At 70.5% G+C, this 108,522-nt stretch carries 114 protein-coding genes and 2 tRNA genes (1 of these 116 only partly in view); 58 read left to right on the top strand and 58 right to left on the bottom strand.

Features of this window, described 5'->3' with window-relative positions; all coding sequences use genetic code 11:
* The 6 genes from ACFW16_RS02025 to ACFW16_RS02000 form a co-directional block, all read left to right on the top strand.
* A protein-coding gene (locus tag ACFW16_RS02025; protein ID WP_380301338.1) for a thioredoxin domain-containing protein crosses the window boundary here: on the top strand, window positions 1-156 show its 3' portion. It extends 1,872 nt beyond the left edge of the window; only the last 156 of its 2,028 coding nucleotides appear in the window; the start codon falls outside the window, past its left edge; it ends in the stop codon at window positions 154-156.
* Window positions 153-647, top strand: coding sequence for a methylated-DNA--[protein]-cysteine S-methyltransferase (locus ACFW16_RS02020; protein WP_380301336.1), 495 nt, complete (start codon window positions 153-155; stop codon window positions 645-647). The genes ACFW16_RS02025 and ACFW16_RS02020 overlap by 4 nt, the downstream gene beginning before the upstream one ends.
* Window positions 648-762: 115 nt before the next feature.
* Window positions 763-1,446: a hypothetical protein gene (locus ACFW16_RS02015; RefSeq protein ID WP_380301334.1), complete on the top strand. Its 684-nt coding sequence runs from the start codon at window positions 763-765 to the stop codon at window positions 1,444-1,446.
* A complete protein-coding gene (locus ACFW16_RS02010) occupies window positions 1,443-1,850 on the top strand; it encodes a hypothetical protein (RefSeq protein ID WP_380301332.1) in 408 nt (135 codons plus the stop codon). Before ACFW16_RS02015 ends, ACFW16_RS02010 begins: the two co-directional genes overlap by 4 nt.
* Before the next feature lie 132 nt (window positions 1,851-1,982).
* On the top strand, window positions 1,983-2,678 hold the full coding sequence (locus ACFW16_RS02005) for a dienelactone hydrolase family protein (protein ID WP_380301330.1): 696 nt from the start codon (window positions 1,983-1,985) through the stop codon (window positions 2,676-2,678).
* A gap of 8 nt (window positions 2,679-2,686) precedes the next feature.
* Entirely contained in the window at window positions 2,687-3,661 is a 975-nt protein-coding gene (locus ACFW16_RS02000) for a quinone oxidoreductase family protein (RefSeq protein WP_380301328.1), read from the top strand.
* A 73-nt stretch (window positions 3,662-3,734) separates the two neighbouring features.
* Here ACFW16_RS02000 and ACFW16_RS01995 read toward each other — a convergent pair whose 3' ends face one another.
* Window positions 3,735-4,379 (bottom strand): TetR/AcrR family transcriptional regulator, encoded by a 645-nt coding sequence (locus ACFW16_RS01995; RefSeq protein ID WP_380301326.1) that lies wholly within the window; start codon window positions 4,377-4,379, stop codon window positions 3,735-3,737.
* Between the two features lie 125 nt (window positions 4,380-4,504).
* On the opposite strand from ACFW16_RS01995, the gene ACFW16_RS01990 reads away from it, so the two are divergent.
* A complete protein-coding gene (locus ACFW16_RS01990; RefSeq protein ID WP_380301324.1) occupies window positions 4,505-5,593 on the top strand; it encodes an HlyD family secretion protein in 1,089 nt (362 codons plus the stop codon).
* Window positions 5,590-7,197: a DHA2 family efflux MFS transporter permease subunit gene (locus ACFW16_RS01985; RefSeq protein ID WP_380301322.1), complete on the top strand. Its 1,608-nt coding sequence runs from the start codon at window positions 5,590-5,592 to the stop codon at window positions 7,195-7,197. The genes ACFW16_RS01990 and ACFW16_RS01985 overlap by 4 nt, the downstream gene beginning before the upstream one ends.
* Before the next feature lie 3 nt (window positions 7,198-7,200).
* On the opposite strand, the gene ACFW16_RS01980 is transcribed toward ACFW16_RS01985, so the two are convergent.
* A complete protein-coding gene (locus tag ACFW16_RS01980; protein WP_380301320.1) occupies window positions 7,201-7,566 on the bottom strand; it encodes a hypothetical protein in 366 nt (121 codons plus the stop codon).
* Window positions 7,567-7,708: 142 nt separating this feature from the next.
* A complete protein-coding gene (rho, locus tag ACFW16_RS01975) occupies window positions 7,709-8,965 on the bottom strand; it encodes a transcription termination factor Rho (RefSeq protein WP_380301318.1) in 1,257 nt (418 codons plus the stop codon).
* A 277-nt stretch (window positions 8,966-9,242) separates the two neighbouring features.
* On the opposite strand from rho, the gene ACFW16_RS01970 reads away from it, so the two are divergent.
* Entirely contained in the window at window positions 9,243-9,671 is a 429-nt protein-coding gene (locus tag ACFW16_RS01970; RefSeq protein WP_380301316.1) for a hypothetical protein, read from the top strand.
* Window positions 9,672-9,683: 12 nt separating this feature from the next.
* Here the strand turns inward: ACFW16_RS01970 and hemJ are convergent, their stop codons facing one another.
* From hemJ to hemE, 3 genes are read right to left on the bottom strand one after another with little or no spacing between them, the layout of a single operon-like run.
* On the bottom strand, window positions 9,684-10,121 hold the full coding sequence (gene hemJ / locus ACFW16_RS01965; protein ID WP_380301314.1) for a protoporphyrinogen oxidase HemJ: 438 nt from the start codon (window positions 10,119-10,121) through the stop codon (window positions 9,684-9,686).
* Between the two features lie 11 nt (window positions 10,122-10,132).
* Window positions 10,133-11,170 carry a ferrochelatase gene (gene hemH / locus ACFW16_RS01960; protein WP_380301312.1) on the bottom strand — a complete coding sequence of 346 codons (1,038 nt, stop codon included), beginning with the start codon at window positions 11,168-11,170 and terminating at the stop codon, window positions 10,133-10,135.
* Complete coding sequence (hemE, locus tag ACFW16_RS01955; RefSeq protein WP_380301310.1) at window positions 11,167-12,240, bottom strand: uroporphyrinogen decarboxylase; 1,074 nt, start codon at window positions 12,238-12,240, stop codon at window positions 11,167-11,169. Before hemE ends, hemH begins: the two co-directional genes overlap by 4 nt.
* 362 nt (window positions 12,241-12,602) lie before the next feature.
* Here hemE and ACFW16_RS01950 point away from each other — a divergent pair, with 362 nt between their 5' ends.
* Genes ACFW16_RS01950 through dnaQ form a run of 5 tightly spaced genes read left to right on the top strand, consistent with a single transcriptional unit; the run spans window position 12,603 to window position 16,195 of the window.
* A complete protein-coding gene (locus tag ACFW16_RS01950; RefSeq protein WP_380301308.1) occupies window positions 12,603-13,442 on the top strand; it encodes a pyruvate, water dikinase regulatory protein in 840 nt (279 codons plus the stop codon).
* Window positions 13,439-14,035: a Maf family protein gene (locus tag ACFW16_RS01945; protein WP_380301306.1), complete on the top strand. Its 597-nt coding sequence runs from the start codon at window positions 13,439-13,441 to the stop codon at window positions 14,033-14,035. The genes ACFW16_RS01950 and ACFW16_RS01945 overlap by 4 nt, the downstream gene beginning before the upstream one ends.
* Window positions 14,032-14,889 (top strand): shikimate dehydrogenase, encoded by an 858-nt coding sequence (locus ACFW16_RS01940; protein WP_380301304.1) that lies wholly within the window; start codon window positions 14,032-14,034, stop codon window positions 14,887-14,889. The genes ACFW16_RS01945 and ACFW16_RS01940 overlap by 4 nt, the downstream gene beginning before the upstream one ends.
* 2 nt (window positions 14,890-14,891) lie before the next feature.
* Complete coding sequence (gene coaE / locus ACFW16_RS01935; RefSeq protein ID WP_380301302.1) at window positions 14,892-15,518, top strand: dephospho-CoA kinase; 627 nt, start codon at window positions 14,892-14,894, stop codon at window positions 15,516-15,518.
* Complete coding sequence (dnaQ, locus tag ACFW16_RS01930) at window positions 15,518-16,195, top strand: DNA polymerase III subunit epsilon (protein ID WP_380301301.1); 678 nt, start codon at window positions 15,518-15,520, stop codon at window positions 16,193-16,195. The genes coaE and dnaQ overlap by 1 nt, the downstream gene beginning before the upstream one ends.
* 100 nt (window positions 16,196-16,295) lie before the next feature.
* On the opposite strand, the gene secB is transcribed toward dnaQ, so the two are convergent.
* Window positions 16,296-16,793: a protein-export chaperone SecB gene (secB, locus tag ACFW16_RS01925; RefSeq protein WP_380301300.1), complete on the bottom strand. Its 498-nt coding sequence runs from the start codon at window positions 16,791-16,793 to the stop codon at window positions 16,296-16,298.
* A gap of 96 nt (window positions 16,794-16,889) precedes the next feature.
* Window positions 16,890-17,426: an FxsA family protein gene (locus tag ACFW16_RS01920; protein WP_380301299.1), complete on the bottom strand. Its 537-nt coding sequence runs from the start codon at window positions 17,424-17,426 to the stop codon at window positions 16,890-16,892.
* Window positions 17,427-17,628: 202 nt separating this feature from the next.
* Between ACFW16_RS01920 and ACFW16_RS01915 the strand changes: the two genes are divergently transcribed.
* Both ACFW16_RS01915 and ACFW16_RS01910 read left to right on the top strand, forming a co-directional pair.
* Complete coding sequence (locus tag ACFW16_RS01915; RefSeq protein ID WP_380301297.1) at window positions 17,629-18,294, top strand: Tim44/TimA family putative adaptor protein; 666 nt, start codon at window positions 17,629-17,631, stop codon at window positions 18,292-18,294.
* An 88-nt stretch (window positions 18,295-18,382) separates the two neighbouring features.
* On the top strand, window positions 18,383-18,949 hold the full coding sequence (locus ACFW16_RS01910) for a Smr/MutS family protein (RefSeq protein ID WP_380301295.1): 567 nt from the start codon (window positions 18,383-18,385) through the stop codon (window positions 18,947-18,949).
* Window positions 18,950-18,953: 4 nt separating this feature from the next.
* Here ACFW16_RS01910 and ACFW16_RS01905 read toward each other — a convergent pair whose 3' ends face one another.
* From ACFW16_RS01905 to ACFW16_RS01895, 3 genes are all read right to left on the bottom strand, one after another.
* Window positions 18,954-19,343, bottom strand: a complete 390-nt coding sequence (locus ACFW16_RS01905; protein ID WP_380301293.1) for a type II toxin-antitoxin system VapC family toxin — start codon at window positions 19,341-19,343, stop codon at window positions 18,954-18,956.
* A complete protein-coding gene (locus ACFW16_RS01900) occupies window positions 19,340-19,591 on the bottom strand; it encodes an AbrB/MazE/SpoVT family DNA-binding domain-containing protein (RefSeq protein ID WP_380301291.1) in 252 nt (83 codons plus the stop codon). The genes ACFW16_RS01905 and ACFW16_RS01900 overlap by 4 nt, the downstream gene beginning before the upstream one ends.
* 69 nt (window positions 19,592-19,660) lie before the next feature.
* Window positions 19,661-20,551, bottom strand: a complete 891-nt coding sequence (locus tag ACFW16_RS01895; RefSeq protein WP_380301290.1) for a LysR substrate-binding domain-containing protein — start codon at window positions 20,549-20,551, stop codon at window positions 19,661-19,663.
* Window positions 20,552-20,660: 109 nt separating this feature from the next.
* Here ACFW16_RS01895 and ACFW16_RS01890 point away from each other — a divergent pair, with 109 nt between their 5' ends.
* Window positions 20,661-21,317 carry an FMN-dependent NADH-azoreductase gene (locus ACFW16_RS01890; protein ID WP_380301288.1) on the top strand — a complete coding sequence of 219 codons (657 nt, stop codon included), beginning with the start codon at window positions 20,661-20,663 and terminating at the stop codon, window positions 21,315-21,317.
* A 387-nt stretch (window positions 21,318-21,704) separates the two neighbouring features.
* Here the strand turns inward: ACFW16_RS01890 and ACFW16_RS01885 are convergent.
* Window positions 21,705-21,811: transfer RNA gene (locus tag ACFW16_RS01885), tRNA-Arg, on the bottom strand.
* Window positions 21,812-22,158: 347 nt separating this feature from the next.
* Here ACFW16_RS01885 and ACFW16_RS01880 point away from each other — a divergent pair.
* The gene (locus tag ACFW16_RS01880; protein WP_380301286.1) at window positions 22,159-23,385 is read left to right on the top strand and encodes an esterase-like activity of phytase family protein; all 1,227 of its coding nucleotides are present in this window, start codon (window positions 22,159-22,161) and stop codon (window positions 23,383-23,385) included.
* Window positions 23,291-23,560, top strand: a complete 270-nt coding sequence (locus ACFW16_RS01875; RefSeq protein WP_380301284.1) for a hypothetical protein — start codon at window positions 23,291-23,293, stop codon at window positions 23,558-23,560. The genes ACFW16_RS01880 and ACFW16_RS01875 overlap by 95 nt, the downstream gene beginning before the upstream one ends.
* A 2-nt stretch (window positions 23,561-23,562) precedes the next feature.
* On the opposite strand, the gene ACFW16_RS01870 is transcribed toward ACFW16_RS01875, so the two are convergent.
* From ACFW16_RS01870 to ACFW16_RS01855, 4 genes are all read right to left on the bottom strand, one after another.
* On the bottom strand, window positions 23,563-24,390 hold the full coding sequence (locus ACFW16_RS01870) for an MBL fold metallo-hydrolase (RefSeq protein ID WP_380301282.1): 828 nt from the start codon (window positions 24,388-24,390) through the stop codon (window positions 23,563-23,565).
* Window positions 24,391-24,501: 111 nt separating this feature from the next.
* On the bottom strand, window positions 24,502-25,818 hold the full coding sequence (gene hslU / locus ACFW16_RS01865) for an ATP-dependent protease ATPase subunit HslU (RefSeq protein WP_380301280.1): 1,317 nt from the start codon (window positions 25,816-25,818) through the stop codon (window positions 24,502-24,504).
* Window positions 25,819-25,864: 46 nt separating this feature from the next.
* Window positions 25,865-26,413: an ATP-dependent protease subunit HslV gene (hslV, locus tag ACFW16_RS01860; RefSeq protein ID WP_380301278.1), complete on the bottom strand. Its 549-nt coding sequence runs from the start codon at window positions 26,411-26,413 to the stop codon at window positions 25,865-25,867.
* Between the two features lie 106 nt (window positions 26,414-26,519).
* Window positions 26,520-26,696 (bottom strand): hypothetical protein, encoded by a 177-nt coding sequence (locus ACFW16_RS01855; RefSeq protein ID WP_380301276.1) that lies wholly within the window; start codon window positions 26,694-26,696, stop codon window positions 26,520-26,522.
* A gap of 168 nt (window positions 26,697-26,864) precedes the next feature.
* Between ACFW16_RS01855 and hisB the strand changes: the two genes are divergently transcribed.
* The 9 genes from hisB to ACFW16_RS01810 all read left to right on the top strand — a co-directional run bounded on the left by hisB (window position 26,865) and on the right by ACFW16_RS01810 (window position 35,012).
* Entirely contained in the window at window positions 26,865-27,497 is a 633-nt protein-coding gene (gene hisB / locus ACFW16_RS01850; RefSeq protein WP_380301274.1) for an imidazoleglycerol-phosphate dehydratase HisB, read from the top strand.
* Between the two features lie 16 nt (window positions 27,498-27,513).
* A complete protein-coding gene (hisH, locus tag ACFW16_RS01845) occupies window positions 27,514-28,152 on the top strand; it encodes an imidazole glycerol phosphate synthase subunit HisH (protein ID WP_380301272.1) in 639 nt (212 codons plus the stop codon).
* Window positions 28,153-28,177: 25 nt separating this feature from the next.
* Window positions 28,178-28,750 carry a GNAT family N-acetyltransferase gene (locus ACFW16_RS01840; protein ID WP_380301270.1) on the top strand — a complete coding sequence of 191 codons (573 nt, stop codon included), beginning with the start codon at window positions 28,178-28,180 and terminating at the stop codon, window positions 28,748-28,750.
* On the top strand, window positions 28,747-29,490 hold the full coding sequence (gene hisA / locus ACFW16_RS01835) for a 1-(5-phosphoribosyl)-5-[(5-phosphoribosylamino)methylideneamino]imidazole-4-carboxamide isomerase (protein ID WP_380301268.1): 744 nt from the start codon (window positions 28,747-28,749) through the stop codon (window positions 29,488-29,490). The genes ACFW16_RS01840 and hisA overlap by 4 nt, the downstream gene beginning before the upstream one ends.
* Window positions 29,491-29,493: 3 nt before the next feature.
* Window positions 29,494-30,258, top strand: a complete 765-nt coding sequence (hisF, locus tag ACFW16_RS01830) for an imidazole glycerol phosphate synthase subunit HisF (protein WP_380301266.1) — start codon at window positions 29,494-29,496, stop codon at window positions 30,256-30,258.
* Window positions 30,255-30,596, top strand: a complete 342-nt coding sequence (locus ACFW16_RS01825) for a phosphoribosyl-ATP diphosphatase (RefSeq protein WP_380301264.1) — start codon at window positions 30,255-30,257, stop codon at window positions 30,594-30,596. The genes hisF and ACFW16_RS01825 overlap by 4 nt, the downstream gene beginning before the upstream one ends.
* Window positions 30,597-30,747: 151 nt before the next feature.
* On the top strand, window positions 30,748-31,119 hold the full coding sequence (locus tag ACFW16_RS01820) for a histidine triad nucleotide-binding protein (RefSeq protein ID WP_380301262.1): 372 nt from the start codon (window positions 30,748-30,750) through the stop codon (window positions 31,117-31,119).
* Complete coding sequence (locus ACFW16_RS01815) at window positions 31,116-32,978, top strand: adenylate/guanylate cyclase domain-containing protein (RefSeq protein ID WP_380301260.1); 1,863 nt, start codon at window positions 31,116-31,118, stop codon at window positions 32,976-32,978. Before ACFW16_RS01820 ends, ACFW16_RS01815 begins: the two co-directional genes overlap by 4 nt.
* 75 nt (window positions 32,979-33,053) lie before the next feature.
* On the top strand, window positions 33,054-35,012 hold the full coding sequence (locus ACFW16_RS01810) for an NAD(P)-binding protein (protein WP_380301258.1): 1,959 nt from the start codon (window positions 33,054-33,056) through the stop codon (window positions 35,010-35,012).
* Between the two features lie 109 nt (window positions 35,013-35,121).
* Here ACFW16_RS01810 and ACFW16_RS01805 read toward each other — a convergent pair whose 3' ends face one another.
* The 3 genes from ACFW16_RS01805 to ACFW16_RS01795 all read right to left on the bottom strand — a co-directional run bounded on the left by ACFW16_RS01805 (window position 35,122) and on the right by ACFW16_RS01795 (window position 38,741).
* On the bottom strand, window positions 35,122-36,381 hold the full coding sequence (locus ACFW16_RS01805; protein WP_380301256.1) for a lytic murein transglycosylase: 1,260 nt from the start codon (window positions 36,379-36,381) through the stop codon (window positions 35,122-35,124).
* Between the two features lie 102 nt (window positions 36,382-36,483).
* Window positions 36,484-37,371, bottom strand: coding sequence for an MBL fold metallo-hydrolase (locus ACFW16_RS01800; RefSeq protein ID WP_380301254.1), 888 nt, complete (start codon window positions 37,369-37,371; stop codon window positions 36,484-36,486).
* A gap of 305 nt (window positions 37,372-37,676) precedes the next feature.
* Window positions 37,677-38,741, bottom strand: coding sequence for an aldo/keto reductase (locus ACFW16_RS01795; RefSeq protein ID WP_380301252.1), 1,065 nt, complete (start codon window positions 38,739-38,741; stop codon window positions 37,677-37,679).
* Window positions 38,742-38,936: 195 nt separating this feature from the next.
* Between ACFW16_RS01795 and ACFW16_RS01790 the strand changes: the two genes are divergently transcribed.
* From ACFW16_RS01790 to ACFW16_RS01780, 3 genes are all read left to right on the top strand, one after another.
* Window positions 38,937-39,866, top strand: coding sequence for a helix-turn-helix transcriptional regulator (locus ACFW16_RS01790; RefSeq protein WP_380301251.1), 930 nt, complete (start codon window positions 38,937-38,939; stop codon window positions 39,864-39,866).
* A 128-nt stretch (window positions 39,867-39,994) separates the two neighbouring features.
* Window positions 39,995-40,474 (top strand): (2Fe-2S)-binding protein, encoded by a 480-nt coding sequence (locus tag ACFW16_RS01785; protein ID WP_380301249.1) that lies wholly within the window; start codon window positions 39,995-39,997, stop codon window positions 40,472-40,474.
* Complete coding sequence (locus ACFW16_RS01780; protein WP_380301247.1) at window positions 40,474-42,681, top strand: molybdopterin cofactor-binding domain-containing protein; 2,208 nt, start codon at window positions 40,474-40,476, stop codon at window positions 42,679-42,681. Before ACFW16_RS01785 ends, ACFW16_RS01780 begins: the two co-directional genes overlap by 1 nt.
* Before the next feature lie 61 nt (window positions 42,682-42,742).
* On the opposite strand, the gene pnp is transcribed toward ACFW16_RS01780, so the two are convergent.
* From pnp to rimP, 8 genes are all read right to left on the bottom strand, one after another.
* Window positions 42,743-44,875, bottom strand: a complete 2,133-nt coding sequence (gene pnp, locus ACFW16_RS01775; RefSeq protein ID WP_380301245.1) for a polyribonucleotide nucleotidyltransferase — start codon at window positions 44,873-44,875, stop codon at window positions 42,743-42,745.
* A 246-nt stretch (window positions 44,876-45,121) separates the two neighbouring features.
* Window positions 45,122-45,391: a 30S ribosomal protein S15 gene (rpsO, locus tag ACFW16_RS01770; protein ID WP_380301244.1), complete on the bottom strand. Its 270-nt coding sequence runs from the start codon at window positions 45,389-45,391 to the stop codon at window positions 45,122-45,124.
* Between the two features lie 14 nt (window positions 45,392-45,405).
* Window positions 45,406-46,362 (bottom strand): tRNA pseudouridine(55) synthase TruB, encoded by a 957-nt coding sequence (gene truB, locus ACFW16_RS01765; RefSeq protein WP_380301242.1) that lies wholly within the window; start codon window positions 46,360-46,362, stop codon window positions 45,406-45,408.
* A gap of 2 nt (window positions 46,363-46,364) precedes the next feature.
* On the bottom strand, window positions 46,365-46,796 hold the full coding sequence (rbfA, locus tag ACFW16_RS01760) for a 30S ribosome-binding factor RbfA (RefSeq protein WP_380301240.1): 432 nt from the start codon (window positions 46,794-46,796) through the stop codon (window positions 46,365-46,367).
* A gap of 120 nt (window positions 46,797-46,916) precedes the next feature.
* Window positions 46,917-49,610 (bottom strand): translation initiation factor IF-2, encoded by a 2,694-nt coding sequence (gene infB / locus ACFW16_RS01755; protein WP_380301238.1) that lies wholly within the window; start codon window positions 49,608-49,610, stop codon window positions 46,917-46,919.
* A gap of 21 nt (window positions 49,611-49,631) precedes the next feature.
* Window positions 49,632-50,360: an RNA-binding protein gene (locus ACFW16_RS01750; RefSeq protein WP_380301236.1), complete on the bottom strand. Its 729-nt coding sequence runs from the start codon at window positions 50,358-50,360 to the stop codon at window positions 49,632-49,634.
* Window positions 50,333-51,823 carry a transcription termination factor NusA gene (gene nusA / locus ACFW16_RS01745; RefSeq protein ID WP_380301234.1) on the bottom strand — a complete coding sequence of 497 codons (1,491 nt, stop codon included), beginning with the start codon at window positions 51,821-51,823 and terminating at the stop codon, window positions 50,333-50,335. The genes ACFW16_RS01750 and nusA overlap by 28 nt, the downstream gene beginning before the upstream one ends.
* 14 nt (window positions 51,824-51,837) lie before the next feature.
* On the bottom strand, window positions 51,838-52,407 hold the full coding sequence (gene rimP, locus ACFW16_RS01740; protein ID WP_380301232.1) for a ribosome maturation factor RimP: 570 nt from the start codon (window positions 52,405-52,407) through the stop codon (window positions 51,838-51,840).
* A gap of 310 nt (window positions 52,408-52,717) precedes the next feature.
* Between rimP and ACFW16_RS01735 the strand changes: the two genes are divergently transcribed.
* The 7 genes from ACFW16_RS01735 to ACFW16_RS01705 are packed head-to-tail and all read left to right on the top strand — an operon-like array spanning window position 52,718 to window position 61,205.
* Complete coding sequence (locus ACFW16_RS01735; protein ID WP_380301230.1) at window positions 52,718-53,938, top strand: ROK family transcriptional regulator; 1,221 nt, start codon at window positions 52,718-52,720, stop codon at window positions 53,936-53,938.
* A complete protein-coding gene (locus tag ACFW16_RS01730) occupies window positions 53,928-55,292 on the top strand; it encodes a glycoside hydrolase family 28 protein (protein ID WP_380301228.1) in 1,365 nt (454 codons plus the stop codon). Before ACFW16_RS01735 ends, ACFW16_RS01730 begins: the two co-directional genes overlap by 11 nt.
* A 4-nt stretch (window positions 55,293-55,296) precedes the next feature.
* A complete protein-coding gene (locus ACFW16_RS01725; RefSeq protein WP_380301226.1) occupies window positions 55,297-56,397 on the top strand; it encodes an ABC transporter ATP-binding protein in 1,101 nt (366 codons plus the stop codon).
* A 2-nt stretch (window positions 56,398-56,399) separates the two neighbouring features.
* Window positions 56,400-58,175: a GH116 family glycosyl hydrolase gene (locus ACFW16_RS01720; RefSeq protein WP_380301619.1), complete on the top strand. Its 1,776-nt coding sequence runs from the start codon at window positions 56,400-56,402 to the stop codon at window positions 58,173-58,175.
* Window positions 58,176-58,201: 26 nt separating this feature from the next.
* Window positions 58,202-59,446, top strand: coding sequence for an ABC transporter substrate-binding protein (locus tag ACFW16_RS01715; protein WP_380301224.1), 1,245 nt, complete (start codon window positions 58,202-58,204; stop codon window positions 59,444-59,446).
* Window positions 59,443-60,390 carry a carbohydrate ABC transporter permease gene (locus ACFW16_RS01710; RefSeq protein ID WP_380301222.1) on the top strand — a complete coding sequence of 316 codons (948 nt, stop codon included), beginning with the start codon at window positions 59,443-59,445 and terminating at the stop codon, window positions 60,388-60,390. Before ACFW16_RS01715 ends, ACFW16_RS01710 begins: the two co-directional genes overlap by 4 nt.
* A 2-nt stretch (window positions 60,391-60,392) precedes the next feature.
* On the top strand, window positions 60,393-61,205 hold the full coding sequence (locus tag ACFW16_RS01705) for a carbohydrate ABC transporter permease (protein WP_380301220.1): 813 nt from the start codon (window positions 60,393-60,395) through the stop codon (window positions 61,203-61,205).
* Window positions 61,206-61,212: 7 nt separating this feature from the next.
* On the opposite strand, the gene ACFW16_RS01700 is transcribed toward ACFW16_RS01705, so the two are convergent.
* The 12 genes from ACFW16_RS01700 to ACFW16_RS01645 all read right to left on the bottom strand — a co-directional run bounded on the left by ACFW16_RS01700 (window position 61,213) and on the right by ACFW16_RS01645 (window position 72,241).
* Complete coding sequence (locus tag ACFW16_RS01700) at window positions 61,213-61,494, bottom strand: helix-turn-helix domain-containing protein (RefSeq protein WP_380301218.1); 282 nt, start codon at window positions 61,492-61,494, stop codon at window positions 61,213-61,215.
* Between the two features lie 225 nt (window positions 61,495-61,719).
* Window positions 61,720-62,427, bottom strand: a complete 708-nt coding sequence (locus tag ACFW16_RS01695; protein WP_380301216.1) for a tRNA (guanine(46)-N(7))-methyltransferase TrmB — start codon at window positions 62,425-62,427, stop codon at window positions 61,720-61,722.
* A 4-nt stretch (window positions 62,428-62,431) separates the two neighbouring features.
* The gene (metK, locus tag ACFW16_RS01690) at window positions 62,432-63,598 is read right to left on the bottom strand and encodes a methionine adenosyltransferase (RefSeq protein ID WP_380301214.1); all 1,167 of its coding nucleotides are present in this window, start codon (window positions 63,596-63,598) and stop codon (window positions 62,432-62,434) included.
* 105 nt (window positions 63,599-63,703) lie between these two features.
* Window positions 63,704-64,108, bottom strand: coding sequence for a helix-turn-helix domain-containing protein (locus ACFW16_RS01685; protein ID WP_380301212.1), 405 nt, complete (start codon window positions 64,106-64,108; stop codon window positions 63,704-63,706).
* 202 nt (window positions 64,109-64,310) lie between these two features.
* Window positions 64,311-65,945 carry an apolipoprotein N-acyltransferase gene (lnt, locus tag ACFW16_RS01680; RefSeq protein ID WP_380301210.1) on the bottom strand — a complete coding sequence of 545 codons (1,635 nt, stop codon included), beginning with the start codon at window positions 65,943-65,945 and terminating at the stop codon, window positions 64,311-64,313.
* A complete protein-coding gene (locus ACFW16_RS01675; protein WP_380301208.1) occupies window positions 65,881-66,786 on the bottom strand; it encodes a hemolysin family protein in 906 nt (301 codons plus the stop codon). Before ACFW16_RS01675 ends, lnt begins: the two co-directional genes overlap by 65 nt.
* A gap of 4 nt (window positions 66,787-66,790) precedes the next feature.
* Entirely contained in the window at window positions 66,791-67,330 is a 540-nt protein-coding gene (gene ybeY / locus ACFW16_RS01670) for an rRNA maturation RNase YbeY (RefSeq protein ID WP_380301206.1), read from the bottom strand.
* Window positions 67,327-68,328, bottom strand: coding sequence for a PhoH family protein (locus ACFW16_RS01665; RefSeq protein ID WP_380301617.1), 1,002 nt, complete (start codon window positions 68,326-68,328; stop codon window positions 67,327-67,329). Before ACFW16_RS01665 ends, ybeY begins: the two co-directional genes overlap by 4 nt.
* A gap of 29 nt (window positions 68,329-68,357) precedes the next feature.
* A complete protein-coding gene (gene miaB / locus ACFW16_RS01660) occupies window positions 68,358-69,674 on the bottom strand; it encodes a tRNA (N6-isopentenyl adenosine(37)-C2)-methylthiotransferase MiaB (protein WP_380301615.1) in 1,317 nt (438 codons plus the stop codon).
* Between the two features lie 279 nt (window positions 69,675-69,953).
* The gene (locus ACFW16_RS01655) at window positions 69,954-70,796 is read right to left on the bottom strand and encodes a lysophospholipid acyltransferase family protein (protein WP_380301204.1); all 843 of its coding nucleotides are present in this window, start codon (window positions 70,794-70,796) and stop codon (window positions 69,954-69,956) included.
* A gap of 8 nt (window positions 70,797-70,804) precedes the next feature.
* Window positions 70,805-71,641, bottom strand: coding sequence for a GNAT family N-acetyltransferase (locus ACFW16_RS01650; RefSeq protein ID WP_380301202.1), 837 nt, complete (start codon window positions 71,639-71,641; stop codon window positions 70,805-70,807).
* A 189-nt stretch (window positions 71,642-71,830) separates the two neighbouring features.
* Complete coding sequence (locus tag ACFW16_RS01645) at window positions 71,831-72,241, bottom strand: MucR family transcriptional regulator (protein WP_026873312.1); 411 nt, start codon at window positions 72,239-72,241, stop codon at window positions 71,831-71,833.
* A gap of 89 nt (window positions 72,242-72,330) precedes the next feature.
* On the opposite strand from ACFW16_RS01645, the gene ACFW16_RS01640 reads away from it, so the two are divergent.
* Together ACFW16_RS01640 and ACFW16_RS01635 are read left to right on the top strand one after the other, a co-directional pair.
* Window positions 72,331-72,585 carry a sulfurtransferase TusA family protein gene (locus ACFW16_RS01640; protein ID WP_380301200.1) on the top strand — a complete coding sequence of 85 codons (255 nt, stop codon included), beginning with the start codon at window positions 72,331-72,333 and terminating at the stop codon, window positions 72,583-72,585.
* 74 nt (window positions 72,586-72,659) lie between these two features.
* The gene (locus tag ACFW16_RS01635) at window positions 72,660-73,037 is read left to right on the top strand and encodes a YciI family protein (protein ID WP_380301198.1); all 378 of its coding nucleotides are present in this window, start codon (window positions 72,660-72,662) and stop codon (window positions 73,035-73,037) included.
* Window positions 73,038-73,039: 2 nt separating this feature from the next.
* Here ACFW16_RS01635 and ACFW16_RS01630 read toward each other — a convergent pair whose 3' ends face one another.
* Both ACFW16_RS01630 and ACFW16_RS01625 read right to left on the bottom strand, forming a co-directional pair.
* Window positions 73,040-73,801, bottom strand: a complete 762-nt coding sequence (locus ACFW16_RS01630) for a LysR substrate-binding domain-containing protein (protein ID WP_380301196.1) — start codon at window positions 73,799-73,801, stop codon at window positions 73,040-73,042.
* The gene (locus ACFW16_RS01625; RefSeq protein ID WP_380301194.1) at window positions 73,762-73,941 is read right to left on the bottom strand and encodes a LysR family transcriptional regulator; all 180 of its coding nucleotides are present in this window, start codon (window positions 73,939-73,941) and stop codon (window positions 73,762-73,764) included. Before ACFW16_RS01625 ends, ACFW16_RS01630 begins: the two co-directional genes overlap by 40 nt.
* A 104-nt stretch (window positions 73,942-74,045) precedes the next feature.
* On the opposite strand from ACFW16_RS01625, the gene phnX reads away from it, so the two are divergent.
* From phnX to ACFW16_RS01600, 5 genes are all read left to right on the top strand, one after another.
* Window positions 74,046-74,876 carry a phosphonoacetaldehyde hydrolase gene (gene phnX / locus ACFW16_RS01620; RefSeq protein ID WP_380301192.1) on the top strand — a complete coding sequence of 277 codons (831 nt, stop codon included), beginning with the start codon at window positions 74,046-74,048 and terminating at the stop codon, window positions 74,874-74,876.
* Between the two features lie 110 nt (window positions 74,877-74,986).
* The gene (locus tag ACFW16_RS01615; RefSeq protein ID WP_380301190.1) at window positions 74,987-76,006 is read left to right on the top strand and encodes a putative 2-aminoethylphosphonate ABC transporter substrate-binding protein; all 1,020 of its coding nucleotides are present in this window, start codon (window positions 74,987-74,989) and stop codon (window positions 76,004-76,006) included.
* Window positions 76,007-76,057: 51 nt separating this feature from the next.
* Window positions 76,058-77,131, top strand: a complete 1,074-nt coding sequence (locus ACFW16_RS01610; RefSeq protein ID WP_380301188.1) for a putative 2-aminoethylphosphonate ABC transporter ATP-binding protein — start codon at window positions 76,058-76,060, stop codon at window positions 77,129-77,131.
* 16 nt (window positions 77,132-77,147) lie between these two features.
* Complete coding sequence (locus ACFW16_RS01605; RefSeq protein WP_380301186.1) at window positions 77,148-78,869, top strand: putative 2-aminoethylphosphonate ABC transporter permease subunit; 1,722 nt, start codon at window positions 77,148-77,150, stop codon at window positions 78,867-78,869.
* An 11-nt stretch (window positions 78,870-78,880) separates the two neighbouring features.
* Entirely contained in the window at window positions 78,881-80,026 is a 1,146-nt protein-coding gene (locus ACFW16_RS01600; RefSeq protein WP_380301184.1) for a TIGR03364 family FAD-dependent oxidoreductase, read from the top strand.
* A gap of 30 nt (window positions 80,027-80,056) precedes the next feature.
* Here the strand turns inward: ACFW16_RS01600 and ACFW16_RS01595 are convergent, their stop codons facing one another.
* Entirely contained in the window at window positions 80,057-81,445 is a 1,389-nt protein-coding gene (locus tag ACFW16_RS01595) for a calcium-binding protein (protein WP_380301182.1), read from the bottom strand.
* A 348-nt stretch (window positions 81,446-81,793) separates the two neighbouring features.
* Between ACFW16_RS01595 and ACFW16_RS01590 the strand changes: the two genes are divergently transcribed.
* Together ACFW16_RS01590 and ACFW16_RS01585 are read left to right on the top strand one after the other, a co-directional pair.
* A complete protein-coding gene (locus ACFW16_RS01590; protein WP_380301180.1) occupies window positions 81,794-82,249 on the top strand; it encodes a hypothetical protein in 456 nt (151 codons plus the stop codon).
* A gap of 118 nt (window positions 82,250-82,367) precedes the next feature.
* The gene (locus ACFW16_RS01585; protein ID WP_380301178.1) at window positions 82,368-82,661 is read left to right on the top strand and encodes a hypothetical protein; all 294 of its coding nucleotides are present in this window, start codon (window positions 82,368-82,370) and stop codon (window positions 82,659-82,661) included.
* Window positions 82,662-82,672: 11 nt separating this feature from the next.
* Here the strand turns inward: ACFW16_RS01585 and ACFW16_RS01580 are convergent.
* A tRNA-Arg gene (locus tag ACFW16_RS01580) sits at window positions 82,673-82,749 on the bottom strand.
* Between the two features lie 137 nt (window positions 82,750-82,886).
* On the opposite strand from ACFW16_RS01580, the gene ACFW16_RS01575 reads away from it, so the two are divergent.
* Both ACFW16_RS01575 and ACFW16_RS01570 read left to right on the top strand, forming a co-directional pair.
* Window positions 82,887-83,639, top strand: coding sequence for a DUF1194 domain-containing protein (locus ACFW16_RS01575; protein WP_380301176.1), 753 nt, complete (start codon window positions 82,887-82,889; stop codon window positions 83,637-83,639).
* Window positions 83,640-83,696: 57 nt separating this feature from the next.
* The gene (locus ACFW16_RS01570; RefSeq protein ID WP_380301174.1) at window positions 83,697-84,116 is read left to right on the top strand and encodes an OsmC family protein; all 420 of its coding nucleotides are present in this window, start codon (window positions 83,697-83,699) and stop codon (window positions 84,114-84,116) included.
* 6 nt (window positions 84,117-84,122) lie between these two features.
* On the opposite strand, the gene ACFW16_RS01565 is transcribed toward ACFW16_RS01570, so the two are convergent.
* From ACFW16_RS01565 to ACFW16_RS01555, 3 genes are all read right to left on the bottom strand, one after another.
* Window positions 84,123-84,437, bottom strand: coding sequence for an Hpt domain-containing protein (locus ACFW16_RS01565; RefSeq protein WP_380301172.1), 315 nt, complete (start codon window positions 84,435-84,437; stop codon window positions 84,123-84,125).
* A gap of 160 nt (window positions 84,438-84,597) precedes the next feature.
* Entirely contained in the window at window positions 84,598-84,999 is a 402-nt protein-coding gene (locus ACFW16_RS01560) for a response regulator (RefSeq protein ID WP_380301170.1), read from the bottom strand.
* A complete protein-coding gene (locus ACFW16_RS01555; protein WP_380301168.1) occupies window positions 84,989-87,499 on the bottom strand; it encodes a response regulator in 2,511 nt (836 codons plus the stop codon). Before ACFW16_RS01555 ends, ACFW16_RS01560 begins: the two co-directional genes overlap by 11 nt.
* 186 nt (window positions 87,500-87,685) lie before the next feature.
* Here ACFW16_RS01555 and ade point away from each other — a divergent pair, with 186 nt between their 5' ends.
* The gene (ade, locus tag ACFW16_RS01550) at window positions 87,686-89,392 is read left to right on the top strand and encodes an adenine deaminase (RefSeq protein ID WP_380301166.1); all 1,707 of its coding nucleotides are present in this window, start codon (window positions 87,686-87,688) and stop codon (window positions 89,390-89,392) included.
* Window positions 89,393-89,418: 26 nt separating this feature from the next.
* Here ade and ACFW16_RS01545 read toward each other — a convergent pair whose 3' ends face one another.
* The 3 genes from ACFW16_RS01545 to ACFW16_RS01535 form a co-directional block, all read right to left on the bottom strand.
* Window positions 89,419-89,736 (bottom strand): hypothetical protein, encoded by a 318-nt coding sequence (locus ACFW16_RS01545; protein WP_380301164.1) that lies wholly within the window; start codon window positions 89,734-89,736, stop codon window positions 89,419-89,421.
* Between the two features lie 63 nt (window positions 89,737-89,799).
* Window positions 89,800-90,150 (bottom strand): cupin domain-containing protein, encoded by a 351-nt coding sequence (locus tag ACFW16_RS01540; RefSeq protein ID WP_380301162.1) that lies wholly within the window; start codon window positions 90,148-90,150, stop codon window positions 89,800-89,802.
* The gene (locus tag ACFW16_RS01535; RefSeq protein WP_380301160.1) at window positions 90,147-91,289 is read right to left on the bottom strand and encodes a DUF3095 domain-containing protein; all 1,143 of its coding nucleotides are present in this window, start codon (window positions 91,287-91,289) and stop codon (window positions 90,147-90,149) included. Before ACFW16_RS01535 ends, ACFW16_RS01540 begins: the two co-directional genes overlap by 4 nt.
* Before the next feature lie 105 nt (window positions 91,290-91,394).
* Between ACFW16_RS01535 and ACFW16_RS01530 the strand changes: the two genes are divergently transcribed.
* Both ACFW16_RS01530 and ACFW16_RS01525 read left to right on the top strand, forming a co-directional pair.
* The gene (locus ACFW16_RS01530; RefSeq protein ID WP_380301158.1) at window positions 91,395-91,619 is read left to right on the top strand and encodes a type II toxin-antitoxin system Phd/YefM family antitoxin; all 225 of its coding nucleotides are present in this window, start codon (window positions 91,395-91,397) and stop codon (window positions 91,617-91,619) included.
* On the top strand, window positions 91,619-92,035 hold the full coding sequence (locus ACFW16_RS01525; RefSeq protein ID WP_380301156.1) for a secondary thiamine-phosphate synthase enzyme YjbQ: 417 nt from the start codon (window positions 91,619-91,621) through the stop codon (window positions 92,033-92,035). Before ACFW16_RS01530 ends, ACFW16_RS01525 begins: the two co-directional genes overlap by 1 nt.
* A 12-nt stretch (window positions 92,036-92,047) precedes the next feature.
* On the opposite strand, the gene ACFW16_RS01520 is transcribed toward ACFW16_RS01525, so the two are convergent.
* The 5 genes from ACFW16_RS01520 to ACFW16_RS01500 form a co-directional block, all read right to left on the bottom strand.
* Window positions 92,048-93,232, bottom strand: a complete 1,185-nt coding sequence (locus tag ACFW16_RS01520) for an aminotransferase class V-fold PLP-dependent enzyme (RefSeq protein WP_380301154.1) — start codon at window positions 93,230-93,232, stop codon at window positions 92,048-92,050.
* Window positions 93,229-94,188: a glucokinase gene (glk, locus tag ACFW16_RS01515; protein WP_380301152.1), complete on the bottom strand. Its 960-nt coding sequence runs from the start codon at window positions 94,186-94,188 to the stop codon at window positions 93,229-93,231. The genes ACFW16_RS01520 and glk overlap by 4 nt, the downstream gene beginning before the upstream one ends.
* Window positions 94,189-94,670: 482 nt before the next feature.
* A complete protein-coding gene (locus ACFW16_RS01510; protein ID WP_380301150.1) occupies window positions 94,671-95,213 on the bottom strand; it encodes a polymer-forming cytoskeletal protein in 543 nt (180 codons plus the stop codon).
* A 281-nt stretch (window positions 95,214-95,494) separates the two neighbouring features.
* Window positions 95,495-96,193, bottom strand: a complete 699-nt coding sequence (locus ACFW16_RS01505) for an EI24 domain-containing protein (RefSeq protein ID WP_380301148.1) — start codon at window positions 96,191-96,193, stop codon at window positions 95,495-95,497.
* Between the two features lie 127 nt (window positions 96,194-96,320).
* On the bottom strand, window positions 96,321-97,022 hold the full coding sequence (locus ACFW16_RS01500; RefSeq protein ID WP_380301146.1) for an ArsR/SmtB family transcription factor: 702 nt from the start codon (window positions 97,020-97,022) through the stop codon (window positions 96,321-96,323).
* Between the two features lie 83 nt (window positions 97,023-97,105).
* Here ACFW16_RS01500 and ACFW16_RS01495 point away from each other — a divergent pair, with 83 nt between their 5' ends.
* Together ACFW16_RS01495 and ACFW16_RS01490 are read left to right on the top strand one after the other, a co-directional pair.
* Window positions 97,106-97,858, top strand: a complete 753-nt coding sequence (locus ACFW16_RS01495; RefSeq protein WP_380301144.1) for a DUF6058 family natural product biosynthesis protein — start codon at window positions 97,106-97,108, stop codon at window positions 97,856-97,858.
* 52 nt (window positions 97,859-97,910) lie between these two features.
* Window positions 97,911-98,900, top strand: a complete 990-nt coding sequence (locus tag ACFW16_RS01490; protein ID WP_380301142.1) for an adenosine kinase — start codon at window positions 97,911-97,913, stop codon at window positions 98,898-98,900.
* 42 nt (window positions 98,901-98,942) lie between these two features.
* Here ACFW16_RS01490 and ACFW16_RS01485 read toward each other — a convergent pair whose 3' ends face one another.
* Window positions 98,943-100,235 (bottom strand): class I SAM-dependent RNA methyltransferase, encoded by a 1,293-nt coding sequence (locus tag ACFW16_RS01485; RefSeq protein ID WP_380301140.1) that lies wholly within the window; start codon window positions 100,233-100,235, stop codon window positions 98,943-98,945.
* Between the two features lie 140 nt (window positions 100,236-100,375).
* On the opposite strand from ACFW16_RS01485, the gene ACFW16_RS01480 reads away from it, so the two are divergent.
* Both ACFW16_RS01480 and ACFW16_RS01475 read left to right on the top strand, forming a co-directional pair.
* Window positions 100,376-100,975 carry a YIP1 family protein gene (locus ACFW16_RS01480; protein ID WP_380301138.1) on the top strand — a complete coding sequence of 200 codons (600 nt, stop codon included), beginning with the start codon at window positions 100,376-100,378 and terminating at the stop codon, window positions 100,973-100,975.
* 3 nt (window positions 100,976-100,978) lie between these two features.
* Window positions 100,979-101,722: an SOS response-associated peptidase gene (locus ACFW16_RS01475; RefSeq protein WP_380301136.1), complete on the top strand. Its 744-nt coding sequence runs from the start codon at window positions 100,979-100,981 to the stop codon at window positions 101,720-101,722.
* On the opposite strand, the gene ACFW16_RS01470 is transcribed toward ACFW16_RS01475, so the two are convergent.
* The 3 genes from ACFW16_RS01470 to ACFW16_RS01460 form a co-directional block, all read right to left on the bottom strand.
* On the bottom strand, window positions 101,647-103,176 hold the full coding sequence (locus ACFW16_RS01470; RefSeq protein ID WP_380301134.1) for a GH3 auxin-responsive promoter family protein: 1,530 nt from the start codon (window positions 103,174-103,176) through the stop codon (window positions 101,647-101,649). The two genes, ACFW16_RS01475 and ACFW16_RS01470, sit on opposite strands and share 76 nt — an antisense overlap.
* A gap of 258 nt (window positions 103,177-103,434) precedes the next feature.
* Window positions 103,435-105,687 carry a penicillin acylase family protein gene (locus tag ACFW16_RS01465; RefSeq protein ID WP_380301132.1) on the bottom strand — a complete coding sequence of 751 codons (2,253 nt, stop codon included), beginning with the start codon at window positions 105,685-105,687 and terminating at the stop codon, window positions 103,435-103,437.
* Window positions 105,688-105,690: 3 nt separating this feature from the next.
* Window positions 105,691-106,755, bottom strand: coding sequence for a dienelactone hydrolase family protein (locus ACFW16_RS01460; RefSeq protein ID WP_380301130.1), 1,065 nt, complete (start codon window positions 106,753-106,755; stop codon window positions 105,691-105,693).
* Window positions 106,756-106,984: 229 nt separating this feature from the next.
* On the opposite strand from ACFW16_RS01460, the gene ACFW16_RS01455 reads away from it, so the two are divergent.
* Window positions 106,985-107,479 carry a MucR family transcriptional regulator gene (locus ACFW16_RS01455; RefSeq protein WP_380301128.1) on the top strand — a complete coding sequence of 165 codons (495 nt, stop codon included), beginning with the start codon at window positions 106,985-106,987 and terminating at the stop codon, window positions 107,477-107,479.
* A gap of 76 nt (window positions 107,480-107,555) precedes the next feature.
* Window positions 107,556-108,353 carry a Ku protein gene (locus ACFW16_RS01450; RefSeq protein ID WP_380301126.1) on the top strand — a complete coding sequence of 266 codons (798 nt, stop codon included), beginning with the start codon at window positions 107,556-107,558 and terminating at the stop codon, window positions 108,351-108,353.
* Window positions 108,354-108,522: the final 169 nt, after the last annotated feature.

Raw genomic sequence — 108,522 nt, 5'->3', positions numbered from 1 at the left:
CTGCGGCTCAATCCCGGCACAGCCTTGCCGGCCGACCATCCGGCCGCCGGCAAGGCGATGCACGACGGCGAGCCGACCGCCTATCTCTGCCGCGGGCCGGTGTGCCAGGCCCCGGTCACCACGCCGCAGGCGCTGCTGGAGCTGATCGGACCGTGACTGCCCGAAGCCGTACCCCCGTCGACCGGGCCACTGCGACCATCGACACGCCGGTCGGGCCGGTGCGGATCACCGTCGCCGGCGGCGTGGTGGCCGCGGTCGACCATGTCCAGGATCCGGCCGACGACGCGCCGCCGGGGGACAGGCTGCTGCGGAAGGCGATCCGGCAGATCGAGGAGTACTTCGCCGGCAGGCGGCGCCGCTTCGACCTGCCGATGGCGCCGCCGGCCAGCCCGTTCCAGGCGCGGGTGCGGCAGGCGATCATCGACATCCCCTATGGCGAGGCGGCGTCCTATGGCGGGGTGGCGCATATCCTGAACAGCGGTCCGCGCGCCGTCGGCCAGGCCTGCGGCCGCAACGACCTGGTGCTGCTGGTGCCCTGCCACCGCGTCATCGGCGCCGGCGGCACGCTCGGCGGCTACGGCAGCGCCTCCGGCCTGGAACGCAAGCGCCGGCTGCTCGAGTTCGAGGGATACAAGGGTCGATTTTGACAGGAACAATCAGGAAACATTGTGTTAGAATCGCAGATGAAAGCGGCGGCTGGCGACGGTCGCCGCGCTTGATTCGCGGAATCGCGCCTTGCAGTAAGCATGGGCGGAGGTGGCTTTGACCTCATCGACCCTTCTCGGAATCGGCCTCTACACACCATCGGATGCCGAACGCTTGATCCGCGTGCCCGCCGGCAAGATCAGCCGGTGGCTCAAGGGCCACTCGATCAGGGGCAAGCACTATGAACCGCTCTGGCGGCCCCAGATCGATCTGGACGATGATCGCGTCTATCTCGGATTCCGGGATCTGATGGAGATGCGGACGGCGCATGCCTTCATGGAAAGGGGCGTGAGCGCCATCGCCATTCGCCGTGCCATCAGTGAGGCGTCCAGGCTGGTGGATGACGAGAGGCCGTTGTCCACGAAGAAGTTCAAAACCGACGGGCGGGCTATCTTCCTCGAGATCGTGCGCGAGGATGGCGGCACCCAACTCGTCGACATCTTCCGCAAACAATATGCCTTCCAGAAGATCATCGAGCAGAGTCTGGCCGACGTCGATTTCGACGGCATTGCACCCGGGCGGTGGTGGCCGGCAACGCGCGCCAAGGGCATCGTCGTCGATCCCGCCCGGTCCTTCGGCCAGCCGATCGACGAGGAGTCTGGTGTACCGACCACCACACTGGCCGCGGCACTTCAGGCCGAAGGTGGTATCGAGGCCGCAGCGCGCGCCTGGCAGGTCAAGCCGTCCGCCGTAAGGAGAGCCGCCGATTTCGAAACGGCCCTGCTTCAGCGAGCTGCATGAAGGTCCTGTTCGACAACTGCACCTCGCCCGTGATGGCCAGCACGCTTCACGGCTTCATCAGCAACTGGGGTCATACCGCCATCCACATTCGCGACCTGCCGCTCAGTCATCCGACCGATATCCAATGGATGGAGTATCTGGCTGCGGATCGGGGTGACTGGATCACCGTCACCGGCGACCATCGCATCCACCGAAACAAGCCCGAGCGGTTTGCATTCAGCCAAGCAAGGTTGAAAGGCGTCGTCCTTGCGGCGGCTTATCAGAAGACGCCGATGCACCGGTGCTGCGCGGTCATCGTCCATCAATGGCCCAATCTGCTTGAAACCATGTCCCGGTTCGACCCGCCGGTTTTGTTCGAAATGAGCATCAACTTTTCGGGGAAGTTCAAACAACTCTCTCTGTAGTCCCTGCGGGCGCAAGCTGCCCGCAGCGGGGTCGCTCGGCCCGCCGTGACAAGCCCGCCGGGCTCCGGTTATCGTCCACCCCGTTTGCTTCGATTGCTTCGTCCACCGCAACGCTCGAGGGAGAGCGACTCCATGGCGACAGTCACCATCACCGCTGCCGATGGCGGCCGCTTCAACGCGTATCTCGCGCGGCCGGCCTCGGGCTCGGGGCCGGGCATACTCGTCATCCAGGAGATCTTCGGCGTCAACGCGGTGATGCGCCAGATCTGCGACGATCTCGCCGCCCAGGGCTACGTCGCCCTGTGCCCCGACCTGTTCTGGCGGCAGGAGCCCGGCGTCGACATCACCGACAAGTCGCAGGCCGAGTGGGACAAGGCCTTCGCCCTGTTCAACGGCTTCAACGAGACCGCCGGCGTCGAGGACCTGATCGCCTCGCTGGCGGCGCTGCGCGACCTGCCGGAATGCACCGGCCGCGCCGGCGCGCTCGGCTACTGCCTGGGCGGCCGCCTGGCCTTCCTGATGGCCACCCGCTCCGACGCCGACTGCGCCGTCAGCTATTACGGCGTCGGCCTCGACAAGCTTCTGGGCGAGGCCAGCGCCATCACCCGGCCGCTGATGCTGCACATCGCCGAGAAGGACCGCTTCGTTCCGCCCGAGGCGCAGGACCAGATCCGCGCCCGCATGGCGTCGCTGCCGACGGTCACGGTGCACGCCTATCCCGGCCTCGACCACGCCTTCGCCCGCGTCGGCGGCGAGCATTACGACGCCGCCGGCGCCACGCTGGCGAACGACCGCACCGCCGCCTTCCTGAAAACCCATCTCGGCTGAGGGAACCCATGGTCCACGCCATCCGCATCCACGAGAACGGCGGCCCCGACACGATGCGCTGGGAGCCGGTCGACGTGCCGGCGCCCGGCCCCGGCGAGATCCGGATCCGACACACCGCCGTGGGGCTGAACTACATCGACACCTATATCCGCGGCGGCCTCTACAAGGCGCAGCTGCCGCTGGTCCTGGGCCAGGAGGCGGCCGGGGAGATCGTCGCGGTCGGCTCCGATGCCGCCGGCTTCAAGCCCGGCGACCGGGTCGCCTACGGCAACGGCCCGACCGGCAGCTATGCCGAGGAGCGGGTGATCCCGGCCGAGAAGGTGGTGAAGATCCCGGACGGGGTCACCGACCGCACGGCGGCGGCGATCATGCTGAAGGGGCTGACCGCCTGGTACCTGCTGCGCCGCACCTTCCAGGTCGTGCCGGGCCAGACCATCCTGTTCCACGCCGCCGCCGGCGGCGTCGGCCAGATCGCCTGCCAATGGGCCAAGCATCTCGGCGCCACCGTGATCGGCACCGCCGGCGGGACGGAGAAGGTGGCCTTGGCCAGGGCCGCCGGCTGCGACCATGTGATCGACTATTCGACCGAGGATTTCGTCTCCCGCGTCCGCGCCATCACCGGCGGCAAGGGGGTGCCGGTGGTCTATGACGGCGTCGGCAAGACCACCTTCGAGGGCTCGCTCGACTGCCTGTCGCCGCGCGGCATGATGGTGACCTTCGGCAACGCCTCCGGCCCCGTGGCGCCGATCAGCCCGCTGGTGCTGTCGCAGAAGGGGTCGCTGTATCTGACCCGGCCGACGCTGGGCAGCTACATCGCCACCCGGCCGGAATACGAGGCCGCGGCGGCGGAGCTGTTCGACGTGGTGGCCAAGGGCGCAGTGAAGATCTCGATCGCCCAGACCTATCCGCTGCGCGAGGCCGCCCAGGCCCATCGCGACCTGGAGGCGCGGAAGACGACGGGCTCGACGGTGCTGCTGCCTTAGAGCCCGCTCCGGACTATTGCGTTGCCTCTCCCGTAAACGGGAGAGGCACGCGAAAAGCAGGCAGTCGATCCTCTTACGGCACCGCCGCGGCCGGGACGGCGTAGGCGCGGAGGAAGGCGTCGACGCCGCTCCTGAGGCCGCGCTCGATCCGCTCCTCGCTCGGGGTCTCGATGCCGAGCTCGAGCCGCATCTTCATGTGGCCGAGGATCATGGCGCCGAACTGCTCGGCCGCCAGCTCCGGGTCCGGCACCGCCAGGACGCCGCGGGCGTTGGCGGCGGCGAAGAACGTCGTCAGATGCGCCTTGCCCTGGCCCGGGCCGGCCTCGTACATCGCCCGGCCGAGGTCCGGGAACCGGGCCGCTTCCGCCAGCACGCTGCGGTACACCTTGATGACGTCGGGGTGGAGGATGAAGCGCAGCAGCGTGCCGCCGGCCTCCATCAGCGCGGCGCGCAGGTCGTCCGGCGGCGGCGACATCGCCGCCAGCCGCTCGAATGCCAGGCAGGCACTGCCGACGATGGCCGCGAACAGCTCCTCCTTGCCGGCGAAATGGGCGTAGAGCGTGGCCTTGGACACACCGGCCTCGCGCGCGATCGCATCCATGCTGGCGGCGCCGTAGCCCTGCTCCAGGAAGACGCCGTACGCCGCCTTCAGGATCTGGGCCGGCTTCCGGCTGGCGGCGGCTGGCGGCGGAAGCGCCTCGGTGAAAGGACAGGTCATCGGCACATGGATACGGAAAGATCGCGCTAAACTGAACCGTTCAGTTTCGTCTTGACAAGAGATAGGGCAAAACGCACCTTCCGGCAACAAGACTGAACGGTTTAGTTCACACCTCGGTTGCCCCCATGCGCAAGCCCATCATCATCATCGCGGCCGTGGCCGCCATCGCCGCCGCCGGCTTTTTCGGCTACCGGTGGTGGACCGTCGACCGGTTCTTCGAGACCACCGACAACGCCTATGTGCAGAGCGACACCACCACGCTCAGCCCGCAGGTCGAGGGCGCGGTGGTCGCGGTGCTGGTCACCGACAACCAGATGGTGAAGGCGGGCGACCCGCTGATCCGGATCGACGACCGCGACTACCGCGCCCAGCTGGCGCAGGCGAAGGCCGAGCTGTCGGCCCAAGCTGCGACGCTGGCCTCGATCGAGCAGCAGCTGGCGCTGCAGGATTCGATGATCGCCCAGGCCAAGGCCAGCGTCGACCAGGCGACCGCGACCCTGGCCCAGGCCGGCAACGACCTGGAGCGGGCACGGCGGCTGTGGGAGACGCGCAACGGCAGCCAGCAGGCCTTCGAGACCGCCGACACCGAGCACAAGCGCGACGCCGCGGCCCTCGCCAGCGCCCAGGCGGCGCTGACCAACCAGCAGGGCCAGACCGCGATCCTGCAGGCGCAGCACCGCCAGGCCCAGGCCCAGATCGAAAGGCTGACCGCGTCGGTCGACCTGGCCCAGATCAGCCTCGACCGCACCGTGATCCACGCCCCGGTCGACGGCGTCGTCGGCAACAAGGGGGTCGAGGTCGGGCAGTATGTCCGGCCGGGCACGCAGCTTCTGTCCGTCGTACCGCTGCCCAGCGTCTATGTCGTCGCCAACTTCAAGGAGACGCAGCTGGCCGAGATGCGGGTCGGCCAGACGGTGACGCTGTCGGTCGACGCCTTCCCGGGCAAGTCGCTGACCGGCAAGGTCGAGAGCTTCGCGCCGGCCAGCGGCGCCGAGTTCAGCCTGCTGCCGCCGGAGAACGCGACCGGCAACTTCACCAAGATCGTGCAGCGCGTGCCGGTGCGCATCGCGGTGCCGGCCGACAACCAGCTGAGCGGCCTGCTGCGCCCCGGCCTGTCGGTCGGCGTCGCGGTCGACACGCGCGAGGAGGGCACCGGCCCGCTCCTGGCCAGCGGCATCTTCGGCGCCGCCATGGCCGCCGAGTTCCGGCGGTGAGCACCACCACCGCGGACGCGCTGCCGGCCCCAGCCATCGGGCCGGCGGCGCCGAAGCGTGCCGGCGCCGGCACGCGCGAGACGATCGGGTTCTTCATCATGGTCGTCGGCATGTTCATGGCGATCCTGGACATCCAGATCGTCTCCAGCTCGATCAGCGAGATCCAGGCCGGCCTCGCGGCCAGCCCGGACGAGATCAGCTGGGTGCAGACCGCCTATCTGATCGCCGAAGTGGTGATGATCCCGCTCTCGGGGTTCCTCTCCCGCCTGCTGTCGACCCGGATCCTCTACGTCATCTCCGCGGCCAGCTTCACCCTGTCCAGCCTGGCCTGCGCCCTGGCCTGGAACATCGAATCGATGATCGTGTTCCGGGCGTTGCAGGGCTTCCTCGGCGGGGCGATGATCCCGACCGTCTTCGCCGCCTCCTTCATCCTGTTCCCGCCCGAGCGGCGGGCCGGCATCTCGGTGCTGATCGGCCTGGTCGCGACCATGGCGCCGACCATCGGGCCGACCCTCGGCGGCTATCTGACCCAGGCCTTCTCCTGGCACTGGCTGTTCCTGATCAACATCATCCCGGGCGTGCTGGTGACCACCGGGGTGTGGTTCCTGGTCAAGTTCGACAAGCCGAACCTCGAGCTGCTCAAGGGCTTCGATTTCGCCGGGCTGGCGCTGATGGCGCTGTTCCTCGGCAGCCTCGAATACGTGTTCGAGGAGGGACCGCGCTGGGACTGGTTCGAGGACCGGTCGATCTTCACCTTCGCCGTGATCGGGACGCTGGCCGGGATCGCCTTCTTCGCCCGGGTGCTGAGCGCGCGGAACCCGATCGTCGACCTGCGCGCTTTCGCCGACCGCAACTTCTCGCTCGGCTGCATGTACAGCCTGATCATCGGCGTCGGCCTCTACGGCGCCGTCTACATCGTGCCCCTGTTCCTGGCCCGGGTGCGCGGCCTGAACAGCCTGCAGATCGGCGAGATCATGTTCGTCACCGGCGTGTTCCAGTTCATCTCGGCGCCGCTGGCCGGCATGCTGTCGAAGAAGCTGGACCTGCGGCTGATGCTCGGCATCGGCCTCGTCGCCTTCGGCACCGGGGTCTACATGATGACCTGGATCACCGCCGATTGGAGCTTCTGGGAGCTGTTCTGGCCGCAGGCGGTCCGCGGCGTGTCGCTGATGCTGCTGTTCCTGCCGATCAACACGCTGGCGCTCGGCACCCTGCCGCCCGACAAGATCAAGAACGCATCCGGCCTCTACAACCTGATGCGCAATCTCGGCGGCGCCTTCGGCCTTGCCGGCATCAACACGGTGATGATCGACCGGGCGGCGCTGCACGGCTCGCGCATCGCCGAGCATGTCACCCTGACCAACCCGCAGGTCCAGGCGACGGTCGACAATTTCAGCCAGATGTTCACCTCGGCCGGCCTCGGCAACCCGGATCTCGCCGCGGTGAAGATGCTGGACAACATGGTGCTGAAGCAGGCCCAGGTGCTGACCTTCGCCGACTGCTTCCTGCTGATGGCGCTCCTGTTCTACGCCGGGCTGCTGCTGATGCCGCTGCTGCGCGCGCCGAAGCCGGCCGGGCCCGGCGGCGGTGGCGGCGGACACTGAACGTCAGATCGCCGGCAGCGTCCCGCCGTCGCGGGCATAGACCTGGGCGACCCGGCAGCCCCGCGGATCGTACTGGACCACGATCGCGCCGGGCTGGCCCGGCTGCCGGACCCAGGCCTGGCGCGCCGCCAAGCTGTACTCGGTCGGAGAGCCGGGCGTCACCGGCGCGATCTCGATGCTGGAGATGCCGTCGGCCGTGAGGCGATAGGCCGCCAGGGCGCCGGCGACGCGGCCGGAGCAGGCGTCGTCTCCCATCAGGCCGCGGACCTTCTCGGCCAGTGCCGGATCGGGCGTCGCCGAGGGCGGGATCAGGCCGGCGCAGCCCGGCAGCGCCAGGACGAGAGCGAGGCTGGAACGAAGCTTGGCCATGCCGATCCCCATGCTGGTCGTGACCGGCAAGTTGGGTCGGGCGCGCGCCCGGTCAACCGGGCCGGGCCGCAGCGCTGCCATGAAACGCAAAAGGCCGCCGATCCTGCGACCGGCGGCCCTTCGCTGACGATGCCCGAAGGCGTTACTGGTTCATGCTCTCGAAGAAGTCCGCGTTGGACTTGCTGTGCTTCAGCTTGTCCATCAGGAACTCCATCGCATCCGTCGGGCCCATCGGCATCAGGATGCGGCGCAGCACCCACATCTTCGACATCGTCCCCTTGTCGACCAGCAGCTCCTCCTTGCGGGTGCCGGACTTGCCGATGTCGATCGACGGGAAGGTGCGGCGGTCGGACAGCTTGCGGTCGAGGATGATCTCGGAGTTGCCGGTGCCCTTGAACTCTTCGAAGATCACCTCGTCCATCCGGCTGCCGGTGTCGATCAGCGCGGTGGCGATGATGGTCAGGCTGCCGCCTTCCTCGATGTTGCGGGCGGCGCCGAAGAAGCGCTTCGGCCGCTGCAGGGCGTTGGCGTCGACACCGCCGGTCAGCACCTTGCCGGAGGACGGCACCACGGTGTTGTAGGCGCGCGCCAGGCGGGTGATGCTGTCGAGCAGGATGACCACATCCTTCTTGTGCTCGACCAGGCGCTTGGCCTTCTCGATCACCATCTCGGCCACCTGGACGTGGCGCGTGGCCGGTTCGTCGAAGGTCGAGGAGATGACCTCGCCCTTCACCGACCGGTCCATGTCGGTCACTTCCTCCGGCCGCTCGTCGATCAGGAGCACGATCAGGAAGGCGTCCGGATGGTTCTCGGCGATCGAGTTGGCGATGTTCTGCAGCATCACCGTCTTGCCGGTGCGCGGCGGCGCCACGATCAGGGCGCGCTGGCCCTTGCCGAGGGGCGAGACCAGATCGATGATCCGGCCGGTCATGTTCTTCTTGGTCGGGTCGATCAGCTCCATCCGCAACGCTTCGTCGGGATAGAGCGGGGTCAGGTTGTCGAAGGTGACCCGGTGCCGGACCGTCTCCGGCTCCTCGAAATTGATCTTGTTGACCTTGGTCAGGGCGAAGTAGCGCTCGTTTTCCTTCGGCGCGCGGATCTCGCCCTCGATGGTGTCGCCGGTGCGCACGCCGAAGCGGCGGATCTGCTGCGGCGAGACGTAAATATCGTCCGGGCCGGGAAGGTAATTCGATTCCGGAGACCGCAGAAATCCGAACCCGTCGGACAGGACTTCGAGCACACCCGATCCAAAAATGGCGACGTCGTTCTCGGCGAGCTGCTTGAGGATGGCGAACATCATGTCCTGCTTGCGCAGCATGCTCGCGTTTTCGACCTCAAGCTCTTCGGCATAGGCGAGAAGCTCGCTGGGAGTCTTCTCTTTCAGTTCTTGCAGATGCATGGGGACCCTGATGGGCGTGGACAGAGCGCCGGCGGCGCGGCGTCTTCGGATTGGTGTCTCGCTGGAAGCCTCGGTCCACGGCACGAAGGGCTCGACCGCGCCGGCGCTTCGAATGAGCCCCGGATGACCGCTGAGAACACGAGATGGTTATCGAATGACTTGCCGCAAGTCAATCGTGCTGCCGCGTCCGGCGGCATATTGCGCCGCCGCCGCAGAAGCGGGAGGATTTATCGAGGGATGGGACATAGTCGATTCATTGTCGGGAGGGGATTTTCTGATGAGGAACGCCGTCGTTCTGGCGGTCGCGGCCGCGCTTGGCTTGGCCGGCTGCAACACGTCGCAGCAAAAGCCGGCCGGATCCACGATCACGATGCACGCGACGCCGCAGCCTGGCGACGTCGTCGCGAGCCTGAGACATGCCGAATGCCGCACGCCGCGCGATCGGCCCGGTGACTATCGATACTCCGGCGGCCCGGGGGACCGGCTGGAGACGGTGATCGTCACCGAAGGTGCTCTCACGGAGGAGAGCGGCGTCGACTCCGAATACGCGTATGTCGCCCGACACCTGCCCGGTTGGGCCGTCTGCGGCCAAGCGCTGGTCAACCCGGGGAGCCGCGTCTACGACCAGTTGGATCTGGCGAACGCCGCCGGGCAGCGTCGGTCGATCTTCTTCGACATCACCAGCTGGTTCGGCAGGCTGTACTGACCGCGTGCTCCGTCAGAACGGCCGCACGATCACCATGACCAGGATGACCAGCAACAGCAGCGCCGGCACTTCGTTGACGATGCGGTAGAAGCGCTCGGTGTGGGGGTTGCGGCCCTCGGCGAAACCGCGGCGCCACCGGATGCACATGTGGTGCAGCACGGTCAGGATGACAACCCCCGTCAGCTTCACATGCAGCCAGCCCTCGGCGAAGAAGGCCCAGTCGGTCAGCCACAGCATGGCGATGCCGAACACCCAGGTCAGCACCGCCGAGGGCAGCATGATGCCGCGCATCAGCCGCCGCTCCATCACCCCGAAGCGCTCGTATTCCGGCGTCCCCGGCGTGGTCTGGGAGTGGTAGACGAACAGCCGCGGCAGGTAGAGCAGCCCGGCCATCCAGGAGATCACGAAGAAGACGTGGAGCGCCTTGATCCAGGGATAGAGAGCCGCCATTCCGTCCTCGCTCAAGCCGCTTTGCTGGGACACCCGGAAAACGCCGCCGGGCAGATCCGGCCGCCATCCCCGGCCTCACAGGCCGTGCCGCGACGGTGGCCGGCCCGCACCAGATCCGCCAGCCCGGCGATGAAGCCTTCATCGGCGCCGACGGTGGGCACCCGCAGGTAGCACGGCGCGCCCGATTCGTCAGCCAGCTTGCGGTATTCGATGTCGAGCTCGACCAAGGTCTCGGAATGCTCGGAGACGAAGGCGATCGGCACCACCACGATCGGCCGCTTCGCCTGCGCGGCCTCGTGGATCACCGCCTCGGTCGACGGCTCGATCCATTTCAGCCGGCCGACCCGGCTCTGATAGGTCGAGACCCAGTCGAGATCGGCGATGCCGGAGGCCTCGGCCAGGGCCGCGGCGGTGCGCTCGCACTGCCATTGATAGGGGTCGCCGGCCCTGACGATCTTCTCCGGCAGCCCGTGGGCGGAGAACAGCACCCGCGGCCGGCCGTGGCGCGCCGCCTCCTCATGCGCCGCGCGCAGGCCGGCGGCCATGGCGGCGATGAAACGGTCCTCGGTCGGATAGCAGCACACCACGCGGGTCGGCGCGTCCAGCCGGGCGATCCTGCAGGCATCCCGCCACACCCGCAGCGACGACGCGGTCGTGGTGGTGGAGAATTGCGGATACAGCGGCAGCAGGATCACCTCGTCGGGCGAAAAATCCTTCACCAGCATCGCGGTCTCCTGGCTCATCGGGTGCCAGTAGCGCATGGCGATGAAGGTCTTCACCTCGCCGAGATCGGCCAGGGCCGCCTCCAGCGCCCGGGCCTGCGCCTCGGTGTTGGGCAGCAGCGGCGAGCCGCCGCCGATCTCGGCATAGATGTCCTTGGCCAGGCGGGTCCGCTTCTTGGCGATCGCCCAGGCCAGGATGATCCGGGCCGGGTTCGGGACGCGGATGATCGCCGGGTCGGCGAACAGGTTGAACAGGAACGGCCGGATCGCGTCCGGGTTGTCGGGACCGCCCAGGTTGAACAGGACGACGGCGACGCGCCGGCTCATCCCCGATCCCCGCGCAGATGCCGGACCAGGGCGGCGACATTCTCGGGCGGCGTCTTCTGCAGCACGCCATGGCCGAGGTTGAACACGAAGGGACCGCTGCCCAGCGCATTCGTGATGGCGTCGGCGGCCCTGATCATCGCCTCACCGCCGGTCAGCAGCAGGACCGGGTCGAGATTGCCCTGCACCGCGGCCTTGGGCTGCAGCGCCCGCGCCGCCCAGGCCGGGGGGACGGTCGTGTCCAGCCCGACCGCGTCCACCCCCGTGCCGGCGAGATAGCGCTCGTACAGCAGCCCGGCGCCGCGCGGGAAGCCGATGATCGGCACCCTGGGCACCGCGGCCCGCACCGCATTGACGATGCGCTTGGTCGGCGCGATCACCCAGCGCTCGAACTCCGTCTCCGGCAGCACCCCGGCCCAGCTGTCGAACAGCTGAACCGCCTCGGCCCCGGCGGCGATCTGGCGCAGCAGATAGGCGGATGTCGCCTCGACCAGCAGGTCGACCAGCCGGCCGAAGGTCTCCGGCTCGCCATAGGCCAGGCGCTTGACCACGCCGTATTCCTTGCTGCCGCCGCCCTCGACCATATAGGTCGCCACGGTCCAGGGCGCGCCCGCGAAGCCGATCAGCGCCGTCTCGGGCGGCAGGGCCGCCGCCACCCGTGCGACCGTCTCGTAGACCGGCCCCAGCACCTCGTGCAGCCGGCCGGCGGACAGGCGGCCGATGCCGGCCGCGTCGGTCACCGGCTCCAGCTTCGGGCCTTCGCCCTCGACGTAGTCCAGCGCCTGGCCCAGCGCGTGCGGCACCACCAGGATGTCCGAGAACAGGATCGCCGCGTCCAGCCCGTAGCGGCGGATCGGCTGCAGCGTCACCTCCGCAGCCAGCTCGGAGTTGTAGCAGAGATCCAGGAAGGTTCCGGCCTGGGCCCGGATGGCGCGGTACTCGGGCAGATAGCGCCCGGCCTGGCGCATCAGCCAGACCGGCGGCTGGGCCAGGGCCTCGCCGGCCAGGGCACGCAGGAACGGCTTCGCCGGCGTCGCGGACGTCTCTTCCCGGCTCTGCCCATCCTTATCCATGAAAAGGAATCCTTGTTTGGAGGATGTAGTGAATCCCTGTGGATAACGGGGATTGTGACTCTTCCACAATCCGTCCACAGGGTTTGCCGGCCGGCGCGCCCCTGCCTGTGGAAAGCGGGGAAGACGCGCCCGACTCGCTACACCCTCGCCATCGCCCCTGTCCATAACGGGCGGGAGGACTCGGGGTCGCATCGTCCGGCTTCGCCGCTGCCGTACCGGGGCCGGGACTCTCGTCCCCAGCCGGACGGAAGAGTCGACGACTCACCGGCAAGCCGGCACAGATCGCGTCAAGCCTCGTGAATCCGGCTTTCATCCCGAATTTGCCCACAGACAATCCCATGCCTCCGGGATACAACGGTGCCATGGCGCAGACGAAGACGTTTCATCTACATCTCGTTTCGGACTCGACCGGCGACACCATTCATAGCGTCGCGCGCGCCTGCCTCGCGCAGTTCGAGGGGGCGGAGCCGATCGAGCACTTCTGGAATCTGGTGCGCACCAACCGCCAGCTCGACATGGTGGTCGAGGAGATCCGCGACCATCCCGGCGTCGTGGTCTTCACTTTGGTCGATGACGGGCTGCGCCACCGGCTGATGGATGTCTGCGGCACGCTCGGCGTGCCCTGCATCTCGGTGCTCGACCCGATCATGGCGGCGCTGGCGCAGCAGCTCGGCATGGCCGGGCACGGTCGGCCGGGCCGGCAGCACGCGATGGACGCGGCGTATTTCCACCGCATCGAGGCGATGGACTACGCCCTGGCGCATGACGACGGCCACCTGACGGGCGAGCTGCACCAGGCCGACGTCATCCTGATCGGCGTCTCGCGCACCTCGAAGACGCCGACCTGCCTCTACCTGGCCAATCGCGGGGTGAAGGCGGCGAATGTGCCCTTCGTCCCCGGCCTGCCGCTGCCGGACGACCTGCACAAGGTCAGCCGGCCGCTGATCGTCGGCCTGACCAAGGACCCGGAGCGGCTGATCCAGCTGCGCCGCAACCGCATGCAGATGCTGAACCAGGCCCAGACCACCGACTATGTCGACCCCGAGCAGGTGCGGTCGGAGGTGGCGGAGGCGCGGCGCTACTTCGCCAAGCACCGCTGGCCGGTGCTCGACGTCACCCGCCGCGCCATCGAGGAGACGGCGGCGGAGATCCTGTCGCTGCTGGCCCGCCGGGGGCGCAGCGCGGGGATCCCCGGGGCATGAGCGCGATCGTTCTCGCCTCCGGCAGCGCCACGCGTCGGGCGATGCTCGAGGCCGCCGGCGTCGCCGTCACGGTCAGCCCGGCCGCGATCGACGAAAGCGAGGTCAAGGCGTCGATGCGAGCCGAAGGCGCCTCTCCGGCCGATGTGGCCGAGGCACTGGCGGTGCTGAAGGCGCAGCGGGCGTCGCGGCGGCACCCCGGCGCGCTGGTGATCGGCGCCGACCAGATGCTGGACTGCGACGGCGTCTGGCACGACAAGCCGGTGGACCGGGCGGCGGCCCGCGACCAACTGCTGGCGCTGCGCGGCCGCACCCACACTTTGACCTCGACCGCGGTGGCGGTGCGCGACGGCCAGCGGGTGTGGCACGCGACCGACCGGGCGAAGCTGACCATGCGGCCGTTCAGCCACGTCTTCCTCGAGGGGTATCTCGACGCGGTCGGCGACGCGGTGCTGTCCTCGGTCGGCGGCTATCAGCTGGAGGGCCGCGGGGCGCAGCTCTTCGCCAAGGTCGAGGGCGATCATTTCACCGTGCTCGGCCTGCCGCTGCTGCCGTTGCTCGGCTTCCTGCGCGACCACGGAGTGCTGCCGTCGTGACCTTGACCGCGAAGGGCCGCCTGGCCGGGGTGATCGGCTGGCCGATCGGGCATTCCCGCTCGCCGCAGCTGCACGGCCACTGGCTGGCCCGCTACCGGATCGACGGCGCCTATGTGCCGATGGCGGTGCCGCCCGAGCGGCTGGAGGCGGCGCTGCGCGGCCTCGCCGCCCTGGGCTTCCGCGGCTGCAACGTCACCGTGCCGCACAAGGAGGCGGCGATGGCGCTGGTCGACGAGCTCGACCCGCTGGCCCGGCGCATCGCCGCGGTCAACACCATCGTGGTGCGCGAGGATGGCAGCCTGTTCGGCACCAACACCGACGGCTTCGGCTTCCTGGCCAATCTCGAGGCCGGCACATCCTTGAACGCGAAGGAGGGCGGCTGGTCGGCCGGCCGTGGCCCGGCCGTGGTGGTCGGCGCCGGCGGCGCGGCCCGGGCGGTGATCGTCGCCCTGGCCGATGCCGGCGCGCCCGAGATCCGCTTGGCCAACCGCACCCGGGCGCGGGCCGAGGCCCTGGCGGCGGAGCTGGGCGGCGCGATCACCGTGGTCGACTGGGCCGACCGCGCCGCGGCGCTGGATGGCGCTGCCCTGGTGGTCAACACCACGACCGAGGGCATGGTCGGCCGGCCGGCGCTCGACCTGCCGCTCGACGCACTGCCGGCGGATGCGCTGGTCAACGACATCGTCTATGCGCCTCTGGAGACGCCGCTGCTGGCCGCCGCCCGCGCCCGGGGCAACCCGGTGGTCGACGGCGTCGGCATGCTGCTGCACCAGGCGCGGCCGGGTTTCGAGGCTTGGTTCGGGGTGGCGCCGGTGGTCGATGCCGCGCTGCGGGCCGCGGTGCTGGGGGCCTGAGCGTGAGGATCCTGGGCCTGACCGGCTCGATCGGCATGGGCAAGTCGACGGCGGCGGCGATGTTCCGGCGCGACGGCATCGCCGTGCACGACGCCGACGCCGCGGTGCACGACCTGATGCGCCGGGGCGGCGCCGCGGTGCCGGCGGTTGCCAAGGCCTTCCCGGAGGCGGTGCGCGACGGCGCGGTCGACCGCAAGGCGCTGGGCGCGCTGGTGTTCGGCAAGCCGGATGCGTTGCGCCGGCTCGAGGCGATCCTGCACCCGCTGGTGCGCCGCCGGATGCGCCGCTTCCTGCAGCAGGCCGGGCGGCGCGGCGACACGCTGGTGGTGCTGGACATCCCGCTCTTGTTCGAGACCGGGGGCGAGCGCTTCTGCGACGCCGTCGCCGTGGTCAGCGCGCCGCGCCTCCTGCAGCGCCAGCGGGTGCTGGCCCGGCCGGGGATGACCCGGGAGAAATTCGCCGCCATCCTGGCGGCGCAGATGCCCGACCGTGAGAAGCGGCGGCGGGCGGATTGGGTGGTGCCGACCGGCCTCGGCCGCCGGCCGACGCGGCTCGCTCTGCGGGCCGTGCGGCGGCAGGCGCTGGCCCGGCCGGGGCGGCGCTGGCGGCCCTCACTGAAGGTGATGTGATGCGCGAGATCGTCCTGGACACCGAGACCACCGGCCTGCACGCGCTGGGCGGCGACCGCCTGGTCGAGATCGGCGGGGTCGAGATGATCAACCACGTGCCGACCGGCGCGCATTATCACGTCTACATCAATCCCGAGCGGACCGTGCCGATGGAGGCACAGCGGGTGCACGGGCTGACCGACGCCTTCCTGGCCGACAAGCCGGTCTTCGCCGAGGTCGCCGGCGGGTTCCTGGATTTCATCGGCGATGCCAAGCTGGTGATCCACAATGCCGAATTCGACATGGGCTTCCTGAACATGGAGCTCGGCCGGCTCGGCCTGCCGCCGATCCCGATGGCGCGGTCGATCGACACGGTGGCGCTGGCCCGGCGCCGCTGGCCCGGCGCCCAGGCCTCGCTCGACGCGCTGTGCCGCCGCTTCGGCATCGACAATTCCGGCCGCACGCTGCACGGGGCGCTGCTCGACGCCCAGCTGCTGGCCGAGGTCTGGCTGGAGATGTGCGGCGGCCGCGAGCCAGGCCTGGCCATCGCCACCACGGTCGAGGTGACCGAGACCACCGTGGTGGTCGAGCGCATCGCCCGCCCGCCACGGCCGCACGCGCCGACGGCGGAGGAACTGGCCGCCCACCTCGCCTTCATCCAGGGCCTGACCGACCCGCTGTGGCTGAAGGAAGGGTAAGAAAAAGCCCCGCCGAAGCGGGGCCTGGTCTCTGTCCTGGAGGGCAGTCGTAGGTTGGGTTCGCGGGCGCGAACCCAACCTACGGGAGCGGATACGCCTTTCAGTTCACGCTCGGCTGGCCCTCGGCCTCGGAGCGGGCGCGGAGCGCGGCCAGCTGGCGGCGGAACAGCTCGGTGAAGTCGATCGGCTGGATCAAGAGCGGCGGGAAGCCGCCGTTGCGGGTCGCCTCGGCGATCACCGACCGGGCGAAGGGGAACAGGAGGCGCGGCGCCTCGATCAGCAGCAGCGGCGCGGTCTGCTCCTTGGTCACATTGGCCAGGGCGACCACGCCGCCGTAGCTCAGCTCGCACAGGAAGGTGGCGGCGTCGCCGGTCTTGGCCTCGGCCTTGATGTGCAGCACCACCTCGAAGGCGTTCTCGGCCAGCTGCTGGGTGCGGACGTCGACATTGACCGTCACCTGCGGCGGCGTCGCCTGCTGGGTCAGGCTGCGCGGCGCGTTCGGATTCTCGAAGGACAGGTCCTTGACGTACTGCGCCGAGATCTGCAGCGAGGGCTGCAACTGCTGCTCGGCATCCGGCTGCTGGTTGACGTCCGACATGAAAAATCTCCCTGGAAACTCTGGCTCGGCTGGCCGGCGAAAGACGGGGTCTCGCTAGCACGGAATTCGTGGCGGCCACAACCCAGGGGGGCCCCGTCAGGGCCGGCGCCGCGGGTCCCCCTCATCCTTGCCGCCCCAGCGCGAATCCTCGATCCGCGGCAGCGACGGGTCGCGGCCGCCGTCCGGCTTCACCTCGGTGTAGTCGGCGTCGATCACCGTGCCGCCCCCCATCCCTTGCCCACCGGGGCCGCGCCCGCCGGGCCAGACGGTGAAGCCGCCGCGCCGCTTCGCCTGCACGCCGAGCCAGCGGATCAGCGCGCGCCGCACCGGCGGCAGCAGCAGCGGCAGCGCCATCAGGTCGCTGAGGAAGCCGGGGAAGATCAGCAGCAGCGCGGCCAGCACCAGCAGGGCCGCATGGGCCACCGGCTCGGCCGGCGGCTCGCCGCGGGCCAGCGCCGCCTGCATCTCGCGCAGCGCCCGCATCCCCTGCCGCTTCAAGAGCAGCGAGCCGATCACGCCGACGGCGATGAACAGCAGCAGGGTGGCGAGCACGCCGATCCAGCGGCCGACCACGATGAACACCGTGATCTCGGCCAGGACCGGGACAAGAAGCAGCAGGGCGAGGAGGGGCATCGGTTTCCCTTGCCGTTTGGGGGTCGGCAGCCTATCTGTCGGGGGCAGGCGTCGTTCCTGACCGCGCATCCTGGCCCGGGCGGCCGTCCGCCGAAGGTTCGCTTCATCCGGACGGGCCGACCAAGAGGTAGTGTCGCGCGGCGCCCGGGTCCAGAGCGATGCATTCGGCGCCGGCACGGGCGCGCGACAAGTGAAGGGAGCGATGGGCGAAGGCTCTTTCCTCGATATCCTGGTTCTGGCGGTGATCGCCGGGTTCCTGATTCTGCGGCTGCGCAGCGTGCTCGGCCGGCGGACGGGGACGGAGCAGCGGCGGCCGAACCCGATCGCCCAGCAGCCGGCGCGGCCCGAGGCGCGCTCGCCCGACAATGTCGTGAGCATGCCGGAACGGCCGCGCGCCGCCGGCAACGGCGAGGCCGGCCCGGCCAGCGGCCTGACCCAGATCAAGATCGCCGACCGCAGCTTCAGCGAAAGCGGCTTCGTCGGCGGCTCCCGCGCCGCCTTCAAGATGATCGTCGAGGCCTTCGCCCGCGGCGACACCGCGACGCTGCGGCCGCTGCTGTCCGACGAGCTGTACGACGAGTTCAGCGCCGCGATCCGCGACCGCCTGGCCGCCGGCCATACGCTGGAGGAGACGGTGGAGGCGGTCGACCGTGCCGAGATCGTCGACGCCCGCATGGACGGTCGCACCGCCTACGTCACCGTGCGCATCGCCTCGCGCCAGAAGAGCATGCTGCGCGACGCCGAGGGCAAGGTGATCGAGGGCAGCCCGGACCAGACGGTCGAGGTCACCGACATCTGGACCTTCGCCCGCAACACTCGCGCCACCGACCCGAACTGGGCGCTGGTCGAGACCCGCGAATCCCACTGACCCGCCGATGCCGTCGCTCCTGACCCGTCCGGCCCGGCCCTGTCCGGGCCGCGGCCGTTCGGCCGAGGATGCCGACCGCTGATCCGGCATGGCCAAGACCCGCAAACCGAGCGAGGAAGAGCGCCGCCTCTGGCGTCTCGTGACGCAGGATGTCGCGCCGTTGCGGCCGCGCGACCCGGCATCCCCCCCGCCGCCTCCGCCCGAGCCCGCTCCATCCCCGCCGCCGCCCCGCCCGGCCCCGCCCGGCCAGCGCCCGGCGGCAGCAGCGCCGAAGCCGGCCGGTCCGGCGGCCGCGCCGAAGCGGCTGCGCTCCGGCGACCTGACCGGCATCGATGGCCACCGGGCCGACCGGCTGCGCCGCGGCAAGCAGGAGATCGAGGGCCGGCTGGACCTGCACGGCATGCGCCAGATCGAGGCCCATGACGCGCTGATCGGCTTCGTCGCCTCGGCCCAGCGGGCGGGCAAGAAGATGCTGCTGGTGATCACCGGCAAGGGCAGCTTCTCGAACGGCGACAGCGTGCTGCGCGCCAATGTGCCGCTGTGGCTGAACGAACCGCCGCTGCGCGACAAGATCCTGGCCATCACCCCGGCCCATCCCCGCGACGGCGGCTCCGGCGCGCTCTATGTCGTGCTCAAGCGCCGGCGGGACGGGTAGGCGGTCAGCGGATCAGGTCGATGGTGACGCCCACCGCACCGGCGATGTCCTGCCAGGGCCGATCCGCCGTCATTGCCGGCACCCCCAGCTGTTTGGCCAGGGCGAGACAGGCCCGGTCACCCAGCGACAGACCTGCCGATCGGGTTAAAGGCAACAACAGCCCAGTGGTATAGGCGAGATCTTCGTCGAAGGGGACGCGCTCGAACGACAACAACTCGAGAGCCTGTCGCGCCTTCGCTTCCGCCATGCCGTTGCGAGCAAGATGGCCGATCACCTCGGCCTGATTAACCGTGGTCATCGCGGCGTCGGCCAACATCTTCTTCACCCTGTCTCCCCCCGGTTCCTGAAGCAGCAAAGCGAGAACCGCGGAAGCATCCAGTACGGCGGCCGTCATTCCCGTTCAGCTTCCCGACGGCGTTCGGCCAGAAAGGCGTCGACGGAAGCTTCCGGCCTGTTGCCGAGAGCCTGCCGGACCAGGGCCTGGGCTTGCGCCACCGCCTGCTCCACGGTCCGGATCCGGATGTCCTGTCCGTCGAGTTCGACCACGACATCACCGCCATGCTCCAGGCCGATGGCTCGGCGCAGTTCGGCTGGGATGCTCAGGCGCCCGGATTCGGAAACTTTGGCTTTAACAACAGTCATGGCATCACTCCAAAACCTGCCATATCTGAGAAACATGGCGTCGTACAGGGCCCACGGCAAGCGGCCAGTTCAGTTCGCTGGACCTATCGCTCCGAACTCCGCCAGGATCCACTCCCGCACCGCCGCCACCGCCTCGTCCTCCGGACCTGGCCGGCGGACCAGGTGGAAGCCCATGCCCTCGATCGCCGGGCCGAAGGGCTGCACCAGCGTGCCGGCGGCCAGCTCCGCCGCCACCAGGGTCAGGCTCAAGAGGCCGACGCCGTGGCCGGCCGCCACCGCCTGGATGGCGTGGCTCTCATCGGTGCAGCGCAGGGCCGAGGCGCCGCCTTCCGGCAGCCCGGCGGCGGCGAACCAGCGCGGCCAGGACGGCTTCTCCGGATGCGGCACGCGCCACTCGAAATGCACCAGCCGGTGCTGGGCCAGCTGCTCCGGCGCCGTCAGCCCCAGCGCCGGATGCGCCACCGGCGCCAGCCGGTCGGTGCCCAGCGGCTCCGACCGCAGCCCGGGATACATGCCGCCGCCGTAGCGGATGGCCAGGTCGGCGGTGCCGGCGGCGAGGTCGACCGGCTCGTCCGCGGCCAGCAGGCGCAGGGTGACGTCCGGCCGCCGCTCCTGGAACGACGCGACGCGGGGCACCAGCAGCCGGGCGGTGAAGGCGCGGGTGGCCGTCAGGGTCACGGTGCTCGGCCGGGACCGGGCCGACAGCCCGTCGATGGTGCGGGCGAAGGCGTCGAAGCCGTCGCGCAGCACCGGGTACAGGCGCTGCGCCGCCTCGGTCATCACCACCTGCCGGGTCCGCCGCTCGAACAGCCGCAGCCCCATCGTCTCCTCCAGCAGACGGATCTGATGGCTCACGGCCGTCGGGGTCACCAGCAGCTCCTCGGCGGCGCGCTTGAAGCTGAGATGGCGGGCGGCGGCCTCGAAGGCGCGCAGGGCGGCGAGCGGGGGCAGGCGGCGCATGGCGGTCCGGACGGATGAGTTCACCTCAGCCATAGGATGAGGGATTCGCCTTTGTCCGCAAGCCAGAAAGCGCACATCTCCTGGGCGGGAGACAGTCCGGAGATCAGCCATGACCACGATCCTGCACATCGATTCCAGCGCCCGCCTCGGCCGCTCGCACAGCCGGCGCCTGTCGGCCCGGTTCGTCGAGGCCTGGCTGGCCCGGCGGCCGGGCGACAGGGTGATCCGCCGTGACGTCGGCCTGGAGCCGCCGCCGCCGGTGACCGAGGCCTGGATCGCCGCCGCCTTCACCAAGCCGGAGCGGCGGACGCCGGAGATGCGTGCCACCCTGGCGGTCAGCGACGCGCTGGTGGACGAGCTGGAGCGCGCCGACCTGATCGTCGCCGGGGTGCCGATGTACAATTTCGGCCTGCCGGCGCAGATGAAGGCCTGGGTCGACAACATCGTCCGCGTCGGCCGCACCTTCGGCTTCGACCGCAGCCGCCCGGGCGAGCCCTACTGGCCGATGCTGTCCGGCAAGCGGCTGGTGACGCTTGGCGCCCGCGGCGACTGGGGATACGGCCCGGGCGAGCGGCTGGCCGGCCTCAACCATGCCGAGCCGCATCTGCACACGGTGTTCCGCTACATGGGCATCACCGACGCGGTGTCGATCGCAGCGGAATACGACGAGTTCGCCGATGAGCGGATCCGGCAGTCGCTGCAGGCGGCAGAGGCGGAGATCGACCGGCTGGTGGCGCGGATGACCGAGGAGGCGCAGGCAGCCTAGCGTCTTAGGCTTGCTCCTCCTGGGACCCAGGCATGCTTCCGGTTTTGCGCACCAACACCCCTTCTCTGAGCAGATCGTCTATTCCGCGCTGAATTAGATACCGCGCCACCTCAGAAGGGCTGTTTCCGTAGGCGCCCACCACGACCAAATCTCTAAGATAATCAACGATTTGCCCAGATAGAGTGGGGTGGACTTTCTGTGTCTTGTTGACACTCTTTTGCTTCGGCATGCGGCTAATAATACCGCGTGAGGGCGAGCTTGGGGATTCTAATTAGAATCTAACTAGGCCCTTGACGGAATCGCGTTTTGGCCACAATATGTTGTGGTGTTGAGGTGAACTCAGCGCAAAAAAGAAGGGCGGCCGAGGCCGCCCGAAGTGGGAAAAGTTGGCGGAGGCGGTGGGATTCGAACCCACGGGGCCACGGTCGCCCTTGGAAGCTAAGGGGCCCTCCGGATTAGGAATCCGGCGCGATTAACCACTCTGCCACACCTCCACAGTCTGCTTTTTGCAGAGGGCCAGCGTTTCGCTGGCCCTTTCCTTATAGCGTGGAAGTGGATTTCGTGCAACGAGATGGTGGGTTGCTACCTACATCTGGGCAAATCCTTGATCTCTCTTGCCACCAATGGTAGCGACGGACCAGTGACCGGTTCCTGAAATCGCTGATCGGGAACCCATTTCAGTCCAATGGCTCTAGTCTGGACCATACATCTAGTATGGTCATCTCCGTGGGTTGCCGACGCCTGAGCCAAGCGGCCGACCCGAGACTTTCACGCACCTGTCATCCGGCCGTCATCGGCCGACCCCACTCTCCGGCCGCGCTTCGTCTGAGAAGGGGGATCCATGCGTCCGTTCCGTCTTGCCGCCGCCTCGCTGGCGGTCATGGCCCTGTCCGCCGCCGCTGCCCTAGCCGGCGACGACCCGGCGCCGCAGACCTATCCGGCGGTGCTGGCCGGCCATGCCGTGCTGCCGGCGATGACCTTCGCCGCGCCGCCGGCCGATGCGCCGGCGATGTTCGCCACCTCGGCCAAGTTCGCCGGCCCGACCCTGGCCCGGATCGACCGGCCGTTCAGCGTCATGGGCACCACCGGAGCCAAGGACGCGGTGCGCGAGACCGGCCTGCTGTTCCCCTTCGTCGGCCAGGCGGTGCAGGGCTTCAGCGGCATCAAGCCGGTCGGCAACGGCGAATATGTCGTCATCACCGACAACGGCTTCGGCGCCAAGGCGAACTCGCCGGACGCGATGCTGATGGTGCACCGGGTGAAGCCGGACTGGCAGGCGGGCCGGGTGTCGGTGCTGAACACGCTGTTCCTGTCCGACCCGGACAAGAGGGTGCCGTTCCGCATCGTCACCGAGGCGACGAAGGAGCGTTACCTGACCGGCGCCGATTTCGACATCGAATCGGTGCAGCTGGTCGGCGACCATTACTGGTTCGGCGACCATTACTGGTTCGGCGACGAGCTGGGCCCGTTCCTGATCGAGACCGACGCCGCCGGCCGGGTGCTGACCGTGGTCGACACCGTGGTCGACGGCAAGCCGGTGCGGTCGCCCGACAACCCCTACCTCACCATGCCGGGCGCCCCCGGCCCGGTCGCCTTCGAATCGCGCCGCAGCAAGGGGTTCGAAGGCATGGCGGCGTCGGAGGACGGCAAGACCCTGTACCCGCTGCTGGAAGGCGGGCTGTGGGATGCGGCCAAGGGTGCGCCGGAGACGGACGCCCAGGGGCATGAGGTTCTGCGCGTGCTCGAATTCGACGTCGCCTCGAAGAAATACACCGGCAAGTCCTGGAAATACCGGCTCGAGGCCAACGGCAACTCGATCGGCGATTTCAACCTGATCGGCGGCACCCGCGGCCTGATCATCGAGCGCGACCAGGGCGAGGGCGATGCGGCCCAGGCCTGCCAGGGCGCGCTGAAGCCGGACTGCTTTGCCACCCCGGCCAGGCTGAAGCGGGTGTTCCTGGTCGACCTTGCGGATGCCCGACGCCGACGGCATCCTGCGCAAGATCGGCTCGATCGACCTGCTGGCGCTCCAGGACCCGGAGCACAAGGCGCGCCGGGGCGGGCATGACGGCGTGCTGAGCTTCCCCTTCGTCACCATCGAGAACGTGGCGCGGGTCGACGCCGACCACATCATCGTCGCCAACGACAACAACCTGCCCTTCTCCTCCGGCCGCGCCGTCGACCGGCAGGACGACGAGGAGTTTGTGCTGCTCAAGGTCACCGAGCTGCTGAACGCGAAGTAGGCTTACGGCTCGACGAACCGCCAGCCCCGGTCGCCCGCCTCGATCCGGCCGGTCCGGCTGAGATGGCTGCCGGTGACCAGCCAGCCATGCTTCGCCGCCTCTTCCAACAGGAAGCGGCGGCTTCGCACGGCCTGCGCCGGGTCGAGGTCGTAGGTCAGGCCGACCTCCGGGTCCTCGATCTGCGGATCGCCGAGATGGATGGCGTCGGCCCAGATCAGCAGGCTGTCCCGTCCCTCGCCGATGCGATAGCCGCTCTGCCCGGGCGTGTGGCCGGGCAGCGGCACGGCCTCGACGTCCGGCATGCCCTCGACCGGCCCCGGCGCTATGGTCCGGATCCGGCCGGCATAGGCGCGGCCCAGGTCGGCCACCGTCTTGAAGTTGCCGCGGCGGTTCGGCGGGAAGGTCTCGGCGACGGCCGGATCGCCGAAGAAGGCGAAATCCTGCTCCGGGAACAGGATCTCGGCCCGCGGCAGCCAGGGCCGGTCGCCGTCGAGCAGGCCCAGGGCGTGGTCGCCGTGCGGATGGGTCAGCAGCACGCGATCGACCTCCTCGGGCCGCACGCCGGCCGCCGCCAGGGCGGCGCGCGCCTTGCCCAGCGCCGGCCCCCAATGGTCGCCCGTGCCGGCATCGATCAGCGAGACGCCGTTCGGCCCCGTCAGGAGATAGCAGTTGACGTCGATGCTGATCTTGTCGCCGGGCCAGCCGTCGACCAGGCGCCGGGTGGCGTCCTCGCCGGCGGCATGGGTCAGCACGGTCTTCGGGGCCTCGAAGATGCCGTCGAGCAGCACGGTGACGTCGTAGGCGCCGAAGCGCCCGGCAACAGCGGCCATGTCGATTCCTCTCGATGGAGGAGCTGCCTGTGCGCTCGGGGCCGCTCCGTCATCGCCAAGGCTAGCCGGGCGATGACGACGAGCGGAAGGCCGGAGACCGGTGGTCTGCCATTACAGGATGAACTTGCTCAGATCGGCGTTCCTGGTGAGGGCCCCGACCTTGTCGTGGACATAGGCGGCGTCGATCCTGACCGTCTCGCCGGAGCGATCGGAGGCGGTGAAGCTGACCTCGTCCAGCAGGCGCTCCAGCACCGTGTGCAGCCGGCGGGCGCCGATGTTCTCGACCGCGCGGTTGACCTCGGCCGCCAGGTCGGCCAGGGCGTCGATCGCGTCCTCGGTGAAGTCCAGCGTCACCTCCTCGGTGCCGAGCAGGGCGGTGTACTGCTTGACCAGGCTGTGCTCCGGCTCGGTCAGGATGCGGCGGAAATCGTCGCGCGACAGGGCCTGCAGCTCGACCCGGATCGGCAGGCGGCCCTGCAGCTCCGGCAGCAGGTCGGACGGCTTGGCCAGCTGGAACGCGCCGGAGGCGATGAACAGGATGTAGTCGGTGCGCACCGTGCCGTGCTTGGTCGCCACCTGGGTGCCCTCGATCAGCGGCAGCAGGTCGCGCTGCACGCCCTCGCGGCTGACATCGGCGCCCTGCCGCTCCGACCGCGCCGTGATCTTGTCGATCTCGTCCAGGAACACGATGCCATGCTGCTCGACCAGGTGGATCGCCTCGGCCGTCACCTTCTCCTGGTCCAGGAGCTTGTCCGATTCCTCGGCCAGCAGCACGGCGTGGCTCTCGGTCACGGTCATGCGGCGCGGCTTGGTGCGGTTGCCGAAGGCCTTGCCGAACACGTCGTTGAGGTTGAGCATGCCCATCTGGGCGCCCGGCATGCCGGGGATGTCGAAGGTCGGCAGCCCGCCGCCGGTGTCGGCGACCTGGATCTCGATCTCGCGGTCGTTCAGCTGGCCCTCGCGCAGCATCTTGCGGAACTTCTGCCGCGTCTCGGCCGAGGCGCTCTCGCCCACCAGCGCGTCCAGCACCCGCTCCTCGGCGCGGATCTCGGCCTTGGCCGCGACCTCCTTGCGCAGCGTCTCGCGGGTCATCTTGATCGCGATCTCCAGGAGGTCGCGGACGATCTGCTCGACATCGCGGCCGACATAGCCGACCTCGGTGAACTTGGTGGCCTCGACCTTCAGGAACGGCGCGTTGGCCAGCTTCGCCAGGCGGCGCGCGATCTCGGTCTTGCCGACGCCGGTCGGGCCGATCATCAGGATGTTCTTCGGCAGCACCTCCTCGCGCAGCGCCTCCGGCAGCTGCTGGCGGCGCCAGCGGTTGCGCAGGGCGATGGCGACGGCGCGCTTGGCGTCGTGCTGGCCGACGATGAAGCGGTCGAGCTCGGAGACGATCTCGCGCGGGCTGAAATTGGCGGTGTCGGTCATAGTGAGTCCTTCGCGGCGTCGGGACGGCGGATCGGCAGAGCCGCGATCACAGGCTTTCCAGCGTCACGTTGTGGTTGGTGTAGATGCAGATGTCGCCGGCGATCTTCATCGCCTTGCGCGCGATGGTCTCGGCGTCCAACTCGGGGTGCTCCATATAGGCCCGGGCGGCGGCCAGGGCGAAGGGCCCACCGGAGCCGATGCCGATCAGCCCGTCATCGGGCTCCAGCACGTCGCCGGTGCCGGTCAGGATCAGCGACACTCGGGCGTCGCACACCGCCATCATCGCCTCCAGCCGGCGCAGATAGCGGTCGGTGCGCCAGTCCTTGGCCAGCTCGACGCAGGCGCGGGCCAGCTGGCCCGGATGCTTCTCCAGCTGGGCCTCCAGCCGCTCGAACAGGGCCATGGCGTCGGCCGTCGCCCCGGCGAAGCCGGCGATGACGCTGCCGTCGCCCAGGCGGCGCACCTTGCGGGCGGTGCCCTTCATCACGGTATTGCCGGCGGTGACCTGACCGTCGCCGGCGATGACGACATGGCCGTTCTTGCGCACGGCGAGGATGGTGGTGCCGTGCCAGGCGGCACTCTCGGAAGACGACATGCGGAAATCCGGAAACGCTGGGGTTGTGACGGGCCGTCCGGCCCGCATCGCCTAGATTGGACCGTCCGGTGGGGGGATCAAGTCTTGCGGACCGTTCCCGCGGGGATCACGCCGGTGGGCGTTGGCGAGTCCAGCCGTGCTTCGCGGCGATCCTGGCAAACACCTCGTCAGCAGGGGACACGCGGCCTTCGCGCATTGCGGCAAGGCCTTCCTCGATGCGCTGCACCTGCCACGGCTTGGCGGTGCGGATCGTGATGGCCTCGGCGGGTGAGGTCTGGCTCATTCGTCATTCCCTGTGCTTTCCCGCAATCATAGGATGAGGGCCGGTCAACGGAAAGACGCCGACCGCCAGCCATGCCAGCTTTCCCCGCGCCCGGCCTGCAGGCCCCCTGCTCTCCGGGCATGGCTCGGCGGCTGGCGATGCACCGGGCTTCCTGTTAAGACACCAGCCATGGACGGAACCAACCCAGCCCCCGTCGCGCCGGTCCGCTCGGCCACGGTCGACCGCGCCACCCGTGAGACGCGGATCAGCGCCACGGTCGATCTCGACGGCACCGGCCGCTCCGACATCCAGACCGGTGTCGGCTTCCTCGACCACATGCTGGACCAGCTGGCCCGGCACGGCCTGTTCGACCTGACGGTGCGGGCCGAGGGCGACCTCCATATCGACTTCCACCACACCACCGAGGATGTCGGCATCACCCTCGGCCAGGCCTTCGCCAAGGCGCTGGGCGACCGCCGCGGCATCCAGCGCTACGGCGAGGCGCATGTGCCGATGGACGAGGCGCTGTCCCGCGTTGCCGTCGACATCTCGGCCCGGCCCTATCTGGTCTGGGACGTCCGCTTCACCCGCGACAAGCTGGGCGAGATGGACACCGAGCTGTTCCGCGAATGGTTCCACGCCTTCGCCCAGAACGCCGGGCTGACGCTGCACGTCGCCAACCTGTACGGTGAGAACAACCACCATATCGTCGAAAGCTGCTTCAAGGCGCTGGCCCGCGCGCTGCGCGCCGCGACCGCGATCGACAGCCGCCGCCCCGACGCCGTGCCCTCGACCAAGGGCACGCTCGGCGGCTCCCTCTAGCCCCGGGACTCCCGCAATGGCCATCGCCGTGATCGACTACGGCTCCGGCAATCTCCGCTCGGCCGCCAAGGCGCTGGAACGCGCCGCGGCGGAGCGCGGGGCGGCGCAGGAGATCATCGTCACCGCCGATGCCGAGGTGGTGCGCCGGGCCGACCGGCTGGTGCTGCCGGGCGTCGGCGCCTTCGGCGACTGCAGCCAGGCGCTGGGCGCCCTGCCGGAGATGCGCGAGGTGCTGGAGGAGCGGGTGCGGAAGGCCGGCGTACCCTTCCTCGGCATCTGCGTCGGCATGCAGGTGATGGCCGGCGTCGGCCATGAGCATGGCGACTTCCTCGGCCTCGACTGGATCCACGGCGCGGTGGTGCCGCTGGCCCCGTCCGATCCCGACCTGGTGGTGCCGCAGATGGGCTGGAACAGCCTGGCGGTGGAGGAGGAGCATCCGGTGCTGGACGGGCTGGCCGGCCAGGACGTCTATTTCGCCCATTCCTACGTCATGGTGCCGGCCGACCCGGCCGAGGTGCTGGCGACGGTCGATTACGGCGGGCCGCAGACCGCCGCGGTCGGCTGCGACAACTGGATCGGCGTGCAGTTCCACCCGGAGAAGAGCCAGGCCGCCGGCCTCAGGCTGCTCGGCAATTTCGTGACCTGGACGCCATGACCGGCGCCCTCCTGAAAGCCACGCCATGACCGATACGGCAGCCTCGGTGCCGGCGGTGTCCGTCGGCCGGCTCGAGCGGTTCCGCAGCAGCGACCTGCACGACCTGTGCGACGCGGCCGAGCTCGCCATCCTCGAGGGCGGCGGCTTCGGCTGGATCAAGCCGCCGCCGCGCGAGACCATGGAGCGCTACTGGGGCGGCGTGGTGGTGATGCCGGGCCGGCACCTGTTCGTCGGCCGGCTCGACGAGGTCATCGCCGGCGCCATCCAGCTGGTCGAGCCGCCGTCGAACAACGAGGCGCAGGCCTTCGCCGCCGGCCTGTCCGGCATGTTCGTCGCGCCCTGGGCCCGCGGCCACGGGCTGGCGCGGATGCTGGCCGAGGCGGCGGAGGCCGAGGCGCGGGCGCGCGGTTACCGCCTGCTGACCCTGGACGTGCGCGAGACCCAGACCGCGGCGATCCATGTGTTCGAACGCTTGGGATTCGTCCGCTGGGCGACGAACCCGTATTATGCCCGCGTGAACGGCCGCCTGATCGGCGGCTGCTACTTCCACAAACCGCTGATCCCGCTGACCGAGGCGGGGCTGGACCCGACGCCATGATCCTCTATCCGGCCATCGATCTGAAGGACGGCCACTGCGTCCGTCTCGTCCGCGGCGAGATGAGCGAAGCCACGGTGTTCAACCTGGATCCGGTGGAACAGGCCAGGGCCTTCGCCGAGCAAGGCTTCGCCTGGATCCATGTGGTCGACCTGAACGGCGCCATCGCCGGCCATCCGGTGAACGCCGAAGCGATCGGCGGCATCCTCAAGGCCACCTCGCTGCCGGTGCAGCTGGGTGGCGGCATCCGCGATCTGGAGCGGATCGAATTCTGGCTCGAGCGCGGTGTCGCTCGGGTGGTGCTGGGCACGGTCGCGGTGCGCGACCCGGAGCTGGTGCGCGAGGCCTGCCGCCGCTGGCCGGGCCGGATCGCCGTCGGCATCGACGCGCGGGAAGGTTTCGTGGCGATCGAAGGCTGGGTCAAGACCTCGACCGTTAAGGCGCTGGACCTGGCGCTGCGCTTCGAGGATTCCGGCGTCGCCGCGATCATCTACACCGACATCAACCGCGACGGCGCCATGGGCGGGCTGAACGTCGAGGCCACGGCCGACCTGGCCTTCGCCCTGACCACGCCGGTGATCGCCTCGGGCGGGGCCTCCTCGCTCGACGACCTGCGGGCGATCAAGCGCGAGCAGAAGTCGGGCATCGCCGGGGTGATCTGCGGCCGCGCCCTCTATGACGGCCGGATCGACCCGAGGCAGGCTCTGGCCATCCTGTCGGGTCCGGTGCCGGTGGAGGCGTAAGCCATGCTCAAGGTCCGGGTCATCCCCTGCCTCGACGTCAAGGACGGCCGGGTGGTCAAGGGCGTCAACTTCGAGAACCTGGTCGATGCCGGCGATCCGGTGGAGCAGGCCCGGCACTACGACCGCGAGGGCGCGGACGAGCTGGTCTATCTCGACATTGCCGCGACCAACGAGAATCGCGGCGTGCTGTTCGACGTGGTCCGCCGCACTGCCGAGCAGGTGTTCATGCCGCTGACCGTGGGCGGCGGCGTGCGCAGCGTCGACGATGTGCGGGCGCTGCTGCTGGCCGGGGCCGACAAGGTGTCGATCAACTCCGCCGCCGTGGCCCGGCCGGAGTTGGTGTCCGAGGCCGCGGTCAAGTTCGGCCGGCAATGCGTGGTGGTGGCGATCGACGCCAAGCAGGTGTCGCCCGGCCAGTGGGAGATCTTCACCCATGGCGGCCGCAAGGGCACCGGCATCGACGCGGTCGACTGGGCCGACCGGATGGCCGCGGCCGGCGCCGGCGAGCTGCTGGTGACGTCGATGGACCGCGACGGCACCAAGGAAGGCTTCGACCTCGGGCTGCTCAAGGCGATCCGCCAGGTGGTCGGTATCCCGATCATCGCCTCGGGCGGCGTCGGCACGCTGCAGCATCTCGCCGACGGGGCGCTGTCCGGCGGCGCCACCGGGCTGCTCGCCGCCTCGATCTTCCATTTCGGCACCTATTCGATCGCCCAGGCCAAGCAGCACCTGGCCGAGGCCGGGCTGCCGGTGCGGATGGCGGCATGAGCGGGGACAAGGCCGTCGACGCCCGGGTGCTGGACCGGCTGGCCGCCGTGATCCGGTCGCGGCAGGGCGCCGACCCGGCCTCCAGCTACACCGCCAAGCTGTTCGCCCGCGGCCGGCCGAAGATCGCCCAGAAGCTGGGCGAGGAGGCGGTCGAGACGGTGATCGAGGCGATCCGCGGCGATGCCGACGCCATCGCCGCCGAAAGTGCCGACCTGCTCTACCACCTCCTGGTGCTGTGGGCCGATGCCGGGGTGGCGCCGGAGACGGTCTGGGCGGCGCTGGAGGCGCGGGAAGGCACCAGCGGCATCGCCGAAAAGGCGGCACGGCCGACGGAGTGACCGCGCCCGCCCGTGCGGGAGAGGCCGGCCGGGACCGCGACATCACGTCGCCGCCGGCATGACAAACGTCGCTGGATGGCGGCTGAATTTCGCCGCGATTCAGCAGCATGTGTCACATTCATCAGCGAAGACCCGGTGGAGAGGACGACCGATGGCCTATGATCCGAACAACGTCTTCGCCCGCATCCTGCGCGGCGAGCTGCCATGCAGGAAGATCTACGAGGACGACCACGTCCTGGCCTTCCACGACATCGGTCCAAAGGCGCCGGTGCATGTCCTAGTCATCCCCAAGGGCGCCTATGTCTCGATGGACGATTTCTCGGAGCGCGCCAGTGACGCCGAGGTCGCGGCCCTGACCCGGGCGGTCGGCCGGATCGCCCGCGATCTCGGCCTGGCCGCGCCCGGCTACCGCATCCTGTCGAATATCGGCGGCGACGGGCACCAGGAGGTGCCGCATCTGCATATCCACATCTTCGGCGGCCGGCCGCTCGGCCGCATGCTGGATCCCGCCATCGCCCCATGACCCTGCCGGTCTCCGCCGAGGCATCGGCGCCGGCCAGCCGCTCCGGCAGGCCGCGCCGGCGCACCGTCACCCTGGCCCGGACGCTCGCGGTCGCCATCGGCGGCCTGGTGGCGATCGCGGTCGCGGCGGTGCTCGCGATCTACTGGACCACGGCGGCGCGCACCACCTTCGACCTCTTGACCAACCAGGCCGAGATCGGCGTGGCCTCGGTCGAGGCGCAGCTGCGCCAGCATCTCGAGCCGGTGTCGAACGAACTCGGCAGCCTGGCCCTGCTGCTGCAGCAGGGGCGGCTCGATGCCGACAACATGGACCGGTTCTCGACCATGCTGACCGGCGCGCTGGCCGCCTCGCCGCAGGTGCGGTCGATCGCCTACCTGACCGAGGACATGCGCATCCGCGGCGTCACCCACCGGCAGGACGGCGACTACGAGACCTTCGACCAGCGGAACGAGGCGGAGCAGAGCCGCGAGGCGCTGGCCGAGGCGGCCGGCAAGGTCGACGCCTATTGGGGCGAGATCCTGTATCTGAAGGACGGGCCGCATGCGACGGTGATGAACCTGCGCCAGCCGGTGCGGCGCGACGGCAAGCTGGTCGGCGTGCTGTTCGCGGTGGTCACCGTGCAGGACCTGTCGAAGTTCCTGGCGCGGGTGTCCAGCGACCCGTCGCAGGTGCCGTTCATCCTCTACGGCGAGGACCGGGTCCTGGCTCATCCGCGCATGGCCGCCGACCCGCTGCCGGCCTCGGTGGAAGAGCCGCTGCCGCGGCTCGACCAGGTCGGCGACGACCTGCTCGCGGCGCTGTGGACCAAGGGCGCGCCGGTCACCGTGCGCAACCCGCGGGTGCGGATCCGCGAGGTCCAGATCGGCGACCAGGACGAGATCTTCCTGTACCGCACCATCTACGGCTTCGGCCCGACCCAGCTGATCCTCGGCATCCATGTGCCGGGCGACGCGATCGGCGCCGAGGTCTGGCGGGTGATCCGCGCCGGCCTGGCGGGCCTGGCGGTGATGGTGCTGGCGATCATCGTCGGCGTCTTCGTCGGCCGCATGATCGCCCGCCCGGTACGGGCGTTTTCCGACCAGGCGCGGGCGGTCGGGACGCTGGAGTTCGGCCAGCTGAAGCCGCTGCCGGGCAGCGTGTTCAAGGAGCTGAACGAGGGCGCCCAGGCCTTCAACACCATGCTGGTCGGGCTGCGCTGGCTCGAGACCTATGTGCCGAAAAGCCTGGTCCGCCGGCTGATCACCAAGGGCGACGGCGAGGACGTGGTATCGATCGAGCGGATCATGACGGTGATGTTCACCGACATCGCCAATTTCAGCGCGGCGGCGGAGCGGCTGCCGGCGGCGCGGATCGCGGCCTATCTGAACGAGCATTTCGCCATGCTGGCGCGCTGCGTCGAGGCCGAATCCGGCACCATCGACAAGTTCATCGGCGACTGCCTGATGGCGTTCTGGGGCGCGCCGGAGAAGCTGAAGGACCATGCGCCGCGGGCGGCCCGTGCGGCGCTGGCCATCGCCGCGGTGATGCAGGCCGAGAACGACCGCCGCGCCACTTCCGGCCGGCCGCGGCTGCGGCTGCGCATCGGGCTGCACAGCGGCCCGGTGGTGGTCGGCAACATCGGCGCGCCGGGGCGCACCAACTACACCATCGTCGGCGACACCGTGAACATCGGCAACCGGCTGGAGCAACTGGGCAAGGTGCTGTCGCGCGACGAGGACACGACGATCCTGATCAGCGCCGAGACCGCGGCCCTGCTGGGCCCGGAATTCGAGATGGAAAGCCTGGGCCCGCGCCGCGTCCGCGGCCGCAACGGGGAGGTGGAGATCTTCCGCCTGGTGGGGATCAAGCCGGCCGCCTGAGCCGCCCCGCTTCGCACCGCAATTCCGCCACCTTGGTCCCCCTGAATCGGCATCAGCCAGGGAGGGGGAACAGCCATGTCATCCGATCGCGATCTGGGTATGGGCCGGCCGATCAGCCGGCGCGACTTTCTCGACGGCGTCGCCCTGACGGTGGGCGCAGCCACGCTGAGCGGGCCGTTGGCCCGCAGCGCCTTCGCCGCCTGGCCGGCCGCCAATCCGCCGAAGCTGACCGGGCTGCGCGGCCACCACGAAGGCTCGTACAGCGTCATGCACTCGGTGCGCGACGGCACCTTCTGGGACAGGGCCGGGGCGCCGGAGCCGACCGGCGAGCGCTACGACCTGGTGGTGGTCGGCGGCGGCATCTCCGGCCTGGCCGCGGCGGTGCAGTACCGCAAGCAGGCCGGGGCGGGCGTCCGCATCCTGGTGCTCGAGAACCACGACGATTTCGGCGGCCACGCCAAGCGCAACGAGTTCACCAGCGCCAGTGGCCGCATGGTCCTCGGCTATGGCGGGTCGCAGTCGCTGCAGACGCCCAGCTATTTCAGCCCGGCGGTCAATGCGCTGCTGGCCGATATCGGGGTCGAGCCGAAGCGGTTCGAGCAGTATTACGACCAGGGCTGGGCCGAGGCGCGAGGCCTCGGCCGCGCCGTGTTCTTCCCGAAGGAGACGTTCGGCGCCGACGCGCTGGTGAAGGAGGCGGAGGCCGCCGCCGACTGGGTGCCGCGGACGCCGCTGACCGACAAGGCCAAGCAGGACCTGATCGCCCTGATCGATTCGCCGGCCGACTACCTGCCCGGCCTGTCGCGGGCCGAGAAGCTGGACCGGCTGTCGAAGACCACCTATGCCGGGTTCCTGACCGATCTGGTGAAGGCAGACCCGCAGCTGGTGGCGTATTTCCAGGGCTCGACCGAGGCGTATTTCGGCGTCGGCATCGACGCCACCACCTGCCTCGACGCCTGGGCCAACGGCAATCCCGGCTTCGACGGCATGGATCTGGGCGACGGGGCCTATCGGACCATGAGCCCCAGCGGCCGCCTGGCCCGCACCGACCCGGACGACTACATCTACCATTTCCCGGACGGTAACGCCGGGGTCGCCCGGGCGCTGGTACGGTCGCTGATCCCGGCCGCCATCCCCGGCAGCACCATGGAGGACCTGGTCCTCGCCCAGGCCGACTACGGCCAGCTGGATGTCGACGGCCAGCCGGTGCGGATCCGGCTGGGCTCGACCGTGGTGCGGGTGAAGCACCAGGGCGATCCGGCCGCCGCCAAGGCGGTGGATATCTCCTACGTCCAGGATGGCAAGCTGCGCACCGTCCAGGCCGGCCATGTGGTGCTGGCCTGCTGGCACCGGGTGATCCCGTTCCTGACCGACGAGCTGTCGGCGGCGCAGGTCGAGGCGCTGCGCGACCAGCAGAAGGTGCCGCTGATCTACACCAACGTCCTGATCCGCAACTGGACCGCCTTCGCCAAGCTCGGCATCGACGGCTTCGAGGCGCCGGGCCATTTCTGGTCGGGGGCGGAGATCGATTTCCCGGTGAGCATGGGCGGCTACAGCTTCGCCGACAAGCCGGAGGATCCGGTGCTGCTGCATCTCAGCAAGATACCGCTGCAGCCCGGCCTGTCCTCGCGCGAGCAGTCGCTGGCCGGGCGCATCCAGCTGACCCGGCTGACCTTCGAGGAGATGGAGCGCGAGATCCGCGACCTGCTCGGCCGGGCCCTGTCGGGCGGCGGCTTCGATCCGGCGCGCGATATCGAGGCGATCACCGCGAACCGCTGGTCGCACGGCTACGCCTATGAATACATGCGGCCCTGGGACGCCTTCTGGCCGGACGGCCCGCTGCCGATCGTGGCGGCGCGCAAGCCCTGGGGCCGGATCGCGATCGCCAACGCCGATTCCGGCGCCTATGCCTATGTCCATTCGGCGATCGACCAGGCCACCCGGGCGGTGCGCGAGCTGCTGGGCACGCCCGACGGCGCCCCCGCCTTCGCCGACTTCCCCGGCCCGCCGCGCGACCAGCTGGGGCTGCTCTGAGCAGCACCCTCCTCGTAGGTTGGGTTCGCGATAGCGAACCCAACATTCCGACGTCGTACCGGCGGCGCCAAGTTGGGTTCGCCATGCGAACCCAACCTACGATTCTCGGTTATCCCGCCCGCACCGCCTGCAGCAGGCTGGTCGTCGCGAAGCCGTCCGGGACCAGGCCCTTCGAAGTCTGCCAGGCGCGGATCGCGCCGCGCGTCGCCGGGCCGATCAGCCCGTCCGGTGCGCCGCCGATGGAGAAGCCCCTCGACGCCAGAAGCGACTGCAGCTCCAGCACCTCGCTGCGCGAGAGCGGCTGCTCGCCCCGCGGCCAGGCGCCCGCGATCGGGCCGCCGCCGGCCAGCCGGTCGGACAGGGTGGCGACCGCGAGCGCGTAGCTGGTCGAGTTGTTGTACTTCATGATCACGCTGAAGTTCGGGCCGACCAGGAAGGCCGGGCCGCGGGCGCCGGCCGGGGTGATCACCGAGGCATCGCCCAGCGCCGGCAGGCTGCGGCCGGAGACCGGCTTCACCCCCAGCGCCGCCCATTGCGCCACCGGCCGCCTGGTGCTCAGCTCCGCCACCGAATAGTCGAAGCCGGGCGGCAGGGTGACCTCGACGCCCCAGGGCTGGCCGCGCTGCCAGCCCGACTGCGCCAGGTAGTTGGCGGTCGAGGCCATGACGTCGGGGATGCTGCCCCAGATGTCGCGGCGGCCGTCGCCGTCGGCATCGACGGCGGAGCTCAGGAACACCGTCGGCAGGAACTGGGTGTTGCCCATGGCGCCGGCCCAGGAGCCGAGCATGCGGTCACGGCTGATGTCGCCCTGCTGCAGGATCTGCAGCGCGGCGAACAGCTGTTCCTTGGCCCAGTCCTGGCGGCGGCCCTCGTAGCCGAGCGTCGCCAGGGCGTCGATCACCTCGGTGCTGCCGAAGTTCTGGCCGTAATTGCTCTCGATGCCCCAGATCGCGGTGACGATCTCCTTCGGCACGCCGTAGCGCTGCTCCGCCGCGCTGGCGGTCGACCCCCATTGCGCCAGCATCGCCTGGCCGGCGCGGATGCGGTCGGCCGAGACCGAGCGGTCGAGATAGTCCCAGATGGCGCGGGTGAACTCGGCCTGCGACTGGTCGGATTCGATCACGTTCGGCAGGAACTGCACGGTGTCGAACGCGCTGGCCAGCGTCGCCTGGCCGATGCCGCGGGCCGCGGCATCGGCCCGGAACGCCGCCACCCATTGCGGGAAGCCCTGCGCCTCGGACTGGGCCGGAGGGAAAGCCTGGCCGCCGGGCGTCGGGGTCGGCACCACCGGCTGGCCCTGGCCCGAGCTCTGGCAGCCGGCCAGCAGCATCACCCCGGCCAGCACCGCCATCCGCGTGGTCATCGACATGGGCCCTCTCCGCGATTCCGAATCAGTCGGTGAACGTCGCGGCAAAGTGCCCGGAGATCAAGGCCGGAAGGGGGCATGGCCGCCGCAGACGCCTCGCGGCGGTCACCCTTGCGGCACGCCGGGGAAGGCGTCGAGGGGGATCTTCAGGTAGCGACGGCCGTTCGCCTCGGGCTCGGGCAGGCGGCCGCCGCGGATGTTCACCTGCAGCGCCGCCAGCATCAGCGCCGGCAGCGGCAAAGTCCGGTCGCGGTCCTGGCGCAGCGCCACGAACTCGGCCTCCGACACGGCGGCGACGTGGATGTTGCGCTCCTTCTGGTCGGCGACGGTGCTCTGCCAGCGCGGCTCGCGCCCGTCCGGCTGGTAGTCGTGCCCGGTGAACAGGCGCGTGTCGTCCGGCAGGGCCAGGATGCGCTGGATCGAGGCCCAGAGCTCGCGGGCATCGGCGCCCGGGAAGTCGGCCCGCGCCGTGCCGCCATCGGGCATGAACAGCGTGTCGTGGATGAAGGCGGCGTCGCCGACGAGATAGGTGATCGAGGCCAGCGTGTGGCCCGGGCAGAACAGCACCCGGGCCTCCAGCGACCCGATGCGGAACCGGTCGCCGTCGCGGAACAGCCGGTCCCAGCCCGTCCCGTCGGTCGGCTGGTCCGGCAGGTTGTAGATCTCCCGCCACAGCGCCTGGACGCCGGCGACCTTCTCGCCGATCGCCGTCGGCGCGCCGGTTTTCGCCTTGAGATAGGCGGCGGCCGAGACGTGGTCGGCATGCGGATGGGTGTCGAGGATCCAGGCCACCCGCAGCCCGGACCGCGCGACATGGTCGAGGATCAGGTCGGCGTTGCGGGTCGAGACGGTGCCGGATTTCAGGTCGAAATCCAGCACCGGGTCGATGATCGCGCAGTCGCCGGTCTCACCGTCCGCCACCACGTACTGCACGCTGCAGGTCCGCGGATCGAAGATGGCGTGGACGATGGGCGGCGCGCCGGCCGATGTCATGGTCGATCGCTCGCGGATGCTCGTGGAAGACTCTCCGGCCATGGTGGCAAAATAATCCGCCGACGGGAATTTCAACCTGACATGAACATCAAGGGCGGAGTTCCAAATTCCAGCCCGTATCGGTAACAATAGCACAATAAATGTCGCAGACCTCTATCATGGAATTACGCAGTACTTTGGAGGAATTGACACTCCATCTCCGCTTAATTTCGGGGAATGACACGCGAATCGATCAGGACAGATACGAAAGACAGGATGACGTACAGCTCTCTGCCGATGGCCGGTGAAAAGCCGGAGTCTCGTCCTCAGCTTCGGGCCCGCAGCTCGGCCTGGGCGCGGCCGATGATGCCGGGATAGCGCTTGTCCGGGTACCACGGCATCTCGGCGATGCGGTCGAAGCCGGGGATCGTCTCCATGTGCCGCAGCATGCGCCGGCGCATCTCCGCATCGGGCAGGGGGCCGCGCAGGGCGGCGATGTTCTCGGCGGCGTGGTCCGGGTCGGCGGTCGCCGGCAGGGCGCAGGTCACGGCCGGGTGCGCGATCACCCATTTCAGGAAATAGGCCGCCCAGCTGCCGATGCCGAGCTCGGCGGCGAAATCGGGCAGCGGCCGGCCTTCGACGACCTTGAACAGGCGCGCCTTCTCGAACGGCATGTTGGCCAGGACGGCGGTGCCACGGTCCGCGGCGGCGGGCAGCACCCGCTCCTCGGCGCGCCGGTTGAAGATCGAGTAGTTGACCTGGACGAAATCGAGATCGCCCCGCTCGACCCAGCCGGCCAGGGGCTCCAGATAGGCATTCTCGTAGTGGGTCACGCCGAAAAGGCGGATCCGCCCTTCCTTCTTCCATACGCGCAGATACGGGACGATGAGCTCGACATTGACCAGGCTGTGGCACTGCATCAGGTCGATGCGGCCGCGCCACAGCCGGTCCTCCGACAGCCGCAGGCTGCGCAGGGCGTGGCTCTCATCGGCCAGGAAGTCACCCGTCACCCAGATCTTGTTGGCGATGAAGATGCGGTCGCCGATGCCGAGCGCGGTCGCGAAGTCGCCGACCGTGGTCTCCGCGGTGCCGTAGAGGGGCGAAGTGTCGACCACGCGGGCGCCACCCTCCCAATAGCGGCGCAGCACCTCGCGCAGATGGCCGCGCGGCGCGCCCGGCAGGGTGTCGAAGGTGAGGAAGGTGCCGAGCCCGATCGCCGGCAGCACCTCGCCGGTGCGCGGCACGGTGCGGGTGACGATGCCGTCCGCGGCGGCGGGCTGCTGGGCGCGGACGCCCGGGGGGCCGAGCAGCGCCGGCGCCGCGGCGAGGAGGCCGAGCGCCCCGCGCATCAGGCCGCGCCGATCGGTGGGAAGGAAAGGGTCCTGTCGCATGGCCGTGATCCGCTCCGGAGATGTGCGATGCGGAGTCTAGCGGCCGTCCCCGCGGCGGATGCGCCGGATCCTGACCGGCCTGCGCCCGATCCTGACCCGATCCGCGGGCGGGATGCGTCGGCGGGGCACACTGACACCCGAAATGGCCGAGCCTATCCTCGGCGCATCGGTCGAGACCGGAGTCGCGGAGACCGCATGGCATACGAGCGCAGGATCGAGCCGCGGGCCACCGGCTGGCGCAGCTTCGCCTGGGCCGGCGGCGTCTTCGACACGGCGCGCCGGCCCTACACCGAGGCGGTCGAGGGCACGATCCTGATCCCGCATCACCTGGTGCTCGTGACCCTTGCGGGCGGAGCGCGCCATCAGGAGGTGGTCTCGTCCTGCGGCCACCGCTATGTCGGAAGCGATCGGCCGGGCGCGGTGTCCTTCGTCCCGGCGGATTGCGAACGCCGGCTGCGGCTGCACGGAGTCGAGTCGGAATGGGCGTCCATCTCGCTCGACCCGGCGCTGCTGCAGGACGAGGTGTTCGACCGGGCCGGGCGCTCGCTGGACGGCACCGCCTTCACCAATCAGGACGCACCGTTCCTGGCCGGCATGGTGGCGGAGGCCGCGCGCCTTGCCGTCGTGGAAGGCGGGCTGGACCGGGCCTATGGCGAGGCGATGTCCTGGGCCCTGGCCCATCACCTCGTCCGGCGCTACGGCCACGCCACGTCGGCCGGCGGCCCGCGCGGCTGGGCGCTGCCGCCCTGGCGCCTGCGCCGTATCGTCGATTATGTCGACGCCCATCTCGGCGCCGAGATCCGGATCGCCGATCTCGCCCGTCTCGTCGGGCTCTCGCCCGGCCGGCTGCACCGGGCGTTCCGGGCGACGACGGGCCAAACGCCGCTCGCCTTCATCAACGACAGGCGGATCCGCCGTGCGATGCGGATGCTCGACATGGACGGCTGTTCCATCGCCGAGATCGCGCTGCGCTGCGGCTTCATCAGCCCGAGCCACTTCGCTCGCGTGTTCCGGAGCGTCGTCGGCATGGCCCCGTCGCGCTATCGCGCGGTGAACGGCACCGGGCCGCGAGACCCGGTCCTGCATCCGAATGGGACCGGATGCCGCAGCGGTTCGGTGGCATAGGACGGTCGCCGGATTCCCTGGCACAGTTGCGCGACAAACGGATCGTATCCTTCTCCTTCCGAATTCCCGGACCCGGCGCGCAGGCGGCGGTCCGCCGTGCATGGCCGGTCCTAGAGACGGAGCTGTCCATGGCTGTCGAACTGAACATCAACGGCCGGACCGAGCGGATCGACGCCCCGCCGGAGATGCCTCTCCTGTGGGCGCTGCGCGACGAGCTCGGCCTGGTCGGCACCAAATTCGGCTGCGGCGCCGGGCTGTGCGGCGCCTGCACCGTGCATCTCGACGGCGCCGCGGTGCGCGCCTGCCAGACGGCGATCGGCGATGTCGGCGGCGCCAAGGTCGTCACCATCGAGGCGATCGGCGCCACCGACATCGGCGCCCGGCTGCAGCAGGCCTGGCTGGCCTTCGACGTGATGCAGTGCGGCTACTGCCAAGCCGGGCAGATCATGTCCGCGGCCGCGCTGCTGGCGACCACGCCGGCGCCCGGCGACGACGACATCGATTCCGCCATGGCCGGCAATCTCTGCCGCTGCGGCACCTATACCCGCATCCGCACCGCCATCCACAGGGCGGCCGAACGGAAGGCGGCGGAAGGGAGGGCCGGCTGATGGGACACATCCTTCCCGAGGCGGCCCTGGATCGGCGCGCCTTCCTCAAGGCCTCGCTGCTGGTCGGCGGCGGGCTCCTGATCGACGCCACCCTGCCGGTCCGGGCAACCGCCGCCGGCGGGACCGGCGGCACGCTCGGCGCCTTCATCGCCATCGCGCCCGACGGCCGGGTGACGATCACCGGCAAGAACCCGGAGATCGGGCAGGGCATCAAGACCTCGCTGCCGATGATCATCGCCGACGAGCTGGACATCGACTGGGACCAGGTCACCGTGACCCAGGCGATGGTGGACGAGGCCGCCTACGGCCCGCAGACGGCAGGCGGCAGCCGGGCCACGCCGACCAACTGGATGCCGCTGCGCCAGGCCGGCGCCGCGGCGCGGGCGCTGCTGGTCGACGCCGCGGCCCGGCGCTGGGGCGTGCCGGCCGACAGCATCACCACCCGGTCCGGCCGGCTGCTGCACGAGGCCAGCGGACGCAGCCTGGGCTATGGCGACGTCGCGGCCGAGGCCGCGGCGCTGCCGATGCCCGATCCGGCCGAGGTCCGGCTGAAGGATCCGGCCGAGTTCCGCATCATCGGCAAGCCGATCGGCGGCTGCGACAGCCCGAAGGTGGTGCGGGGCGAGCCGATCTTCGGCATCGATACGCGCCTGCCCGGCATGCTGTACGCGGTGTTCGAGCGCTGCCCGGTGTTCGGCGGCACGCTGCGATCCGCCGATCTCGACGCCGCCCGCGGCCAGCCGGGCGTGCGCCAGGTGTTCACGGTCAAGGGCAACGGCCGGCCGGAAAGCCTGGTCGACGGCGTCGCGGTCCTGGCGACCAACTGGTGGCTGGCCAACCAGGCGCGGCAGGCGCTGAAGGTCGAATGGGACGAGGGGCCGGGCGCGGCGCAGAGCACCGACGGCTACGACGCCCGGGCCAGGGCGCTGTTCGACGGCACGCCTCAGGCCGAGCTGTTCCGCGCCGGGGATGTCGAAGGCGCGCTGGCCGGGTCCGCCAAGCGGATCACGGCGGACTACGCCTATCCGTATCTGTCGCATGCGCCGCTGGAGCCGCAGAACTGCACCGCCCTCTACCGCGAGGACGGCACGCTGGAGCTGTGGGCGCCGACCCAGATGCCGCAGCGCGGGCGCGGCCTGGTGGCCGAGGCGCTGGGGCTGAAGCCCGAGGCGATCACCATGCACATGCCGCGCATCGGCGGCGGCTTCGGCCGGCGGCTGATGAACGATTACGTCGTGCAGGCGGCGGCGATCGCGCGGCAGGTGCCGGGCACGCCGGTCAAGCTGGTGTGGTCGCGGACCGAGGACATCCAGCACGACTTCTACCGCCCGGCCGGCTGGCACCGCTTCACCGCCGGCTTCGACGCGGCCGGCAAGCCGACCGCCTTCGCCGCCCATTTCGTCACCCTGACCCGGGGCGGCAAGCCGGTGTCGGGCGGCGACTTCGACTTCCAGGAATTGCCGGCGCTGATGGTGCCGAACCTGTTGTTCGCCCAGTCGGGCATCGACAGCGTGGTGCCGACCGGGCCGATGCGGGCACCGCGGTCGAACGGGCTGGCCTGGGCCTACCAGTCCTTCCTCGACGAGGTGGCGGCCGAGGCCGGCACCGACTTGCCGACGCTGCTGCTGGGGCTGCTCGGCGAGCCCCGGGCGCTGCCGGCGCGGCAGGGGTCGCAGGTGCAGTTCCACACCGGCCGCGCCCGCGGCGTGATCCAGAGGGCCCTGGCAATGTCCAGCTGGCCGGTCAAGCCGGCGGCCGGCAGCGGCAAGGGCTTCGCCTTCTACTTCTGCCATCTCGGCTATTTCGCCGAGGTGGTGGAGGCGGCGGTGGCGCAGGACGGCACGGTGCGGGTGCCGCGGGTCTGGGTGGCCGGCGACATCGGCAGCCAGATCGTCAACCCGTCGGGCGCCGAGAACCAGGTGCGCGGATCGGTGATCGACGGGCTCGGCCAGGCGCTGGGCGGCCTCGCGATCACGCTGGCCGGCGGACGCGTCGAGCAGGAGAACTTCGACACCTACCCGCTGCCGCGGATCCCGGGCACGCCCGACATCGCGGTCGAGTTCATGGCCAGCGACTTTCCGCCGACCGGCCTGGGCGAGCCGGCGCTGCCGCCGGTGATCCCGGCGCTGTGCAACGCCGTCTTCGCCGCCACCGGCAAGCGGGTCCGCAAGCTGCCGCTGGACACCGCCGGCTTCACGCGGGCGTAGGCGCAAATGAAAAAAGGGGCGGCCCGAAGGCCGCCCCTGTCCATTCCGCCGAGGCGATGCCTCAGTTGGCGGCGTCGGTCTGGCGCTGCGCCTCTTCGCGCGGCAGCTCGGCGCCGGTCTGCTGGTCGATGAACTTCATCGACAGCTTGATCTTGCCGCGGTCGTCGAAGCCGAGGACCTTGACCTTGACCTCGTCGCCGACCTTGACGACGTCGGCCACCTTGGCGACGCGGCCGGGCCGCATCTCCGAGATGTGGACCAGGCCGTCGCGGCTGCCCAGGAAGTTGACGAAGGCACCGAAATCGACCGCCTTCACCACCTTGCCGCTATAGATCTTGCCGACCTCGGGCTCGGCGACGATGCCCTTGATCCAGTTGATCGCCGCCTCGGCCGCCGTCTCGTCGACCGCCGCCACCTTGATGGTGCCGTCGTCCTCGATGTCGATCTTGGCGCCGGTGGTCTCGGTGATCTCGCGGATCACCTTGCCGCCGGTGCCGATCACTTCGCGGATCTTGTCCTTCGGGATAGAGAAGGTGGTGATCCGCGGCGCGTTCTTGTTGACCTCGCCGCGGGCCGCCGACAGCGCCTTGGACATCTCGCCGAGGATGTGGACGCGGCCCTCGCGCGCCTGCTCCAGCGCGATCTTCATGATCTCCTCGGTGATCGAGGTGATCTTGATGTCCATCTGCAGGGCGGTGATGCCGCGCTCGGTGCCGGCCACCTTGAAGTCCATGTCGCCGAGATGGTCCTCGTCGCCCAGGATGTCGGTCAGGACGGCGAAGCGCTCGCCCTCCTTGATCAGGCCCATGGCGATGCCGGCCACCGGGCTGCCCAGCGGCACGCCGGCATCCATCAGCGCCAGCGACGAGCCGCAGACCGTGGCCATCGAGGAGGAGCCGTTCGACTCGGTGATCTCCGACACCACGCGGATGGTGTAGGGGAACTGCTCCTTCGACGGCAGGATCGGATGCACCGCGCGCCAGGCCAGCTTGCCGTGGCCGATCTCGCGGCGGCCCGGGCTGCCCATGCGCCCCGCTTCACCGACCGAATAGGGCGGGAAGTTGTAGTGCAGCATGAAGTTCTCGCGGTACTCGCCCTCGAGCGCGTCGATGATCTGCTCGTCCTGGCCGGTGCCCAGCGTGGTGACCACCAGCGCCTGGGTCTCGCCGCGGGTGAACAGGGCCGAGCCATGGGCCCGCTTCAGCACGCCGACCTCGGCGACGATCGGGCGGACCGTCTTGGTGTCGCGGCCGTCGATGCGCAGGCCGGTGTCCAGGATGCTGCCGCGGACGATGTCGCTCTCGAAGTCCTTGAACACGCCCGAACCGACGGCCAGCTCGGCCTCGTTGCCCTCGAGCAGGGCCAGCGCCTTCTCCTTGACCGCGTCGACCGCGGCGTAGCGGTCCTGCTTGCGCACGATCTTGTAGGCGTCGCGCAGCTCGCCGGCGACGGCCTGGAACTTGGCCTTGACGGAGGCGACCTCGGCCGGCTCCTCGCTCAGCGCCCAGGGCTCCTTGGCGCACAGCTCGGCCAGCTCGATGATCGCCTGGATCACCTGCTTGGCGGCGGCATGGCCGAAGGCGACGGCGCCGAGCATGATCTCCTCGGTCAGCTCATGCGCCTCGGACTCGACCATCAGCACGCCTTCGTCGGTGCCGGCGACCACGAGGTCGAGCTGGCTCTCGGCGGTCTGGGCGATCGTCGGGTTCAGCACGTACTGGCCGTCGATATAGCCGACGCGGGCGGCGCCGATCGGGCCCAGGAACGGGATGCCGGAGATGGTCAGGGCGGCGGAAGCGCCGACCAGGGCCGCGATGTCCGGATCATTCTCCAGATCGTGGCTCAGCACCGTGGCGACGACCTGGGTCTCGTTGCGGTAGCTCGGGTGGAACAGCGGGCGGATCGGGCGGTCGATCAGGCGGCTGACCAGCGTCTCGTTCTCGGACGGGCGGCCTTCGCGCTTGAAGAAGCCGCCCGGAATCTTGCCGGCGGCGAACGCCTTCTCCTGGTAGTTCACGGTCAGCGGGAAGAAGTCGAACTTCGACTTCTGCTTCGACCCGACCGCGGTGCAGAGCACGACGCTCTCGCCATAGGTGACGAGCACGGCGCCGTCGGCCTGGCGGGCGATCTTGCCCGTCTCGAGGACCAGCTTGCGGCCGCCCCAGTTGATCTCTTTGCGATAGATGTTGAACATCGCTTTTCCTTCATCGGACACCCCGTGCCTCGATGGGCCTATCGGGGTCGGGCCGCTCCACGCCGGGCCCGGGGGCGAAATACGACAAGCGCCGCCGGCAGGGTTGCCGGCGGCGCCGATGTCACGAAACGGATGTGCTGTCTGGTGCGGGACCGGCGCAGGCCTCCGCCGCGGGCGGCCGCATGATCGGTGGGATCCCGATCATCTGGCGACCCGGGCAAAGGCACTGGACGGGCATGCGTCGGATCAGCGGCGCAGGCCGAGACGCTTGATGACCTCGTCATAGCGCACGACGCTCTTGCGCTTGAGATAGTCGAGCAGGCGGCGGCGGCGGCCGACCATGATCAGAAGACCCCGACGGCTGTGGAAGTCCTTCGAGTGGGTCTTCAGGTGTTCGGTCAGGTTGGCGATGCGCTCGGACAGGATCGCGACCTGCACCTCCGGCGAACCGGTGTCCCCGGCCTTGGGGGCGTAGGCGCCAATGACTTCCTGCTTGCGCTCCGGCGTAATCGACATCGTGGTCTCCTGAATCAGAGGTTGAGGATGCGCACCGGCCGGATCTCGCCGCCGTCGATACGGGCCAGGGCCACGGGGGCGTCCCCGCAGGTGGCCAGAACGATGGCGTCCGGGTTGTCCGGATCGAGATCGAGGGCGGCGATCCGCTCCCGATCCGAGCGCCGTAGCAGCGCGACCGACTGGCCGTGCCGCATCCGATGCGCTTCAGCTTCCGTCAGGGCCACCGCCGGGATGTCGTCCAGCGGGGTCTCGACCGGAAGCAGAATGCCGTCGAGGGCCGATTGCTCGGCCCCCGGCTGCTTGGCTAGCGCGTCGATATGCTCCAAGGGGACCGCGTCGTCAAGGCCGAAGGGCCCGACTCGCGTGCGGCGCAATGCGACGATGTGTCCCACCGTGCCGAGGGCGAGGGCGATGTCGCGGGCCAGGCCGCGCATATAGGCGCCCTTGCCGGACTGCACGTCGAAGGTGGCGTGGTCGCGGTCGGGGATCTCGGCCAGACGCAGGTCGTCGATCCGGATCAGCCGCGCCGCCAGCTGCACCGCCTCGCCGGCGCGGGCCAGGTCGTAGGCGCGCTCGCCGTCGACCTTGATCGCGGAGAAGGCCGGCGGCACCTGGCTGATCTCGCCGATGAAGCGCTGCACCACCGCGGCGACGGCATCGGGCTCGGGGCGCATTTCGCTGGTCGCGGTGACCCGGCCTTCGGCGTCGTCGGTGTCGCGCGCCTCGCCCCAGCGCACGGTGAAGCGGTAGGTCTTCTCGCCGTCCATGGCATAGGGCACGGTCTTGGTCGCCTCGCCCAGCGCGATCGGCAGGATGCCGCTGGCCAGCGGGTCCAGCGTGCCGGCATGGCCGGCCTTCTCGGCGTCGAAGATCCGGCGGATGCGGCCGACAACCTGGGTCGAGGTGACGCCGACCGGCTTGTCGACCACCACCCAGCCATGCACCGGGCGGCCGCGCTTCTTACGCGCCATTCTTACGCGCCATCGGCGTCGTCCGCCTTGCCGTCCGACGGACCTTCGTCGTCGGACAGGTCGCGGGCGATCACGTCCTGATGCAGCAGCGTGTTGATCTTCTGCGCGTAGTCGAACGAGGTGTCGGCCTGGAAGCTGAGCTGGGGCGTGTGGCGCAGCCGGACGGTCTTCGCGACCTGGCCGCGCAGGAAGGATGCGGCACGGCGCAGCGCCGGCAGCACGACGTCCATCTTGTCGCCGTTCAGCGTGGTGACGAAGACGGTGGCGTGCTTCATGTCCGGGCTGGGCCGGACCTCGGAGACGGTGATCGAGACGCCGGCAAGGTCGGGGTCGTGCATCTCGCCGCGCAGCAGGATGGCGGCCAGGGCGTGGCGCAGCTCCTCGCCGACGCGCAGCTGGCGTTGGCTCGGGCCGTTGGCAGTGGTGTGTCGCATGGGGTCGTTCTCAAAACGCCGCGGTCCGGCTTGGGCCGGACCGGGGGAAGGATCCATCCACCGCCGACCGAGGATAGTCCCGATCGGCGGCGATGGTGCAGGAAATCAGGAAGTCCGGCCCTAGAGCGCGCGGACCTCCTCGACCAGCTCGAAGCACTCGATCACGTCGCCGGCGCGGATGTCGTCGTAGTTCTCGAAGGCCATGCCGCATTCGTAGCCCTCGCGCACCTCGCGGACTTCGTCCTTGAAGCGCTTCAGGGTCTTCAGCGTGCCCTCGTGGACCACGACGTTGTCGCGCAGCAGGCGGACACCGGCACCGCGCTTGACCACGCCGTTGGTGATCATGCAGCCGGCGACCTTGCCGACCTTGGTGATGTTGAACACCTCGCGGATCTCGGCATTGCCGATGTAGTTCTCGCGCATCTTCGGCGCCAGGAGGCCGGTCAGGGCCGCCTTCACGTCGTCGATCACGTTGTAGATGATCGAGTAGTAGCGGATTTCCACCCCGTCGCGCTTGGCCATCTCCCGCGCCTGCGGGTTGGCGCGGACGTTGAAGCCGATCAGCATGGCGCCGGTCGAGGCGGCGAGGGTGACGTCGCTCTCGGTGATGGCGCCGACCGCGGAGTGCAGCACCCGCACCTTGACCTCGACATTGTCGCCCGCGGCCTTCTCCAGCGACCCGGCGATGGCTTCGACCGAACCCTGCACGTCACCCTTGATGATGACCGGCAGCTCCTTCGCCTCGCCCTCGCGGATCTTCTCGAACATCTGCTCGAGCGAGCCGCGCGCGGTGGCGACATGGGACGCCTCGCGCCGCTTGCGGTTGCGGAACTCGGTGATCTCGCGGGCTCGCGCCTCGCTGTCGACGACCACGAAGTCGTCGCCGGCGAGCGGCGTGCCGTTGAGGCCGAGCACCTCGACCGGCTGGGCGGGCCCGGCCGATTTCAGGTTCTGGCCGCGGTCGTCGAGCAGGGCGCGCACGCGGCCCCATTCGCCGCCGGTGACAAAGATGTCGCCGACCTTGACGGTGCCGCGCTGGACCAGGACGGTCGCGACCGAGCCGCGGCCGCGCTCCAGCTTCGCCTCGATCACCGAGCCTTCGGCCGGGCGGTCCGGGTTGGCCTTGAGGTCGAGCACCTCGGCCTGCAGCAGGATGGTCTCGACCAGCTTGTCGAGGCCGGCGCCGGTCTTGGCCGAGACCGGGACGTCGAGCGTCTCGCCGCCCATCTCCTCGACCACGATCTCGTGCTGCAGCAGTTCGGTGCGCACGCGGTCGGGCTTGGCGTCGGGCAGGTCGATCTTGTTGATCGCGACGATGATCGGGACTTCCGCGGCGCGGGCGTGGCGGATCGCCTCGATCGTCTGCGGCATGACACCGTCATTCGCGGCCACCACCAGCACGACGATGTCGGTGGTGTTGGCGCCGCGGGCCCGCATCTCGGTGAAGGCGGCGTGGCCCGGCGTGTCGATGAAGGTGACGCGCTGGCCGGATGGGACCTGCACCTGATAGGCGCCGATGTGCTGGGTGATGCCGCCGGCCTCGCCGGACACCACGTTGGTGTGACGCAGGGCGTCCAGCAGCGAGGTCTTGCCGTGATCGACGTGGCCCATGATGGTCACGACCGGGGGCCGCGGCTGCAGCTCCTCCGCCGCGTCCTCGTCGCCGCGCAGGCCGATCTCGACGTCGGATTCGGCCACGCGCTTTACCTTATGTCCAAATTCCGCCACCACCAGCTCGGCGGTGTCGGCATCGATCGACTGGGTGATCGTCGCCATCACGCCCATGCGCATCAGCGACTTGACCACGTCGCCGCCGCGCTCGGCCATGCGGTTGGCCAGCTCCTGCACGGTGATGACCTCGGGGATGATCACCTCGCGGGAGAACTTCTCCTGGTTCTGGCTCAGCTGGGCCAGGCGCTCGCGCTCCCGGGCCCGGCGCATCGCCGCCAGGCTGCGGCCGCGGGTCTCGCCATCGTCGCTGAGGGCCTGAACCACGGTCATCTTGCCGGAGCGGCGCTTCGGCTCGGACTTGCCGGGGCCCGGGGCGCGCCGGGGCGGGCTCGCGGGGGCACCGCGGCCGGGCAGGGCGCCACGGCCGGGCGCACCGCGGCCGGGGCCGCCGCCGCGACGGCGGCTGTCCTCTTCATCATCGGCCGTGGCCGGCACGCCGCGCAGACCGGCCGGCTCGGCCGGGGCCCGGGCCGCAGCGGCCTGGCCGGAGCGGTCGGCGACCGCCTTGCGGCGGGCGTCCTCGGCCGCGCGCTCGGCGTCACGGCGCTTCTGCTCCTCCTCGAGCAGGAAGCGCTCCTCCTCGATCTTGCGCTTGGCTTCGCTCTCGATCGCGTTGAGCTCGTCGAGCTCCCGCCGGCGCAGCGACTCGGGGTCGAGCGGCATGGCCGGTTCCGGCGCGGCCTCGACGGCCTCGCTGTCCGCGACCTGCTCGGGCTCGGCCGGCTCCGGCAGGTGCCGGCGCGCTTCCTCTTCGCGCAGGGCGACCTGCAGGGCGCGCTGCCGCGCCTCGCGCTCGGCCTGCGAGAGAACCCGTCCGCCCAGCATGCCGCCGCCGCCACCGCCTCGGGCGCTGCGGCCGGGCTGGCCTTCGGCCGCCCGCCGTGCCGCCGCGCCGCCATCGGCGAGGGCCGTGTTGGTGCCGCCGCGCTGGCGCTTGACCTCGACGGTCACCGCCTTGGAGCGGCCATGGCTGAATTGCTGGCGCACCTGGCCCCCGTCACCCGGCTTCCCACCGAGGGTGAGCTTGGGCTTCGCACTGCCCAGCGACAGCGTCTTGCGATCCTGTTCCTTGCTATCCGTCATATCGTCCAGCGTGATCCGCCGCTATCCCTGCACAGAGAAGGCCGGCGCGGCACCCGATGCCCCGTCGACCACACCACGTCCAGCCGGTCCGACCCGGTCGGCTCGACCACGAATTCCGTCCAGCCGTGCCGCTTCCGCGACCAGCCGCTCCGCCAGACCGCCGCGAGCGATCGCAGCGTGTACCATGCGGTCCCGGGCAAAGGCCATCCCGAGTGCGTCGGCGGAGAAGATCTCCACAAGTGCCGGCGCCGGCCGGACCGCGGCGGCCAGGGCCGCCAGCTTGGCTCGCCCGTCCGCAGCGCCATCCGATGCTGCCAGCAGCACCGCGGCGCGGCCCTCGGCCAGCCACGCGTGCACTTTCTCATATCCGGCCACCGCCTGTCCCGCCCGGCGTGCCATCCCGATGAGATCGATGCAGCTCCGATGCAGGAGCGCTGCGATCCGATCGACCAGATCGTCCGGGGCACGGACCGACTGGCGCGCCGCTTTGGCGAACAGGCCCTTGGCCTGGGCCCGAAGCAAGGCCTCGCGCTCGGCGCTCACCCACAGTCCGCGGCCCGGCAGCCGTTCCGCCAGATCGGGCACGACCTGGCCGTCGGGGCCGACGACGAAGCGAATCAGCTCCGCCTTCGGCCGCACGGCTCCGGTCGCGATGCAACGCCGCTCGGGCCCTTCGGCCTCGGGCTGCTCCGCATCCTCGGGGAAATGGACGGTCGCGTCGCTCAGGCCTTCTCCTCCTCCTCGAACCAATGGGCCCGCGCCTGCATGATCAGGGCGTTGGCATCGTCGAGGGAAATCGTCTTCTCACCGAGGATCTCGACCAGCTCGTCGCCGGCCAGATCCGCCAAATCGTCCAGGGTCTTGACCCCGTTCTCGCCGAGCTTGACCAGGATCGCCGGGGTCAATGCCTCCAGCGCCGCCAGGTCGTCGGCCACACCGAGCTCCTTATACCGCTCGGTCAGCTGCCGGTCGCGCTCCTCGAGCCAGCGCAGCGCGCGCTCCTGCAGCTCGCCGGCCACGCCCTCGTCGAAGCCCTCGATCTCCGCCAGCTCGTCGAGCGGCGTGTAGGCGATCTCCTCGACCTGACGGAAACCTTCGGCCACCAGGAGATGGGCGATGACGTCGTCGACGTCCAGGGCCTCCATGAACAATTCGCTGCGCTGCCGGGTCTCCTCCTGGCGGCGCTCGCTCTCCTCGGCCTCGGTCAGGATGTCGATGTCCCAGCCGGTCAGCATCGAGGCGAGGCGGACGTTCTGGCCGCGGCGGCCGATCGCCAGCGACAGCTGGTCGTCCGGCACCACCACCTCGATCCGGTTCTGGGTGTCGTCGAGCACCACCTTGGCCACCTCGGCCGGGGCCAGGGCGTTGACCACGAAGGTCGCGGCGTCCCCGGACCACGGGATGATGTCGATCTTCTCGCCCTGCAGCTCGCCCACCACGGCCTGGACGCGGCTGCCGCGCATGCCGACGCAGGCGCCGACCGGGTCGATCGAGCTGTCCTTCGAGATCACCGCGATCTTGGCGCGGCTGCCCGGGTCGCGGGCCACCGACTTGATCTCGATGATGCCGTCATAGATCTCCGGCACCTCCATGGCGAACAGCTTGGCCATGAACTGGCCATGGGTGCGCGACAGGAAGATCTGCGGCCCGCGCGGCTCCTCGCGCACGTCGTAGATGAAGGCGCGGACGCGGTCGCCGACCTTGAAATGCTCGCGCGGCAGCAGCTCGTCGCGGCGGATGACGCCCTCGGCCCGGCCGAGGTCGACCGTGACGTTGCCGTATTCGACGCGCTTGACCGAGCCGTTGACGATCTCGTCGACGCGGTCCTTGTATTCCTCGAACTGGCGGTGGCGCTCGGCCTCCCGCACCTTCTGCACGATCACCTGCTTCGCCGTCTGGGCGGCGATGCGGCCGAAATCGATCGGCGGCAGGTCGTCGATGACGAACTCCCCGACCTTCATATGCGGCCAGCGCTTGGCCGCGTCCCTGGCGTCCAGCTGGGTGGCCTCGTCCTCGACCGTCTCGACGATCTGGCGGTAGCGACGCAGCTCGATATCGCCCGACTTGCGGTTGATATGGGCGCGGATGTCGTGCTCATGGCCGTATTTGGAGCGGCCGGCCTTCTGGATGGCCTGCTCCATCGCGGTCAGCACCTCGTCGCGATCGATGCTCTTCTCGCGGGCCACGACATCGGCAACGTGCAGCAGTTCCATAGCCTTGGGCGTTCCTATGCGTCTTGGGCGTCGGCCTGGGGGGCGTCGGGCTGCGGGGCCGCAGCTGCGGCCGCGGCCTCGGCCTGCTCGACCTCTGCGGCGGCGGCTTCGATCAGGGCGTCGGTGAGGATCAGCTTCGCCCGCTGGATCTCGGCGAAGGGCAGCCGCACCGGCTCCTCCCCGATCTCCTCGGACCGCAGCAGCACCGTCTCGTCCTCGATCCCGGCCAGGACGCCGCGGAAGCGCTTGCGGCCGTCGACCGGAACCCGCGTCTCGAGCCGCGCCTCGTGGCCGAGGAAACGCTCATAGTCGACGGGCCGGGTCAGCGGGCGGTCGATGCCGGGGGAGGAGACCTCGAGCGTGTAGGCCGTCGGGATCGGATCCTCGACATCGAGGATCGCCGACACCGCGCGGCTGATCTCGGCGCAGTCGTCCACGGTCATGCCGCGGCGGTCGATCCGCTCGGCCATGATCTGCAGCTGCGGCCGGTGCTCGCCGCCGGTCATGAGGACGCGCACGACCTCATAGCCCATCGCCTCCAGCGACGGCGCCACGATCGCGCGCACCTGATCCACTTGCGTCATCCTCTCCGGCATTCCCCGCGTCCAGAGCCTTGGAAAGCCGTCACCACAACGAAAAAAGGCGGGCCGCAGCCCACCCTCTCAATCGTTCGACTGAACCATAGTCAAGCCGAACGCTATGGGTAACTGCGGTGATATATAGCGATCCGCCACAGATACGCAACCTGATTCGCCCCCGCAAGCCGCGGCCCGATTCGGTGCGGCCCGGGTCAGGGAGCGAACCAGCGTTCCAACCAGCCCCGATTCACCCGTTGACAGCATCCGTTTTTCTGCGTCAGGCTTAGTTCGTCAACCTGCCGAACAAATACGGACGATGCAACGCCTCGACAACCCCGTGCCGCTGACGCGTCAGCTCAGCCTCCGCGCCGTGATGGAGACGGTCCTCCATCGCGGGCCGATCTCGCGCTCCCAGATCGCGCGGGAGACGGGGCTGTCGAAGCAGACGATCTCCGAGGTGATGCGGGTGCTGGAGGAGGCGGGCTGGGTGCGCGAGACCGGCCGCACGCATGGCGCGATCGGCCGTGCGGCCGTCACCTACGAGGTCCGGCCCGACGCCGCCTTCGTCCTCGGCATCGATCTCGGCGGCAGCAAGGTGATCGTCGCCCTGGCCGATCTCGCCTGCAGCATCGTCGACGAGGTGGTGGCGCCGACCGACCTGGCCGGCGGCCAGGCCATCCTGGCCCAGATCGTGGCGCTGCGGGACCGGCTGGTCGCCCGCAGCGGCATCGACGCCGGCCGGATCAAGGTCGCGGTGCTGGGCAGCCCCGGCGTGCTCGACCCGGCCTCGGGCAGCATCCGCCTCGCCCCAAACATCCCGGATTTCGACGGCTTCGACGTGCGCGGCGCGCTGGAAGCGGCGCTCGGCTGCCCGGTCCGGATCGAGAACGACGTCAATCTCGGCGTCATCGGCGAGCACTGGCAGGGCCGCGGCCGGGACGCCGCCAGCCTGGTGTTCATGGCGATCGGCACCGGCATCGGCGCCGGGGTGCTGGTCGACGGCAGGCTGCTGCGCGGCGCCCGCGGCGCGGCGGGCGAGGTCTCCTACCTGCCCCTCGGCGGCGACCCCTTCGATCCGGAGCTGCGCTCCAAAGGTGTGCTGGAGGCCGCGGCGGCGGCCGGCGGCATCGTCGCCCGCCACGAGGCGGCGGGCGGCACCCCCGGCCTCTCGGTGCGCGACATCTTCGATCGCGCCGCCGCCGGCGAAGCCCCGGCCCGGGACACCCTGGCGGAGACCGCGCGCCTCCTGGCCCTGGCGATTGCCGCGATCTGCGCCGTGGTCGATCCGGAACGGGTGGTGCTGGGCGGCAGCATCGGCATCCGGCCGGAGATGCGGGACCTGATCGAGCCGGCGCTGCAGCGCTGCCTGATCGACCCGCCGCCGGTCGAATGCAGCAGCCTGGGCAACCGCGCCACCCTGATCGGTTCGCTCGCGGTCGGGCTGAACCGGCTGCACAACGCGCTGTTCGGCGCCAACGACCTGCCGGGCGAGCTGCCGCTGCCCCTCACCCTGAGGATGCTGACCGATGCCGCCTGATCCCGTCGCCATCGCCCTGCCCGGGACCGGCACCGATCTGACGGAGGCGATCCGCGCCGCCATCGCTGCGGCGCATGCCCAGGGCGGCGGCGTGGTGACGGTGCCGCCGGGCGACTGGACCAGCGGCGGCCTGCGCCTGCTCGATGGGGTGCGGCTGCATCTGTCGGCCGGCGCCCGGCTGGCGGCGGCGCCGGGCTGGGACCGCTATGCCGAGACGGCGGTCGACAGCATCGCCGAGGACTCCGACCGCGGCTTCATCATCGCCATTGGCGCCCGCGATATCGGCATCACCGGCCACGGCCTCCTGGTCGGCGACAGCCGGCACTGGCGCGTTCCCGGCGCCGGCAGCCTGGGCACGCATCTGCCGGTCGACCGCCGGCCGCGCATGGTGGTGTTCGAGGACTGCGAGCGGGTCGAGATCGCCGATATCGGCATCGAGGATTCGCCGATGTGGACGGTCCACCTGGTCGGCTGCCGCCGGGCGGTGGTGCGCAATGTCGAGATCCGCAACGACAAGCGCATGCCCAACACCGACGGCATCAATCTCGACGGCTGCGCCGATGCCCGGATCGAAGGCTGCTTCATCAGCGCTGCGGATGACGGCATCTGCCTGAAGACGACGCGCCGCGCCCGGCTGCGCCCCTGCGAGCGGATCGTCGTCACCGGCTGCGTGATCGAGAGCGAGAGCTGCGCGCTGAAGATCGGCACCGAGACCTGGGCCGACATCCGCGACGTGGTCTTCGCCGATTGCGTGGTCGCCGCCTCGAACCGGGCCTTCGGCATCTTCTCGCGCGACGGCGGGGTGATCGAGCGCATCCGGGTGAGCGGGGTGACGGTCGACTGCCACCAGACCCCGGAAGGCTTCTGGGGCTGCGGCGAGCCGGTGACGATCACCATCGCCCGCCGTCATCCCGGGATCGAGCCGGGCCCGGTGCAGGACATCGTCATCGACGGCCTGTCCGGCCGGGCTCAGGGCGCCGTGGTCCTGGTCGGCCTGCCGGACCGGCCGGTCGGCCCGGTCACGCTGGCCAATATCGACCTGCGGCAGGTGGCCGGGCGCGAGGATCCGGTCGGTCACTACGACCTGCGCCCGACCACCACGGACCTGGCGCCCGAGCCGGGACAGGAGGGCCGCAGGAACGCCTGGGTGCGCGGCGCCGACGGACGGATCGTCGGCCTGGTGCCCTATGACGGCGGGATGCCGGCGCTCTACGCCCTGCATGTCGACGACCTCGGCTTGGCTCAGATCCGGCTGCGGCGTCCCACGCTGCTGCCGCCCGGATGGAACCGGGCGGCGATGGTGCTGCGGCACGTGACCACCACACCCGACCTGGCCCCCGATAGCCGGAGCTGACGGAATGGCGTCCCTGACCCTCGACCGCATCAAGAAGACCTTCGGCCCGGTCCCGGTGATCCACGGCATGGATCTCGAGATCCGCGACGGCGAGTTCGTGGTCTTCGTCGGCCCCTCGGGCTGCGGCAAGTCCACCCTGCTGCGGCTGATCGCGGGGCTGGAGACGCCGACCGAGGGCATCATCCGCATCGGCGGCAAGGACGTCACCGCGGCCAGTCCGGCGGCGCGCGAGATCGCCATGGTGTTCCAGTCCTACGCCCTGTACCCGCACATGACCGTGCGCCAGAACCTGTCCTTCGGGCTGGAGAACCTGCGCATGGCGCGGGCCGAGATCGAACGGCGCATCCTGGCAGCAGCGAAAATGCTGGCGATCGAGGCCTATCTCGACCGCCGGCCGAAGGAGCTGTCCGGCGGCCAGCGCCAGCGCGTCGCCATCGGCCGGTCGATCGTCCGCAACCCGTCGCTGTTCCTGTTCGACGAGCCGCTGTCCAACCTCGACGCGGCGCTGCGGGTGCAGACGAGGGCCGAGATCAGCAAGCTGCACCGCGAGCTGGGCACCACCATGATCTACGTCACCCACGATCAGGTCGAGGCGATGACGATGGCCGGGCGGATCGCCGTGCTGCGCGACGGCCGGCTGGAGCAGTTCGGCCCGCCGCTGGAGCTGTTCAACCGGCCGGCCAACAAATTCGTCGCCGGCTTCATCGGCTCGCCGCGGATCAACATGTTCGCCGGCACGCTGACAGGGCGGTCGGAGGCCGGAGCCGTCATCGACGCGCCCGGCCTCGGCTCCGTCACGCTGCCGGTCGATGCCGGCGGCTTGGCGCCGGGCGCGGCGGTCTCGGTCGGCATCCGGCCGTCGCATCTGCGCCTCGGCGACGACGGGCCGGTCCGCCTGCTGGTCCAGCACAGCGAGAATGTCGGCACCGAGACCTATGTCTACGGCGCGGTCGAAGGCGCCGCCGACAGCGCCATCCTGCATGTGCCGGACCAGCTCTCGGTCGCCGTCGGCTCGGTGCTGCCGCTGTCGCTGCCGCCCGGGCGCTGCCATGTCTTCCGCGAGGATGACGGCCGGGCGCTCGCCCCGCTGGCGGAGGCCGCGTGACCATGGTCGCCGTCGAGTTCGATCGTCCGGCCGCGCCCCTGGCGCCGCTCGCCAGCGGGCTGCTGCGGGCCGAGGCGCCGGTGCATCTGCCCTTCATGGCGCCGCGGCTGCAGGGCGACCTGCTGCCGGACGGCCGGCTCAGCGTGTCGATCTGGGGCGCCGGGCATCTCGCCACGCTGTCGCTCGGCGTGCTGCCCGGGCCGGTGACCTACGGCCCGAACCGGGCGGAAGGAGCCGGCTGGTCGCTGCATGTGGCGCAGAGCGCGCCGGCGCTGCTGCTGCGCGGCGTGGCCGATGCGGCGCGGGTGACGCCGGCGCCGCGCTGCGCCTGGTGGCACCGCGATGCCGGCCGGCCCGGCTCGGTCCGACGCGACGGCGGGCGCCGCATCGTCGACCTGCCCTGGGGCTGCGTGGTGCTGCAGCCGCGCGGCGGCGACCTGGTCGTCGCTGCCGGTGCCGACCGGGCGGAGGCCGAGGCGGCGCTGGCGCTTTCTGCCGCGGCGATCATGGCCGAGGCCGAAGCCCATATCCGCGCCACCGACCGCCTGCCCTCGGCCGATCCGGTGCTGCGCAGCATGGTGCAGCAGGGCGCGCATGCCGCGCTGTCGAGCATCCGCCGCGACCCGGCCGGCCGCTTCGCCGGTCTCGCCGCCGGCCAGGCCTATTCCGCCCCGGCCCGGACCTATTACCGCGACGGCTACTGGACGGTGCAGCCGCTGCTGGCCCTGGCGCCGGAGGCGGTGCGGGACGAGATCGACATGCTCGCGGCAGGGATCCAGCCGGACGGCGAGGCGCCGAGCGCGGTGATCCTGTCCGGACCGCAGCAATCCGTCGCCTGGGAGGTGTTCCGGCGCACCGACCCCTTCATCTCGCGCGAGCATCTGCGGCCGGGCGACTGGTGGAGCGACCATTTCGACAGCCCGCTCTGCTTCATCCTGATGATCGCCGATTATGTCCGTGCCACCGGCGACAGCGGCCCGGCGGAGCGGCACTGGCCGCTGATCCGCACGATCTACGCCCGCTACCGCGGCTTCGACGAAGCCGGCGACGGGCTGCCGGTGAAGCCGAACCACGAGCGCGACTGGGCCGACAACGTGTACCGCCAGGGGCTGGTCGCCTATGACCTCGGCCTGTGGGTGGGCGCGCTCGATGCCGTCGCCGGGCTCGGCCGCGACCGCGACCCTGGCCTCGCGGCCGAGGCGGCGGAGGTCGCCGCCCGGGCCCGAGAGGCGATCGGCCGGCGGCTGTGGCTGGCCGACCGCGGCTGGTGCGCCGAATACCGCAACGACGACGGCTTCACCGAGGACCACCTCGCCATCGACAGCCTGACGCTGCTGCGCTCCGACGCGCTGACGGCGGACCGGGCCGGGGCGACGCTGAAGGCGATGCAGCGCTGGCTCTACAGCGGCGCCAATGCCGACCAGCCCTATGGCGACTGGGGCGTGCTCTGCGCCTTCCCGCCCTACAAGCGGCGGCGCGACACCCGGGCCAAATCGGCCTTCGCCTTCCGCTACCACAACGGCTCCGACTGGCCCTACTGGGACGGCGTGCTGGCGCGCGAGCTGCTGCGCCGCGGCCTGCCGGGCTGGCGCTACCCGCTGCTGCGCTGGTGGGAGAGCTGCCTGGAGAACGGCTGGCTCGGCGCCGTCGAATATTTCAGCCCGCCCTTCGGCCGCGGCTCGCTGCTGCAGGGCTGGAGCGGCGTGCCGGCCGGGGTGGCGCTGGAATTCGCATCGCAGGTCCTCGCCGGCGAGGCGGGGGATCACCAAAGGCCGTGAACCGGCCGCAACGGGAGGCAATCGAGATGACGCGACCCATCCGCACCGCGCTTCTGGTCGGCGCCGCGCTCACGGCCATGGCCGGCTCGGCCATGGCGGCGGAGCTGACGGTGATGTGGACCACCAACAGCGACAAGGAGGAGCAGGTGCTGCGCAGCCTCCTGGCCGAATACACGGCGCAGCACCCCGACACCACCTTCAAGCTGCAGCTCGTCCCCTATGACGGCTACGACCAGAAGCTGGCCCAGGGCGCGGCCTCCGGCACCGCGCCGGACCTCGCCAAGACCACCAGCATGCGGCCGGTGATCCGGCCCTTCCTGACCGACCTCGCGCCGGATTTCGGCAAGGATTATCTCGACCAGTTCGTGCAGGCCTGGGCCACCGGCGCGCAGCTGGGCGACCAGATCATCGCGGCGCCGCTCGATGTCACCGCCACCGGCATCTTCCTCAACGCCGACGCCTTCCGGAAGGCGGGGGTGGCGATCCCCGACCCGGCCAAGGGCTGGACCTGGGACGAGTTCCTGGCCGCGACCAAGGCGGTGTCGGAGAAGGCGGGAATCCGCTACCCGCTGGTCTGGGATGTCTCGGCCAGCCGCTGGATCACCTATCTCTACCACAACGGCCAGCACGTCTTCAGCGAGGCGCCGCCCTACAAGGTGGTGCTGGACACGGCGCGCGGCGCCCAGATCCTCGACGACTTCGTCAAGATCACCGAGACCCACATGCCGCCGGGGCTGTGGAAGGGGTCCAGCGCCGACAACCCGAAGCAGCTGTTCCTGCACGGCCAGGCGGTGGCCTGGATGTCGGGCAGCTGGCAGATCAGCAGCCTGGTGACGGATGCCGGCTTCGCCTGGCAGGCCGGGCCGACGCCGCATGGCGAGGTGGCTTCCAGCGTGGTCGGCGGCGACTACATCATCGCCTTCAACACCGGCGAGCATGTCGACGAGGCGCTCGAGGTGCTGCGCTGGTTCTCGACGCCGGAGGTGCAGGCCAAATATGCGGCGCCGCTGATGATGATCCCGGCCAGCCTGAAGACCGGCCCGGTCGACTACGGCGACGCCAGGGCCAGCGCCGCGCTGGCGGCGCTGCAGAAGGAGCTGGCCGACAGCCCGCTCTATGCCGGCACCGACCAGGGCAACCCGGCGATGCAGTATGTCTGGGACCCGATCAAGCAGGCGGTGATCCAGCGCGTGGCCGGGCAGATCACATCGGCCCAGGCGATGGACATCATCGCCAAGGCCGCCGAGGACTCGTTGAAGGCTGAGCAATGACCAGTCTGCTTGGGACGGCGGGTCGGGGCGCGGCGCGCCCCGACCGGGACGGCGCGGCGGGCCGCGGGCTGGGGGCGCGGCTGTTCCCCTATGCGCTGGTCGCGCCGACGCTGCTGCTTCTCGCCGTCTTCACGCTGTTCCCGCTGGTCCAGGGCTTCTGGACCTCCTTCTTCAAGCGCGGACTGGTGGTGGCGCCGCGCGCGCCCGCCACGCATCCGGTCTTCGTCGGGCTCGACAACTACCTGGCGCTGGCGAGCGACCCGGAATTCACCGGCACGCTGATCAAGACGGTCGGCTTCGTCTGCGTGGCGGTGCCGCTGGTGATCGCGGTGTCGCTCGCCCTCGCCCTGCTGCTGGCCCGCCCGTTCCGCGGCGTCGGCGCGATCCGCGCCGTGGTGTTCTTCCCCTACATGACCAGCCTCTTGATCGTCGGCATCGTCTGGAAGTGGCTGCTCGGCTACAACTCGGGCCTGATCAACTTCGTGCTCGATCTTGCCGGCATCGCCCCGGTGCCGTGGCTGGAGAACGAGCTGCTGGCCCAGGCGGCGCTGGTCTTCGTCTGGGTCTGGGCCAATGCCGGCTTCTACATGATGATCTTCATCGCCGGGCTGATGATGATCCCCGGCGACTATTACGAGGCGGCGGCGATCGACGCCGCGTCGCCCTGGCGGATGTTCCGCCGCATCACCCTGCCCCTGTTGCGCCCGACCATGCTGATCGCCCTGGTCCTCGCCTCGGTCGAGGCCTTCAAGGTCTATGAAGTGGTGGTGTCGCTGACCCATGGCGGCCCCGGCCGGGCGACGGTCTACCTGATCCAGGCGATCTACGAGACCGGCTTCACCAAGCCGGCCTCGGCCGGCTTCGCCGCCGCCCAGTCGATGGCGCTGTTCGCCATCCTGATGGCGCTGACGGTGCTGCAGCTGCGCATGGCGAAGGAGCGCTGAGCATGGGCGCGAAAAGCCTCAGGGGCGGCCTCGTCACCCTGGTCCTGCTGTTCTTCCTGTTCCCGCCGCTGTGGATCGCGGCGAGCTCGCTGAAGCCGCCGATGGAGATCTTCGCCTGGCCGCCGACGCTGCTGCCGCAGCACTGGACGCTCGACAATTTCGCCAGCGCCCTCGGCGCCGCGCGCTTCGACCTGTTCTTCGCCAACTCCGCCGTGGTCGCGGTCGGGTCCAGCATCCTGTCGGTGGTGATCAGCATCATGGCCGGCTTCGCCCTGTCGAAGTACCGGTTCCCGGGCGACGGGCTGTGCTTCATGCTGATCATGGCGACCATGATGATCCCGCTGCAGGTCGTGCTGATCCCGATGTTCATGGTGCTGAAGGGGCTCGGCCTCCTGGACAGCCTGTGGGGGCTGATCATCCCGCCCGCGGCGACGCCGACCGGCGTGTTCCTGATGCGGCAATACATGCGCGGCATCCCGGACAGCCTCCTGGAGGCGGCGCGGATCGACGGCACCAGCGAATGGCGCATCCTGTGGCGCATCGTGGTGCCGCTGTGCAAGCCGGCGATCGCCACGCTGGCCGCCTTCACCTTCGTCTGGCGCTGGAACGACTATCTGTGGCCGTTCCTGGTGGTGAACGACCAGTCGCGCTGGACCGTGCAGCTGGCGCTGGCCAACTACGTCGGCCAGTGGGATATCGACTGGCCGCGCCTCCTGGCCATGGCGGTGCTGTCCAGCCTGCCGATCCTGGCGCTGTTCATCGCCCTGCAGCGCTTCTTCATGAGCGGCATGATGGCGGGAGCGACCAAGGAGTAGCCGCCGGCTACGCGGCGTCCAGCTCGACATGAACGCGGCGGCCGAGGGCGGTCGCGATGTTCACCAGGGCATCCAGGGAGAAGCGCGAAACGCGCCCGCGCAGCAGATCGTTGATCCGCGGCTGGGTCACGCCGCAATGCGTCGCCGCTTCGGCCTGCGTCCAGCCCTTTTCTTTGAGGATCTCGGCGATCTTCATCATCAGTTCCGCGCGGGTCCGCAGATTGGCCGCTTCCTCGGGCGTGTCGGCGATGGCGTCCCACACGCTGTCGAAGGTCTCGAACTCGGTCATCGGGCACCTCGCACAAGATCGGTGAAGCGCGACTGGGCCAGTTCGATACCACTATATCCGAATCTTCGAGTTCGACTCTCAGGCTCTCCATCGTCATGGCGAGGCGCGCAGCGCCGTGGCCATCCAGGGGCCGGTGCCGCTGGATGGCCACGCCCCTTGGGGCTCGCCATGACAGGTCTATAGTTCAGGCCGCTGGTATGAGTCGCGTTCGCTGATGCAGTGCCGCTATCCCCGCGGCCGGCGGCGGAAGCGCAGGTAGTAGGGCCGGCCGTGCAGGGCCTTCTCCTCGTAGCGGGTCGGCGGCCAATCGGCCGTCCGCTCGCGCCAGTCGGCCGGACCCTCGGCGGTCCAGGCGAAGGCCGGGTTGCGGCGGACGCGCTCCAGCGACCAGTCGAGCAGCGGCGCGTCGTCGGTGGCGATGCGCAGCTCGCCGCCGTCCTTCAGCAGCCGGGCCAGGTCGGCCACGGTGTCGTCCTGGATGAAGCGGCGGTTGTGGTGGCGCAGCTTCGGCCAGGGGTCGGCGAACAGCAGGAAGAGACGGCCGACCGAGCCGTCCGGCAGCCGGTCCAAGAGCGGCCGCGCGTCGTCCGGCCAGAGCCGGACCATGTCCAGGCCGTCGCGCTCCACCGCCGCCAGCAGCGTCGCCATGCCGTTGATGAAGGGCTCGCAGCCGATGAAGCCGACATCGGGGCGGTGCGCCGCCTGCCAGGCCAGATGCTCGCCGGCGCCGAAGCCGATCTCGACCCACAGCTCGCGCGGCGGGCGCGGGAACAGCGTGGCCGGGTCCAGCGCGCCGCCGTGCTCGGGCAGCGCCACCGTCAGCCGCGGCAGCAGCGTGTCGATCAAAGCAGCGCGGCCGGCGCGGAGCTTTCGCCCATGGCGCCGGCCGTGGAAGTGGCGGCGCTTTTCGGCGCCGCCGTCCGGTTCGGTCATTGGATCAGAACGCGCCGCGCAGGTCGTCCACCAGGTCGGTCCGCTCCCAGGAGAAGCCGCCATCAGCCTCCGGCGTGCGGCCGAAATGGCCGTAGGAGGAGGTGCGGGCGTAGATCGGCCGGTTCAGGCCGAGATGGGTGCGGATGCCGCGCGGGCTGAGATTGACCAGCTGCTGCAGCACGTCGGACAGCTTGTCCTCGTCGACCCGGCCGGTGCCCTGGGTGTCGATGTAGACCGACAGCGGATGGGCCACGCCGATGGCGTAGCTGAGCTGGATCACGCAGCGCTCGGCCAGCTCGGCCGCGACCACGTTCTTGGCCAGGTAGCGCGCGGCATAGGCGGCCGAGCGGTCGACCTTGGTCGGGTCCTTGCCGGAGAAGGCGCCGCCGCCATGCGGGGCCGCGCCGCCATAGGTGTCGACGATGATCTTGCGGCCGGTCAGGCCGGCATCGCCGTCCGGACCGCCGATGACGAAGCGGCCGGTCGGGTTGACGTAGAAATGCGGCTCGTCGCACATCCAGCCCTCGGGCAGAACCGACAGCACATAGGGGCGGACGATCTCGCGCACCTCGGCCTGGTCCAGGCCGTCGGCGTGCTGGGTCGAGACCACCACCGAGGTGGCGGCGACCGGGCGGCCGTTCTCGTAGCGCAGCGAGACCTGCGCCTTGGCGTCGGGGCCGAACTGCGGCGCCTTGCCGGAATGGCGGGCGTCGGCGAGGCTCTTCAGGATCTGGTGCGAGAACTGGATCGGCGCCGGCATCAGCGCCTCGGTCTCGCGGCAGGCATAGCCGAACATGATGCCCTGGTCGCCCGCGCCCTCGTCCTTGTTGCCGGCGGCATCGACGCCGACGGCGATGTCGGCCGACTGCTGGTGCACCAGCACGTCGACCTGGGCATTGCGCCAGTGGAAGCCGTCCTGCTCGTAGCCGATGTCGCGTACCGCCTGGCGGGCCGTGCTCTCCAGCATGTCGGGGGTGATCGAGGCCGGGCCGCGGACCTCGCCGGCGATCACCACCCGGTTGGTGGTGGCCAGGGTCTCGACCGCCACCCGGGCTTCGGGATCGGCGCCGAGATAGAGATCGACGATGGAATCGGAAATCCGATCGCAAACCTTGTCGGGGTGTCCTTCCGAGACCGATTCGCTGGTGAAGATGTAGTTGCCTTTGGCCACGTCGAACCCCTGGCTGCGCTGGGAATGGTGGAAAACGTCGTGCGGCGGCGACCGAGCTTTTTCGCAAGGGTCGGAGGCGCGGTCAAGTACGGTGCCGTTCGGGAGTCAGCCGGCGTCGGTGCCGCCCTCCTCGGCGCGGGTCCCCGACATGGCCTTGAGCAGGTCCAGGACGCGCCGCCGGGTCGCCTGGTCCTCGACCCGGTAATAGGCGCGGATCAGCTCCAGCGTCTCACGCCGCTGCATCGGGTCGGGCCCGGCGTCGTAGGGCTCGGCCTCCTCGGCCAGGCCGGCCGCCGGCAGCCCGTCGACCGGGGGCGCATCCTCGAAGAAGAAGTCGACCGGCACCTCCAGCACCCGGCTCAGCTGGTGCAGGCGGCTGGCGCCGATGCGGTTCGAGCCGTGCTCGTATTTCTGGATCTGCTGGAAGGTCAGGCCGATCGCCGTCGCCAGCTTGGCCTGGCTGTACCCCAGAAGGGTTCGCCGCAGTCGGATGCGGCCGCCGATATACACGTCGAGCGGGCTGGGTTCGTCATTCCGAGGACGACCGCGGGGCCGTTTCGGTGCATCGGATGCGGCCACACATCACTCCGCAGCAATTCGCAAGGGGCCGGGTGCGATCATTTCGCGAGGCGCGCATCCTAATGCGCCAACCCAGGCAACTTCAAGGCAGTCCGGCGGAAATCGTCCGAGCTTCGGGCCTCGGCGGCACGGCCTATCGCACTGGACGCCCCATTCGGCCGGCCAGCAGCCCCAGAAGCAGCAGCAGCCAGAATCCGGCCTCGCCCCACCGGGCATAGGGCGTCTCCGGCAGCGCTGCCGGTAGGTGGGCGTCGAGGATGCCGGCCTCGCCCAAAGCGATCTCGCCCCTGATCCGGCCATAGGCGTCGACCACGCCGCTGATGCCGGTGTTGGCGGCGCGCACCAGCGGCAGCCCCTCCTCCACCGCACGGGTCCGGGCGATGGCGAAATGCTGGTACGGGCCGCTGGTCATGCCGTACCAGCCGTCATTGGTGACGTTCAGCAGCCAGCCTGGCCGCTTGCCGGCGGGGTCCAGCACGGCGCCGGGGAAGATCGCCTCGTAGCAGATCAGCGGGCTGACCGGCGGCAGGCCGGGCAGGTCGATGGTGCGCGGCCCCGGCCCGGGCGAGAAGTCGACCGACCCGGCGGTGATCTTCTCGATGCCGAAGGGCGCCAGCAGGCCGCGCAGCGGCACGTATTCGCCGAACGGCACCAGATGCGCCTTGTCGTAGGTGGCGAGCACGGTGCCGGCGCGGTCGACCGCATAGACGCTGTTCCAGGCCTCGAGCGGCTCGGTGCCATAGGGCGTGGCCCGGGTGGCGCCGACCAGGGCCAGGGCGCCGGGCGGCAGGATCGCGCCGAGCGCCTTCTGCGCCTCCGGCTCCCAGGACAGGGTGAAGGGCACCGCGGTCTCGGACCAGATCACCGCGGTGACATGCTCGATCCCCGGCGCGGCCGACATCGCCAGCTGCTTGTTGAAGTTCTCGATCCGCTTGTCGCCGGACCATTTGTCGGCCTGGGAGATGTTCGGCTGCACCAGGCGCAGAATGACGCCGGAGACGGGGGTAACGCTGCTCTCGCCGGCCAGCCGCAATGCGCCCCAGCCGGCGATCGCCAGGAACAGGGCGATGCCGGCGGCCGTGGCGGCCAAGCCGGTGCGCCGCGGCCCGGCCAGCGTCGCCGGCAGGGTGGCGGCGGCCACGGTCAGGACGCTCAGCCCGTAGATGCCGATCACCGAGACGCCCTGCAGCACCGGCAGCCATCCGACCCAGGCGTAGCCGACCAGGTTCCAGGGGAAGCCGGTCAGGACATGGCCGCGCAGCCATTCCGCCAAGCCCCAGGCGACGGCCAGGGCCAGCGGGCCGCCCCAGCCGGCGCGGCGCAGCCCATGGAAGCCGAGCCCGGCGAGGCCGGTGAAGATCCCCAGCAGCGCCGGCAGCCCGGCCATGGCGAAGGGGATCATCCAGAAGAAGCGCGGATCGACGGTCAGCGCCCAGGACACCCAGTACAGCCCGGGCACGAAGAAGCCGAAGCCGAAGGCCCAGCCGGTCAGGAAAGCGGACAGGCCGCTGCGGGCGCCGGCCAGCAGCCAGAACAGGCCGGGAAAGGCCAGCCACAGCAGCGGCGCGGCGTAGAGCGGCGGCACCGACAGGCTGGCCAGGACACCGAGGCCGATGGCGGCGCCGAAGCGGCGCCAGCGGCTCAAGGCCGCGATGCGGGCGGCGAGGCGTTCGATACCATGGCCGGGCAGCGGCCCGGCCGCCTCACGCAGCGTCGGCGCCGTCCTTGCGGCGGATGCGGAGGCGTTTGATCCGGCGCGGATCGGCATCGATCACCTCGAACTCGAATCCCTTGGGGTGGGTCAACAGCTCGCCCCGCGCCGGGATCCGGCCGGCGAGCGCGAAGACGAGGCCGCCGAGCGTGTCGATGTCGTCGCGCTCATCCTCCTCCAGCACCGTGCCGACCTTGGCCTCGAAGGCCTCGATCGGCAGCCGGGCGTCGGCGATCAACGTGCCGTCCGGCTTCTCGACCAGCTGCGGCGGCTCGTCGATGTCGTGCTCGTCCTCGATCTCGCCGACGATCTCCTCGACCAGATCCTCGATCGTGATCAGCCCGTCGATGCCGCCGAACTCGTCGATCACCAGCGCCATGTGCTGGCGCTTCTCGCGCATCTGCAGCAGGAGGTCGAGCACCGGCATCGACGGTGCGACGATCTGGACCGGGCGCAGGATCTCGGTCAGCGACTTCGGTGCGTCGACATCGCCGGCCCGGGTCCGGCTCAGCGCCGCCACCACGTCCTTGACATGGATCATGCCCAGCGCGTCATCCAGGTTGTCGCGATAGACCGGCATCCGGCTGTGCGCCTCGCGCGCCAGGATATCGAGCACGCCGGGCAGGGGCGTGTCGACCTCGACCCCGACGATGTCGGCCCGCGGCACCATCACATCGATGGCGCTGCGGTCGCGCAGCCGCAGGATGTTGCCCAGCAGCATGCGCTCGTGCCGGGCGATCGAGGCCTCGTCCTCGCCCTCGTCGCCGTCCTCGATCAGCTCCTCGATGGTCTCGCGCCAGTCCTCCTCGCTCTTGCCGCGCAACAGGCCTCGCAGCCAGCTGCGCAGCGGGTTGGCGTCGGAGGAGCGGGAAGGTCGACCGGAAGATGTGTCGGACATGGCCTCAGGCAGGTGGGTCGGAATAGGGGTCGGCGATGCCGAAGCGGGCGAGGACAGCGGTCTCGACCCGCTCCATCGCCTCGGCCTCGTCATCGGTCATGTGGTCATGGCCCAGCAGGTGCAGGATACCATGGACCACCAGATGGCGGGCATGGTCCGCAGGGGCCTTGCGGTCGCGTTCGGCTTCGGCCAGCACCGTCTCGAGCGCCAGCACGACGTCGCCCAGCACCAGCGGGGCGGCGGGCCCCCCTGACTCAAAGACAACCGGCTCCTCCGCCTCGGTCAAAGCGAAGGACAGCACATTGGTCGGCGCGTCCTTGCCGCGATAGTCGCGGTTCAGCCGCTGCACCGTGGCGTCGTCGGCGAACACGATCGACAGCTCGGCCGGGCGGCCGGGCTCGATCGCGACGCCCGGGCCCGCCCCGGCGGCGACCGTGGCCTCGACCAGAGGCTCGATGGCGGCGGCAAGGGCATCCTCGTCGGCGAAGTCGGGGCCCAGCGCCGACCAGCCGGGCGCGTCGACGCTGACGGCGAGGTCGATCATGGCTTCGGCTTCCGGGCGCGGTCCGCCGCCTCGTAGGCGCGCACGATGCGCGCGACCAGCGGGTGGCGCACCACGTCGCGGTCGTTGAAGCGGACGACACGGATGCCCTCGACCCCGTCCAGGATCTCCAGCGCGTCGACCAGGCCGGATCTCTCGCCGCGTGGCAGGTCGACCTGGCTGATGTCGCCGGTGACGACCATGCGGCTGGCCTCGCCCATCCGGGTCAGGGCCATGCGCATCTGCATCACCGTGGTGTTCTGCGCCTCGTCCAGGATGACGAAGGCATGGGCCAGGGTGCGGCCGCGCATGAAGGCCAGCGGCGCGATCTCGATCACGCCGGTCTCCATGTTCTTGGCCACCTGCTCGGCCGGCAGCAGATCGTAGAGGGCGTCGTAGAGCGGGCGGAGATAGGGATCGACCTTCTCCTTCATGTCGCCGGGCAGGAAGCCCAGCCGCTCCCCGGCCTCGACCGCCGGTCGCGACAGCACGATGCGGTCGACCCGGCCGGCGATCAGCATCGACACCGCCTGGGCGACGGCGAGATAGGTCTTGCCGGTACCGGCCGGGCCGACGCCGAACACCATCTCGCTCTGGGCCAGCGCCTCGATGTACTCCGCCTGGGTCGGCGAGCGCGGGCCGATCCGCTTGCGCCGGGTGACGATGGCGGCGTCGGATTTCAGCAGCGCGCGCAGCGGCGCCCCGTCGGCGGCGGGCGCGTCGCGCACCAGCCGGATCACGCCGTCGATATCGGCGCCGGTGACGCCCTGGCCCTGGGACAGGCGCTGCCACAGCGTCTCCAGCACCAGCCGCGCCTGCTCCACCGCCTCGGCCGGGCCCTTGAGGGTCACGGTGTTGCCGCGCGAGGCCAGCGACGCCCCGAGCTGGTGCTCGATCCGCAGGAGATGCGTGTCGTGCTCGCCGTACAGCAGCGGCAGCAGCCGGTTGTCGTCGAAGCTGATATCGGCGCGCTGGGCGGCGGGCTTCGACCGGGCCGGCATCACGCCCGGGCCATCGGGGCCGCGGGCGGTCACGCCGCCTGCTCCGCATCCGCCAGCACCGCGGTGCCGGTCAGGCTCAGCAGCTTGCCTTCGGTGATGCGGACGGGCTGGACGGTGCCGAGCAGCCGGGCCGGCGCGTCGAGATGCACCGACTGCATCCACGGGCTGCGGCCGTGCAGCTGGCCCGGCCGGCGCCCCTGGCGGTCCAGCAGCACCGGCACCACCCGGCCGGCCATGCTCTGGTTGAAGGCGGCCTGCTGTTCCCACAGCAGCTGCTGCAGCGCCTGCAGCCGCCCATCCTTCGCCGCCTCGGGCAGCTGGTCCTCCAGCGCCGCGGCCGGGGTGCCGGGCCGGGCGCTGTACTTGAAGCTGTAGGCCTGGGCGAAGCCGATCTCGGTGACCAGCCGCAGCGTGTCGGCGAAGTCGCGGTCGGTCTCGCCCGGGAAGCCGACGATGAAGTCGGAGGACAGCGCCAGGTCCGGCCGTGCCGCGCGCAGCCGGTCGACGGTCCGGCGGTACGCGTCGGCGTCGTGCTTGCGGTTCATCGCCGCCAGGATGCGGTCCGACCCGCTCTGCACCGGCAGGTGCAGGAACGGCATCAGCTGCGGCACGTCGCGATGCGCCGCCACCAGCTCGTCGTCGACGTCGCGCGGATGGCTGGTGGTGTAGCGGATGCGGTCCAGGCCGTCGATCTCGGCCAGGGCGCGGATCAGCCGGCCCAGACCCCAGACGGTCCCGTCCGGCCCGTCGCCGTGGAAGGCGTTGACGTTCTGGCCCAGAAGGGTGATCTCGCGGGCGCCGAGCCCGACCAGGCGCCGTGCCTCGCCCAGGATGCCGGCGACATCCCGCGAGTATTCGGCGCCGCGGGTGTAGGGCACGACGCAGAAGGTGCAGAACTTGTCGCAGCCCTCCTGCACCGACAGGAAGGCCGAGGCGCCCTGCACCGCCTGCTCGCCGGGCAGATGGTCGAACTTGCTCTCGACCGGGAAGTCGGTGTTGACCAGCGGCCGGCCGGCCTGGCGGTGGGCGCGGGCCACCATCTCCGGCAGCTGGTGGTAGGTCTGCGGCCCGAACACCATGTCGACCCACGGGGCGCGGTGCGCGATCTCCTCGCCCTCGGCCTGGGCGACGCAGCCGGCGACGGCGACGATCATCGGCTCGTCCCCGGCCTTCGCCTCCTTCAACGGGCGCAGCCGGCCGAGATCGGAGAACACCTTCTCCGTCGCCTTCTCGCGGATGTGGCAGGTGTTGAGGATGACCATGTCGGCCCCCTCCGGACCGTCCGTCATGGCATAGCCCAGCGGGGCCAGGATGTCCGCCATCCGACCGCTGTCGTAGACGTTCATCTGGCAGCCCCAGGTCTTGATGAACAACTTCTTGCTGGCTGCGGTCTTCACGCGCGCGGGTCCGATCCGGTCCGGGTCTCGATGGAGTTGCGATGATAGATCACGGCGGTGCCGTCGAAAATCAAGCGTTGCCTCACAGACCTTTTGGAAACGCACCTGGCGCGGCCGTCTGACGGCGGTTTCTGCGCTTCCGGTGCTCACGGACCCAAACGTCCGCTGCGCGCCGGTTCTCGAAACCACCGCCAGCCGACTCACGCCAGCGCATTTCCAAAAGGTCTGTCATGCGGCGCGGCGCTGATCGGCCATGTCGTCGTCCGCCGCGTCCCGCAGCCGGCCGGCATTGGCGTCGGAGACGCCGCTGGCGATGGCGCGCCAGCAATGGTCCGCCAGGGCCTTGCGGGACCGCACATCCTCCAGCGTCACCGGCGGGTGGAAGATCACGGTGATCATGAGATGTCCCTGCTTCACCACGTTCCAGAGGTGAGGCACCAGGTCCATATCGCCGTACCAAGCGTAGATCGGGCGCAGGCGGCGGCCCAGCGGAATGCCGTCCAGCGTGGTGCAGGCCAGCGACACCGGCTGCACCGTCAGCGGCCGGCCGTCGATGCGCAGCCCGGCGGCGGCGAACAGCGCGCTCTTGAACGGCAGGGTGCGGTTGCCGTCGCTCGACGTGCCCTCGGGGAACAGCACCAGGTTGTCGCCGGCCTCGAGCCGCGCCTGCAGGCTGTCGCGTTGCACATCGGCCGCCCCCCGCCGGTTGCGGTCCACGAAGACGGTGCGCTGCAGCCGCGCCAGGGCGCCGAAGAACGGCCAGGTGCCGACCTCGGTCTTGGCGACGAAGCTGCCGGGGATCAGCGATCCCAGAACTTCGATGTCGAGATAGGACAGGTGGTTCGACACGAACAGCGTCGGCGCCGCGGTCGACATCGTGCCGCGGGTCTCGACGTCGAGGCCGAGGATCCGGCAGCAGGTGCGGTGGTAGAACACCGGCAGGCTGGTCTGCAGCCGCCAGCCGAAGCGCACGGCCAGGGCCTGCACCGGCATCAGCATGACGGTCCAGGGCACATAGACGGCGAGCCGGGCCACCGCCCGGAGCTTCGACCCGAGACGGATGCCCGCCATCGCGCCGGTCAGTCCTTGCGAAAGGCCAGGACCGGTCCCTGGTCGCGCTTCCGCTCGTAATGCTTGAAGTATTTCTCGGTCACCAGGTCGGTCTTGACGATGATGGCCACGTCGGTGGTGCCGAACTGCTGGTCGATCACCGCGCCGTCGCCGACATGGCCGCCGAGGCGCAGATAACCCTTGATCAGCGGCGGCAGGGCCGCGATCGCCTCGCGCTGGTCGATCTGCGCCAGCGGCAGCAGGCGCATGTCGGTATACCGCTCGGGCAGGGCCTTGGGCCGCAGCGCCGGCGGCGCCAGATGATAGTGATACAGGTAGGACAGCGGCAGCTTCAGCGCGTCGGGGTCGGTCCCCGGCAGGCTGGCGCAGCCGAACATGATCTCGATGTCATGCTGGAACAGATAGGCGGCGATGCCGCGCCACAGCAGCTGCATGGTGCCGCCGGAGCGATAGGGGCCGGCGACGCAGGACCGCCCGAGCTCCAGGATCTGGCCGGGATGGGCCTCGATCTTGGCGATGTCGTATTCGCTGGCGGAGTAGAAGGCGCCGATCTTCGCCGCCCCGTCGCGCTGGATCAGCCGGTAGGTGCCGACCACGCCCTGGGGCCCCTTGCCGCGCGCGTGGTCGATCACCAGAAGATGATGAGCGACATCGTCATAGGCGTCGAAGTCGCGGCGGGCCGCCGCCATCTCGGCCGAGGGCTGGGCCGCCATCTCCTGATAGAAGACGGCATAGCGCAGCTCCTGGGCCGCCCAAATCTCCTCCTCCGTCTCGGCCAGCCGGACCTCGAGATTGCCTGCGCGCAGGCTGAATCCGTGGTCATCGACGAAGGTTGTGACTGCCATGCTGCGTCCGTCCGCTCCAATTCTCCCGAGGCGCCGCGCGGCGATTCTCATGTCACCGCACAAGGCGCTCGCCCAATTATAAAGCAGAACGGTTACAAATGTGCGCTGATTTCGCGGGCGCGACCGCCGGCCCCTTGCCCTGGCCGGAACCGGGCGGCCCGCCGGGTGGCGGACCGCCGCGATTCGGGGTCAGTCCCGCCGGGCGCGGGTGCCGAGGCCGATCTGCTTGGCCAGCTTGCTGCGCTGCTTGGCGTAGTTCGGCGCCACCATCGGATAGTCGGCCGGCAGGCCCCAGCGCTCGCGATACTCGTCCGGGGTCATGTTGTAGGCCGTCTTCAGATGACGCTTCAGCATCTTCAGCTGCTTGCCGTCCTCGAGACAGATGATGTAGTCCGGCGTGACCGACTTCTTGATGGGAACCGCCGGCTGCGGCTTTTCCGCGACCGGAGTCGGTTCAGTTCCGAGGCCGTTCAGCGCACGATAGACTTGCTCGATCAGGCCCGGCAGGTCCGAGATCGCAACGGTATTGTTTCCTACGTGTGCCGCGACGATTTGGGTCGTAAGGTTCATCAAATCGTTGGACGGCGTTTCATTGCTCATGTTCACACTCCCGCGGCACGATTGTTGGCTATATAAGTCGCCCACTACTGGACTGCAACACGAATCGACATGAAAATCGAGAAAGCGTCATGAGCAATGAGCCACCGGTCCGGACTCTCGATGTAACGGCGGAAGTCTGCCCTTTCACTTTCGTCAAAACCAAGCTGCTGCTGGAAGATATGAAGCCCGGCGAAGTGGCGGAAATACGGCTGAATGCGGGTGAGCCGCTGATCAATGTTCCGCGTTCGGCGACGGAAAGCGGCCATCGCGTGCTGTCGGTGGAGCCCGAGGATGCCGGCCGGACCCGCTGGCTGGTGCGGATCGAGCGCGGCCCGAAGGGCTGACCGCGGGCGGTTGTCGAATCCGGGCGGCGCCGGGCGACAAGGGGCATTCGCGGCGCAAGCAGAAGGAACCCGTCATGCGCTATGCCTGCCTCATCTACTACGATCCGCAGACGCTGTTCGGCGGCAGCCCCGAGGCCAATGTGGCGCTCGAGCAATGCGCCACCCATGACGAGGTGCTGAAGGCCAGCGGCCATTTCGTGGCCGGCGAGGCGCTGGAGCTGCCCGACGGCGCCCGCACGGTGAAGGTGCGCGAGGGCAGGATCTCGGCGGTCGACGGGCCGTTCATGGAGACCAAGGAGATCCTCGGCGGCTTCGTGGTGATCGAGGCGCGGGACGTCGACGAGGCGGCGCAGGTCGCCGCCACGCACCCCCTGGCCCGGATCGGCTTCGTCGAGGTGCGGCCGCTGGTCGATTTCAGCACGCCTCCGCCGGATTTCAGCCAGCAGGGCTGACCCTACCCGGGCGCGGCCACCGCGCGCCGCGCCCGGCTGGCCTCGGCGGCGATGTCGAGGAAGGCGCGGACGATGGCCAGGCGCTGGCGCTCGCGCAGGCACACCACATACTCGTCCATCTCCACCCGGCAGCCGCCGATCGGGCGGCTGGCCAGGCGCGGGTCCGGCGTCAGCTCGCCCGCCGACATGAAGCCGATGCCCAGGCCGGCGGCGATCGCCTCGCGCGACGCCTCCCGCCCCTCCACCTCCATCCACGGCGTCAGCGGCAGGTCGACCGCGGCGAAGGCACGCTCCACCGTCTCCCGCGTCATCGACCCGGCCTCGCGCATCACCAGCCGCTCCTGCGCGATCAGCGATGCCGGCACGGTGCGCAGCCGGGCCAGCGGATGGTCGCGCGGCAGCAGCACATGCACCGGGTCGTGCCACAGCGGCACCGCATGCAGCTGCGGGTCGCCCGGCACCCGCGCCAGCACGGCGATGTCGAGGCGGATGTCGATCAGCGCGGCCAGCACCCGCTGGGCGTTGCCGACCGTCATCCGGATCCGCGCGCCGCGGTGCCGGGCGCTGAAGGTGGCGATCAGCGGCATGGCGTGGAACGGCCCGTCCGCGCCCAGGCGCAGCGTGCCGGTCGGCACCCGGCTGGTGCCCTGCAGCAGCTCCGCCGCCTCCTGCTGCGCGGCGAAGGCGCGGTTGGTGTAGGTCAGCAGCTCGGCGCCCAGCAGGGTCAGCTCGATCGTTCGGCCGGAGCGGCGGAACAGCTGCACGCCGTAACGTTGCTCCAGCGCCTTGACCTCGATCGCAGGGTCGATTGCGACACGCCGATCGACCGCGCCGCCTTGGTGAAGCTGCCTTCGGTCGCCACCGCATGGAAGGCGCGCAGCTGGACGTTGAACGTTGAGCCCATCAATAAACCACATGGAGAATATGAATTGGATCAATAATAACTCTTCTGGCTCAATCCGGCCATCCGATCCCGCCGACGCGGATCCCCATCAGCGGAGGGCCACCATGAGCTTCACCTATCGCCGCCGCTACGCCGGCCCGGTCCGGGCCGCGATCTTCGACTGGGCCGGCACCACCGTCGATTTCGGCTGCCAGGCGCCGATCACCTCGCTGGTCGACGCCTTCGCCAAGGTCGGAGTCGAGGTGCCGCTGGCCACCGCCCGGCTGCCGATGGGCACCGCGAAATGGGACCACATCCGGGCCCTGCTCGACATGCCGCAGATCGCGGCCTGCTGGCAACGGGTGCGTGGCCGGGCGCCGATCGCGGCCGACGTCGACGAGCTGTACGACCGTTTCCTGCCGCTGCAGGTGGCGGCGGTGGAGCGCCACGCGGTGCTGATCCCGGGCACGGTCGAGACCATGGCGGCGCTCGAGGCCCGCGGCATCCGCATCGGCACCACCACCGGCTTCCCGCGGCCGGTGATGGAGGTGGTGATCCCGGCCGCCGCCCGGCAGGGCTATGCGCCGGAGGTGATCGTCTGTGCCGGGGAGACCCCGTCCGGCCGCCCCGGCCCGGCGATGGCGCTGAAGGCGCTGATCGAGCTCGACCTCCATCCGGTCCAGGCCGCGGTCAAGATCGGCGACACCGTGGTCGACGTCGCCGAGGGGCTGAACGCCGGCATGTGGACCATCGCCCTGGCCGTGACCGGCAACGAGGTCGGGCTGACCGCGGCGGAATGGACGGCGCTGCCGGCGGACCGGCAGGCGGAGCTGCGCCGTGCCGCTTCCGACCGGCTGCGGGCCGCCGGGGCGCATGAGGTGGTCGACGGCATCGCCGACGTGCCGGCCGCGATCGACCGGATCGAGGCCCGCATCGCCGCCGGCGAGACGCCCTGACATAGAACCTTCGTCAAATTGCAACGGTGTCGGTGGATCGTCATGGGCGACCCGTCGCGCCGTCATCACCGACCGGCCGCCGGCCGGTTCTCACAGAGGGGTTTCACGAGATGAAGCGCACCGTGCTGCTCGCCGGCGTCGCCGGCCTGCTGGCGCTGGCGGCCCCCGCCGTCGCCGCCGAGAAGATCACCGTCTACACCGCGCTCGAGGCCGACCAGCTCAAGGCCTATGAGGCGGCGTTCGAGGCCGCCAACCCGGATGTCGAGATCCAGTGGGTGCGGGATTCGACCGGCATCATCACCGCCAAGCTTCTGGCCGAGAAGGACAACCCGCAGGCCGACGTGGTCTGGGGCCTGGCCGCCACCTCGCTGATGCTGCTCGACAGCCAGGGCATGCTGCAGGGCTACGCCCCGGCCGGGCTCGACCAGGTGACGCCGGCCTTTCGCGATCCGCGCCCGCAGCCGACCTGGGTCGGCATGGACATCTGGGCCTCCGCCCTGTGCTTCAACACCGCCGAGGCCGAGGCCAAGGGCCTGCCCGCGCCGAAGAGCTGGGAGGACCTGACCAACCCGGCCTACAAGGGCCAGATCGTGATGCCGAACCCGGCCTCGTCCGGCACCGGCTACCTGATGGTCTCGGCCTGGCTGCAGCTGATGGGCGAGGAGAAGGGCTGGGCCTTCATGGACAAGCTGCACGAGAACATCGGCAGCTACGTCCATTCCGGCTCCAAGCCGTGCCGCCAGGCCGGCGCCGGCGAATACGCCATCGGCCTGTCCTTCGAGTACCGGGCCAACAAGACCAAGGAGGACGGCGCCCCGATCGACATCGTGTTCCCGTCCGAAGGCCTCGGCTGGGACATGGAGGCGGTGTCGGTGGTCAAGGGCACCAAACATGCCGAGGCGGCGCAGAAGCTGGTCGACTGGGCGATCTCCGGCCCGGCCAACGATCTCTACGCCGGCAGCTACGCCATCACCGCCGTGCCCGGCCACGCCAAGCCGCTGGCGAATGTGCCCGCCGACCTGCAGCAGCGGCTGATCAAGAACGACTTCGCCTGGGCCGCCGCCAACCGCGACCGGATCCTGGCCGAATGGAGCCGCCGCTACGACGGCAAGTCCGAACCGAAGAGCTGACCTGGCGGCGGCCGGTCCCGCGACCGGCCGCCTCCCGCAACGGAGGGCCCGATGACCGACCCGTATCTGACCGTTCGCGACGTCACCAAGCGCTTCGGTTCCTTCACTGCGCTGGACGGCGTCAGCCTCGACATCCAGCCCGGCGAGTTCGTCTGCTTCCTCGGGCCCTCCGGCTGCGGCAAGACCACGCTGCTGCGCGCCATCTCCGGCCTCGACGTCCAGACCGCCGGCGAGATCCGCCAGGGCGGGCGCGACATCTCGCGGCTGCCGATCGGCCAGCGCGATTTCGGCATCGTGTTCCAGTCCTACGCCCTGTTCCCCAACCTCTCGATCCGCGCCAACGTCGCCTACGGCCTCGAGAACCGCGGCAGGCCGCGGGCCCAGATCGACGCCAGGGTGGCGGAGATGCTCGACCTCGTCGGCCTGGCCGACCAGGCGCGCAAGCACCCGTCGCAGCTGTCGGGCGGTCAGCAGCAGCGCGTCGCCATCGCCCGCGCCCTGGCGCCGGCGCCCGGCCTGCTGCTGCTGGACGAGCCGCTGTCGGCGCTCGACGCCCGGGTGCGGGCCCGGCTGCGCGGCGAGATCCGCGACCTGCAGCGCCGGCTCGGCATCACCACCATCATGGTGACGCACGACCAGGAGGAGGCGCTGACCATGTCCGACCGGATCGTGGTGATGAACCGCGGCCGGATCGAGCAGATCGGCACCCCGGCCGCGATCTACGACCGGCCGGCGACGCCCTTCGTCGCCGATTTCGTCGGCAAGATGAACGCCTTCGCCGGCCATGTCTCGACGGCGGAGGAGGTCGACATCGGCACCACCCGGCTGCGCTGCGCCCCGACCGCGATCGCCGCGGGCCAGGCCGTCACCGTCTGCATCCGGCCGGAGGAGGTGGCGATCCGCGACCTCGGCGGCGTCGGCGCCAACGTGCTGGAGGCGGAGGTGGCGGCGCTCGACTTCGTCGGCACCCATTTCGCCGCCCGGCTGGCGGTGCCCGGCACCGCCTTCGACCTGACCGTGGACCTGCCGGTCGGCGAGGCCCGGGCGATGGACATCGTGATCGGCCACCGCCTGCGCGTCGGCCTGCCGCCGGACCGGCTGCGACTCTACGCCCGGGCGGCCTGAGGGAGGGGGGACCGCCATGACCGCGACCACGATCGCAACCCCCGCCGCGCCGCCGGGGCGGGCGGCGCCACTGCGCCAGATGCTGGACCGCAACGACCGGCTGATGCGGTTCGGCATCGTCGCCCTCGGCGCCTGGCTGGTGCTGACCGTGCTGCTGCCGCTGGCCGTGCTGCTGGTCAAGAGCGTGCAGGCCCGGGACGGCGCCTTCGTCGGCCTCGACAACTTCGCCCGCTACTTCGCCACGCCCAACCTGGTCGCCTCGATCGGCAACAGCCTGGTGATCGCGGCGGTCAGCACCATGATCTGCCTGGCCCTGGCCTTCCTGTTCGCCTATGGGCTGACCCGCACCTGCATGCCGCTGCGCGGGGTGTTCCGCACCGTCTCGCAGATCCCGCTGCTGGCGCCGTCGCTGTTGCCCGCGATCAGCCTGGTCTACCTGTTCGGCAACCAGGGGCTGCTCAAGGGCTGGATGCTGGGCCATTCGATCTACGGCCCGATCGGCATCGTCATGGGGTCGGTGTTCTGGACCTTTCCGCATGCCCTGATCATCCTGGTCACCGCCCTGTCGCTGTCCGACGCCCGGCTGTACGAGGCGGCCTCCAGCCTGCGTGCCAGCCCCTGGCGCACCTTCTGGACCGTGACCCTGCCGGGCGCCCGCTACGGGCTGATCAGCGCCGGCTTCGTCATCTTCACCCTGGTGGTCACCGATTTCGGCGTGCCCAAGGTGGTGGGCGGCCAGTTCAACGTGCTGGCGACCGACATCTACAAGCAGGTGGTCGGGCAGCAGAACTTCCAGATGGGCGCCGTGGTCGGCCTGGTGCTGCTGCTGCCGGCGGTGCTGGCCTTCGTCGTCGACCGGGTGGTGCAGCGCCGCCAGACCGCACTGCTGACCGCCCGCGCCGTGCCGCTGGAGCCGAAGCCGAACCGCGCCATCGACCTCACCTTCCTGGCGATCTGCAGCGTCATCGCCATCGCCATCGTCGGCGTGATCGGCGTCGCCTTCTTCGCCTCGATCGCCAAGTTCTGGCCCTACAACCTGACGCCGTCCTGGAAGAACTACGACTTCGACATGATGGATGGCGGCGGCTGGGCCAGCTACGGCAACTCGCTGCGCATGGCGGCGCTGACCGCCGTCTTCGGCACCGCCATCGTCTTCACCGGCGCCTGGCTCTTGGAGAAGAGCCGCGGCTTCGGCAAGGTCCGCGGCGCGGTGCAGATGCTGGCGCTGCTGCCGCTCGCCGTGCCCGGCCTGGTGCTCGGCCTCGGCTACATCTTCTTCTTCAACAACCCGGCCAACCCACTGGGCTTCATCTACGGCACCATGACCATCCTGGTGGTCTGCACCGTGTCGCATTTCTATTCGGTGGCTCATCTGACCGCGACCACGGCGCTGAAGCAGATGGATCCGGAGTTCGAGACGGTCTCGGCCTCGCTCAAGGTCTCGGCCTGGCGCACCTTCCTGCGCGTCGGCATCCCGGTGTGCCTGCCGGCGATCCTGGACGTCGCCCTCTACCTGTTCGTCAATGCCATGACCACGGTCTCGGCCGCGGTCTTCCTCTATGCCCCGGACACCACGCTCGCCGCCATCGCCGTGCTCAACATGGACGACGCCGGCGATGTCGCCCCGGCGGCGGCGATGGCGATGGTGCTGTTCGCCACCTCCGCCGTCATCCGGCTGCTCTACCTGGCCGCCACCCGCGGCCTGCTCGCCCGCACCCAGTCCTGGCGCCGCCGCTGAAAGGAGCCATCGTGACCCAAGACAGATACGATCTCGCCGTCGTCGGCGCCGGCATCCTCGGCCTGGCCCACGCCCTCGCCGCGGCGCGGCAGGGCCGCCGGGTGGTGGTGATCGACCGCGAGACGCGCGCCATCGGCGCCTCGATCCGCAATTTCGGCTTCGTCACCGTCACCGGCCAGTCGGCCGGCCCAACCTGGCGCCGGGCGATGCGCAGCCGCGAAATCTGGGCCGAGGTGGCGCCGCAGGCCGGCATCCCGGTTCTGCACAGCGGCACCGCGCTGCTGGCCCGGACCCCCGAGGGGCTGGCCGTGCTGGAGGCCTTCGCCCGAACCGAAATGGGCGAGGGCTGCGCCCTGCTGCCGGGCGCCGACATGGCGGCGCGGCTGCCGATGGCGCGGGCCAAGGGGCTGCTGGGCGGCCTCTGGAGCCCGCACGAGCTGCGGGTCGAGCCGCGCGAGGCGATCCCGCGCCTGGCCGCCTGGCTGGAGGCGGCGCATGGCGTCGTCTTCCGCCGCGGCGTCCAGGTCCGCGCGGTGCAGGCGCCGCGGGTGGAGACCAGCGAGGGGGTGGTGCTGGCCGACCGCATCGTGGTCTGCCCCGGGCCGGACCTGCGGTCGCTGTTCCCGGAGATCATGGCCCGCCGCCGCACCACCCTGTGCAAGCTGCAGATGCTGCGGCTGGCCGCTCCGGGCTGGCGGCTGCCGGCGGCGGTGATGGGCGACCTCAGCCTCGCCCGCTACCACGGCTTCGCCGACCTGCCGGAGGCGGCGCGGCTGAAGGCCCGGCTGGCGGCCGAGGTGCCGGAGACGCTGGCCAACGGCATCCATCTGATCGTGGTGCAGTCGGCCGATGGCTCTCTGGTGGTCGGCGACTCCCATCACTACGACGACTCGCCCGATCCCTTCGCCCCGCAGGCAGTGGAGGGGCTGATCCTGCGCCACATGGCGCAGCTGCTGCAGGTGCCGGACCCGGCCGTGACCGAGCGCTGGGTCGGCATCTATCCCTCCGGCCCGGCCGAGGCCTTCGCCGAGGCGCCGGACGAGGCGACCCGGGTGGTCCAGGTGACCAGCGGCACCGGCATGAGCACCGGCTTCGCCATCGCCGAGGAGGTGGTGGCCGGGCTGTTCGGCGCCGCGGTCCCGCGTCACGCCGCCTGACCCGGCCTCCCCTTGGTCGGATCGGCCGCTTCAGAGAATGAAGTCGCCGGCCATCAGGGTGATGCTCCCCGTCAGCTGGATGTGGAAGTCCGTCACCTTGTCGCCGTTGACATCGCCGCCGATGGTGGTGACGCCGCCGTTGACGACGTAGCGCAACTGGCCGGCGACGCCGGTGTACAGGCCGGTGCCGATGAAGGTGAAGGCCTGGTTGCCCGCGGCCGCGGTGCTGGCGTCGATGGCGGCGAGGTCGATGCGGTCGCCCTGGGCGTGGCTGAAATCGGTGATCCGGTCGGCATTCGACCCGACCATGCTCTGCGCCGTGCTGCTGTAGACGAAGCGGTCCGCCCCGGCGCCCCCCGTCAGCATGTCCTTGCCGCCGGCGCCGGTGAGCACGTCGTTGCCGTTCCAGCCCCGCAGCACGTTGGCGTAGGTGTTCCCGACCAGGCTGTCATTGCCCTGGCTGCCGTCGACGTTGTCGATCTCGACATACCGGTCGCCCTGGGCCGCGCCGCCGGAGCCGACCCCGGTGACGAGGTTCACCGTGACCCCGGCGCTGCCCTCGGTATAGGTCACGGTGTCGGTGCCGGCATTGGTTCCGGCCCAGCCGCCGCTGAGCTGGTCGGCCCCGAGGCCGCCCCGCAGCACGTCGTCGCCATTGCTGCCGAACAGGATGTCGTCGCCGCCGAGTCCGGTCAGCGTGTTGGCCCCGTCATTGCCGAAGATCCGGTTGTCGGCTGCGTTGCCGGTGCCGTTGAGGCCCAGGGAGCCGCCGAGGGTCAGCTCCTCGACATTGGCGGCCAGGGTGACGCTGGCCAGGGCGAGCACCCGGTCGTGGCCCTCGCCGGCCCGTTCGACCACGATGTCGCCGGTGGAATCGACCGTGACGAGGTCGTCGCCGGCGCCGCCGATCGCGATGTCGTCGCCGGCGCCGCCGTCCAGCCGGTCGCCGCCGCTGCCGCCATCGAGGATGTCGTCGCCGTCGCCGGCGTCGATCAGGTCGGCGCCGTTGAAGCCGCGCAGCACGTCGCTGGCATCGCCGCCGATGATGATGTCGTCCGTCGCGGTGCCGAAGACCGCCTGCGGCGTGGTGTCGTAGGCGACGCTGAACACGGTCCAGCTGGCCGAGATGCTCTCGCCGCTGAAGGTGTTCGCCGCGGTGAAGCCGAGGACATAGGTCTTCAGCCCGGGCCCGGCCGCCAGCCCGGGATCGACGAGGGCGGTGCCGCTTTCCGCCCCGTAGTTGCCCCACCAGCCGATGACCGAGCCCCCGACCTCGGTGTAGTTCGCCGCCCACGATGTGTCGCCGAAATATTCGGAGGTTTCCGGGTCGATATACGGATCGACGAAATAGTCGATCCAGGCGTTGAAGGTGCCGGAAGAGCGGTCGATCTCGACGTTGAGACTCCAATAGCCGGACATGGATGTTCCCCCTGGAGCCTGTGTTGAGCGGCTTGGTTTCGGCCGCAGGCTTGCCCGGCCGCGTCAGGTCCCGCCGGTTCCGGACCGGGACGGGCGGGGCGTCGCGCCCCGCTGACAATCGTCGCTGCAAATCGAGGAATATCGGCAAACGCGTGTCTCGAATGGCCGACAGTATGCCAGAAGGCGCCGTGCCGCGGGATCACCCGATTGGGTCAGCCTTTGGCACGGCTCCGGCGTCCTGCCACGCGGCCGCATCCGGGCGGCGCATAGCCCGAACTTCGGCGCGACGGAATTTCGCCACAAAGTCACGTGTTGATCCTGGGAGCATCAACGACGAGGGAGAGCGTCGTGGCATACGGCAGTGGTCTGTTCCGGACGGGACTGGTCGCGGTCGCCATGGCCGCCTCCGCTCCTCTGGTGGCGTCGTGCCAGACGGGGCCGGGCTACTATGGCGGCGGCTATTACGGCGACAGCTATTCCAGCTGGTATGACGACGACGATCGCTACTGGGGCTACGACCGCGACCGGTATCGCTACCGCTATCGTGACCGGGACGACGACCGGCATCGCTATTGGCGCCGCGACCGGGACGATGATGACCGGCGCGACCGACGGCGCAGCGATAATCGCGACGGTGACGCCGAGCAGCGTTTCTGGCGGCTGTTCGGGAATGACGGGCGGAACCGGGACGATAACCGCAGCCGCAGCAACTCGGAAAACATCCGCCGCTCGGACAACGGCGACAGGGACCGCGGCAGCCGCGGCGGGAACGACCCGCGGAGCATCTTCTTCCCGCGGAAGTGAGGAAACCGGCAGCGAGCGTTCTTCCGCCTGTCTCCGGGTCGTATCCTTCTGTGGATAGCGGCGACGGAACCCGTGCCTTCGGCCGTGCGTCTCTGAGATGGATCACGGAGGCGGAAGGATGCCCCTCAAGACATCGTTGCTCAGGGCCGCACTGGTCGCGGCCGCTTTGGCGGCTATGGCGCCGCTGGCCACAACAGCCGCTCGCGCCGAGGGCGCCTCGGAACACAACCAGCCATACGTGTCGCCCTACGCCTATCGGCACCACCGGGATCACGATCGCGACTGGCGCCGAGACCACGACCGGGACCGGTACAGCCATCGCCGGTATCGCGACGACGATCACCGCCACGACCACCGGCGCCACCGCAACGACGCGGAGGAACGGTTCTGGCGGCTGTTCCGACCGAATTGATCCGGGAGGGATGGCGCACTCGACAGGATTCGAACCTGTGACCTCCGCCTCCGGAGGGCGGCGCTCTATCCAGCTGAGCTACGAGTGCAGGCCGTGGACTCGGGCCCAAGGACCCGAAGCGGCGCGGACCATACTGCAAAGCGGCGGCGATGCAAAGCCTGGATTCGGAGGGCCTGGATTCGGGGTGCGGCCCGCCGGCGTTTGACAGGCCGGGCCGCAGCCGGAATGCTGGCGCGTCCCATCGAAGCGGAGGCGCCGGTGCTGCATCGCGGTCTCGCCCTGACCCTGGCGCTGTGCGCGGCCCCCGCCGCGGCGCAGGAGTTCGACGTCGATGTCGAGCTGGTCTTCGCCACCGACGGCTCCGGCTCGATCGACGACGAGGAGCTGCGGCTGCAGCGCGAAGGCTATGCCAAGGCCCTGGCCGACCCGCGGGTGCAGCAGGCGATCCGCGGCGGCATCACCGGCCGGATCGCGGTGGCCTTCGTCGAATGGGGCGGGGCGGAGTCGCAGCATGTCATCGTCGACTGGACCGTGATCGACGGGCCGGACAGCGCCGCCGGCTTCGGTGCGGCGCTGGCGGCGGCGCCGCGGCGCGCGGTCGGCTGGAACTCGATCAGCAACGCCATCGACTTGTCGCAGCGGCTGATTGAGGGCAACGGCCATCAGGGTCTGCGCAAGGTGATCGACGTCTCGGCCGATGCCGGCCAGCGTGGCGGGCGGCCGCTGCCGGAGGTGCGGGCCGAGGCGCTGGCCGCCGGCATCACCATCAACGGCCTCGCCGTGCTGTCGCGCAGCGGCCGGCCGGGCTGGGCCGGCGGCTCGCTGGAGGATTTCTTCCGCGACCAGGTGATCGGCGGCCGGGGCGCCTTCGTCATCACCGCCGACGCCGATGCCCGCTTCACCGAGGCCGTGGTGCGCAAGCTGATCCTGGAAATCGCCGAGCGACCGGCCGAAGCGGCGCCGATGCCGCCCGGCTGACGGGCCTTTACGCCCCTGCTAGGGTGCCGGCTCGAATCGGTTCCTGGAGCAGTTCAGATGAAAGCCCGCGTCACCTGGGTCGAAGGCCGCACCTTCCTCGGCGAATCCGGCAGCGGCCATGCCGTGGTCATGGACGGCGCGCCGGAGCATGGCGGCCGCAACCTCGGCGTCCGGCCGATGGAGATGCTGCTGCTCGGCCTCGGCGGCTGCACCACCTTCGACGTGGTGATGATCCTGGAGAAGGCGCGCGAGCCGGTGGCCGACTGCCGGGTCGAGGTCGAGGCCGAACGCGCCGAGACCGACCCGAAGGTCTTCACCAGGATCCGCATGCGCTACATCGTCTCCGGCCGCGGCCTCGACCGCGTGAAGGTCGAGCGGGCCGTGGCGCTGTCGAAGGAGAAGTACTGCTCGGCCTCGATCATGCTCGGCAAGGTCGCCGAGATCACTGCCGAGATCGAGGTGGTGGAGCCGGCCTGACCCGGCTCAGGCGGCCGCCTTCACCGCCGCCAGCCCGGCCGCGATCGCCGTCAGATCTTCCGGTCCCGCGCCCCCGGCCCGCAGGCAGGCATCCAGCCGCGCCTCCAGCGCCGCCGCCGCGCCCGACAGGGCAGCGAAGCCCATCGTGCCGCCGGTGCCGTTCAGCCGGTGCGTAACGAAGCGCAGCCCCTTCAGCGCCTCGGCGTCGCCGTCCCGCAGCGCCGCCAGCAGGGCGTCGGCCTCCGCCAGCCTCTGCGGCAGCTCGGCCGCGAATTTCGCCCGCAGCCGGTCGAGATGGGCCTGCAGCGCATCCTGGGTCATCGCCCTGTTTCCGATTCCCACCCGACAGCGAATTCCCCTTTCCTGTCATGCCCGGGCCTGACCCAGGCATCCAGGGCGGCAAGTGCGGCTCTCGACGGCCCCTGGATCACCGGGTCAAGCCCGGTGATGACAAAGAGGGAAGGCCTGGGATCTTTGCAAATCACGGCTTTTGGCCGTCGCGACGGGCCCAGATGGCGCGGATCTCGTCCGACAGGGTCATCGGGTCGAAGGGTTTGGAGATGACGTCGATGGCGCCGAGGGCGCGGTAGCGCGCCACCTCCTGCGGCTGCACCTTGGCGGTCATGAACACCGCCGGCGTCGCCGCGGTCCCCGGCAGCGCCCGCAGCGCCGCCAGCGTCTCAGGTCCGTCCATGCCCGGCATCATCACGTCGAGCAGCAGCAGCTGCGGTGCGAAGCCGGGCGCCTGGGTCAGCGCCTCCTCGCCCGAGGCGCAGGCGGCCAGGACGAAGCCGCCCACCGCCTCCAGCGCGAAGCCGGCAACCGAGCGGATATCAGCGTCGTCCTCGACATAGAGGATGCGGGTCAGCACCTCATCGGCCATGGCGGGGGCCCTCTTGCTTGCCCTGGATCAGGCCGTTGATCAGGCCGGTGATGGTCTGGTGCAGCTGTTCGTTGTCGGTGCGGCTCTTGACCAGCGAGGCGGACACCGCGCTGGCGTAGGAGGCGCTGGAATCCTGGGCCGAGAAGATCAGCACCGGCTCCCGCGGCGTGCGGGCGTTGATCGTCTCCAGGAGGTCGAGGCCGGAGCCGTCAGGCAGCCCGACATCGATGATGACCAGGTCGAAGCGCTGCTCCGCCAGCCTCTCGCGGCCCTCCTGCAGCGACCGCGCCGGCACGATCTCCGCCTCGTCGCGGACGATGGCGCCGACCACCTCGATCACGTCGTCGTCGTCCTCGACATGCAGGATGCAGGCGCGGCCGTTGCGGCCGCGCAGGCCCGCCTGGCGCAGCGCCGCCCGCAACCGCAGCTGCTCGATCGGCTTGTCCAGCCAGTCGACGATGTTGACCGCGTCGCCGTTCAGCTCGCGCTTGCCGTCCTGGGCGGTGGCGGAGACGACGACGATCGGCAGCTCCGCCGTCGCCGGGTCGGCGCGCAGGTGCCGGATCAGGGTGATCCCGTCCATGCCCGGCAGCAGCAGGTCGACGGTCATCGCGTCATACTGCCCCATGCGCGCCTTTTCCAGCGCCGTCTCGGCATCGCGGGCGAAGTCGACCCGCCAGCCGTCCTGCTCGATCATCAGGCCCAGCAGGGTCGCGACGTCCGGGTCGTCCTCGCAGATCAGAACCTGCCGCCGGGCGTCGCCGGGCAGGGCCGCCGTCTCCGGCGCCTCGGCCAGCAGCGGCAGGGTGAACCAGAAGCGGGTGCCGCCGCCCTCCGCCGGCTCGAAGCCGATGCGGCCGCCATGGCGCTCGACGATGGCCTTGGCGATCGACAGGCCGAGGCCGGTGCCGCCCTTGCGCCGCACGTCGCTGGCATCCGCCTGGGCGAAGCGCTGGAAGATCCGGCTGCGGAACTCCTCCGGGATGCCGGCGCCACGGTCGCGCACGCTGATCAGGGCCTGCCGGCCCGCCGTCTCGACCGCCACCTCGACGATGCTGCCGGCGGGCGAGAACTTGGCGGCGTTGGAGAGGAGGTTGGTCAGCACCTGGATCAGGCGGTCGGCGTCGCCCTGCACCGCCAGCGGCAGGTCCGGCCGGGTCGTGATGAGATACTCGACCTCGTGCTGGGCGGCATAGGCGTGGTTGGCCTCGACCGCCTGCTCGACCAGCGCCCCGGCCTCCAGCCGGTCGTGCCGGAACTCCATGCGGCCCGACTCGATCTTCTCGATGTCGAGGATGTCGTTGACCAGCCCGACCAGCCGCTCGCTGTTCTTGTGCGCGATCTCCAGCAGCGACTTCGCCTTCTCCGGCAGCCCGCCGGCCGCCCCGGCCACGATCAGGCCCAGCGAGCCGCGGATCGAGGTCAGCGGCGTGCGCAGCTCATGGCTGACCGTCGACACGAACTCGTTCTTCAGCTGGTCCAGCCGGTGGCGCTCGGTCATGTCGCGCAGGATGCAGACCGAGACCGTTCGGCCGTCGCGCTCGAACACGCCGGTCGAAATCTCGGCCGGGAAGCTGCTGCAGTCGCGCCGGGTCACCGTGACCTCGCCGGTCGGGTGGGCGCCGCCGGCCAGGGCCGGCGCCAGCGCCGAGATGTCGGTGCCGACCAGGATGCCGCCAGACACGCCGAAAGCCTCGCCGCAGGCGCGGTTGGCCAACTCCACCATGCCGGTGTCGTCGACCACCAGGATCGGGTCGCGGGCGCTGTCCAGCACCGCCTGCAGCTGGGCCTGGCTCTCGGCCAGGGCCCGGGCGGCGGCATCGCTCTCCTGCTTGGCCCCCTCCAGCTCGCGGTAGCGCTGCTGGTCCGCGCGCACCTGGCGCGACATCGCCCAGGCCGCCAGCAGCCCGCACAAGGCCGCCAGCGCGGCGACGCCGGCCAGCAGCCAGATGATCCGCCGCAGCGTCGCCTCGGTGGCGGCCTGGCGCTGCGCCAGCAGCGCCTTCTCCGTGGCCACCGCCGCCTCGATCCTGTCGCGGAAGGCCGGTGCCTGGTCGGCGGCATCCTTGACGATGGCGCGAGCGCCGTCGAGGTCACCCTGCCGGACCGCGGCGATGATCCGGTCGTTGGCCACCAGGATCTGCTCGGTGATGGTCGCGGCGTCGTCGAAGTGCCGGACCTGCTCCGGGTTGTCGGCGGTCAGGCTGCGCAGGTCCAGCAGCTTGTCGGTGGCCAGCCGGGCGCTGTCCTCCGCGACCGCTGCGTCCCGGGGATTCCCGGTGATGACGAAGCCGCGGCTCAAGGCCTGGGCCCGCGCGATGGCCAGCCGGGCCTCGTAGATGGTGGCGATCACCAGATTGGTGTGGTCGACCCGGGCCTGCGTCCGGGCGTTGTCGGCCAGGAACTGCTTGCCGAGCCATCCGGCCGTGCCGAAGAACAGCAGGAAGCCGAGGATTGCCAGCAGAACGATCGAGCGGACCGAGCCCAGAAACTTCTCCATTCCCCACGCGTCTCCCGATCGTCCCCCGGGGCCATCGGCCGCCTGATCAGGTGATAGTCGAAACCGGCGGCGGTGTCGCCGCCGCGCGGACGGTATAAATAATTATCTTAAAATTCTATCTATTTCGAAGGCAGGCACGGACCGGCCCGATCCTGCTACGCTGCGATCCTGGCAGGAGAGGACGGCATGAGCGGCACGGCGGATCTGAGGCGGCGAATCGACCAGGCTCTGGGCCACGCGCCCGCCGATCTGGTGATCAAGGGTGCGCGCACCCTCGACGTGATCACCGGCGCGCTGCTGGACGGCGACGTGGCGGTCTGCGGCGACCGCATCGTCGGCACCTGCGCCGACTATTCCGGCGCGGTCGAGATCGACGGCCGCGGCAAGGTGGTGGTGCCCGGCTTCATCGACACCCACGTGCATTGCGAATCGACCCTGGTGACGCCGGCCGAGTTCGACCGCTGCGTGCTGCCGCGCGGCACCACCACCGCGATCTGCGACCCGCACGAGATCTGCAACGTGCTGGGCGAGGCCGGGCTGCGCTATTTCCTCGACGGCGCCCTCGGCACCGCGATGGACCTGCGGGTCCAGCTCTCCTCCTGCGTGCCGGCGACGGAGCTCGAGACCGCCGGCGCCCGGCTCGACGCCGCCGACCTGGCGCGGCACCGCGGCCATCCCAAGGTGATCGGCCTGGCCGAGTTCATGAACTTCCCGGGCGTGCTGGCCAAGGACGAGGCGGTGCTGGAGAAGCTGGCCGCCTTCCAGGACGGCCATATCGACGGCCACTCGCCGCTGCTGACCGGCAAGCCGCTGAACGCCTATCTCGCCTGCGGCATCCGCAACTGCCACGAGACGACCGGGCCGGAGGAGGCGCTGGAGAAGCTGCGCAAGGGCATGCAGATCCTGATCCGCGACGGCTCGGTCAGCAAGGACGTGCATGCTCTGGCGCCGATCATCTCGGCCGAGACCTCGCCGCTGCTCGGCCTCTGCACCGACGACCGCAACCCGCTCGACATCGCCGAGGAGGGCCATCTCGACCACCTGATCCGGTCGGCGATCCGCCGCGGCGCGCCGATGGCCCATGTCTACCGCGCCGCCACCTGGTCGGCCGCCCAAGGTTTTGGCCTGCGCGATCGCGGCCTGGTCGCACCCGGCCGCCGCGCCGACCTGGTGCTGCTCGACGATCTCGAAGCCTGCGCCGTGTCGCAGGTGATCAGCGCCGGGCGTGTGGTCGGGCCGGAGATCTTCGCGGGACGTGCCGCGCCGGCCCCGGTCGGCCTCGGCTCGGTCAAGCTCGACCCGGTGGCGGTGGAGGATTTCCACGCGCCCACCTCGGGCCCGACGGGCCCGGTGATCGGGGTGATCCCGGGCAAGATCATCACCGCGGCGCTGACCGCGACCCTGCCCTGGCGCGACGGCTGCCGCCACCCCGATCCGGACCAGGACATCCTCAAGATCTGCGTCTTCGCCCGGCATGGGGTGAATCGCAATGTCGGCCGCGCCTTCGTCCGGGGCTTCGGCTTCCGCGGCGGCGCGCTCGCCTCCTCGGTCGGGCATGACAGCCACAACATCTGCGTGGTCGGCGACAACGACGCCGACATGGCCGCGGCGGTGAACCGGCTGATCGCGCTGCAGGGTGGCTTCGTCGCGATCCGGAACGGCCAGGTGGCCGGCGAGATCGCCCTGCCTTTGGCCGGGCTGATGAGCTTGCAGCCCTTCGAGCAGGTGGCCGACGACCTGCGGACGCTGCGCCGGGCGGTGAAGGCGATGGGCTGCCCGCTGCCGGAGCCTTTCATCCAGCTCGCCTTCCTGCCGCTGCCGGTGATCCCGCACCTCAAGATCACCGACCGCGGTCTGGTGGATGTGGATCGGTTCGAGCTGATCGCAGCATAGCCGGATCGATACGCGCCCGGGATGTCTCACGGACCAATGATGACGATGGACTGACGAACACCGTCCCCGGGCGGACCATACCGCTTCAACACCTGTGCTCCCCGCATGAAGGGAGCCGACTCAAGCACAGGACGTATCACGTCGAACAGGCGGTCAGCATCCGGGCCGTACATGTACAGGTTGCCGTCACTTCCATCCGCGGCGATCTCGTTTCCGTCGAGCTCACCCACGCCGGCGGAGGCAATGGCGCTCTCGAGCTTTTCCTCGAGGGCAAACAGAGCTTCCAAGTCGTTGGAGCCGTAACTGAAATGAACGATGACGGCGTGTTCGAGAGTGTCGTTCATGGGGGCGGCCTGAATCCCGTTGCGTGCCGGCGACAGAGAGCGGTGGCTGACGGGGGCCCACCGCTAAGGGACGCTCACATCTCGTGGCCCCTGGTGGTGATGCAGCGCCAGCCACACCGTCGGCTGGTCCGGGTCGGTCCAGGCGACGCGGTGGCGGGCATGGGCCGGGAGGTGCACCCAGTCGCCGGGGCGCAGGGTGCGCGGCGCCGGCTCGCCCTCGACCTCCAGGCGGGCGGAGCCGCGCAGCAGCACCACCCATTCCGCCCGCTCCTGGTCGTACCAGAAGCCGGGCGGGCTGGCCTGGCCGGTGGAGACGATGCGCTCCAGCACGAAGCCCGCTTCCTGCAGCAGGGTCGTGAACTGCTCCTCCGTCGCGTCCCGCGGCAGGGCGTCGAACAGGTTGCCGGCCTTCATGACGGCTTCAGCCGGGAGGCCGCGGCGGCATAGCCGCCGGCGGCGCCGTCGACGAAATGGACATGGTCGCTGCGCAGCGGCGACGGGGTGAAGCAGGTGACGATCGCCGAATCCTGCCGGTGCAGGCCGAAGCGGGCGATGCCGGCCTGCTCGGCCGCCAGCAGGCGTGCCTCCAGCCGGTTGGCCAGGGTGGGGGTGCAGTCCAGCGTCATGCGCAGCCCGTCATCGTATTTGCGGTAATCGGCATTGGCCACCATCTCGCGCATGTAGCGCCTGGGCTGGAAGCCGCCGAGCGGGATGCCGAAGCGGAACAGCGCCCAGCCGGCCAGGCTGTGCAGCCCCAGCACCAGCTTGCGCAGCAGCAGCGGCTGGCCGGCCCCGCGCGAGGCCCGCGCCTCGACGTCCAGCCCGGGCGGCGGCCAGGCCAGGCCGCGGGCGAGATCGATCATCGGGTGCTCGGCCTCGCTCTCGCGCCCGGTCATGCGCAGGATGTCGCCGACCAGCTCGCGAAAGCCGGCCTCGCCCTCGGCCACCGCCGGGGCGGCGATCAGCGACACCACCACGCCGTGCCGGGCCGGGAACTCCTGCCAGCGGCAGGACAGGCCGGTCAGATCGGGCCGCGTGCCGGCCGGCGCCGGCTCGACGGCGAAGGCACCGGCCTTCAGCTCGCGCTCGGCCCAGGCCAAGCCGCCGCCCATGAACATGGCATAGGTAACGTTCGGCGACGGCGCGTAGCGGGCGACCCGCACGTCCCAGCCGGCGGTCCGGATCGATGCCACGGGCACCAGCCCGACCCGCAGGGTCAGGCCCAGCTCGTCGCGCACCCAGGCGGCGGTGGCGGCCAAGGCGGCGCGGGCGGTTTCAGCGTCGCCGGGCGGCAGGGCGAAGCTGGCGCCGTCGCCGCCGAAGGCGAAGGGGAAGTCGCGCTGCGCCAGGGCGTTGGAGACGGCGGCGATCAGCGCCGCGCCGGCGACGTTGACACTCTTGTACTGTCCGGCCCGGATCGCCGCGGTGGAGGAGACGACGTCGGACAGGCCGATCACCCAATCCTCGGGCAGCGGCCGGTACAGCGCCGTGTCGGTCAGCCGGGCGAAGCCGTCGAACACCGGCACCTGGGGGTAGAACTCGTCCTCGGCCATGGGCGCATTCTCGCCGATCGGGCGGGGAACGGGAAGGCGCTGCGGTTCGGTCGGGGATCGACAGGTATTGGCGACGGGCTAAGCTATCGCTGGAAGGAGGGCCAGATGATCCGAGTCAGCATGCACGAAGCAAAGGCCCGCCTGTCGAAGTTGGCGAAACGGGCGCGGGCCGGCGAGCGTGTGGTCATCGAGCGCGACGGCACGCCATGGGTCGAACTCAGGCCGTATGCCGGGGAGCGACGCCGGCCCGGCGGCTACGAGGGGCAGATCGTCATCCCGGATGTCGGGGTGAAAGACGAGGCAATCGCGGATTTGTTCGAAGGCAGGTGATGCAGCAGTTCCTCCACACCCTCCAGGTGACCACCCGCGGCAAGGGGCTGGCCGAGATCACGCCGCAGATCCGGCCCTGGGTCGAGGCGCAGCGGATCGGGACCGGCCTGCTGACCGTGTTCTGCCGGCACACTTCGGCCTCGCTGCTGATCCAGGAGAATGCCGACCCGGATGTCCGGGCCGATCTGGAGGCCTACTTCGAGCGGATTGCGCCCGAGGGCGACTTCTACATCCACGATGCCGAGGGGCCGGACGACATGCCGGCCCATATCCGCACGGCGCTGACCCAGGTGCAGTTGTCGATCCCGGTCGCCTCCGGCCGGCTGGTGCTCGGCACCTGGCAGGGGATCTACCTGTTCGAACACCGCCGCCGACCGCACCGGCGCGAGATCGTGCTGCATCTGCTGGGCGAATAGCGCCGCCGGCCGTCAGCCCCGGCCGACCGCGGCCACGAACCGGTCGATCTCGGCCTCACTGTTGTAATAGTGCGGCGAGGCCCGCAGCATGGCGTCGAGGCCGCGGTCGGTCATGTCGAACATGGTCGAGCGGCGGCGGGTGACGCTGGTGTTGATGCCGGCCGCGCGCAGCCGCTGGTGCAGGGTGTCGGCCGGCTCGTCCGCCTTGGTGAAGCTGACGATCGCCGACCGCTCGGCGCCCTTGTCGCGCACGGTCACGCCGGGCAGGCCCGACAGCCCGTCGCGCAGCCGCGCCGCCAGGGCCCGGGCGCGGTCGCGGATGGCGTCGAGGCCGAGGGCCAGGGCGTAGTCGACCGCGGCGCCCATGCCGAGGATGCCGGTAAAGTTGCGTTCGAAATTCTCGAAGCGGCGGGCGTCGGGGCGGACCACGTAGCGGTCGGGCGCCACCATCTCGGCCGCGTACAGGTCGAGGAAGGGCGGGTCGATCCGGTCCAGCATCGACCGCCGGACATAGAGGAAGCCGATCGCTCGTGGCCCGCGCAGGAACTTGCGGGCGGTTGCCGACAGCATGTCGCAGCCGATCGCCTCGACATCGACCGGCATCTGGCCGACCGACTGGCAGGCGTCCAGCAGATAGGGAATGCTATGCGCGCGTGCGATACGCCCGATCGCCGCTGCCGGATTGACCAGCCCGCCATTGGTCGGAATGTGGCTGACCGCGATCAGCCGGGCCGGGCCGCGCTCGGCGGCCGCGACCGCCCGCTCCAGCGCCGCGACGTCGAGCTGGCCGGAGGCGTCGTCGGGCACGACCTCCACCACCGCGCCGGTCCGCTGCGCCACCTGCAGATAGGAGATGGTGTTGGAGGCGTACTCGGCCTTGGCGGTCAGGATCCGGTCGCCCGGGCGGAAAGGCAGGCCGTAGAACACCATGTCCCAGGCGCGGGTGGCGTTCTCCATCATGGCGATCTCGGCGGGATCGGCGCCGATCAACCGGGCGATCGAGGCACAGGCGGCTTCGAGCCGCGGCTCGGCTTCGGCCGCCGCGGCATAGCCGCCGATTTCCGCCTCCCGCCGCAGATGGTCCAGCATCGCATCCAGCACCGGCCGCGGCGGCAGGGCCGAGCCGGCATTGTCGAGATGCAGCACCCGGGCGTAGCCCGGCGTGTCGGCGCGCAGCCGGTCGAGATCGAGCGTCATGGTGCCTGGGTGAGACCCAGCACCGAGCGCAACCCGATGAACGCCGGCAGCGGATGGGTGACGAGATGGGTCGGGATGCCGACGACGAAGCTGCGCATCCGGCCCTTGGCTTCGAAGCGCTGGCGGAACAGCGCGCCGTCGAACAGGGGGCCGAGCTTCGGCACGATGCCGCCGGCGATATACACGCCGCCGCGCGAGCCGAGCGTCAGCGCCAGGTTGCCGGCGACGGTGCCGAGCATCGAGGCGAACATCGACACCGCCTCGACACAATGCGGGTCGCCGGTCTTGGCGCCTTCGGTGACGGCGGCGGCGTCGCGCTGCACCGGGTCGGCGCCGTCGAGCTGCGACAGCGTCTCGTACAGGTTGACCAGCCCCATGCCGGACAGCACCCGCTCGGCGGAGACATGCTGGTAGCGGTGGCGCAGCCGGTCCAGCACGGCCGCCTCGCGCTCGGTCGCCGCCGCCATGGTGACATGCCCGCCCTCGCCGGCCAGGGCCGCCCAGCGCCCGCCGCTCGGCACTAGGCCGGAGACGCCGAGGCCGGTGCCGGGGCCCAGCACGCCGATCGGCTCGTCCGCCACCGCCGCGCCGCCGCCGATCCGGGTGCGGTCGCCTTCCTCCAGATAGGGCACCGCCAGCGCGACGGCGGTGAAGTCGTTGATCACCTCCAGCCGCTCCAGCCCCAGATCCTTCTTCAGGGCCGCGATCGAGAAGGACCAGGCGGCGTTGGTCAGGGTCACCTTGTCGCCGGTGACCGGGCTGGCCACGTCGATCGCCGCCTGCCGGGGCGGGGTCGCCGGCTTGACCATGTCGAGATAGGCATGGGCGGCATCGGCCAGGGTCGGATAGTCCGCCCCGTGCAGGATCTTGGTGTCGCGCGTCCCGCCGGCATCGGCCAGGGCGAAGCGGGCGTTGGTGCCGCCGAGATCGGCGATGAGGGCGATGGGCTCAGACATGGGGCGCCGGCTGTATCGGGTCGGCCATGCTTCCCTCATGCGGCCGCCCGGGGCAAGCCCGAAGCGTCGGGCCGCAGGCCGCGAGTCGGGGCGTATCACCGGGCTGGATTCGGCGCGGGAGTGTGCATCGCAGCACAAACCTGATGCTAAATGCACATATCTTAGGCACGGATGTGATCTAAGTGGCTGTTCCGTAAGAGGAATTCATTTTCCTCTTGATTTGTCCGGCGAACTGCCTAAATTGTGCATTGCGACATGCAGCGATGCTGCTGTCGTAACGCACTTCTTGGGCGTTTCCTCCCTAAACTCGGGCCGCAGTTCGCTGCGGCCCTTTTTCTTGTGCACCCTGCGGATCGACGCCGGCAGCCGCGACGGTCGGACCTTCGCCGCATTCGGATCCGGACACCGCCCGAGTCGCCGCGAACAGCGAAACGGCCGGGTCGCCCCGGCCGTTCATGGTCGCTGGTCCGATGCGGCCCGGCTCAGGCCTCGCCGCCGGCCTCGGCCTTGTCGTCGAACAGCGGAGTCGGGGCGGGCTGCGGGGCGACGGCCGCCGCAGCCGGGGCCGCAGCCGCCGCATCGCCGCCCAGCGGCTGCAGCGTGCCGATCAGCTTGCCGCCGGTCTCGACCTGCAGCTCGCCATATTTGATGGTGCCGGTGACGACGCCGCTGGCGCGCAGGCGCAGCAGGCCGGACACCGACAGGTCGCCCTCGAACCGGCCGGCGATGTCGCCGTCGCTGATCTCGGCCGATCCCTTGAACACGCCCTGCTCGGCGATCTCGATGGTCTGGCAGTCCTTGATCCTGGCCTCGATCCGGCCCTCGACCACCAGGTGGTCGCAGGCGGTGATCTCGCCGGCCAGCGAGATCTCGCTGCCGACGATCAGCTTGCGCGGCGACTCGCGGCCGGTCGTCGGCGCCGACTCCGCCGGGCGGCGGACGCCGCCGATCGCCCCGGTGCCGGGCAGGTCGACCCGGCGCGGCAGCTCGGTTTTATAGCCGGTGGCGGGCTTGGCGGTGGACATGGGCTCTCCTTGAGGCGCGGTCGGGGCGGTGGGCCGAACTACGGACGTATCCGTGGCGGGGGAATAGCCTGGCCGCTCGGCGCCGCCATCCGATCCTCCGCCAGCGGGGTTGCGTCGACGAAACACGCGGGTGTCCCCCTGCTTGTTGTGGTTCCGGGCTCAAATGCCCCATCGGTGATGGGGCCGAGACTGTAGCATGGATGCGTATCCGCGGTTCAACCCGCCGCGGCCAGCCCCGTTCCCGGCACAGGAACAATTAAGCCGCATTTCGGTCAAATGAATTATCCGGCGATCCGCCCCGCCGGGGCCCGGTTGGCGGCGGCGACGGCGCGGTGGAAGACATGGGTCATGAAGGCGGCGCCCAGCACCGGCACCACCAGGTTGACCACCGGCACCAGCAGGATCGCGGCCAGCACCAGCCCGGCGGCGATGAAGCGGCCCTGGCGTTCCCGCCACAGCGCCCGCGCCGCCGCGGGCTCGACCCTGCGCGCCGCCACCAGCTCGAAATATTCGCGGCCCAGCAGGTAGCCGTTGACCAGCCAGAACACCAGCAGGTTCACCCCCGGCACCACCAGCACGACGCCGACCGCGACCAGGTTGAACGCGACCAGCGCCAGGAAGAAGCGGGCGGACCCCCACACGATCTCGCCGATCCGCTGCCGTCGCGGCGGCGGCAGGGCGGGGTAGTGGCGGGCCTCGACCGCCGCGGCGACGTCGTCGAGGAACAGCCCGGCCACCAGGCCGACGATGGCAGGGAACAGCAGGATGCCGAGCGCCAGGACGGCGACGCCGCCCAGCACATCGAGCGTGGTGTCGACCCAGGACCAGTTGGCGACGTGGACGAAGGACAGGCCCCAGCCGGCGAGGGCCGGCAGGGTCAGGACCAGGGCGATGGTGGCGGCGAAGCTGACCCACAGCACCCGGCGGATCGCCGGGTCGGATGTCATCTGCTGCAGGGCGAGGCGGAAGGCGTTCGGCATCGGGCTCGGCGGGCTGGTGTGGCGGCCGTTCACCTGGGGCGGCGAGGGCCGCGGCGCAAGGGTGCCCGCACGTCGGACCCCGTCTACATCGGCTCGGTGCAGCGTCCTTGCGGATCTTGCGCCGGGCTCAGGCGGCGGTGGTCGCCTCGGCCAGCACCTCCGGCCCGAAGATCCGGGCCAGCGCGGCGCGGCCGTCCTCGGTCAGCGCCACGGCACGGCTGTCGCGGTCGCGCCGGATCCAGCCGCGGTCGACGAAGCGCTCGGCGACGGCGGCGCCCAGCGCGCCCGCCAGATGCGGCCGGCGCTCGCTCCAGTCGATGCAGTGCCGCGCGAAGGACCGGCGGCCGTCGCGCAGCGCCGCCGCGTCGATGCCCAGCGCCGCGAACCAGGCCGCTCCGGTCTCGGTCAAAGCGAAGGCGTCGTCGCCCCGTGCCAGCACGCCCCGGGCCACCAGGGCGTCGGTCACCGCCACGCCCAGCCGGCCGGCCAGGTGGTCGTAGCACATGCGGCCGTCGCGCAGCGGCGCCGGCACGCGCGACCGTTCGACCGCAGGCTTCCAGGCGATGGTCATCATCCGCTCCAGCAGCGACCCGATCTCGGGCCCCGACAGCCGGTAGTAGCGGTGCCGCCCCATGCGCTCGACGGCGACCAGCCCGGCCTCGGTCAGCTTCGCCAGATGGCTCGAGGCCGTCTGCGGCGTGACCCGGGCGCGGAACGCCAGCTCGCCCGCCGGCAGCGCCTCGCCGCCGAACAGGGCCGACAGGATCAGCGCCCGGCTCGGATCGCCGATCAGGGACGATAAGCTCGCCAGATCAAGCCCTTCCTTCATACTTCGATGGTGGTCGATTTATTAGCGCTGGTCAAGGGGCGGATGCGGATGTGCAGTGGGGCGACCGATTGGGAGACCCGACCATGACCGACATCTTCGCGATTCTCGACTATGTCCGCCGCCACTGCCTGACACCCTCCGCGCTGGCGCAGGCCGCCGGGCTGATGGAGGGGCGGTTGCGTGAGCTGATCGCCGCCCGCTGCCTGCCGGGGCCGACCTATGTCCTCGGCTCGTCCCTGGCTGTGCGCAGCGCGATCCGCAGCGAGGCGCTGGCGCCGCAGCCGGAGGAATGGCTCGGCGCCGCGGTGCTGCCGTGGGCCCGCCGCGCCGCGGAGCCGGCCCTGCCGTTGCCGGAGCTGGCCCGGCGGCTGCGACAGGACTTCACGACTGATTTCCGCCGGGCGCTGCTCGCCTCCGAAGGCCGCGTCCATGGCTGGACCGAGCTGTTCGACGCCGCCGGTGCGATCGACGAGCCCGCCTTCGCCAAGGCTCTCGACGAGATCTGGGAGGAGAACTGGCTCGGCGGCGCCTATGCCGTCTGCCTGCGCCGCTTCGACGGTTTTCACCTGGTCACCAAGCTGGTCGAGCGCAGCCGCATCCGCGCCCTGACCGAGGACGGCGGCAAGCCGGCGCTGAGCCCGGCCGAGGCGGAGCAGGTGACGGCGGCGATGGCGCGGCTCGACGCCGTGATCACGCCCTTCGCTCCGCATGAGCGGCCGCACGGAACGCCGGGGCTGTGGATCGACCGGATCGCGGAACGCTACGGCCTCCCGCACCCCGCCGCGCCGGCGCACGCCTCGGCGGCTCCGGTTGACTCGGGGGCGGCCGCAGCCTAGAGGGTCGGGGACCCCTTGCGGGTCGCATCCTCGGCCGCAACCAGCGAGACCCATGAGCGCCCGCTACGACGCCACCTGCATCGGCAACGCCATCGTCGATGTCATCACCAAGAACGACGAGGCCTTCATCACCCGGCACGGCCTGGTGAAGGGGGCGATGACGCTGATCGATGCGGAGCGGGCCGAGGCGCTCTACGCCGCCATGGGGCCCGGACTCGAGGCCTCGGGCGGCTCCGCCGGCAACACCGCGGCGGGGCTGGCCTCGCTGGGCGGCAATGCCGCCTTCATCGGCAAGGTGACGGCCGACCAGCTCGGCGCCGTCTACCGCCACGACATCCGCGCCGTCGGCGTCGACTTCGACTCCCGGCCGCTCGATCCCGCGGTGCCGGGCACGCCGCCGACCGCGCGCAGCCTGATCATCGTCACGCCGGACGCGCAGCGCACGATGAACACCTATCTCGGCGCCTGCGTCGAGCTGACGCCCGACGATGTCGACGAGGCGGTGATCTCCGGCTCGCAGGTGACCTATCTCGAAGGCTATCTGTGGGACCGGCCGACGGCGAAGGAGGCCTTCATCAAGGCCGCGCAGGTCGCGCATTCGGCCGGCCGCAAGGTCTCGCTGACCCTGTCGGACAGCTTCTGCGTCGAACGGCACCGCGACAGCTTCCTGTCGCTGATCGACAGCCATGTCGACGTGCTGTTCGCCAACGAGGCGGAGATCAAGGCGCTGTACCAGGTGACGGACTTCGACGCCGCCGTCGCCGCGGTGCGCGGCCGCTGCGAGGTCGCGGCGATCACCCGCAGCGAGAGGGGCTCGGTGATCCTGACCGACGGCGAGACCCATGTGGTCGAGGCCGCGCCGCTGGCCCAGCTGGTCGACACCACCGGCGCCGGCGACCTCTACGCCTCCGGCTTCCTCTACGGCTTCACCCGCGGGCTCGGCCTGGCCGAGAGCGGCCGCATCGGCAGCATCGCCGCCGCCGAGGTGATCAGCCATGTCGGCCCCCGTCCCCTGGTGCCGCTGCGCAGCCTGATCGGCTGATCAGCGCCGGTTGGGTTCGCGGATGCGAACCCAACACGACCGCTATCGTCGAAACACCGCCACCGCCTCGAGATGCGGCGACCACAGGAACTGGTCGACCGGCGTCGCGCGCTCCAGCCGATAGCCGCCATCGACCAGGGTCCGGGCGTCGCGCGCCAGGCTGGACGGGTTGCAGGAGACGGCGACCACCACCGGCACGCTCGAGGCCGCCAGGGCCTGGGCCTGGTCGCGCGCGCCGGCCCGCGGCGGGTCGAACACCACCGCGTCGAAGCCGCGCAGCTCCGCCGCGGTCAGCGGCTGTCGGAACAGGTCGCGGCGCTGCGCCGTGATCCGCTCGCCCCTTCCGCCGCGCCGGGCCGCGGTCGCCAGCGCCTCGACCGAAGCGGCCTCGCCATCGATCGCCGTCACCTGGGCGGCGCGGGCCAGCGGCAGGGCGAAGGTGCCGGCGCCGCAGAACAGGTCGGCGATCCGCTTCGCCGGGCCGACGCCGTCGCGCACCAGCCGGGTCAGCGCGGCCTCGCCCTCGGCGCTGGCCTGCAGGAAGCCGCCGGGCGGCACCGCCACCGGCACGCCGTCGAAATGCACCACCCCGGCCCGGCGATGCGCCACCGGGTCGGTGAAGCCGCCGGTGCCGCGCCAGGACAGCCGCGCCAGGTCCTGCGCCGCGGCGAATTCGGCCAGCCGCTCCCGCCGTTCCAGGTCCAGCGCCGTCTCGGCGACAAGCACCAGGTCGATGCCGTCGTCCAGCAGGGTGACGGCGACGTCGGCGCCGCCGTTCTCCGGCAGGATCGCGGCCAGCACCGCGCGCAGCGGCGGCAGCAGGGCGGTGATCTCCGGCCGCAGCACCACGCAGTCGGTCAGGTCGATGATCCGGCTCGACCCCGCCTCGTTGAAGCCCAGGAACACGCCCGACCGGCCGCGCCGGGCCGCCAGGCCGGCCCGGCGGCGGCTGCGCGGCGGGGTCTCGACCAGGGCGTCCACCTCGGTCTCCAGCCCATTGCGGGCCAGGGCGCCGGCCAGCAGGCCGCGCTTCCAGTCGGTGTAGACCGGCGGCGCCAGATGCTGCACCTGGCAGCCGCCGCAGGGGCCGAAATGCGGGCAGGGCGGCTCGCGGTGATTCGGACCGGGCTGCACCAGCTCGATGAACTCGCCGCGATAAGCCTGCCCCTCCGGCCGGCCCAGCCGGGCACGCACCCGGTCGCCCGGCGCCGCGAAGGGCACGTAGACGCGATCGCCGTCGACCATGCCGATGCCGTCGCCGCCGCCGCCCAGGCGCTCGATCACCAGCTCGATCTCCCGCCGCGGCCCAGGGGCCGCGGGCTTGCTCCGTCGCATCTGCCGCTTCATGGTGGCAGCCATGGCATGCGCGGCCCGGCCTTGCAAGGCGCGGGGTTGCATGCGTTTCGCGGCCAGGGCCATATCCCTGTGCTAGGGGGCCGGTCCTGAGCGGCCGCGACGATGTGCTGGAGACGGTTTTGGATCTCGCCGCAGTGGTGGGCCGCGTGCGCGGCATGCTGTTCGAACCCGACGCCACGCTGGCCGGCCATGGCGTGCCGGCGCCGGGCTGGCGCGTGGTGGTGCGCGAGCATGTGCTGCCGGTGCTGATCCTGACCTCGATCGGCGCCTTCCTGCTGCTGGCGCTGCTGCTCTCGGTCTCCGACGTGGAAACGCCGGTCGGCCTGCTGGTGCTGTTCCTGGCCGTGCGGGTGGCGGTGAATCTGGCCGGGCTGTTCGTCATGGCCGCCGTGATCCGCTTCTATGCCGGGATGTTCGGCGCGCCGGCCAGCTTCGATGCCGCCTTCGTCCTGGTGGCGCTGGCGATGACGCCGGTCTATGTCGCCGAGATGCTGGGCCCCGGCGTGCAGCTGCTGATGTCGGGCCCGGCCGCCGTGCTGCTGGTGCTGCTGGCGATCGGCTACGCCCTGACGATCCTCTATCGCGGCACCGGCCTGGTGCTGCGCGTGCCGCAGGAGCAGCGCGGCGCCCATTTCGGCCTGACGCTGGTGACGCTGGTGGTGCTGATGCTGCTGTTCGGCCTGCTGCTCGGGCCCTATGTCCTGCCGGTGCCGGCCTGAGCCATGTGCGGGCGATTCGTCCAGAAGCTGCCGCCGGAGGCGCTGGTCGAGACCTTCGGCTCCGACGGCCCGGTCCCGAACGTCCCGGCCCGCTACAACGCGGCGCCGACCCAGGATCTCGCGGTGGTCCGGTTCAATCCAGGGACCTGGCGGCGGGCGATCGACCTGCTGCGCTGGGGCCTGGTGCCGAACGGGGAGAAGGACCTGAAGGGCGGCGCCAAGCTGATCAACGCCCGGTCCGAAACCCTGGCCGAGCGGCGCAGCTTCGCCAGGGCCTTCCAAGCCCGGCGCTGCCTGATCCCGGCCGACGGCTTCTACGAATGGGCGCCGGACCGGACGCCGCATTTCGTCCGCCGGCTGGACGGAAGGCCGATGGTCTTCGCCGGGCTGTGGGAGGGCTGGAAGGATCCGCAGTCCGGCGAGTGGACCCGCACCTTCACCATCGTCACCGCCGATGCGGTCGAGCGGCTGCGGCCGATCCACCACCGCATGCCGGTGATGCTGGAGCCGGAGCAGTGGCCGGCCTGGCTCGGCGAGACCGCGGCATCGCCGGCGCAGCTGCAGGCCCTGCTGGCGCCACCCGCCGACCTGCCGGTCGAGGCCTATCCGGTCTCGGTCCGGGTCAACGCCGTGCGCAACGACGACCCGACGCTGATGGACAGGGCGGGTCATCATGAGCCGGACATGAACGCCGCCAGCTCGGCCGCCAGCCCGGGATCGGCGATCAGCCGCGGCACCTTGTTCTGACCGCCCAGCCGGCCGCGCGCCTTCATCCAGGCGGCGAAGCGGCCGGGCGGCACCGCCATCACCTCCGGCGGGCCCATGCCGGTGCCGCCGGCGCGGTGGGCGGCATAGTCGTCGTTCAGGGCCGACAGCCGGGCATCGAGGGTGGCGGCGAAGCGGGCGATCGCGGCGTCGTCGGGTGTCGCGGCGAATTCGACGAACCAGCGGTGGCGGCCGACCGGCGCGGCCTCGTCCGGGAACACCGCCATCACCGCGAAATCGGCGATGTCGGCACCGATCGCGGCGGCGGCGTCGGCGGCGGCGCGCTCCACCTCCTCCGCGATCAGGTGCTCGCCGAAGGCCGACAGGCCGTAGCTGGTGCGGCCGGTGATCAGCACGCGGGGCGGGTCGCGCCCGACCAGCCGCACCGTGTCGCCCAGCACATAGGCCCAGGCGCCGGCGCAGCTGGTCAGGACGATGGCGTAGTTCACCCCCGGCTCGGCGGTCGCGATCCAGTGCCGGGTCGGCCGGGGCGAACCCAGCTCCTCCACCGGCACGAACTCCAGGAACAGCCCATGGTCGAGGCAGAGCCGCAGCCCGTCCTCCGGCCCGGCGTCCTGCACCGCGATGAAGCCCTCGCTGGCGGCATAGCCCTCGCGGATCTCGGCCGCGGTGCCGGCGATCAGCCGCTCCAGCCGCGGGCGGTAGGGCGCCAGGGCGACACCGCCCGGCACCAGCAGGTCGAGCGAGGGATAGGGCGGGTCCGGCGCGTCGCCGCGGGCGCGGCGCAGCTCGCGCACCCGCTCCAGGAAGATCAGCAGCCAGCTGGTGGTGCCGGTGACGCTGCGGACCGGGAGATTCAGCGATCCGCGGGCGATGCGGTCCAGCTTCTCCTCCCAGTCGGTCAGCAAGGCGAGATCCGGCCCCGGGAAGACGAAGGGCCGGGCCCAGGGCGGCAAGGTGCGCGCGGCGATGCCGCTCAGGTCGCCGCTCAGCACCCCCGGCGCCTCCTCGGTCAGGGCGGTGCTGCCGCCCAGCATCAGGCTGCGGCCGCCGAACATCCGGCTCTGCGGCCGGGCGCCGAGGTGCCAGGCGATCAGGTCGAAAGCGGCGCGGACATTCGACCGGCGCATCGCGTCGCTGACCGGGATGTACTTGCTGCGGCCGCTGGTGGTGCCGGAGGTGACGGCGAGGAAGGGGATCGGCCCGGGCCAGGACACGTCGCGCAGCACCGGGAAGGCCGGCTGCCAGTAGTCGCGCCACATCTCCTCGTAGCGGCGCAGCGGCACCGCCGCCTGGAAGGCCGCGACGTCGGCGATGCGATCGAAGCCATGGTCGCGGCCGAAGCGGGTGCCGGCGGCGCGGCGCAGCAGCCGCAGCAGGGTGCGGCGCTGGCTCTCGACCGGGTCCAGCCGCCGCAGCCGCCGGCGCCGCAGCGCCGCCGCCAGCCGGAAGGCCGGGGTGGCATCAACCCCCATTCCCTCCACCCCTTGTACCCTGCGCCATCGCCACAGACCGGCAGGGCAGGAGAGTGGCGCAGCGCGATGTGGTACATCGCGCAAGCCGTTCGACGCACCATGCCGGTCTGTGGCGATGGCCCGGAGGGTCGCCTTGCGGCGGCCGCCTGCGGGGGCGGGCCGCTCGACCGTATGACCTGATACGCCCTTCGCGGCCCGCCCCCTCATTCGACTCACCGCAAGGCGACGCAGGGCGCAAGGGGTGGGGGGAATGGGGGTTCATCTCGGCGACAGGCGGATGAGGGTCGGGAACTCCCGCGCCACCGTCTCGGGCCGCAGCGGCAGGCGGATCGACCGGCGCTCGCGCCACAGCGGGATCTGGTCGGTCAGGCCCTCGCTGCCCAGCCAGCCGTCCTGGCCGCCGAACAGCGTGACCCAGCTGGCATCGGGGTCGGACATGTCGGCGACATGCCGGGCCATCGAGCCGTAGGTGGCGGCGTGCCGGCCGCGCACCAGCCCGTGCGCTGTCTTCATCGGCGTCTCGCGCGACCCGCCGGTCGGGTATTCGCCGAGAACGAAGAAGCGCCCGATCACCGGCAGGTTGGCCAGGATATGCGCCACCCGCATCCGGTGCATCTCGCCCCAGCTCGGGATCGGGGCGGCGTCGATCGCGGCCAGGCCGACCGCCTCGGCCAGCACCCGCCGGCGCCGCTCCGGCGCCAGCGCCGCCAGGTCGTCGGCCAGAAAGGCGGCGATCGCGTTCCACTGCGCCATCAGCCGCGGCATGGCCTCGGTGGTCTCGGCGCCATAGACCCGCGGCACCAGATGATGCAGCAGCGCCTCGAAGGCCGGCGCCGCCGCCGAATCCGTGGCGTAGTCGCCGTCCCAGCCGGCCAGGCGGTCGAGGAAGGCGGCATGCTCGGCCCCGATCCCCGCCTCCCGGATCGCCTCGGCCAGGTGCCGGGCCAGGGCGGCGGAATCCGGCGACACGGTGTCGGCCTGCAGCGCGACGAGGTCCTCGGGCGCCAGCCGGTCCTTGGCGCCGAGCAGCGCGTAGAGGCGCCGCACCCGCTCGTCGGCGGAGAAGAAGAAGCCGACCGGCAGGGCGGTGTCGGTCGGCCGGTTGTTGGCGGTGGCCAGCACGCCATCCGGCGGGTCGGCGGTCCAGGGCAGGGCCGGGGCGTCGACCAGGCCGTGCCAATGGGTGTCCGGGTCGCCGGCATCCAGCACCGGGTCGGCCGGCGGGAAGCGGCGGCGCACCGGCAGGGTCGCGGCCATGATCTGGCCGATCCGCCCGTCCGCCCCGGCCACCAGCATGTTCTGGGCCGAGACGCCGAAGCCGGCGAAGGCGGCGCGGAACGCCTCCGGCGTGGTGGCGCGGCTGGCGCGCAGCAGCGCGGTGACCTCGTCGGTCGCCTCATGCCCGATCCAGCGCAGGGCGATGGTGTCGCCCGGCCGGCTGCGCGTGACCTTGGCGTCGCTGACGATCGGGCCGAAGCGGGTGCGCCGGACCTGGCGCCGGGCGCGGCGCCAGAACCGGGTGCGGATCACTGTCTCGCGGGCCTCGATCTCCGCCGCCGGCAGCGCCTTGACGTCGTACAGGTCGCTCGACGCCGCCCGCATGTTGGTGCCGCCCCAGGCGAGGTGCGGGCTGCGGCCGACGGCGACGAAGGGCATGCCCGGCACCATCAGCCCGGCCATGTGATAGCCGGGCGAGCGCATGCCGGCGACGAGCCAAAGATTGGGCAGCGACAGCGACAGATGCGGGTCGCTGGCGATCATCGCCCCGCCGGTGGCGCTGCGCGCGGCGGCCACGGCGACGCTGTTGCTGCCGCTGCGGCCGGTCGCGGTCAGCAGCGTCGCCAGCGCCGCCTGCTGGCCGTCGGAGGCGAAGCTGGTGACGGCGTTGGCACCGGCCTTCAGGGTGCGGGCCCAGGCCTCGGCGAAGCCCGGTGTGCCGCGCTCGCGCAGCAGGCCGAAATAGGCCACCCAGTTGATGTCGCTGCCGGCCAGCCGGCCGATCGTCCACATATCGCGCAGCGTGTAGGGCTCGTGCCGCAGCCCCAGCAGGGCGAATTCCGGTGGCGGCGCCCGCTCCAGCGCGTGATAGGCGTTGACGCCGGTGACGAAGGCCTCGGCGAAGGCGCGGCTGTCCTCCGGCATGCGGTCGATCACGGTATCGGCGGCATGGCCGTAATCGAGGATGCGCAGCGCGTGGTCGATGTCGCGCGCCACCGGCCCGGCGATCTCCGACAGCCGGCCCTGGGCCACCCGCTTCATCAGCGCGATCTGGCCGCCGCGGAGATGGGCGTGGACCAGCCCCAGCGCCACCGCCAGGTCGCCGTCGGTCTCGGCCTCGACGAAGGGGATCTGATAGGCGTTCCAGCGGATGTCGACCGGACGCGACAGCGGCAGGCCGGCGGTCGGGAAGGCGGCCAGCCGCTCGGCCGCCGACACCGGCCGCGGCACCAAAGCGCGCAGTGCCGGCACCAGCAGGGCCATTGCGGTGATCAGCCTATGGAGAGCGGGCATGGGTCAGCTGCGTTCTGCCAGGCCGAAGGCGGCCGACAGGAAGGCGGCCACATCGCGGTCCGACCGGGCCCGCACGGCGTCGTCGCGGCCGATCAGATAGCCCTCGCTGCCGACGCAGTTGGCCAGGATCAGCTTGCGGGTGAAGGAGCCGCCCATGGCGATGCCGAGATTGCCGTCGCGCACCGTCAGGTCGCGCTCGACCTCGAAGTCGCAGCCGTTCAGCAGCCGGCCGATCGGCCGCGGCCCGGGCCGGCCGCCGTCCCATTGGTGCACGGCGCCGGGATAGACGATGGTCCGGACCTGCGACCCGCCCTGGCGCAGCGCCGTCGCGGTGGCCTGGCAGCGCGCCGGGTCCATGATGGCGTCGCGGTCGCCCCAGGCCATCAGCACGGGCGCCCCCGTGGTGCGCGGCTCCTCGAAATCGATGATGCAGGGGCCGTAGAAGGCGACATGGGCGGCGAAGCGCGTGTCGCCCAGCTCGTACAGCGCCGCGAAACGGTCGGCGACCGCGGCATTGGCGGCGACGATGCTGGCCATGGCGCCGTAGGAGAAGCCCCACACGGCCACCCGGCCGCCGTCGATCTCCGGCCGCGCCTTCAGCCAGGCCAGGGTGGCATAGGCGTCGGCCAGGGCCATGGTTTCGGTGATCCGGATCACCCGGTCGGTGAAGCTGGTGGCCATGTCGCGGCGGGCGCCGAACACGTCGACCACCGCGGCGCCGATGCCCATCGCCGCCAGCTGCCTGGCATAGGTCGGCTCGCGATGCTCGTCGACGCCGGCGGCGCCGTGCAGCAGCACCACCGCCGGCGCCCTGCGCGCGGCGTCGGCGCCGGCGGGCGGGTAGTAGGTGACGCGCGCCGGGGTCGTCGGGGCCTCGGGCCCGATCTCGGACGGGACGAAGGGGCTGTGGCTCGGCACCGCCACGATCCGTCCGGCGGCGTCGCCGACCGCCGGCCAGGGATCGATGAAGGCCGGTTCCGCCCGGGCCGCGGACAGGAGGCCGAGCAGGGCCGCGGCGGCGAGGGCGGCGGTGCGCCGGAAGCCTGGGAATGGACCGTGCTGCGCCATCGATCGGGGGTCCTGTCGTGTCGAGCGAGCCGGAGCGATTTTAGCCGGGTTTCCCGCCGCGGCCAGCCCGCCTGCCCAGGCCATGGCGTCGCAGCTCTGCCCCGATCATGGGTCGCAAAGCATTCTATGGAAAGTCTTTGGAGACGGATCATCTCGACTTGTTCAAATAAGTCTGGACCTGTCGCTGGAATGCGATATCTATGTCCGATCCATTCACAGGAGAGATTTGATGGGTGCGGACACCGCTGACGATTTGAAGCCGACTTCGACAGATGGGCTGCGCAAGCACACCGTTCAGATCGTGGCCGCTCATGTCTCGCACAACAGCGTCGCGCCGAACGATCTGCCGGCGCTGATCGAGCAGGTCTACGGCGCCCTGACCGGCCTCGGCAAGCCGTCGGCGCCGGCGCCGACCCGGCCGGAGCCGGCGGTGCCGATCCGCAAGTCGGTGACGCCCGACTACATCGTCTGCCTCGAGGACGGCAAGAAGCTGAAGATGCTGAAGCGGCATCTGCAGGCGGCCTACAGCATGACGCCGGACGCGTACCGCGAGCGCTGGGGCCTGCCGGCCGACTATCCGATGGTGGCGCCGAACTACGCCAAGCAGCGCAGCTCGCTGGCGAAGAGCATCGGCCTCGGCACCCGCCGCGTGGCGGAGCCGCCGGCGCCCGCGCCGGCGCCGGCCGCGAAGTCGGGCCGGGGCCGGAAGGCGGCGGCCAAGTAAGGCGGCGGGCCGGCGGGGAACCGCCGGCCGCCCGCGGCGCTTTCTTCCGCAGGAGACACCGTCGCGGAGGCGGCCGATGGCGGCCCGCAGCTTCTGGTCCGGCTATCTCAAGCTCAGCCTGGTGACCTGCCCGGTGGAGATGACGCCGGCCGTCACCCAGGCGGAGCGGGTGCGTTTCCACACCCTCAACGAGGCGACCGGCAACCGCGTCGTCAGCCAGTATGTCGATTCCGTCTCCGGCAAGCCCGTGGCGGATGACGACCAGATGCGCGGCTATCCGGTCGGCGAGGACGACTACGTCATCCTGACCGATGAGGAGTTCTCCGCCGTCGCGCTGGAGACCACGCGGACGATCGATATCGGCCGCTTCGTCCCGCGGGCCGAGGTCGGCCTGGTCTGGCGCGACCGGCCGCACTACCTGGCGCCGAGCGAGCCGGTCGGCGAGGAGGCGTTCAGCGTGATCCGCGAGGCGATGGCCGCGACCGGGACCGTCGGCCTGTCGAAGCTGGTGCTGTACCGCCGCGAGCGGCCGATCATGATCGAGCCGCGCGGCAAGGGCATGGTGGTCTGGACCCTGCGCCAGGCCGACGAGGTGCGGGACGAGACGGAGGCCTTCGCCGGCATCGGGCCGGCCGAGCCGCCGAAGGACGCGATGAAGCTGGCCCTGTCGGTGATCAAGGAGCGGAAGACCGACTGGAGCGAGGATCTGCTCGGCGACCGCGTCCAGGCCTCGCTGCAGAAGATCATCGCCCGCAAGAAGAAGGGCCGGAAGGTCGAGGCGCCGAAGCCCAGGACCGAGGACGAAACCGGCAAGGTCATCGACCTGATGGCCGCGCTTCGGAAGAGCCTGGAGTCGGACAAGCGGAAGCGGTAGCGGCGGAGGGCCGGCCGAAGATCCATGGCTTCCCGGGAGGGGCGGGCGGGACCTTGCCAACTCTGTTGCCTCTCTTGTTTGCGGGGTCTTTTCGGAACGGCCCGGGCCCTTCCGATATGGACTTTTATCCTCCCCCTCCCCTTGCGGGAGGGGGCAGGGGGAGGGGGTT

This window comes from Inquilinus sp. NPDC058860, from assembly GCF_042743185.1.
Classification (GTDB): Bacteria; Pseudomonadota; Alphaproteobacteria; order DSM-16000; family Inquilinaceae; genus Inquilinus.
This window is presented reverse-complemented; position numbering and strand designations above follow the sequence as displayed.

Excerpts from the sequence above, each read along its gene's own strand:
- ACFW16_RS02010 (WP_380301332.1), top strand. The coding sequence starts at position 1,443 with ATGAAGGTCCTGTTCGACAACTGCACCTCGCCCGTGATGGCCAGCACG.
- ACFW16_RS02005 (WP_380301330.1), top strand. The coding sequence starts at position 1,983 with ATGGCGACAGTCACCATCACCGCTGCCGATGGCGGCCGCTTCAACGCG.
- ACFW16_RS02000 (WP_380301328.1), top strand. The coding sequence starts at position 2,687 with ATGGTCCACGCCATCCGCATCCACGAGAACGGCGGCCCCGACACGATG.
- ACFW16_RS01995 (WP_380301326.1), bottom strand. The coding sequence starts at position 4,379 with ATGACCTGTCCTTTCACCGAGGCGCTTCCGCCGCCAGCCGCCGCCAGC.
- ACFW16_RS01990 (WP_380301324.1), top strand. The coding sequence starts at position 4,505 with ATGCGCAAGCCCATCATCATCATCGCGGCCGTGGCCGCCATCGCCGCC.
- ACFW16_RS01980 (WP_380301320.1), bottom strand. The coding sequence starts at position 7,566 with ATGGCCAAGCTTCGTTCCAGCCTCGCTCTCGTCCTGGCGCTGCCGGGC.
- rho (WP_380301318.1), bottom strand. The coding sequence starts at position 8,965 with ATGCATCTGCAAGAACTGAAAGAGAAGACTCCCAGCGAGCTTCTCGCC.
- ACFW16_RS01970 (WP_380301316.1), top strand. The coding sequence starts at position 9,243 with ATGAGGAACGCCGTCGTTCTGGCGGTCGCGGCCGCGCTTGGCTTGGCC.
- hemJ (WP_380301314.1), bottom strand. The coding sequence starts at position 10,121 with ATGGCGGCTCTCTATCCCTGGATCAAGGCGCTCCACGTCTTCTTCGTG.
- hemH (WP_380301312.1), bottom strand. The coding sequence starts at position 11,170 with ATGAGCCGGCGCGTCGCCGTCGTCCTGTTCAACCTGGGCGGTCCCGAC.
- hemE (WP_380301310.1), bottom strand. The coding sequence starts at position 12,240 with ATGGATAAGGATGGGCAGAGCCGGGAAGAGACGTCCGCGACGCCGGCG.
- ACFW16_RS01950 (WP_380301308.1), top strand. The coding sequence starts at position 12,603 with ATGGCGCAGACGAAGACGTTTCATCTACATCTCGTTTCGGACTCGACC.
- ACFW16_RS01945 (WP_380301306.1), top strand. The coding sequence starts at position 13,439 with ATGAGCGCGATCGTTCTCGCCTCCGGCAGCGCCACGCGTCGGGCGATG.
- dnaQ (WP_380301301.1), top strand. The coding sequence starts at position 15,518 with ATGCGCGAGATCGTCCTGGACACCGAGACCACCGGCCTGCACGCGCTG.
- secB (WP_380301300.1), bottom strand. The coding sequence starts at position 16,793 with ATGTCGGACGTCAACCAGCAGCCGGATGCCGAGCAGCAGTTGCAGCCC.
- ACFW16_RS01920 (WP_380301299.1), bottom strand. The coding sequence starts at position 17,426 with ATGCCCCTCCTCGCCCTGCTGCTTCTTGTCCCGGTCCTGGCCGAGATC.
- ACFW16_RS01915 (WP_380301297.1), top strand. The coding sequence starts at position 17,629 with ATGGGCGAAGGCTCTTTCCTCGATATCCTGGTTCTGGCGGTGATCGCC.
- ACFW16_RS01910 (WP_380301295.1), top strand. The coding sequence starts at position 18,383 with ATGGCCAAGACCCGCAAACCGAGCGAGGAAGAGCGCCGCCTCTGGCGT.
- ACFW16_RS01905 (WP_380301293.1), bottom strand. The coding sequence starts at position 19,343 with ATGACGGCCGCCGTACTGGATGCTTCCGCGGTTCTCGCTTTGCTGCTT.
- ACFW16_RS01900 (WP_380301291.1), bottom strand. The coding sequence starts at position 19,591 with ATGACTGTTGTTAAAGCCAAAGTTTCCGAATCCGGGCGCCTGAGCATC.
- ACFW16_RS01895 (WP_380301290.1), bottom strand. The coding sequence starts at position 20,551 with ATGCGCCGCCTGCCCCCGCTCGCCGCCCTGCGCGCCTTCGAGGCCGCC.
- ACFW16_RS01890 (WP_380301288.1), top strand. The coding sequence starts at position 20,661 with ATGACCACGATCCTGCACATCGATTCCAGCGCCCGCCTCGGCCGCTCG.
- ACFW16_RS01880 (WP_380301286.1), top strand. The coding sequence starts at position 22,159 with ATGCGTCCGTTCCGTCTTGCCGCCGCCTCGCTGGCGGTCATGGCCCTG.
- ACFW16_RS01875 (WP_380301284.1), top strand. The coding sequence starts at position 23,291 with ATGCCCGACGCCGACGGCATCCTGCGCAAGATCGGCTCGATCGACCTG.
- ACFW16_RS01870 (WP_380301282.1), bottom strand. The coding sequence starts at position 24,390 with ATGGCCGCTGTTGCCGGGCGCTTCGGCGCCTACGACGTCACCGTGCTG.
- hslU (WP_380301280.1), bottom strand. The coding sequence starts at position 25,818 with ATGACCGACACCGCCAATTTCAGCCCGCGCGAGATCGTCTCCGAGCTC.
- hslV (WP_380301278.1), bottom strand. The coding sequence starts at position 26,413 with ATGTCGTCTTCCGAGAGTGCCGCCTGGCACGGCACCACCATCCTCGCC.
- ACFW16_RS01855 (WP_380301276.1), bottom strand. The coding sequence starts at position 26,696 with ATGAGCCAGACCTCACCCGCCGAGGCCATCACGATCCGCACCGCCAAG.
- hisB (WP_380301274.1), top strand. The coding sequence starts at position 26,865 with ATGGACGGAACCAACCCAGCCCCCGTCGCGCCGGTCCGCTCGGCCACG.
- hisH (WP_380301272.1), top strand. The coding sequence starts at position 27,514 with ATGGCCATCGCCGTGATCGACTACGGCTCCGGCAATCTCCGCTCGGCC.
- ACFW16_RS01840 (WP_380301270.1), top strand. The coding sequence starts at position 28,178 with ATGACCGATACGGCAGCCTCGGTGCCGGCGGTGTCCGTCGGCCGGCTC.
- hisA (WP_380301268.1), top strand. The coding sequence starts at position 28,747 with ATGATCCTCTATCCGGCCATCGATCTGAAGGACGGCCACTGCGTCCGT.
- hisF (WP_380301266.1), top strand. The coding sequence starts at position 29,494 with ATGCTCAAGGTCCGGGTCATCCCCTGCCTCGACGTCAAGGACGGCCGG.
- ACFW16_RS01825 (WP_380301264.1), top strand. The coding sequence starts at position 30,255 with ATGAGCGGGGACAAGGCCGTCGACGCCCGGGTGCTGGACCGGCTGGCC.
- ACFW16_RS01820 (WP_380301262.1), top strand. The coding sequence starts at position 30,748 with ATGGCCTATGATCCGAACAACGTCTTCGCCCGCATCCTGCGCGGCGAG.
- ACFW16_RS01815 (WP_380301260.1), top strand. The coding sequence starts at position 31,116 with ATGACCCTGCCGGTCTCCGCCGAGGCATCGGCGCCGGCCAGCCGCTCC.
- ACFW16_RS01810 (WP_380301258.1), top strand. The coding sequence starts at position 33,054 with ATGTCATCCGATCGCGATCTGGGTATGGGCCGGCCGATCAGCCGGCGC.
- ACFW16_RS01805 (WP_380301256.1), bottom strand. The coding sequence starts at position 36,381 with ATGTCGATGACCACGCGGATGGCGGTGCTGGCCGGGGTGATGCTGCTG.
- ACFW16_RS01800 (WP_380301254.1), bottom strand. The coding sequence starts at position 37,371 with ATGACATCGGCCGGCGCGCCGCCCATCGTCCACGCCATCTTCGATCCG.
- ACFW16_RS01795 (WP_380301252.1), bottom strand. The coding sequence starts at position 38,741 with ATGCGACAGGACCCTTTCCTTCCCACCGATCGGCGCGGCCTGATGCGC.
- ACFW16_RS01790 (WP_380301251.1), top strand. The coding sequence starts at position 38,937 with ATGGCATACGAGCGCAGGATCGAGCCGCGGGCCACCGGCTGGCGCAGC.
- ACFW16_RS01785 (WP_380301249.1), top strand. The coding sequence starts at position 39,995 with ATGGCTGTCGAACTGAACATCAACGGCCGGACCGAGCGGATCGACGCC.
- ACFW16_RS01780 (WP_380301247.1), top strand. The coding sequence starts at position 40,474 with ATGGGACACATCCTTCCCGAGGCGGCCCTGGATCGGCGCGCCTTCCTC.
- pnp (WP_380301245.1), bottom strand. The coding sequence starts at position 44,875 with ATGTTCAACATCTATCGCAAAGAGATCAACTGGGGCGGCCGCAAGCTG.
- rpsO (WP_380301244.1), bottom strand. The coding sequence starts at position 45,391 with ATGTCGATTACGCCGGAGCGCAAGCAGGAAGTCATTGGCGCCTACGCC.
- truB (WP_380301242.1), bottom strand. The coding sequence starts at position 46,362 with ATGGCGCGTAAGAAGCGCGGCCGCCCGGTGCATGGCTGGGTGGTGGTC.
- rbfA (WP_380301240.1), bottom strand. The coding sequence starts at position 46,796 with ATGCGACACACCACTGCCAACGGCCCGAGCCAACGCCAGCTGCGCGTC.
- infB (WP_380301238.1), bottom strand. The coding sequence starts at position 49,610 with ATGACGGATAGCAAGGAACAGGATCGCAAGACGCTGTCGCTGGGCAGT.
- nusA (WP_380301234.1), bottom strand. The coding sequence starts at position 51,823 with ATGGAACTGCTGCACGTTGCCGATGTCGTGGCCCGCGAGAAGAGCATC.
- rimP (WP_380301232.1), bottom strand. The coding sequence starts at position 52,407 with ATGACGCAAGTGGATCAGGTGCGCGCGATCGTGGCGCCGTCGCTGGAG.
- ACFW16_RS01735 (WP_380301230.1), top strand. The coding sequence starts at position 52,718 with ATGCAACGCCTCGACAACCCCGTGCCGCTGACGCGTCAGCTCAGCCTC.
- ACFW16_RS01730 (WP_380301228.1), top strand. The coding sequence starts at position 53,928 with ATGCCGCCTGATCCCGTCGCCATCGCCCTGCCCGGGACCGGCACCGAT.
- ACFW16_RS01725 (WP_380301226.1), top strand. The coding sequence starts at position 55,297 with ATGGCGTCCCTGACCCTCGACCGCATCAAGAAGACCTTCGGCCCGGTC.
- ACFW16_RS01720 (WP_380301619.1), top strand. The coding sequence starts at position 56,400 with ATGGTCGCCGTCGAGTTCGATCGTCCGGCCGCGCCCCTGGCGCCGCTC.
- ACFW16_RS01715 (WP_380301224.1), top strand. The coding sequence starts at position 58,202 with ATGACGCGACCCATCCGCACCGCGCTTCTGGTCGGCGCCGCGCTCACG.
- ACFW16_RS01710 (WP_380301222.1), top strand. The coding sequence starts at position 59,443 with ATGACCAGTCTGCTTGGGACGGCGGGTCGGGGCGCGGCGCGCCCCGAC.
- ACFW16_RS01705 (WP_380301220.1), top strand. The coding sequence starts at position 60,393 with ATGGGCGCGAAAAGCCTCAGGGGCGGCCTCGTCACCCTGGTCCTGCTG.
- ACFW16_RS01700 (WP_380301218.1), bottom strand. The coding sequence starts at position 61,494 with ATGACCGAGTTCGAGACCTTCGACAGCGTGTGGGACGCCATCGCCGAC.
- ACFW16_RS01695 (WP_380301216.1), bottom strand. The coding sequence starts at position 62,427 with ATGACCGAACCGGACGGCGGCGCCGAAAAGCGCCGCCACTTCCACGGC.
- lnt (WP_380301210.1), bottom strand. The coding sequence starts at position 65,945 with ATGCCGATCCGCGCCGGATCAAACGCCTCCGCATCCGCCGCAAGGACG.
- ACFW16_RS01675 (WP_380301208.1), bottom strand. The coding sequence starts at position 66,786 with ATGTCCGACACATCTTCCGGTCGACCTTCCCGCTCCTCCGACGCCAAC.
- ybeY (WP_380301206.1), bottom strand. The coding sequence starts at position 67,330 with ATGATCGACCTCGCCGTCAGCGTCGACGCGCCCGGCTGGTCGGCGCTG.
- ACFW16_RS01665 (WP_380301617.1), bottom strand. The coding sequence starts at position 68,328 with ATGCCGGCCCGGTCGAAGCCCGCCGCCCAGCGCGCCGATATCAGCTTC.
- miaB (WP_380301615.1), bottom strand. The coding sequence starts at position 69,674 with ATGAACGTCTACGACAGCGGTCGGATGGCGGACATCCTGGCCCCGCTG.
- ACFW16_RS01655 (WP_380301204.1), bottom strand. The coding sequence starts at position 70,796 with ATGGCGGGCATCCGTCTCGGGTCGAAGCTCCGGGCGGTGGCCCGGCTC.
- ACFW16_RS01650 (WP_380301202.1), bottom strand. The coding sequence starts at position 71,641 with ATGGCAGTCACAACCTTCGTCGATGACCACGGATTCAGCCTGCGCGCA.
- ACFW16_RS01645 (WP_026873312.1), bottom strand. The coding sequence starts at position 72,241 with ATGAGCAATGAAACGCCGTCCAACGATTTGATGAACCTTACGACCCAA.
- ACFW16_RS01640 (WP_380301200.1), top strand. The coding sequence starts at position 72,331 with ATGAGCAATGAGCCACCGGTCCGGACTCTCGATGTAACGGCGGAAGTC.
- ACFW16_RS01635 (WP_380301198.1), top strand. The coding sequence starts at position 72,660 with ATGCGCTATGCCTGCCTCATCTACTACGATCCGCAGACGCTGTTCGGC.
- ACFW16_RS01625 (WP_380301194.1), bottom strand. The coding sequence starts at position 73,941 with ATGGGCTCAACGTTCAACGTCCAGCTGCGCGCCTTCCATGCGGTGGCG.
- phnX (WP_380301192.1), top strand. The coding sequence starts at position 74,046 with ATGAGCTTCACCTATCGCCGCCGCTACGCCGGCCCGGTCCGGGCCGCG.
- ACFW16_RS01615 (WP_380301190.1), top strand. The coding sequence starts at position 74,987 with ATGAAGCGCACCGTGCTGCTCGCCGGCGTCGCCGGCCTGCTGGCGCTG.
- ACFW16_RS01610 (WP_380301188.1), top strand. The coding sequence starts at position 76,058 with ATGACCGACCCGTATCTGACCGTTCGCGACGTCACCAAGCGCTTCGGT.
- ACFW16_RS01605 (WP_380301186.1), top strand. The coding sequence starts at position 77,148 with ATGACCGCGACCACGATCGCAACCCCCGCCGCGCCGCCGGGGCGGGCG.
- ACFW16_RS01595 (WP_380301182.1), bottom strand. The coding sequence starts at position 81,445 with ATGTCCGGCTATTGGAGTCTCAACGTCGAGATCGACCGCTCTTCCGGC.
- ACFW16_RS01585 (WP_380301178.1), top strand. The coding sequence starts at position 82,368 with ATGCCCCTCAAGACATCGTTGCTCAGGGCCGCACTGGTCGCGGCCGCT.
- ACFW16_RS01575 (WP_380301176.1), top strand. The coding sequence starts at position 82,887 with ATGCTGGCGCGTCCCATCGAAGCGGAGGCGCCGGTGCTGCATCGCGGT.
- ACFW16_RS01570 (WP_380301174.1), top strand. The coding sequence starts at position 83,697 with ATGAAAGCCCGCGTCACCTGGGTCGAAGGCCGCACCTTCCTCGGCGAA.
- ACFW16_RS01565 (WP_380301172.1), bottom strand. The coding sequence starts at position 84,437 with ATGACCCAGGATGCGCTGCAGGCCCATCTCGACCGGCTGCGGGCGAAA.
- ACFW16_RS01560 (WP_380301170.1), bottom strand. The coding sequence starts at position 84,999 with ATGGCCGATGAGGTGCTGACCCGCATCCTCTATGTCGAGGACGACGCT.
- ACFW16_RS01555 (WP_380301168.1), bottom strand. The coding sequence starts at position 87,499 with ATGGAGAAGTTTCTGGGCTCGGTCCGCTCGATCGTTCTGCTGGCAATC.
- ade (WP_380301166.1), top strand. The coding sequence starts at position 87,686 with ATGAGCGGCACGGCGGATCTGAGGCGGCGAATCGACCAGGCTCTGGGC.
- ACFW16_RS01545 (WP_380301164.1), bottom strand. The coding sequence starts at position 89,736 with ATGAACGACACTCTCGAACACGCCGTCATCGTTCATTTCAGTTACGGC.
- ACFW16_RS01540 (WP_380301162.1), bottom strand. The coding sequence starts at position 90,150 with ATGAAGGCCGGCAACCTGTTCGACGCCCTGCCGCGGGACGCGACGGAG.
- ACFW16_RS01535 (WP_380301160.1), bottom strand. The coding sequence starts at position 91,289 with ATGGCCGAGGACGAGTTCTACCCCCAGGTGCCGGTGTTCGACGGCTTC.
- ACFW16_RS01530 (WP_380301158.1), top strand. The coding sequence starts at position 91,395 with ATGATCCGAGTCAGCATGCACGAAGCAAAGGCCCGCCTGTCGAAGTTG.
- ACFW16_RS01525 (WP_380301156.1), top strand. The coding sequence starts at position 91,619 with ATGCAGCAGTTCCTCCACACCCTCCAGGTGACCACCCGCGGCAAGGGG.
- ACFW16_RS01520 (WP_380301154.1), bottom strand. The coding sequence starts at position 93,232 with ATGACGCTCGATCTCGACCGGCTGCGCGCCGACACGCCGGGCTACGCC.
- glk (WP_380301152.1), bottom strand. The coding sequence starts at position 94,188 with ATGTCTGAGCCCATCGCCCTCATCGCCGATCTCGGCGGCACCAACGCC.
- ACFW16_RS01510 (WP_380301150.1), bottom strand. The coding sequence starts at position 95,213 with ATGTCCACCGCCAAGCCCGCCACCGGCTATAAAACCGAGCTGCCGCGC.
- ACFW16_RS01505 (WP_380301148.1), bottom strand. The coding sequence starts at position 96,193 with ATGCCGAACGCCTTCCGCCTCGCCCTGCAGCAGATGACATCCGACCCG.
- ACFW16_RS01500 (WP_380301146.1), bottom strand. The coding sequence starts at position 97,022 with ATGAAGGAAGGGCTTGATCTGGCGAGCTTATCGTCCCTGATCGGCGAT.
- ACFW16_RS01495 (WP_380301144.1), top strand. The coding sequence starts at position 97,106 with ATGACCGACATCTTCGCGATTCTCGACTATGTCCGCCGCCACTGCCTG.
- ACFW16_RS01490 (WP_380301142.1), top strand. The coding sequence starts at position 97,911 with ATGAGCGCCCGCTACGACGCCACCTGCATCGGCAACGCCATCGTCGAT.
- ACFW16_RS01485 (WP_380301140.1), bottom strand. The coding sequence starts at position 100,235 with ATGCGACGGAGCAAGCCCGCGGCCCCTGGGCCGCGGCGGGAGATCGAG.
- ACFW16_RS01475 (WP_380301136.1), top strand. The coding sequence starts at position 100,979 with ATGTGCGGGCGATTCGTCCAGAAGCTGCCGCCGGAGGCGCTGGTCGAG.
- ACFW16_RS01470 (WP_380301134.1), bottom strand. The coding sequence starts at position 103,176 with ATGGGGGTTGATGCCACCCCGGCCTTCCGGCTGGCGGCGGCGCTGCGG.
- ACFW16_RS01465 (WP_380301132.1), bottom strand. The coding sequence starts at position 105,687 with ATGCCCGCTCTCCATAGGCTGATCACCGCAATGGCCCTGCTGGTGCCG.
- ACFW16_RS01460 (WP_380301130.1), bottom strand. The coding sequence starts at position 106,755 with ATGGCGCAGCACGGTCCATTCCCAGGCTTCCGGCGCACCGCCGCCCTC.
- ACFW16_RS01455 (WP_380301128.1), top strand. The coding sequence starts at position 106,985 with ATGGGTGCGGACACCGCTGACGATTTGAAGCCGACTTCGACAGATGGG.
- ACFW16_RS01450 (WP_380301126.1), top strand. The coding sequence starts at position 107,556 with ATGGCGGCCCGCAGCTTCTGGTCCGGCTATCTCAAGCTCAGCCTGGTG.